We start from the raw sequence: 83,138 nt of genomic DNA on the forward strand, positions 1-83,138 counted from the left end.
CCTCCGGACCGGGCGGTCGTGCTTTGCGTGGATGAGAAGTCACAAATCCAAGCCCTGGATCGCGAGCAGCCTGTGCTGCCTATGGCGCCGGGCGTCGCCGAACGGCGCACTCATACCTATGTCGGCAATGGCACGACCTCCCTGTTCGCCGCGCTCGACGTCGCGACTGGCGCCGTGATCGGTCATTGCTACAAGCGTCACCGAGCGACCGAATTCCTCGACTTTTTGAAGCGGATTGACGCCGAAATGCCCAATGGGCCGGCTGATCTGTTCCCGGCGAGGGAGGCCATGACCTCTTTTGGATCCGCGTGAGTGCAATCAGCGCCCGTCTCCTGGGAAGACGAGCATTCTTTGTCCCCATCGCATAGGCCCGCGCATCACCGCGCTCGATAAGGGCTTTGGCAAGATCGCGCCTTTTGCGGACGATCGTTCAGCTTTTCGATGTCGATGTTATTGAAAACTTTGAGAAGCCCATACGCTCGGTAGCGATTCTGATAAATTCTACAAGACGGCTCTTTTCGGCCCGATGCCTAGAGCGCATTTCCGCCGCGGCATTCACGATTTCATCTCGTCTCGCTTTGGGAACGAGAACCTCCACCCCTACGATGTCTGATGCTCCTCCCGTCTCTCGGTACTTATTGATGCGATGATCCATCAAAGGCATGCCGGCAACTCCCACACACAGCAAATTATCCGGGATACGCATCAGGCTTCTGATGGTTGGCTTTATCTTGGTTGATTTCGCCAGCTCAAAAGCCATCGGTTCTGTTGGGCACCCCTTGCTTGTCGTGACGGTAATTCGCAGAAAGACGTTCATCCCCGCGACCAGCAAACAGGCTTCAGCGACATCAGGGGAAACAGTGGTTGGGGGAAGGCTCGAGAGGGGTCCGGAGCCTTCCCTAACGCCAATGCGCCTGTTTTCGGGAAACAAGCCTAACGAGTGTATCGTTAGATCGTTGCCATGGATACTGACACAATGTGAGTAGTCCATAGCCCCAGAAGGAGCCCTGCCTCAACAAGAGCAGACGGAGCAGCTAGGCGGCTAGTTCGAGGAATGACGGAGAAGTGCGCACCCGTTCTTCCGGCGCCAAACAAAACAAGTGGGTTCTGTTCCATGGTTATAAAATAGCCCTGCGTTAGGGCGGGCCAGAGATCCTGGCGATGCCACCCAAAGGGTTGCTCAAAACCCTTATGTATTCATCCTGAAGTTCGTGCTCATTGTTCCGTTGCGGTCTTTTAACACACTTGCCCATCTCCGGAGCCATCATCAGGGCATTCGAAGGTCGCCTCAATGAAAGATGTCGATAGACGGTTGGTCATCATCGAAATTTCCGTTGCTGGCGGCGTCGTATGAATTGATACTCCGGCCGCCGCCCCGCGTTCCAAAGGCCGTCAGCTGGACCAGGATCGCGCGAGCACGTTTTACTGCGGCCTCTTCATCGACGTTGGCGCCATCGCAAACAAGGACCGTCACGGCGTCGCCATCATGACTTCGAAACTCGATCCTCCAGCCGTTGTTCTCATGGGCAACCGTGGTATCTGTCGGATGCATCCCATCACCCCCCTTTTCGGCCCTTGAGATCAGCTTCGACACTCTTTCGCAGAGCATCCATGATGTTGACGACGTTCGATTTCACTGCGGTTTCGGCCGTTTTTCCCTTTGCCGTCTTCCTCGGCTTCAGCGCTTTTTTCTTTGTCTCTATGAGCTTCAACAGGCTGGTCTGGATCGGGTCGCTGGCCATATCCGGCGACCAATGAGCCGACTTCTGTTTGATGAGCTTCTGAACCAGGGGGACAAGGTCAGGATCCGCTTTGGCGGCGATATCCTCGAAATAGCTTTCTTCCGGTCTTACTTCATCGCCGAACCGAAGCGACCAAAGCACAATGCCGTCCCCTCGGGGCTCGAGGATGACGGCGCGCTCGCGGCGGCCCATCACCAGTTTCGAGACACCCACGACCTTGTCGGCCTTCATGGCATCTCGGATGACGGCAAAGGCCTCGTTACCAACAGCGTCATCCGGCATCAGGTAGTGCGGCTTTTCCAGATAGACCCATTCGATGGTGTGGGCCGGAACGAATTTCTCGATATCGATGGTTTTCACGGTATCTAGCGCGACGCGATCGAGATCGTCGTCGGTGAGAATGACGTAGTCGTTCTCACCGCGGGCATAACCCTTGGCTTCGTTCTCATCTTTCACGGGCTTCCCGGTCACGGAGTCAACGTACTGGGAGACCACCCGGTTTCCCGTATCCTTGTTCAGCGTATGAAAGCGGACCTTCTCGCTCTCGCTCGTGGCCGGGGTCATTGCCACCGGGCAGGTGACCAGTGACAGCTTGAGGTAGCCTTTCCAATAATGACGCGGTGCCATGCCTCGATCTCCTTAACCAGCCTTGCGACGCGCAGAAGCACCGGAAGTGGCAGTTTTTGGAGCCGACTCGCGTGTCGCGCGCTGTCGACCCGGACCTCGATTGGCGTTGGCTGCGGAGCGTTTCGGCTTGTCGGCGGCGGCAGCCTTCATCATTCCTGCGCTTTCCCGGAGGGCGGCCAGCAGGTCGTTCGGCTTCGACACCTCCACCTTCTTCGGTTTCGGGAGCGACCGGCCTTCCATCTTGGCTTTCACGAGATCGGCGAGGGCAGCCTCATAGCGATCGTCGAAAGTCGCCGGGTCGAATTCGCCCTTCTTCGTCGCGATTATGTGCTTGGCAAGATCGAGCATCTCGCCCTCAATCTTCAACCTGGGTATTTCCTCGAATGCTTTCTTGCTGGAGCGGACTTCATAGTCGTAATTGAGGGTAGTGGCGATCAGACCCTTGCCGTGTGGGCGTATAAGAACGGTCCGCATCCGACGGAAGAGGACAGCTCTGGCGATTGCTGCGACCTCAGACTTCTTCATGGCATCACGCAGGGCGACAAAGGCGTCCCCGCCCAACTTGTCGGGCGCGAGGTAGTAGGGCTTGTCGAAATAGACATCGTCCACGTCGGAGCAGGGGATGAAACAGCCGACCTCCAGGGTCTTGTTGCTCTCGGGGATCGTGGCAGCCACCTCCTCGGGATCGATGATGAGGTATTGGCCGTTTTCGATCTCGAACCCCTTGGTCTGCTTCTCCTTTGGCACCGGGTCTTCAGTCTCGCTGTCGATAAAGATTCGGTTGACGCGGTTCCCGGATACCTTGTTGATCGTGTTGAAACTTATACGCTCTGACGTGCTGGCCGCCGTGTAAAGCGCAACGCCGCAGCTCACGTCGCCAAACTTGAGGAAGCCCTTCCACTGGGCACGATGAGCCGCTGCCATACGCTCTACTCCGAATCTCTCGATAGCGACTCAAAGCCCGTCCAAGGGATTCGTTCCGATTGGAAACGAATCATTTTCAATGTGTTATGGAGATCTCTTCAAATTTTGATTCCAACGGGCCGCGTGCGATTTGACTGAACTCGTATGTGCTATCAGCCCGAGATGCGGCGGGGGGCACGCCTGCACCCTCCGCCGGGCCCTCCGAGGTCCGCCGCCTGCGCTCAATAAGGGCTCGGTGACCATAGGCGCAAATTTAGGCAAGGGGAATCCGAAACAGAAAACGAGATCTGCTAACACGTCTTGTCGGATTGGAAGTGATCCACAGTGCGGCCACACGATAGGAATTCCGGGATAGGAGTGTACATTTACGGAATTAGGTAGCAACTGCCACCAACGAAGATTCCGGCAACGCACGGTCCATATCCCTGCTACGACGAAGCTCTTCCAAAAGCTTTTTCAGGTTTGACTGCGCCTTTACTCGCTTTCCAAGAACACCCGGCAAAGATGTGTCTTTCTGAAGGGCTCGCCGCACCGTTTCGGTTCGCTGACGATCCGCAAGACCAATGTCGCAGTATACCATGAACACGGTGAGGTATCTGTCGAACAACTCACTTCCTTAAGTCGCTGGAAGTGCTTGATGTGCGCATTCTGCACAATCCATGAAGGGAACATGGAGGGCTTGTAGAGCTTGCGTAGTTCTGAAACGCGTTCACCGCGAAACATAGGCAACCCAGAAAGCTGTTTGTAGAAAACGAACAAGTCCGATAGTTCGCTGACCATCACCTCTTGGAACATCTTTCAGAGACGTTTCTAGGAAATCAAGGTTATAGTCGAGCGGGCGACGTCCTTGCATGTACATACCTGCGGCCGTCGTCAAGTTCGACGAGGACAGGGCCTACACGGTCTTCTGCTTCCTCCGGTGGCCGGACAGCCACGGGACGCCGGAGTGCGTGCGCTGCGGCCACAAGGGCTGCTGGGAGATCCGCCGCAAGCGCTTCAAGTGCGAGGCATGTCGCCGGGAGTTCTCGGTCGCCACGGGTACGGTCTTCGCCTTCCGGAATGCCGCTCCTCGACATCCTGACGGCGCTGTGGTTCTCGGTGAACTCGGTCAAGGGCAAGAGCGCTCTACAGCTCTCTCGCGAGCTGGGCGTCCAGTATAAGACGGCCTGGGTGTTACTCATGAAGATGCGCGAGGTGATAATGGTTCGGTAAGCCCCTCTCAGTTGCGCCGCGAGAACTCAGCGTTTGCTGCACTTCCCCTTCACCGTTACAAGATGGTTGCTATCGGCGGTAAAGCTTTGGCTCACTCCTAAGAGAGAGCCGGACATGATTGTCCATGATGGCGAAGATGCCGAGCCGCATCTCACAGCAGAAGAAGTTCAGACGCTCCTAGGCCGTCGACTCATAAACTCTGACACCAGATCCTTGCCGCGACGAGTTTGACCGCTGCGAGATAGTTTTCCGGGCGCTTGTCGTAGCGAGTAGCGATACCTCGAAACTGTTTGATCTTGTTGAAGAAACGCTCGACAAGGTTCCGTTGCCTGTAAACCCAGCGCGAGGACGAGAAGGAGCCCTTGCGAGTTGCCTTCGGCGGGATGTTGGCCCAGGCCTTGCGCTCGGCCGCCTTGGCTCGGATTGCGTTGGTGTCATAACCCTTGTCGGCAAGCAGGATATCACCTTCGCCGAGGTCGTCTGTCAGCGCATCGGCTTCCGGCTGTCGTAACGGGCAAGCTTGGAAATCGCGACATAGTGGTGGACTTCCTTGCCCAGATCAAAGGGGTCGAGGACAAGTCCCTCCTCGAAAATTCAATCATATTTGCTGATGCTGAAAATCCGGAAGCCATTTCCATCACACTGATGCACCCTTTGGACTGCGTCAGGAGCCGCCTGAGCAACATCAATATGCTGGGTCGCCGCAACGATCACTCGTTGCGGCAGGCTGTTGCGAGCTTGTTGATCCTAGATGCCGTAATGGGCCGGCGTCTCATGAGTAGCCAGTTGGGTGGCTGTCCCTCAGAATGATGATGTTTGGAAACGAGGTCCGAGCGATCGGCCTCAAGCATCATGAGAGGAACAGCCATGGAATATTATGCAGGAATTGACGTCTCGCTGAAAGAGAGCAGCGTGTGCGTGGTCGACGCGACGGGCAAGTTAGTTCGCGAGGTCAAGGTTGGCAGCGAGCCTGAATGCCTGGTCGGGTATTTTGATCAACTGGACTTTCCGGTAGAGCGCATCGGCCTTGAAGCGGGGCCGTTGTCCCAATGGCTACACGCGGCTCTCGTTGCTGCGGGTCATGAGGTGGTTTTGCTGGAAACGCGGCATGTGAAGGCGGCGCTTTCGGCGATGACGGTGAAGACCGACCGCAAGGATGCACGGGGGATCGCGCAACTGCTCCGCATGGGGTGGTATCGTCCGGTCCACGCCAAATCGTCGCCGGCCCAGGACACTCGGGCTCTCTTGGTTGGCCGCAAGCTTCTGCAATCCAAGCTGCTCGACGTCGAGCTCAGCATCCGGGGTATCCTGCGTGGCTATGGATTAAAGGTCGGCGAAGTCAGCCGAGGGCGTTTCGAGGCGCGCATCCGCGAACTGATTGCAGGGCATGCGATATTGTCGATGGTGATTGACGCGATGCTGACGGCGCGAGCAGCGCTGTGGAGCGAATTTACGAAGCTGCACCGCGAGATGCTCAGGATCGCCCGCGCCGACAGAGTTTGCCAACGGCTGATGAGTGCGCCGGGTGTCGGTGCCTTGGTTGCGCTGACCTACCGCTCCGCGGTCGATGATCCAGCCCGGTTCGAAAAGTCCAGCACAGTGGGTGCCTACTTCGGGCTGACGCCGAAGAAATATCAATCCGGCGAAACTGATCGCGATGGCGGTGTCAGCAAGGTCGGCGACGCGATGGTGCGAACCGCATTGTTCGAGTCTGCGCACATAATGCTGACGCGGGCGACGCGCTTTTCCAGTCTAAAGCGCTGGGCGCTCGATGTGGCCAGGCGTCGCGGAATGAAGCGCGCGAAGGTTGCCCTTGCACGCAAACTGGGCGTTGTTCTTCACCGCATGTGGATGGATGCGACGGACTTTCGCTGGAGCGCAAACCCTATGGCCGCATGAAGAGAGCTACGTGATTGACGCGGGCAAGTGCAAGGCTTGCGTCTGATGAGGTCCCGTCGCTGGGACGCAGGCTTGGCAAGGTCGTGTGTAGTGCTGTGACCGCTTCGGCGAAGCACGCTTTCTAGATTGACCTGTCGGCTTGTTGATCTGATGGCATAGTGTGGCGGTCTTCGTGCTGACCACGGACAGAAGCATGGCCTCAGCGACGAGATAATCATTCAGAGGGACGTGACGAACAAGGGCCCATTACAGAAGAATGCTACATTGAAGATCAACTGTCAGATTTGGAAAATAAGTCGTCGGTTAGACGAGCTCTCTCTGCCCTTCGGGAGCTTGAGTTTATTATCCGTGACTTGCATATTGGTAAGACAACAGAACGCGAGTTCGGCGATCAACTTAGGCCCGTCTCAATCCTTCAGAAATACCGTGAAGACGAACGTCTTGATGCACGAGTGCGCGAGCATCAACTCCAAGGCATTCTGGAAAGGTTGGAAGCCAAGCAAAACGTTGCCGATCGGCGTCGTAAACGCATAATGGAGGTGTCAGACGACTCTGATGCTGACCCAGAGCAACCAGCACCGAGGTGGCGTTAAATAATTGATGGTTCCGCCGGACATTCAAAGCGTCGGAGTCTGGGACCATGTGGACCTTGTTAAACAGCCACCTCCCAGAGATGCGATGACCATCGGCCATCCCGGCGCGCCGAATTCTATTCGTCTTGGCGAGCTGGTCCAGTACTTGGGAAAAGCGATTGCCGATGTTCCCCATACGGGGATCGCCCTCTTCCAGTCCGATTTCACGGGCAAACGCTGAGGCGCACTCCGCCATGGTGATCGGCCGCCCAGCCTGACGGAGCGTGCGAAGCGTAAAGCTCCGACGGTCGAAGTCCTTGAAGAGCGCAGAGATTCCGTTGGCACCTTCGCCGCCTCGGCGTCGGACAACACCGAGGGATGCAGCAGCGGCAGAGCCTGGCTCATACGTCTGGATGACGACATCAAAGGCAGCTCGCTGCTGTTCGAGCGTGGAGAGCCGCTTCCGTAGATCATCGATCTCAGCGCCGATCTCGGCACTCTTCCGCTTCAACTCGCCTGTAACATCGACCATACGCAACCTACTCCTTTAGGAGCGCGTCGATCCTAAGAGTTCAGCGGCGGAGAGTCTGGTGCCAGTTGCTACCTAATTCCGTACATTTACAGTGTGGATAACCTGTGGACAGGCAGTGGACGATGTGTGGAAACGTGGGCTGGCGAGATGGGTCGTTCGTGATGGGGATCTTGCGGAGCACATGCGAATCCGCTGAAATGCGTTTTGTCGGACCACGGCCTCCGCCGCAACGCTGCCGTTTACGACCTAAGGGCGCTCCGACTTGAGTTCGAGTAGCGCCCTTTTCTTTCGCTTATTCATCTGTTTCAAGGGGCATTGGCTACCCAGGGCGAATGTCTGTTCCTAATCCCGCGCGCCTTCTGCAAGGGTAAACAACCTCTGAGGATCTCGGACCGTCATCTTTTGGCCTCCACCTTCAACGATCCCCTTCGATCCCCACGCGCTCAGGATTCGGGAGGCCGTATGGAGCGTCGTGCCGGTCGTTTCGGCAATATCCTGTCGCGAGATGGGAAAGTCGATGTGAATTCCCGGCCGCTGACAGATCGTCCGCCGATGAACTGGGCGCCGGTAACTGTCATCATCTTCCTTTTGAAACTGCGTCGGGCACGTCTCGGCACGAGGCCAGACATTGCTCTCGCCTTGAAGGTCTGCGGCCAATACGGAGCGACCAGTACGACCTGTTTTAAGGGGAGGGCGACAAAAAAGTATTACTTTGTCGCTGTCGCGAACGCGATATCGGGCCCTTATGAGACGCGTACCAAAAGCTTGCCGAAATTGCTGCCCTTGAGCATTCCGATGAAGGCCTCAGGAGCGTTGTCGAGACCGTCAACCACATCCTCGCGGTACTTTATTTCACCCACGGCGACGAGCGGACCAAGCTCCTGTTGAAACGCTTCATAGTGCGTGGGGACGAACTCGGTGTTGATGAAGCCCCTCAACAGGAGACTACGTCGCAGGATCGCCGACATCGTCGCAGGAAGTCGGTCCTGCTCGCCAACAACAGATCCATTGTACTGGGCGATCAACCCGCAGACGGGCACCCGGGCATAGAGATTCAGGAGCGGAAATACAGCATCCCAGACGTGGCCGCCGACGTTTTCGAAGTAGACGTCTATGCCATTGGAGCAGTTTGCTGCCAGCTCCGAGGCGAAATCCGGCGAGCGGTGGTCGACCACGGCCTCGAAGCCGAGTTCGGTCTTGACGTAGTCGCATTTATCGCGGCCACCTGCGATACCGACGGCTCGCGCCCCGACACGCATGGCAAGTTGGCCGACAAGCGAGCCCACCGGACCGGAAGCGGCGGCAACCACAACGGTCTCGCCCGATTTGGGCTGGCCGATCACCTTCATCCCGCCATACGCGGTGAAGCCTGGCATACCTAGAACACCAAGCGCTGTGGAGGCCGGTGCTCCGTAGGTGTTTACCCGTTTGACGCGTCTCGCATCGATGACTGCATGGGTACGCCAGCCTGTCATCGCCCGGACAATGTCGCCCTCCCTGAACTCCGCGCTCCTAGACTGCATGACTTCGCAAACGGTCTCGCCTTCCATGACGCCGCCGACGGGCACCGGCTCGGCGTAGGATTTGGCGTCGCTCATGCGACCACGCATATAGGGGTCCAGCGAGAGGTAGAGCACGCGAAGGGAGACCTGGCCGTCGAGCGGTGCTCCAACGTCGATCTCCTCGGTCCGGAAGTTTTCGGGTCCGGGTGTGCCAGTGGGCCGGCTGGCCAAGACGATAGCTGTCGATTTCATGGAGTTGTCCTTTCGATGCAACGTGGCCATGCCGGCCCTTACGAAGTCGCTTATGCTCGAGCTGCGGTGAGGTAGCGCTGTGCGGGTTTGTTCAAGGAAATCTTGGGGATCAGATTCCGCCGCGCGGTGTCGTAGGCGTCCCACTCGGAAACATCCGGCAAGGACGGCAACGTGATCAATTCACCGAGATCGAGGCCGGCAAGGGCCGCATCGACGGCGTCTTCGGCGTGCATGACCGCTCGTTCCGGCAGATGGTCGAGTGATCCTCCGGATGCCTTCCAGAACGCGGTAGCGATTGCCCCCGGAAGCACCGCCTGGAAGCGAAGTCCACTCCCTGAAAGCTCCTTATCCAGGGATTGCGTCAATGCGACCACGAATGCTTTCGACGCTCCGTAAACACCGTTGAACATGCCAGGAGCCAACGCGAGAGCGGACGCGAGATTTATGACTGTGCCGCGCTTGCGTTCGACGAAAGCCGGGACGGCCGCATGGACCAAACGGGTCAAGGCCACGATGTTGATCTCGATCATTCGCTCCATGTCGTCGACGTTCGCTTTCAAAAGCGGTTCGACAGAACCTACGCCCGCATTGTTGACGAGCATGGTGATCGAGGAGTTGTCCTTCAAGACAGCCTCGACACGACGGAGGTCCTCGGGGCTACCCAGGTCGGCCTGAACGGTCGCGACCGATCGACCCGTTGCGTCGACGATTGTCCCGGCGACGGTGGCCAGGGCTTCCTTTCCCCTGGCCACCAGGATGAGGTCGAAGCCTCGCCGAGCGAGCCTGTCGGCGTAGATCGCCCCGAGGCCGGAGGAAGCGCCAGTAATCAGCGCTGTACCGTTTGCGGAAGTCATTGCACGCACTCCTTGCTGGTTCGGCCGCTCGGCCGAGATGTTTCTGTTTGAGTTGCGTTCAAACGAGCTTGATCGTGACGGCGATGTTTCCGCGCGTAGCCCTGGAATAAGGGCAAATCTGATGAGCCTCTTCGATCAGTGATTGGGCGACGTCACGCTCCACGCCGGGGATGCCAACATGCAGGCGAGCGGTCAGCGAATACCCGTCGGTGTCGGACAGATTGAGATCGACTTCTGCGTCAATCGTCACATCGCCACCGAGCGTGATGCGCTTCTTCTGCACGATGAGCCCGATGGCGCTCTCGAAGCAGGCCGACCAGCCTGCCGCGAAGAGCTGTTCCGGGTTGGTCCCTATACGCGCCGTCCCCGGTACCCCCAACCGGACATCGAGACGCCCGTCGGAACTCCGCGCGACGCCATGTTCGCGTCCGCCGGTAACGTGGGTCTTTGCAGTGTAGAGAACTTTGGAATTCGCTTTCTGGTCCATGATGCACTCCTGTTTGCTTTCGTTGCGTATGAGGGGCGAGGTTGGCTTTATTGATCCGGCGTCAGCGACGTCGATGATCGTTTTGGCGAATGCGGATGGCGCTTCCTGAGGCAGGTTATGACCGATGCCTCCACTCCTTCGTCGCGGGGTCGCCGGCCCTTTGGGAGATGGCAGAGGGCGGACGTGCCGCCCTCTGGCGCGTTTGACTATGCGGCCGGTGCCACAGTCGCCATGGCAGCGAAGGCTTTGAGGATTTCCTCCGTCGTCACGATGGCGCTGGCGTAGTTCGGCATGTTGATTTCCAGGGCCGCGTGCATCATTTCGTCGGAGTAGTCGGCGACAGCGTCCTTCACGACGGTGACGTCGTATCCGAGTTCGGCCGCGAAACGGACGGTCGCTTCGATGCAGGTGTGGGCGATGAGCCCGATGACGATCAGCCTGTGGATGCCCCGCCTTTTGAGCTGGTTGTCGAGGTCGGTGTTGGCGAAGCCGCTGGAGCACCAATGCTCTGAAGCCACAACCTCGCCCTTGGCGGGCACGAACTCCGCCCTGAACTCACCGCCCCAGGTGCCGTATTCGAACGACCGCCGGTTCCATGCCATTTTCTGGATGGGGGCAATGTACTTCCAGTTTTCGTAGTCGCCTTCGCGGTACCTGTGGTGCATCGCGAAGAACACCGGGACTTTCACCTGCCGGGCCGCCTTTAGGATTTGCTCCATGTGCGGGACGCAGTTGTTGGCTTCGGCGACATCCTTGATGCGTGGCCAGATTTTGCCGCCCTCGGAGATGAAGTCGTTGTACGGATCAACCACCAGGAGACCAGTGATGCCGTGTTCGTAGGAGAGTTCGGACATTGTTTCCTCCGCTCGCCCTCAGGCGGCCTTCGACGCTTGCTGGCTGCGAAGCGCGTGGCGTTCGATGCTGGCTGCGAACAGCGGCGTCTCGCCCTTGTTGTGGGCGATCGACATCGGCTGGCGCTGTGTGCGGAAGATTTCGAAAGGGATGCCCTGCCGATCGAGGGATGCGAGCATTTCCTGGGTCGCAAAGGACTGCACCCGGTTGGTGAATTCGCAGCGATCCTTGTCGATTGCCTTGACGCTTAGTTCCCAGGTCACGTGAATGGTTACGCGGCCCGTCGGCGTGAACACATCTGAGTCGGAATCAAGGATCAGATGATCCTTTTCGCCGAGCGTTTCGACGTAGTGCTGCACCATCAGGCTGCCGCCGATCGTTTCGACGTTGATCGACATGCGCGTTCCGTCCGGAGCGGTCGTGAAGCCGGCAGCGATATGGGCGGGCGAGCAGCCCTGGTATTCCTTTTCGGGCAGCGTGAAGCACCACGTCGGGATGTCGATCTTCTCGATCGGTGCGTTGATGATGGCCGTGAAGCTGGAATCGACGATCTGGTTCTCTGACATTGTGTTTCTCCTTTATGCACAGGGGTGGTGAGTGTTGAATGGACTACGGCATCGGAGAACGCCGCAGCCGCCGTCAGATCGATTTGCGGAGCGGTTTGAAGGCGGCGCGCAGATCGGCCGTGAGAAGCATCGGCTGCTCCCAGGCTGCGAAGTGGCCACCCTTGGGAGGCCGGTTGTAGAAAATGAGCTTCGGGTATGCCTTCTCGGCCCAGCTCTGGGGAGCCTGGTAAATCTCGTCCGGGAAGGCACTGACGGCGACCGGTATCTTGATGCCGCGCGGATCGAAGAAACCACCCGAAGGAAAGTGCGCGTTATCCCAGTAGAGGCGGGCGGAAGAGATCGCCGTGTTGGTCAGCCAGTAGAGCGTGATGTTGTCAAGGATATCGTCCTTTGTCAGGCCTTCCGTTTTGCCGTCGAAGACGCGAGCGATCATGTCATAGCTGCGGATGTCATGGTCGAGCATCCATGAGGCAAGCCCGATCGGTGAGTCGACGATGCCGTAAAGCGTCTGCGGCCGGTTGTTCATCTCGATGGCGTAACCAAGACCATTTTTGTAGAAATCGTCGAGTTGATCCCATGCACGTTTTTCATCAGGCGAAAGGCCGGTGGGCTGGCTGCCGGCGGATAGTGCCTTGGATATGTCGGCGGGAACGGTGGCCGCCATGTTGGTATGGATGCCGAGCAATCCCGGAGGTTCCTGCACAGCCATCAGTTCGGTAACGGCATTGCCCCAGTCGCCGCCCTGCGCGACGTATTTTGTGTAGCCGAGGCGTTGCATCAGCACCGCCCAGGCCTTGGCGATACGTGGTGGATTCCATCCGGGCTCCGTCGGCTTGCCGGAGAAGCCGTAGCCGGGAAGCGATGGGATGACGACATGGAAGGCGTCTTCGGCACTGCCGCCGTGCGCGGTCGGATCGGTCAGGGGCTCGATGATTTTGAGCTGTTCGATGATGGAACCGGGCCATCCATGGGTAACAAGGATCGGCAGGGCGTTTGTGTGCTTAGATTTAAAATGGATGAAGTGAATGTCCAACCCGTCGATCTTCGTGGTGAACTGCGGGTAGGAGTTCAGTTTCGTTTCGATTTTGCGCCAGTCGTAGTGCTTGGCCCAGTGATCGGCGAGCTTCTTGATGGTAGCGAGCTGGACGCCCTGCGAGTGATCCTTGACCGTCTCAGCATCCGGCCAACGCGTGGCGAGGACGCGGCGATGAAGGTCCTTCAGCGTCTCGTCGGAGAAATGTACGTGGAATGGCGTGATTGTGTCGCCGCTTTGAGAGGCCGCGAGCAAAGGAGAAGGTAGAAGAGCACCGGTGCTAGCAACTGCGACGCCGAGCGAAGCGGCAGCGAGGAACTTGCGGCGATCCTGATCGACTTCTTCGATAACCTTCGTATGCATGGTCGTCTCCTGTGTGTCCGTTTCGGCTGCACCTTTGTGCTGTCCAAAACCTACGGCAGGAGGCGGGGAAACGCCCGTTATGCGTTATTAGATGTTGTTAGGCCCCGAAATCGCAGCGTGCTAACAATTAGCTGTGTTCTCCGCATAGACGGTGTTTCGTGGTTTTCTATACCTTCGCGTAGTGGCGGAGCGCGACTCGGTGGACTAATGTCCGCCGGGCGTTGGAGCGTCGGCTTGAGGGATTGGTCATGGCGGCCGCAGTCGGGGATAGCACAGGAGTCCGCTTTGGGCCGTTCAAACTGGCGGTAAACGAGCGGATGCTGACCAGGGAGGGAATCCCGGTGGAACTGGGTGGACGCGCCCTCGAGATTCTCATAGCGCTGGCGACGTCTCCGAACGAAGTCCTCAGCAAGAAGGAGCTGATGGACAGGGTCTGGCCGGATGCCATCGTTGAGGAGGGAAGTCTTCGGTTCCATATGGCCGGCCTGCGCAAGGCGCTTGGAGACGGCCAGGATGGAGCGCGCTACATCGCCACGCTTGCAGGGAGAGGCTACTGTTTTGTCGCTCCCACCGAACGGGCGCTCCCCGACGAAAACGACACCTCCACGCCCAAAGAGTCGTTTCCTCATGCCAACCTTCCTCAGCGGCTCGGCCGCATGGTGGGCCGTGATGTCGACGTCATCAAACTAGGCGCGCAACTGGTGGGCTCACGGCTCGTCACGATTGTTGGCCCGGGAGGTGTCGGAAAAACGACGGTTGCAATTGCCGCTGCGCATCAGGCGGCGGACGCTTTCGCCGGACATGTGCTGTTCGTAGATTTGGGCGTTATTTCCGATCCGAAACTCGCGGCGACGACAATTGCCGCAATGCTCGGACTTCCGGTCCAAGCCGAAGACGCGACACCCGATGTCATCAGGTTTCTCAGAGAAAAACGCCTTCTTCTGATCCTCGATACCTGTGAGCACCTCGTGGAGACGATCGCCACCATTGTGTCGTCCATCCTCGACGCAGCGCCGCACGTTCACATTGTCGCGACGAGTCGGGAAGCATTGCGGATCGACAATGAACGCATCTATCGGCTGGATGCGCTGGCTTGTCCGCCCGAAGCCACCGCAGCCATCGCGGAGTATCCGGCGGTCCAGCTATTCGTCGAACGTGCGATAGCGGGCGGTGCCCAACTGAATGGAAACGAGGCGGAAGCGGCGATCGTAGCCGATATTTGCCGGAAGCTTGACGGGGTAGCGCTGGCCATCGAACTGGCCGCCAGACGCGTCGAGACATATGGTCTTGAGCAGACGGCCGCCTTACTTGATCAAAGGCTGACGCACCTTTGGCAGGGATTGCGCACGGCACCGCCTCGCCATCAAACACTGCAGGCGACGCTCGACTGGAGCTACGGACTTTTGTCCAAAGCCGAGCGGGCGGTTCTGCGCAGGCTCGCAGTATTCGTAGGCAATTTCCCGCTCGATGCCGCCCTGGACGTGGTAGCGGACGAAACTCTCGAGCGCGCCTCCGTTTTTGCCGCCATCGACAGTCTGGTGGAAAAGTCGATGGTGGCCGCCCGTCCGATCGGCGCGATGATGCGTTATCGCCTTCTCGATACCACACGCGCCTATGTGATCGAACTCAGCGAGGAAGACGAGCGGGAGGAACTGGCGAGGCGGCATGCCGCCTACTGCCGCCTGTGGTTCGATCAGAACGGCAACGAATGGACGTCGCTCTTGACCCCGATGGAGCGCGCGCCACACTTCAACGCTGTCAACAACGTCCGCAGTGCCTTGGAATGGTGCTTCGGAGGAAAAGGCGATGTATCGTTAGGGGTTGGCCTGGTTGCTTCGGTCGCTCCAGTCTTTCGTGCCATGGGCCTGCTTCCCGAATGCCAGCGTTGGACCGAGCGCGCCCTACAGTCGTTGGACGACACGACGCGCGGCAGCGTCGAGGAAATGCAGCTTCAGGCGACGTTCGGCGTCTCGGTCATGTTCATGAGAGGCCACAACGAAGTATCGTCTTCGGCGCTGAAGAGAAGTCTGGAGATCGCCCAAGCGCGAGGCGACCTGTTGAATGCCGCTCGGCTGCACGGCCCGATCTACTTCTTCCACTTGCGGAGCGGGGAGTTCCGCCGGTGTCTGGAATACGCCGAACGTTGCTCCGCAATTGCGAGCCAGTTCGACGATCCGGCAGCAACCATGCTTTCCAAGGCGCTACTCGGTCTCTCCTATTGTCTGGTTGGACGCCTTGAGGAGGCCCACGCGACCTTGGCACCGATTGTCGGACCAGGTTTGCCGGCAGCCAGCAAACAGATGCACTATGGTTTCGATCATTATACGTGGGCGAGGATTGGATGGTCTACGAACCTCTGGCTCCAGGGCAATGTCGATCAGGCGCGCGCGGTGATCCGACAATGCTTCAAGGATGCGGAGACAATGCGTCATCCCGTCTCGTTCGCTATCTCCCTAAGTTCGATCGCCACACTCCTCTGGATCGGTGATCTCGATGTCGCCGAAGAGCATTTGATACCTTTCATCGCCCGTGCGAAGACGCAGGCTTTCGGCCCTTATCTCTCCATAGGACACGCCTATCAGGCTGAGATTGCGATCCGCCGCGGCGACGCCGAGGCTGGGGTCGCGGCGCTACAAGAGCAGCTCGAAATTCTCCATACACAACGCTTCGAACTCTTCACGGTACGGTTCCAATTCGTCATCATTACGGGGTTGGTGGCTCTGGGACGATTTGCTGATGCCTGGTCGCTTTCGAAGGAAAGCGAACAACTGATCGAAGAGAAGGGCTATTACTCCTACCTACCGGAGCTTTTGCGGCTCAGGGGGCAAATCGTTTTCAGGGCACCCGAGTTGAGCAACATGGATACGGAGACCTACCTCGCGAAGTCGTTGGAACTAAGCCGTAGCCAAGGCGCTGGAGCCTGGGAGTTGAGGGCGGCAACTGACATGGCCACGATTTGGAAACAGCAGGGGCGCGCCGCGGAGGCTGAGGGCCTGCTCAGACCAATCTACGAACGTATGAAAGGGGGCAGGGAAGCTCCAGCCCACCGCGCGGCCGCGGCGTTGATCCAAGACCGCTTCTGATCACCTACTCCTTGCACGGAACCGTCGGTGCGACAGCGGTAGCATGGAACGTCAGATAAAGATTAAGGGACTGGTCAGCCTCAGAAGCCAGCGAGTGTTGTCGCCACTGACGACATTGCGACAGCAACTCTTCACCGCACCATCGACGGCGAAGTCAACATCCGGACGTGAAGACTGCTATCGGCACTGTCATTGAGTTTCAGTACTCTGCGATCCGATGGTGTTGGTGGTCGACGGCATGCGTCTCAAACGATACTTGTCGTCGTTCCGTCAGGAATGTCGGGCGAAATGAGAAACTGCCCAACGAAGCAAGAACTGACCCCTCGTGTCAAACGAGGAGAGTTGGATGACGAGCGAGGTTTTATTGCATCTCCATTGTCGCGAACGATGCAGGGCGGGGATATGCTTCAGGTTGAGGTGGTGGCAATGTTGCGACTACATGTTCTTGGTTGGGTGCCAAGCGGCTGTCCAAGGAATTTGCGTGCGCGCGCAACACGGTTCGCCGATATTTGCGGGAAGGCGGCGTGTCGCTTTTCAAGAAACCTGTTCGGCGCAGTTCGTTTGACGGGCTGGACGATTGGTTGCGAGAACGCTTTTTCCGTCATGACGGCAATGCGGATGTAATCCGCCAGGAGTTGGCGAGCGAGCACGGAATTGTCATCGGCCTGCGTTCTGTAGAGCTTCGAGTTCGGCAGTGGCGACGGGAGTTGAAGGCACAGAAGCGTGCGACAGTTCGGTTCGAAATTCCACCAGGTCGCCAGTTGCAAATCGACTTTGGCCAGACGTGCGTATGGGTCGCCGGTGAGCGGCTTCGGGTGTACGTGTTTGTCGCAGCGTTGTGTTACTCGAGACGCATACATATCCGAGCCTCGTTGCGAGAGGGGCAAACCGACCGGTTCGAAGGACTGGAAGGTGCGTTCCTTCGATTTCGTGGCGTTCCCAACGAGGTGTTGCTGGATAATGAGAAGCCGCTGGTCGAGCACCACGATGCGGTCAGCCGGGAAGTGCGGCGGTTCAATGCGCGATTGCAAACTCCAGACACCTTGAGGACTTCCGAACGGTCCGCCATTACCATTCGGTATCGCCGATACCATCGTTCAAGTGCAATGGCGCCGGGCGACGCGCATACTCCGGCTCGTGCAGCATTCGACTGCCGAACATTGAAGCGAGGAGCCGACAGATGAAGATTTTGATGGTTTTTACATCACACGACACTCTAGGAAGCACCGGCCGGAAGACGGGTTTCTGGCTGGAGGAGGGTGCTGCCCCCTACTTTGTATTCCGCGACGCGGGGATCGACCTGACCCTTGTTTCGCCTAAAGGCGGACAGCCTCCCGTCGATCCGAAGAGCGATCTTCCGGAAAACCAGACACCAGCGATGGCGCGATTCAAGAAGGATCCAGCCGCGCAACAGGTTTTCGCGACGACGAAGTTGCTGAAGGACGCGCGTTCCGATGGATTCGACGCCGTATTCTACCCGGGCGGCCACGGTCCAATGTGGGATCTGGCCGAAGATCCTGACTCAATCAAGCTAATCGAGTCCTTCTACGACTCCGGCAAGCCCGTCGCCGCCGTCTGCCACGCACCCGGTGTGCTCCACCATGTTACCTATCGGGGCGAGCCGATCGTGAAGGGAAAGCGCGTTACGGGTTTCACCAACACCGAGGAAGAGGAGGTTCAGCTCACTCACGTCGTGCCTTTCCTCGTAGAGGACGAACTGAGACGTCTGGGCGGAATCTATGAAAAAAAACCCAACTGGGAACCCTTTGCGATCACGGATGGACGTCTGATCACGGGCCAGAACCCTGCGTCATCGACTGGCGGCGCTCAAGCGTTGGTGAAGCTCCTTTCCAGCGGTGTGTAGACAGCGACATGAGCCCGTGGTGACGGATTGTGGTCGCAACATCCGAGCTTGCGGCCATTTAAATTACGTGGACCTGGAGGTTTTCACATAATAGAAGAAATTCAGACACTTATTGCCCCGCACGAGAGAGAAAGCCACCATTGCAATTACCAGATAAATTTCACCGCACCGCTCTTCACCGAGGATTCCCGGGAGATGTTGTTGAACGAAGCGGCACACGCCTCTTTCAAGGCATCGACCCTGGCTGCCGAGCCGAGCGGTTGTCTTCTGAGGGATCGCGGGCACTCTGACTGATGACCTGCAACGGGGCGATGGTTGCTACAGCATGCACGTGTTCGATGTCCTGGACAACGCAAAGGCGAGTGACCTCAAGGGCGGAGCGTTGCGACATAATGCGGACCTCCGATATCGACCGCTCTCTGAGCAAGGAATCCCACTCACTCCGGCTCGGGAGGGCTACATGTGGGGACCGCCAATTCTATTCACGGCTCTTGTCAGCTTGGCGGCGTCGAGTATTGGCGCTGACCTTCCCCCATTTCACACGTCAATCTTCTCGGCGGATTGTCTCGGTTGCCTTGTCGGTGCGATCCGTCACCGCGTTTCGGTCTCGGGAATATGACCGTGACGTCACTATCAGGCTGACCGAGCGGCTGAGTAACGGCAGGACCATTTTTATCGATCATGGAAATCATGACGCGCGGGTCAAGTGTCTGCCCGGGAAGGTTTTCGTGGGTGGCAAGGGGTACCTGCCGCTGCCAAGTCAGGCGACTCTCGACTGGAAAGAGGACCTCGTAGAATCGCTATGCACCCGCCAGGTGTCCTAGTCGGCTAACTCAAACCGACGGACCTTCGCGCCAATTAGCTGTCTTCGTCGCGCCCGGGCCGGTTTTCAGCGGCCCGGGCGCACTATTTACTTGACCTGCGTGACGGTCAGCTTGCCATCAACGCGCTCGGCAACGAACTCGATGTTTTGGCCCGCCTTGAGTTTCTCAAGTATGGCCGCATCCTTGACCCGAAAAACCATTGTCATGGCGGGCATGTCGAGGTTCTTCAGGTCCTCATGCTTTATGGTGATCTTCTGCCCTTTCGCGTCGACTTTGTTGACGACGCCCTTGGTGAACTCCTGCGCGAATGCTCCAGCAGCGGCGCTGACGGAGAGCAGGAAGGCCAAAGCGAGTTTGATTGCGATCTTCATGTTAGTCTCCTTTTTTGGGGGGCGCTTACTTGGCGGCGACGGTGACGTCGCCGTGCATGCCAGCCTCGTAGTGGCCGGGGATGAGGCAGGCGAACTTGAAGTCGCCGCCTGTGGTGAACTTCCAGATGATCTCGCCAGACTCACCCGCCGCCAGGCGAATTGCGTTGGGGTCGGCGTGCTCCATCTCAGGGAACTTCTCCATCACCTTCTTGTGCTCCAGGATTTTACCTTCTTGGTCGAGCACGAACTCGTGGTCGGTTTCCCCAGCATTCTTGATGGAGATTTTCACCGTCTGGTCCTTGCGAACCTTAATGACAGCAGGCTGGAACAGCATCTTGCCGTCTTCGGTCTCTTTCATTGTAAAGCGGATGGTCTGCGTGACCTTCGCCTTATCGCCGGGTTCACCAACCGCCATCTTTTCCCCATGCCCACCAGCGTGGTTGCCGGAGGCCAGTGCGGGGGAGGTGATGGCGGCGAGAGCCAGTGCAAGTGCGTAAATTTTCATGTCAGGTCCTTCGTTGCTGAGGATGTGCGTCAACCGTGTTTCATCGGCTTCGGCGTGATGGTGGTGTTTGCGTCTTTGGCCTCGGGAGCGTCCGGCAGTTCGCCAGTCCACTCCCAGGCTTGGGTCCCGGGCGGGTTTTCGTACCAACCCGGATCGGAGTAATCGTCGGCCGAGATGCCCTCACGGACTTTCACGACCGAGAACATGCCCCCCATCTCGATGGGCCCGTGGGGACCCCAACCGGTCATCATGGGAATGGTGTTCTCGGGGATGGGCATTTCCATTTCGCCCATGTCAGCCATGCCTTTGGTTCCCATCGGCATGTAATCGGGCTGCAGCTTGCGGATTTTTTCGGCTACCTTCGACTTGTCGGCACCGATGAAGGTTGGGATGTCGTGGCCCATTGCGTTCATGGTGTGATGCGACTTGTGGCAATGGATCGCCCAGTCCCCGAGGTACTTGGCATCGAATTCGTAAGCCCGCATCGCCCCGACGGGGATGTCGATGCTGACCTCCGGCCACCGCGCTTCCGGCCGCACCCAGCCTCCATCCGTACAGGTGACCTCAAAGTCATAGCCGTGCATGTGGATCGGGTGGTTGGTCATCGTCAGGTTGCCGACGCGGACACGCACGCGGTCGTTCTTGGAAACGACAAGCGGGCTGATGTCGGGGAAAATGCGACTGTTCCAGCACCACATGTTGAAGTCGGTCATTTCCATGACCTTGGGTACATAGGTGCCGGGATCGATGTCATAGGCGTTGAGCAGGAACACAAAGTCCCGGTCGACCCGCATGAACTTTGGGTCCTTGGGGTGGATGACGAAGAAGCCCATCATGCCCATCGCCATCTGGACCATCTCATCCGAGTGCGGGTGGTACATGAAGGTGCCGGACTTCACGAGATCGAACTCGTAGACAAATGTCTTGCCGACCGGGATGTGCGGCTGCGTGAGACCGCCAACGCCGTCCATACCCGATGGCAGGATCATGCCGTGCCAGTGGATCGTCGTATGCTCCGGCAGTTTGTTGGTGACGAAGATACGAACACGGTCGCCCTCGACAGCCTCGATGGTCGGTCCTGGAGATTGTCCGTTGTAGCCCCAGAGGTAGGCGGTCATGCCATCCGCCATCTCTCGTTCCACCGGCTCGGCGACAAGGTGAAATTCCTTGATTCCATTGTTCATCCGATGGGGAAGTGTCCAGCCGTTGAGGGTGACAACCGGCTGATAATCGGGGCCCGAGGTCGGGTGCAGTGGAGGCTGCAAATCGGCCGACGCCATTGCCGGAGCGTCCGGCAGGCCCATCGCGGACGTCTTGGTCCAGGCTCCAGCTGCCATCAGGGCTGCGCCAGCGCCAAAAAGTTGTCGTCTATTGAACATCTGAGTGCCCTTTCTCAATGAGCGCCGCTGACGCTTTCGGAGGCCGAGGCGACCTCCGTCTCGGCTGCCGCCGCAGACGAGCCGCCGCCGTAGACAGCCGGGGCGAGGTTCGCATCGGCCAGCCAAAAGTCTCGCTTGGCGTTGACGGAAAGCAGGATGGAATTGATCTTGTCCCGAGTATCGGTGAGTAATTCGAACGTGTTGGTGATCATCCCGTTGTAGGTGAGCAGGGACTCTTCCTCGACCTTGGTACGCAGCGGCACGACGTTGTTGCGGTAGTGCCGGGCGATGTCGTAGTTAGAGCGATAAGCCTCGTAGGCCGATCTCGCCTCCGAACGCACATTGACGGCTTTTTCCGCCAATTGGTTCGCGGCTCGCATGTAGCCAAGCTCTGCCTTGCGCATCCGTGCCTTGCCGGTGTCGAAGATGGGGATTGAGAACTCCAGCTCGCCAGCAGCGGTGGTTTCCCACTTCTTCTTCCCGTCCTCGACTTCGCGTTCGGCCTCGAATCCTGCCAGGATTTCCAGGTCCGTGACGTAGCGCGTGGCCTCGGTCAGGCCATAGGATCGCGCGGTGGCCTCCAGTTCCAGGCGGGCGACCTGAAGGTCAATACGACTTCTGAGGGCTACGGTCTCTATTGCGTCGCGCTTGGCAAGCGACCGTGGCAGTGCCGGGAGACTGTTTGGAACCTGGTAATCGACATCTGTGCCCCATAGGCCCATCAGTCTCGTGAGTTCCTCCTTGGCAAGACGAGCCGTCAGTCGAGCCTTCGCCGTTTCGCCAGCCAGCTCGGCAACGAAGACATGCTCACGGGCTTGGCCGCCTTTGGTCATTGCGCCTGTTTCTCCGAGCTTTTCGGCGAGTTCTGACGCTGCGTCGGCGGCTGCTTGTGCTCGTTGCAGCTGACCGACGTTTTCCCATGCGGCGACGGCGTTGATCCAGGCACGACGGGTTTCCGCTGCGAGCTGCAGGGTCCTAGCGGCAGCGTTCAGCTGGGCCTGCCTGAAACGGGTGTCGGCGATTTCGATGTCCCGTTTCTTCGTCATCAAGGCGAGAAGGTTTGTGGTGATCGCCCCCTCGATTGTACGAAATGCCTCAAGTTCCGGCGCACCGACCCCCGAGAAGCCTACAGAAACCGTCGGGTTCAGCAGCATCGTCGACTGCCAGGCATCTGCCGCGCTGTCGCCGAGGTCGGCGTAGGCTGCCTGCAGGCCCTTGTTGTTGATGAGCGCGACCTGAACGGCTGTCTCGGCGTCCAGCACCTTGTTCCTGCCAAGGATGGCCCTCACGCGAGAGGACGTTGCCTGTGCCTGCTGTTGGTTTTGCACCCAGACAGTCTGTTTAGACGTGACACCACCGACTTTGGCAGAGACCGTGGAAAAGCCCGCTTCCTTTCCGGCGTATTCGGCACTGCTGACGCAACCGGCCAGAACCAGCGGAATAGCTGTCAGGACTACCGCTCTCTTGATGGCGATCATGATTGGTCTCCACTCTTCGGAGACAGCTGCTCGTTTTGTTGCCGCCACGGCTTGGGATCGACAGGCTGGCGGGCAACGAAGCCAGAGATGGGCGAACGGTATCGAAGAGGACGCACCGAGTACGTCTGTTGAACGTCCGCCGACGCAATAACATCGGGAGGGGTGGATGCGCAGCCGCCCACCAAGAGGGGCAGCCCCACCACAAAGAGGGAAGGTTTCATTTTAAAAAATCCGAATAGCAGAAGTCGACCGGCAGGCGCGGCTGTCGCCACGGCATGCCTTCCGGACCCGTCAGGACGGGCTAATCGCTATTCAGATATTAGGCGGTCGATAGAGAGGCGGCAGCTCGCCAACGAGACTTTGATCGTTGACGAACTGCCGGATCGAAGACACGACGGGTCCGCCTACGTCGTGAGCTTCACAAACAATGCCAAAGCCGCCGCAGAAATCCTTGCAGCACTCCTGTTTTGAGAACTGGTCGTCATCGCCCGTGGATGACCCGTGATCATGCTGCTGGGAAACATCTTGAGCCGCCGCCTGATCACCGGACATCGAATGATCGTGACCGGACATGCCGTGATGATCGTGAGACATGGCACTATGGTCGTGCCCGCTCGCGATAATTGGTGACGGCAATTCGGGGAAAGCCGATCCATGCATGGCGGCATTTGCGTTGGACAAGGTGTATCCTGCCAGCGATACGATGATCACCAGCCGCACGACTATGAGCAGTCTGCTCAGTGCGATTCGATACATTTTGCCCATTCCCAAGAGCTACAGCCAAAGCAGCCTCGCTTCAATTGCGCTGCCGAACGTTTCAAAGATTCGCGACCATTGTGAGGCAGTCATGGGGGCGTGTACGGCTTGCCACCGTTGGAAGGTCAACATCTATTTTTGCTGAACCGCCTGCAATTTCGGACGGCAACGAGTTTGAGGGAGGCGACCCCGGCTTTTTGCAAACCACCCCTCCGCTGTGGCCTCCCACTATCCTCCCAGCAGAAGAGGATAGGAAGAGACTAGGACTAACCGCTCCCCTCGCCATCGGACTTGGGTCCAATCGTCAAATTCAGCGAGTCAACGAACAATGCGGTTAGCGTCTGACCTGACGGTTCAGGTAGCCGGCTCGTCTGTGCGGGGAAGGATTATCCGGTCGATTGTAGCGTCTCGCTTGATCAACGTATGCCAGGCAGCAGCGGTGAAGTGGATCGCGACCATCATCAGGATCACATTCGATCCGATGACATGAAGCGGGGCGACGGAGAAGGTCAAATAGCTGGCGACGAAACCAAGTGCGGCTTGACCGATGATCGCTGTATAGAAGGCAATGTGGAGGGCTGTCGCGAGCAGGTCGGCGCGTGTTAGCGGCGTTGCTCTTGTAGGCGGCTGCATAATCCTCAGGAGAAGCCGCAGGACCATCAACCCGCCGATGACAAGCCCTGCATAGTTGTGGATCAGATGCTGCAGAACGTCGGTCGCCGACGGCTGCACGCCCATGTGCACCGCATGATGGGTCCGCTCAATACTACCTCCAGTGAGGTACTGTATCGGCAGTAGTCCAGCGATAACCCAGTGCAAGGCGATCTGATAACCCCTGTAGCCTTTGCGCATTCGATCCCCTCCAATTGCCGTGGAGGATGCCGTGACTCTGTAAAAATTGGGTATCCACTTCGCGCTCCTTGGTTGCTTTCCAAGCTTCCCAGCCCATATCGCCCTCAGGAACAAAATTCTGCTTTCGCAGTGGAAGCGAAAGGGAAATTCGCGGTGAGCCGTATTCGTAGCAAAATGGCCCATGTCATAATGGCCCTGGCATTGAGCTTGATGGTGATCGCGGCGATGGCCCCGTCGGTGAACGCTAGTTCGCTGGGCGGGCAGTGCGTGCATGCCTACTCAGGCTCACATGATGAAAAGCCGGATACGATACATGTAGGCGCATGCTGCACTGACATGCATTGCTGTCCGCTTATGCCGATCGTCGTGCTCTCCGGTGCGTCGCTGCGGTTGGGAGGCATCGTTTTCCCGGGACACGCGGCAGCAAGCCCGCTCCTATTAATCAGGCCAATCGATCCGCCGCCGAGAGACGTCGCGGTCTGACGTTTCGATCAACCCAATCTTTGGAGATTTCCGATGAAAACGAAGTACCTTTTGACGGCTTTCGCCGCGTCTTGCCTGTCATTTGCAGCGCAGCCTTCTATCGCCCAGGAAATGACCTATCCCGAAAAATGCAAGGGGATGGACATGGCCAACATGGGCACGGCGTCCGGCGGCGGGATGAAGATGGACATGTCTTCTGGCGGTGACATGAAGATGGATATGCCCATGGATAAAATGGGCGATTACCAGAAGGCCGTGATGGACGGCATGAAGTCGATGCACGACGACATGATGACGGGAATGATGCAGAAAGACCCCGATGTGGCTTTCGTCTGCGGGATGATCGCCCACCACATGGGCGCGATCGCCATGTCCGAGGCCGAACTGAAGTACGGCGATAACAAAGCGGCGAAGGACATGGCGAAGAAGGTCATCGCTGCGCAAAAGAAGGAGATCGCGTACATGACCAAGTGGGTCGAGAAGGAAGCCAAGTAGGAGCCGGTCATGCACCACCAATCGGAACAAATGAAGCGTTGCATCGAGACCTGCCTGGCTTGCTACCAGGAGTGCCTATCGATGGCGATGACCCACTGTTTGGAAATGGGTGGCGAACATACGAAGCCTGACCATTTCCGTCTCATGATGGCTTGCTCGGAAATGTGCCGTACATCGGCGCATTTCATGTTGCTCGGCACACCGCATCATAAGCACACCTGCCGTGAATGCGCGGAAATCTGCCGGGAATGCGCTGCTGACTGCGAGCGCATCGGCGACATGGAAAGCTGCGTTGATGCTTGCCGACGCTGCGCGGTCAGCTGTGAGAAGATGGCCGCCTGAGGCCGTCGGGAGGGCCGGGTGACCGGCCTTCCATTCAGGTTCTTTTCGGAGGCTGTGAGAAGTGATTACCCGCCTCCGACGTCATTTTTGATACGCACCACCTGGCGTACGCTTTTGCCGGAACTCCGCCCAGCCAGCTACCCACCGGGCTGAGGGAATGCGAGTATTGAATTTTGACGATTACCGGTGCCTTCCGAGATCGGCCTGATGACGAAGTCCATAGGAGTCGATGACGAGGAACTTCGGACGGTCGAGCGTTTGCCACGACTTCCGCCACGGTGGGTGCCATTCGGTGATGATCTCCTCGACGAGCAGCTCCATGCCGAGAACCTTGCCGCGCATCTTTACGATGGAGCCGACGACTTGCCCGTTCCCGGCATCGACGTCGTATCGCATGGTGGCACCCAACATCATTAGCGAGCGCTTCTGCATGTGGGCTCCGACAACGGTTGTGTCGTCAAGGAACGCGAAGACCTGCTGGGGCGGAGCCAGTAGGTCGATGGTGCTTAGCGAACGTCGGCCGCCGCAAGTGCCGCAGTCGGCCCGTGGAGACGGCGTGGTCGGTGCCATCATCACGAATGAACTCATACTCAGGCGCACCAAAGCACTTTCAACCCTTCCGGGGGAAGAGAGCCTTTCTTGGGGAGAGCTTAAGGGGCGGCAATTCTCGCGCGCCACCTCTTTCTTGATCGATAGTCGATTCAAGCGGCTGCGAGCAGCATTGTACGGCAGCATGGGTTGTCTATCGATCTCTTCCATTGCGCTGGTTGCCATCTCGATGGACTTTCGAGGTAACGGCGAGACGGTCGTTCATGCTGAAGTCTGCTTAGGGCGCAAAAGTGTCGTCTGCCGATCACCGCTGTCGGCTATCGCGCGCGCCTGCCGCGCAATCTTGCCGGCGACGAGGATGCAATGTCGCTGGCGAGCGCCGGCTTTGTGCTTGTGATGGTGGCACGCGACTATGATGTCGGTCTTCACGCAGTGCGCCGCGCCCTCGACCTCAATACCGGCGCGGGATACGTGGTTTTCACCGCCGCCGCAGCGCTGGTTTTCGGCGGAAACCCGAGCGAAGCATTTGGACTTGCCGAGCACGCCATGGCGTTGAGCCCGCTGGATTCCGGCCGTTTCATGTTTCTGACGGTCGCCGCACTTGCCGCCCTCTTCCGCGGCCGCCTCGAGCAAGCCATCGATTTTGCGAAACGTTCGGCTGGCCACTATCCCGATTGGGACTCTACTTATCGGGTTCAGGTCACAACTAACGCCCACCTCGACCGCCTCGAGGAGGCTAAAGACGCGCTTTCCAAGCTTCACTCCCTGTCTCCCGGATTCACTCACGACGCTCCGACGCCTGCCGCTCAGGAACCCGGTCTCAATGGGCCTGGTTGTGAACGGATTTCGGAAGGCGGGCCTGTCGGATTGAAGGCAGCAGCCTAGTTGCGCTTGCTCAATTCTGTTAGGGTTACGCACACAGTCGAGGAGAATCCATGTCCAGCGCGTCGCAGCAGATCATGAGGCTCGGATTCGGGTTCGCTGTGTCACAGGCGCTGCGGGTCATTATCGAACTCGGCGTCCCCGATCTTCTGGCCAACGGCGAGCGGTCGGTGGATGAACTAGCGGCCGCCACTCAGTCAGATGCTGACCCGCTTTATCGTGTAATGCGACTTCTCGCGCCTGAAGGGGTTTTCAGGGAAGTAGCGCCCCGACATTTCGAGTTGACGGAGGTCGGTGCCGTGCTGCGCTCCGATCGGCCGAGTCCGCGTGACTTCGTCAGTATGATCAATAGCGAGGCATATCTTGCCTTCGAGCAACTCCTGTATTCTGTCCGTACAGGAAGGCCAGCCTTCGACAAGGTGTTCGGGAGCCCAAGGTTTGACTGGCTGTCGAAACACCCCGAGCAGGCTGCCTTGTTTCAGCGTGCTATGGTCGCTGTGAGCCAAGGCAGCAACGAGGCCGTTGCCGAAGCTTATGACTTCACCCCGTTCACGAGGATCATTGACGTAGGGGGCGGACATGGTCAGCTTCTCTCGGCGATCCTAGCCCGCAACCCCCATCTGCGCGGCGTGCTTTTCGATCTGCCTTCGGGCGTCGCGGCGGCACATGACGGTACCGGAGGCGACCTGCCGCGCACCGAATTTATCGCTGGTGATTTCTTTGAGAGCCTTCCCAGCGGTGACGTCTACGTCATCAAGAAGGTCATTCACGATTGGGACGATGGGCGTGCTGTGGCGGTCCTGCGAAATTGCCGAAAGGCGATGCTACCGAACGCGAAGGTGCTTGTGGCAGAGACGCTGATCCCGGCGGGTGACGAACCGAACCACATTAAAGGTATCGACGTGGTCATGCTCGCCGTCACCGGCGGCTTGGAGAGGACGGAGGCACAGTATGCAAGCTTGTTCAACGCCGCCGGGCTACGGCTTGAACGGGTGATTGAGACCTCAGGACCCATTTCCATTATCGAGGGGTCTTCCGTCCACGCGTAAGGGTTTCATCGTGTGATTTAGTTTCGCCTTAGCCTAAGATGCTCGAGGAAGAAACGAACCATCTCTGCTGAGGCATCCGGTCCATAGGAGTCGGTGTAGGAGCCGCTGCCATGGCCGCCCGACCAGGCATGTCCGGCACCTTCGACGAGCCAGTGTTCCACCGTCGATACCCCATTTGGGTCGGCAACAATTGTTCTCGTATAGGTCCGCCCGCCTGCGGAACGGCCCGTTTGCGTTTGGGTTGTCGAGCCTGCCGGAGTGGCTGCCGTCACGATCCGTTTGGCGTTGGAAGGATGAACCGTCCGGTCAGCACTTCCCTGGAAGACTATGGTGCGAACCAGCTCCATCGGGCGAGCACTGCGCTCGGGCCGGGATATAAAACCTGCATCCCCGCGCATGACGGAAAATGCCGACATGACGTCGTTTGCCGATCCATAGGGCAGTCCAGAGTGGATGCCCACTGCGGCATAGAGATCGGGATAGGTCTCGCCCATGACGGCCGCCATCGCGCCGCCCGCTGAAAGGCCGGCGACGAAAACCCGGTCGCGATCGAGGTTGAATTCAGACATGAGCTCCGCGGTGATCCCCGCAATGATCGCAGGTTCTCCAGCCCCGCGCATCTGATCCGTCGGCCGGAACCAGTTCCAGCAGGACGAGGCGTTGTGCGCCCCGGTCTGGCTGGGATAGGCGACGAGCAGGCCGTGTGCCTCGGCAATATCATTCATGCGCGTGCCAACGGCAAACCCATCTGGGTCTTGCTTGCAACCGTGAAGCATCACGACAAGCCCGCGCGGCTGGTCATGCGCGGATGCCGGTATGTAGAGCTTGTACTCTCGTCGGCCGGCCGCACCGGTAAAGGATCGGATGAGAAATTGTGCCCCATCTGCAACCGCAGGATAGGGGCCATGTTTGGCCATGTCTGGCGGAGTAGAACCCGACATCGATCCGAACGCGCTGCTCGCCGACCGTCCTTCACGCAGGATGCGTAGAACCTCTCCGAGGGGCTTTCGCAACCTTTGCGAGGTTGCAGCCCCGCTCAGCCCTTTCGTCGGCTCGATGACCTCTGCGGCGGGATCGATCGGAAAAGGTTTTGACCGGCCTTTTGATGGAGCAGGGGTAATGTCCGGGTCTGCTGTCCCGTGAGTGCGCAACGCTGGAGGGCCCGCAAGTGCAACTTGGATCACGCGTGTCGCCTCGGCGAGGTTGAAGGCGCGTGTGGATAGTGTTGCCCGGCGCATGGATGCTAGGAAATCCTCGTTCATGGACATGTCCTTGCTGGTGTTGCCGTTGCCCTAGCGAATACGCTCGGCCAACGCTGATTTCAGTTCTGCACTGGCGTGAAGTGCGCCCAGCACGGTGATGGATTCGATGGTTGCAAGGGCAAGCTCGGGGGAGACATCGGCTGCGATGCGGGCAAGTCCGACTATCTTGATATCGAGGCGTTCTCCGGCAGCCCTCACCGCTTCAAGATCGGCACTGGTATAGTCGCGAAGTCCCAGTTCGAGAGTGTGCCGGACGATCGATTGAGTGACCGCCTCACGCTCGATGGCAAGCTGGTTTCGGATTGCCGTGCGGATGAAATCCGTGCGATTGGAATAAAAGCCTTCCTGCACGAGAAGATCGACACGACCGAGATCGACATAGCCTAGATTAATCGTGATTTTTTCAGACTCACCGCCCTTGTCGCGGAGCTTGTGAACATTGTCCTTCATAACGTATCCCCATCCACATAGATGTTATATGGATGGTATATGGATGCTTTTCAAGTGAGACCGCACAGAGCGGTAATTCGAAGGCGGTTTCCATGGGATCGCGCCTCAGCTATCGTCGAGCGTTGGCGGGGAGGGAGGCGCCGCTTGTTCCTGGATTTCGGTGACGCGGAATTTGCGCTCCCTTGGCTGCCCGCAAAGGAACTCCTCTGGCTGCTGAATTACCTTCCACCGGAGCGAGTGATCGTGACGCCCGTTCTCCGGCAGAGCGTGATTGACCATCTGCTATCAGGAACGCCGATTGAAGCGACGCCTGTTGTCCTCCGCTCATGCGCAGCGATTACGTGCAGCACGAAGACCCGGCGGAAGACGAGCAACACGACGCTTTGGCAACGGGTTGCTCCGTGAGCCAACGGTCCCGCGGCTTGCAACTCGCTCGACGCGGTGCCAAGCCCACTTCCAGATGCCCGGCACGGCCGTCAGGCAGACCTTTGCAAAAGAGTCGCATGGGCTCGATGCCGTCGCTAGCTCGAACGTGAGCTTCGCTGATCCGTCGGAGGCCGACATGTTCAGATACCTTGCCGATGATCGCGGCGAACTTCCCTGCTGTCATACGGGTCCGGCTGTCCTCGTCGATATCCCACAGCTGCACGAAGATTTCTGACTATTCTTCAGGATTCGCCCCGTAATCGAGGGGCGAGAACCGCCCCGCCTTGACCTCCGTGACGTGGTAGCCGCCTTTAATCTCCTTGCCCTCGTACGACAATATCAACGGCAAATTCGGCGCGGAGCCGATATGGGACAGGAGTTGACCCACAGTGAAGTCCGATGTCGTCAAAAGCGTCTTGATGATCGAGTCCATATGCGCTACCCCTCTGATCAATGTTTCAAGGAATATTGAATTATGGAAGAACGTCAAGCCCTTATGTCTTTCGCGGCGCTGTCGCAAGAAACCCGCTTGGGCGTCGTACGCACGCTCGTCGTCGCCGGTCCGGTTGGAATGGCGGCGGGTGCGATCGCCGAGAAGATGCGTGTCTCTCCGTCGAACATCTCGTTCCATCTCAAGGAACTCGAACGGGCCGGGCTGATCGACCAGCGGAGGGAGTCCCGATCGATCGTCTACAGCGCGAACTACGAGGCACTATCGGGGCTAGTCACGTTCCTTATGCACGACTGCTGCGCGGGACATCTGCGAGTACTTGGGGTTGGCGAAGGTGAGGGAGCCTGCTGCTCTACCGAGACGTCGGAAGAGAACCAAAATGCGTGATACGAAGAACGCGATTTCGCTCGCAACGATTTTCGCGCTCGGCCTGACCCAGATCATCGGCTACGGGACGCTCTACTATTCGTTTTCAATCCTCGCACCCGGAATGGCGAAGGACCTCGGGATCACTCTCGAGCAGGTCTTCGGCGTGTTCTCGGTGTCGCTCCTCGTCGGTGGGCTTTCGGCCCCGATGATTGGAAAACAGATGGACGGGATCGGGGCGGCGACCGTGCTGACCGTCGGCTCGCTTTTCTCGGCACTGACGCTCGCCCTTTGCGCTTGGTCACCGTCGGTCGCCGTGTTCGCGCTCGCTATCGTCCTGCTAGAGGTATCCTCCGGGATGGTCCAGTACCAGGCTGCCTTCGCGGCGCTCGTCGAAAGCGATCCAAAGACGGCCTCCCGTAGCATCACCTATCTGACGCTCATCGGCGGCTTTGCCTCCACGATCTTCTGGCCGATCTCGGCGGCGCTGATGGGATATATGTCGTGGCGGGAAATCTACCTGGTGTTCGCAGCCCTCAATCTGGTCGTTTGCATGCCCCTGCATTTCTGGATGATGCGGAAGGGTAAGGCGGCAAGCGCCAACGGAACCGCTCGCGAACGACAACGAGTGATCGGCGCAATCCCGCCGGAGGCCCGCCGGGGTGCGATGGTCGTCGTCTCGGCCGCCTTCGCGATCCTCGGGTTCACTCTGGCATCGATCCTCGCGCACATGGTTCCGATGCTCGGTGATCTCGGGCTTGGAGCGGCCGCGGTGGTCATCGGCTCGCTTTTCGGACCCGCCCAGGTTCTGAGCCGCCTGCTCAATATGATCTTCGGCACGCGCCTGTTGCCGCCCATGCTTGCGGTCATATCGGCTGCGCTCATGGTCGTCGGCATCTTGATCCTCGGCCTGAGTGGAAGCTGGCTGCCGGGAGCCGTCGCCTTCGCGATCTGCCTTGGTCTCGGCTCGGGGATCAATTCGATCGCACAGGGCAGCCTTCCGCTTTATCTGTTCGGCAGCGACGGCTACGGAGCGATCACGGGCAAGATGGCGGCCGCCCGCCTCGCATTGGGAGCTGCCGCGCCTTTCGCCTTTGCGATGGCTATGGAACTGCTTGGCATCAGTCTGTCATTGTTCGCCACGGCCGCGCTCGGGATGGTCGGCATGGCCGCATTTGTCAGCGTGGCGATGGCGACGAAACGTAGCGTTGTCGCCGCTGGCTGAGATCAGATCGACTTCAGCTGAACCCGCTGTTCGAGCTTGGCCGCGTCTTCCTTCCGCTCGCTGTAGCGGTCGGTGAGGTAGGACGAGGCGTCGCGGGTCAGCAAAGTGAACTTCACCAGTTCCTCGCAGACGTCGACGACACGGTCGTAGTAGGACGACGGCTTCATCCGCCCGTCGGCATCGAACTGCTGATATGCCTTGGCGACAGAAGACTGATTGGGGATCGTGATCATCCGCATCCAGCGGCCGAGGATGCGAAGCTGGCCGACGGCATTGAATGACTGCGAGCCGCCAGATACCTGCATTACCGCGAGCGTCTTTCCCTGCGTTGGCCGCACCGACCCGACGGCAAGGGGAATCCAGTCGATCTGGGACTTCATGACGCCGGTCATCGCGCCATGGCGCTCGGGGCTGACCCATACCTGGCCTTCGGACCATTCGGAAAGTTCACGAAGTTCCTGCACCTTGGTGTGGCTGACGGGAGCTTCATCTGGCAGGGGGAGGCCCTTGGGATCGAACACCCGAACCTCGCATCCCATTCGCTCCAGCAGACGGCGTGCCTCGTGAGCGAGAAACCTGCTGTAGGAAACGTCACGGAGCGATCCGTAGAGGATCAGGATGCGCGGCTTGTGTGTCGAGAACCGCGGGCGGAGCGCTTCGAGGTCAGGCTGGCGAAGATGCCGCTCCTCGAGAGCGGGAAATTCCTCAGACAACGCGCTTTCCCTTCTCATCGAGAACCTTCTCGCCGTCTTCCTTGGTGAAGGCACCTTTTTGAGTGTCCGGCAGGATATCGAGCACAGCTTCAGACGGTCGGCTCAACCTCGTGCCGAGCGGCGTGACGACGAACGGACGGTTGATCAAGATCGGGTCCTTGAGCATGGCGTCGAGCAATTGGTCGTCGGTCAACGAAGGATCGTCGAGACCAAGTTCTTCGTAGGGCGTTCCCTTCTCACGGATCGCCTGACGCACGGTGAGGCCCGCGTCAGCGATCATTTTCACCAGCTCGGCTCGTGACGGCGGCGTCTTGAGGTATTCGATTACACTCGGCTCGATGCCCGCATTGCGGATCATTTCGAGCGTGTTCCGCGACGTCCCGCATGTGGGGTTGTGGTAGATTGTGACATCCATGTTCATGTCCTTTCGGTTGCGGCGTTTTTGGAAACGGCGGGCGCGGCCTCGTACCAGCCCTTGGTACGGTTCACGATCCAGACGACCGACAGCATCACGGGAACCTCGATGAGGACGCCGACGACGGTCGCGAGCGCCGCTCCGGACTGGAAGCCGAACAGGCTGATGGCGGCGGCGACCGCGAGCTCGAAGAAATTGCTTGCCCCAATGAGGGCTGACGGCCCGGCGACGCAATGCTGTTCGCCCGATATCCGGTTCAGCAGGTAGGCCAGTGCGGAGTTGAAGTAGACCTGGATCAGGATCGGCACCGCGAGCAAGCCGATGACGGCGGGCTGCGCGATGATTTGCTCGCCCTGGAACCCGAAGAGCAGGATCAAGGTGGCAAGGAGGGAAAGAAGCGAAAGGGGCTGCAGCCTTGCCAGCAAACTGTTCAGGGATCGCGTCGTGCCATCAGCAGTCAGGCGCTTGCGAACGATCTGGGAGATGGCGACCGGGATGAGGATATAGAGGACCACCGATATCGCCAGAGTATCCCAGGGGACCGTGATCGCCGAGAGGCCCAATAGCAGTCCGACGATCGGTGCGAAAGCGACGATCATGATGGCGTCATTGAGGGCTACCTGTGACAGGGTGAAGTGGGGCTCGCCCTTCGTGAGATTCGACCACACGAACACCATGGCGGTGCACGGCGCGGCCGCCAGAATGATCAGACCAGCAATGTATGAGTCAATCTGGTCGGCCGGGAGCAGTGGGCGGAAAAGCCATCCGACGAACAGCCAGCCGAGCAGTGCCATCGAGAAGGGCTTGACGGCCCAGTTGACGAAGAGCGTCACACCGATCCCGCGCCAATAGCTGCCGACCTTCGCCAGCGAGCCGAAGTCGATCTTCAGCAGCATCGGGATGACCATCAGCCAGATCAGCACGGCGACCGGGATGTTCACCTTGGCGACTTCGGCCGCGCCGATGCCATGGAACACGCCAGGCATGACATGGCCGAGCGCGATTCCAACCACGATGCAGAGGAAGACCCAGACGGTCAGATATCGTTCGAAGGTGGACATATCACTCGGCCTTTGCGGATTTGACAGAAGCGCCCTCAAGCGAACCGATGTGGCGGACATGCTGCTCGAGCGCCATGCGGTCGATCGAGGCGAGCGGAAGATTGATGAAGGCGGAGATGCGGTTCTTGAGGAAGCGCGCAGCCAGCGCGAAGGCGCGCCGGATTTCGACCTTAGTCCCGATGGCGGCCGCAGGGTCCTCGACGCCCCAGTGCGCCGTCATCGGGTGGCCGATCCAGACCGGGCAGGCTTCACCAGCGACGCTGTCGCAGACGGTGAAGATGAAGTCCATCTCAGGCGCTCCGGGTTTAGCGAAGACGTCCCAGCTTTTCGATGAGAAACCCGTCGAGGGATAGCCGAGGGCGTCCAGCTCCTTGAGCGCATGCGGGTTCACTTCGCCCTTGGGCTGACTGCCGGCGGAGAATGCCCTGAAGCGACCAGCGCCTTCCTTGTTGAGGATGGACTCAGCGAGGATTGAGCGTGTGGAATTGCCCGTGCACAGGAAGAGCACGTTGTAAGTCTTGTCGGTCATGGTCGTGTTCCGTGGTTAGGTCGCAGGCCGCCTGGTCAGTTTCATGATCGTCGCCGATGCGGGACAGATGCCCGACAGCTGGCGGGTGGAAAGAATTGTCTGCGGCACCTGATCGCGTGCGACGACCTGGAAGCCGACGCGCTCGAAGAAGGATGCGGCGCTCGTGGTGACGAGATAGACCTCAGACGCCATGGGTATTCGGGCTAGTGTCATTTCTGTGAGATGCCGCCCGTATCCACGCGATCTGAATTCCGGCACGATCACCATGGATCGCAGAAGGACGGCTTCATCTGAGGCCGCTTCGATACCTGCATAGCCAAGGACCTGGTTTTCGTCGTCGACGAGCCGGAAGTACGCTCTGTCGGGTCCATCGACATCGTCTATCGGTAGCCCGGCAGCGGCCAGCGCCGTCTTCAACTGCTCGGCCGCCCATATGGGGGCGAGCGTCAGTTCATACATGGCCCGGACTCCGGGGAGCAACATGGCGTCAGATCGGCGATGAGAGGAGCGCAAAGCTCAGCGTTTCCACCGCAGCAGTCCATAAGCAGGAACAACGTGAGCGCCCGGAAGCCCTCGAGGTCCGCCCGGTAGATAATAGAGCGGCTTTGCCTCTCGCTTTTCACGATGCCAGCACGCGACAGGGTGGCGAGATGCGCGGACATGGTATTCTGCGGCACGTCCAAAATGCGAGCCAGTTCTCCCGCGGGGATGCCATCTGGCTCCGCCCTCACAAGCAGGCGGAAAGTTTCGAGCCTTGTCGTCTGGGCGAGGGCAGCCAGCGCCGCGATAGCGTCCTTAGGTTCCATACATCCAGAATAATGGATATAATTTGTCTGTCAACGGGTGAATGACCGACGACGTGGCGCGGGTGGTTGAGGACGAACTATGTCATCCGCTTCACGCGGAGCCTCCACCCATGAGGCGAGGATTGGACAGCGACGCCGTTGTCGTCTTCATCCATCTGAAGGGTCGCGACGATCCAATCCGGCGGCATGATCCCCGGCAGGTCCTCTGAACGCAGGAATTCGATCAAGGCATCGACGGCATCAAGACCACCCCGCGGTTCCCGCCCGTCGCGCTCCAGTGTCCAGAGGTACCGCATGGTTATCCTGATTTCCGTCGTGCGAGCCTGCATAGCGGCTTCAGTCGTCGCTTCAAGCGGCGCGATTGGTATTCGTTATTTCGAGGGAACTACTGGAATCGTAGCGAGTTCCTGCTGCGAACATTCATTGGCAAAGACGCAAACATCTCGAAGCCATGCACAGGATCGCGCCCGCGTCGCCGGCGGCCAGGACCACGAGGTAACATACGAGGCAAAGAAGGAAGGCGTCTCCAACGATACCGTCAAGGAAGCGGTCAGGAATGCTGGCAATTCCCGGAAGAAAGTTGAAGCCGAAATCGGCCGTCACTGACTTCTACCAGTATGTCCTAACAGCCGTGCCTTTCGGCGGTATCTCATGACAAAGCTAGGACTGACCACAGCATCATGTCGCAGGCTGTCAGGGAATGGTATCGATATTACAAAGTCGAGTGGGACGATCAGGCGTCGTCGTTTCCGTGCGACGCAGCTATCAACCTTTACAATCGTGGCTGCCGATCCCTAGACATGGCCAATCCCCCTCGGCTGGCGAAGCTCTCTCGATGAATTTGCACATGATAATTTCAGCCCCGCGGGTTCCGGTGCGATTTCCCGCGGGCCTAATTTGTTGTAGGTCGTGATCAGACCGGACGTACGTTCTCGGCCTTGGATTTTCCGGTCTTGCGATCTTGACCCAGCTCGTAGCTGACATTCTGGCCATCGCGTAGCGATCCGCCCTGGACGGCAGAGATATGCACGAAGACGTCCGGGCCACCATTGACTGGCGTTATGAAGCCGAAGCCCTTGTCCTGATTGAAAAACTTTACAGTTCCGTTAGCCACGTACTTCTCCGATAGTTTAGATTCTTCCAGGTGAAGTGATAGACCTAAGGGGCAGCGCAGGCAAGTAAGGGTGCCAACTAACCCTGGACAGAAAGCGGAAAAGTGCTGGAAATACTACCGCCTCCCTCTCGGTGGCGCTCCCCTAGCGGCCGTGAAGCCCCGATTGGAACCAATGCGGGAATATCTAAGAACACCTGCGCGGGTCGAAGTCGTACGGGGTCGGGAGATTTGCTTCCTCGGAGCAGGTTGGGCCACTTTGCCGGATTGGGTCCGTGAATGCTACGAGCGTGGCCATATGGTTATCGCCACGGCTGCTGTTACGGTATTCAACGCGACTGAAGCTCTTAGGGCGCGGCCCAGCGATTTCATCGTCCGCAGCCAGGACGGTGTCCTTTCAGTTTACGCCGCGGCGGCTTTTCACCGGGATTTCCTGCCAGCGCACGCAACTGAACTTCATAAACTTCACGCGGCATAGTGCGTCGGATTTTGCGTGGAGCCGTGCCTCTTCTCGCGAGTTCTGCCGAACATTTCTCTGGTCGGTGCGTACCACTCGATTGCTGCAATGAAAGCCAAAGCTGCCAACCGTCCTGCCTCCCTTTGAGGCTCGTACATTGAAGCACGTCGTTCCACGCCGGCCGGTCGACGTGCGGCCGCTATGTCCGACCTACGACGAAGAGGCGGGGCCCGCGTCTCAGACCTCTGACTACCTCTCCGGACTGCAGCTATTCCGTGGGCAGAACGATGCGGATCAGGGCCTCCCGGTCCTAGCCCCCGGGGGGCGTGAGGCATTGCAAATCCCGCTACCGGGAACGAACCGTTCTACAAGCGGGCCAGAATATGAGCGTTTCGTCACCGCGGTTCGCGCTCGCGGCTATCGTTTTCCACAGCCGGAATCGCACTATCCGGGACATGCTCCTCTACCGTCGCAACCGGTTACCTCAAACGACGTGGACGTTAGTAATTAAAGTAATTATTTGGTAACCACGAAGCTCGACACGGAAAGCATACGAACACCAAATCACCTAGTTTCCGCCTCGCTTCAATGAATGAAGAGGTGATGAAACATGTTGAATACCGGCGGTGTTGCCGAGAGTATGGCTACGGATAAGTCCATTGGCGACGAGGAGGTCCTAGTTGCGATCGATCACTTGAATAATGCAGTTCGAGCATCCAGCGATGCCGGTAGCCCGATTTCGCCAGATGTTCTTCGCGTCAAGCGCATCCTCGAAGAGGTCGCCACACAACGCAACCTGCTTGCCTAGCACTTCACGAATTTGAGCCCGCCATCGGCGAAGGTGGCGGGCTGTGATTGCGTCGACGAGATACCGACAAACTACGCAGCTTGCATTCGGGCGGCTCACTTGCATGGGAAAACTTCGGTAATCGCAATATTCGGCTGGCAATAAAGCGTCCGCGCCCGCTGCTTGATCCTGTTGTCATGATGGCGCAGGACATGACCTATCTCGAAAAGTGCAAGAGTATGGATATGGCCAAGAGGGGCACGTTATCCAGTGGCGGCTCGAAGATGGATATGTCGTTGGTCGGCAACATGAAGATGGACCGATCAACATGGAAAGCTTTGTCGACGCTTGTCGACGCTGCGCCGAGAACTGCGAAATGATGCCGACGGGAGGCCCAGGAGGCCGGCCTATCCGTTATTGGCCATTGCGTGGGGATGCGAAGTGTTTCAAAGCCTCTGACGTCATTTTCGACACGCACAACCTTGCATATGCTTTCGCCGGGAACGAGCCGAGCCAGCTGCCAATCGGGCTGCGGGAATACGAGTATTGAATTTTGACGATCACCCGGGAGCCTTCTCTGATCGGCTTTATGACGAAATCCATGTGGTAGTTGTCGATGACCAGCAGTTTCGGACGGCCGAGCGTTTGCCACGACTTCCGCCACGGCGGTTGCCGTTCGGTGACGATCTCTTCAACGAACACGTCCATGCCGAGGACCCTGCCTCGCATCTTCACGATGGAGCCGACAACTTGCCCGTTCCCATGATCGACCTCGTATTCCATGGCGGCCCCCAGCATGATCAGCGAGGGCCGCTGCATGTGGGCTCCGACAACGGTTGGATCATCGAGGAACGCAAAGACGTGCTGGGGCGGAGCCAGCAGGTCGACGGTGCTTGTCGTGGATTCCTCGTAGGTCATCAAGCGCCGTCCTTGTGATCATGGCCTTTGTGACCACCATGACCGTGCAACAGGTGCATCAACGGACATACCAAAAGCAAAAGGTATGGAGCGACTCCAAGGGCGTGCGCCCAATGCCCCCGCAGCATAAAGAATAATATGACAATGCCAAGCGAAGCCGCCATCAAAATTAGGGTACGCAAGTTCATAGTCCGATCCTCCTAAGTCTGAGGGAATTGCCGACAACGCTTACCGACGACAGCGCCATGGCGGCGGCTGCGATGATGGGGGAGAGAAGTATGCCGAAGACAGGGTAGAGAGCACCCGCCGCGATCGGCACGCCAGCGGCGTTGTAGATGAAGGCAAAGAAGAGATTTTGCCTGATGTTGCGCATCGTCACAAGGCTGAGCTGCCTTGCGCGGACAATGGCCTGAAGGTCGCCCTTGAGAAGGGTAACACCTGCACTTTCGATAGCGACATCCGTTCCGGTTCCCATGGCAATTCCGACGTCGGCCGCCGCAAGTGCAGGTGCATCATTGACGCCGTCACCTGCCATGGCAACGATGCGGCCTTCGCTCCTCAGTCGCGAGACGATCTTGCTCTTTTCTTCCGGAAGGACTTCCGCCTCCACCGAGGTGATGCCTAGCTTGCGAGCAACGGCTGCCGCCGTCGTCTTGTTGTCGCCGGTCAGCATGACAACTTCGACGCCTTCTTCCATCAGCGCCTTAACGGCCTGCGGTGTCGTGGTCTTGATCGGGTCGGCGATGGCAAAGAGACCGGCCAGCGAGCCATCGATTGCCAGGAAGATGACGGTTGCGCCGTCGTCTCGGAGTTCCTCCGCTTGAGCGGTCATTGGCAGGACGTTGACGTTAGCGTCGGCCATGATCCTGTGGCTGCCCAAGATGAGCCTCTTACCAGCAACGATCCCGGTCACCCCTTTGCCAACGGGGCTGTCGAAGTCTTGCGCGTCTTGGAGAGTGAGATTCTGCTCTTGAGCAGCGACGACGATGGCATGTGCAAGCGGATGCTCGCTCGACCGCTCCAGGCTAGCAGCCAACTGCAGAACGTCATCCGCTGACATGCCGTTGCGTGGAATGATAGCGGTCACTTTTGGACGCCCCTCGGTGAGCGTTCCGGTCTTGTCGACCACCAGGGTGTTGATCTTTTCGATCCGCTCAAGTGCCTCGGCGTTCTTGATGAGAACCCCGAGCCTTGCGCCGCGACCGACGCCGACCATGATCGACATCGGTGTCGCCAGCCCCAAGGCGCATGGGCACGCAATGATCAGGACAGCGACGGCGGCGACCAACCCATGGGCAAATCGCGGCTCCGGACCTATCAGCAGCCATGCGACAAAGGCGATGACCGCAATGACGATAACGACCGGTACGAACCAGCCCGACACCTGGTCGGCCAGGCGCTGGATCGGAGCACGAGAGCGCTGTGCCTCGGCGACCATCCGCACGATCTGGGAAAGCATCGTGTCACGGCCGACCTTTCCGGCCTCCATGACGAAGCCGCCGGTCTGATTCATAGTGCCGCCGATCAGCTTCGAGCCGACTTCCTTGGTGACAGGCATGGACTCGCCTGTGATCATCGACTCGTCGACCGAGCTTCTACCTTCGAGAAGGACGCCATCGACCGGTACTTTCTCGCCGGGGCGAACGCGAAGCCGGTCCCCGACCACAATGACATCGAGGCCGACATCTTCGTCGGAGCCATCCGGTTTCACGCGTCGCGCCATCTTCGGAGCGAGATCGAGCAGGGCCCGGATCGCGCCGCCCGTTTGCTCGCGGGCTCGAAGCTCAAGAACCTGACCCAACAACACGAGGACCGTGATGACTGCTGCCGCCTCAAAGTAGACCGCAACCGCGCCTTCGTTTGAGCGAACCGTTTCCGGAAAGATTTCCGGGAACACGGTCGCGACCGCGCTATAAATCCAGGCGACCCCGGTTCCCATGGCGATCAGGGTAAACATGTTGAGGTGACGACTGACCAGTGACTGCCACCCCCGTTGAAAGAACGGCCAGCCAGCCCAGAGCACGACAGGGGTGGCCAAAACCATCTGCACCCAGTTCGACGTCTGAGCGCCGAGAAGCATGTGCAGGTTCGTGAGGTGGCCGCCCATCTCCAGCGCCAGGACTGGCAGAGAAAGCACCAGGCCGATCCAGAACCGTCGTAGCATATCGATCAGCTCGGCGCTGGGCCCGGTCTCTTCTGTCACGATTTCGGGTTCAAGGGTCATGCCGCAAATCGGGCAGTTCCCCGGGCCGGGCTGCCGTATCTGAGGGTGCATGGGACAGGTGTAGATGACAGGTTCGGCGGTCATGGTCGGCGGCGGCGATGCCGCCATATGTTCATGGTCGTGATGATGTACCGTTGTCACGAGACACTCCGTGTTTCCGTTGCAAGCTCGCGCGGCCGGGCATGGGGCCACGCTCGTTGGATCAAGCAGCGGAACGGGGTGGTCCCAGCGACGGCGGGAAAATGACACCGGTCAGGTGATCGACTGGTTGCCGGTAGGCGACGTCAATGAAACTCGGAACGTGACGGACTTCTGGCGCAACGGCCTCTGCGACAAACACCAGACACTGCAAGGCGCAGCATTGGCCAGGGACAGCGTGCGGTTTTGAATCGTCGCAATCTTCGTGAGACCTCTGGTCGGCCGAAACGTGCGTTTGGGAAACAACGGAGAGGTCGGCTGTGAAGCTTGGCATCACAGGCGAAAGGAAGAGCAGGACTGCGATGAAAACCGCGACCATGACTTTCCGTCCTTGAACCTCGTCGCTAAATCGAACTGGGCTGAATCTTGCCAATGTCTGTAGATAGCTGAGACGCAAAGTAAGACATTGATCTTGACCAAATTCAAGTCGATGCCGAGCCGTGCCAGGTTCGTTCATCGATCCTGCCAGCGAAGGGATGCCATGAGGTCCGTTATTGTCGGTTCATTGATTTTTCTGGCTGTCGCGTCTGCTGCGGTTTGCGCGGGCGACATCGTGACCGTCCGGCAGGCGGATATGAAGGCAATCGCGGCTGCCACCAAGTCCATCGCGGGCATGTTCAAGGTGCCGTCGACCTATTCGTCGCCCGAGTTCAAGTGGGCAGCCGAGCTTATCCGAGACAAGGCGGGCCAGACGCTGATCGACCACTTCGCGTCGGAAGCCGCATCTCCGGCTTCGAAGGCGAAGCCAAATATCATCGAGGAACGTGACCGTTTCGACCGCCTGGCAAATGACCTCAAGTCCTATGCGGCGGCGCTGGCTGTGGCCGCCGGGAAGAATCCGGCGGTTATGACCGACAGCATGCGAATGAAGCCCGGCGAGCCGATGGGCGGCGGGCCGCTCGGGACCCATGTCCAGAGCGAGGCCGAGCTTTCATCCCTCCCTGCCGAGCATGCCTTCCACCTTATGCTGCAGACCTGCACGAGCTGTCATGTCAGGTTCCGCATGGAATAGCAGTCACCGTCGTACCGGCTGCTCAGCCCTGATACCGTTTACGCCGAATGGAGCGTTCATGGCTGGAACGTCATCCGCATCACCTGCATTTGCGAACTCCTCGATGATCGGGCAGTCCGGACGCTCGTCGCCGTGGCAGTGTGTCGCAAGATGTTTCAGGGTTTCCGTCATCGCATGGATGGCGGCTGCCTTCCGTTCCAGTTCGGCGATGTGCTCCATGGCGATGCTCTTGACGTCCGCGCTTGCGCGAGAACGGTCTCGCCAGAGCGCGAGCAGTGTCTTCATCTGCTCCACGGAAAAGCCGAGATCGCGTGCCCGGCGGATGAAGCGCAGCGTGTGGATGTCGTTGTCGGCGTAGGTTCGATAGCTCGACTCCGTCCGGTGAGCGGGCGTGATCAGCTTGATCTGTTCGTAGTAGCGGATCATTTTCGCCGAAACGCCGCTCGCCTTTGCGGCCTGTCCAATATTCATGTTCGATCTCCTTGAATGCGGGCGGCCCTTCTAGGCCAGCCCGCTTCGTAATGGGTTATGGGTTTACAGAGCGGAGGCGTAGCGCATTTCCAAGTACGAAGACGCTGGACATCGCCATGGCTGCTGCTGCGAATATCGGTGACATCAGGGTGCCGTTTACCGGGTAAAGCACGCCTGCTGCTACCGGGATCAAGCTCACGTTGTAAGCAAAGGCCCAAAACAGGTTCTGCTTGATGTTCCGGATCGTCGATTTGCTGAGGGCGATGGCCTTCGGTACACCGTTCAGGTCGCCAGACATCAGCACGACGTCCGCACTTTCGATTGCAATGTCGGTGCCCGTGCCGACAGCGAGGCCGACGTCCGCTTCGGTCAAAGCCGGAGCGTCATTGATACCATCGCCAATGAAGGCAACCTTTCTGCCACCGGCCCGCAGACGCTTCACGGCCTCTACCTTGCCATCCGGAAGGACTTCGGCGACGACCTCGTCGATACCCAATTGGCGGGCGATTGCGTCGGCGGTGCGTTTGTTGTCTCCGGTGATCATCGCCACCTTCAGGCCGAGCGCATGGAGCGCAGCCACGGCTGCTGGGGTTGTTTCCTTTACAGGATCAGACACCGCGATAATCGCTGCGAGATTGCCGTCGATGGCCGCATAGAGTGGTGACTTCCCCTGATCGCCAAGAGCGGCGGCTTTCTCACGGAATTGGCCGATGTCGATACCCGCTTTCTCCAAGGCGCGGTCAGCACCGACCAGAACCTTTCGGCCGTTGACCGAGCCTTCAATGCCGAAGCCGGGGTTCGCCTGAAAGTCGGTGACAGGGAGAGCACGAATGCCCCGTTCCCAAGCCGCTGCCGCCAATGCCTTGGCAATCGGATGCTCCGACAGGGTCTCGACGCTGGCGACCAGTTGCAGGACTTCGATTTCCGCATATCCGTCCCGGACCTCAATATCGGTCAGTTCAGGGCGACCCTTCGTCAGGGTGCCGGTCTTGTCGAAAGCGACGACATCGGCTTCGCGAAGGCTTTGCAGAGCCTCTCCCTTCCGAAAGAGAATGCCGAGTTCGGCCGCGCGGCCGGTTCCGACCATGATCGATGTTGGCGTCGCCAGACCCATGGCGCATGGGCACGCGATGATGAGGACTGCCACCGCGTTCACCAGTGCGAAACTCAGGGCGGGCGACGGGCCAAGCGCATACCAGGCGACAAAGGTGAATGCTGCGGCGAAGATGACCGCGGGGACGAACCAGCCTGTCACCTTGTCGACCAGAGCCTGAATCGGCAGTTTCGATCCCTGCGCCGCTTCGACCATCCTGATGATCTGCGCCAGAAGGGTGTCGCTGCCCACCTTGGTCGCCTGGAAGGTGAACGTGCCATTTGTATTGATCGTACCGCCGACGACCTCGCTGTCGGCTGTTTTTTCGACCGGTATCGGCTCGCCTGTTATCATCGACTGATCGACATATGAGCTACCGGTTGCGACGATGCCATCGACGGGCACCTTCTCGCCCGGCCGGATGCGAATGATGTCGCCGACGACCACGTCCTCGATCTCGGTTTCGACGAACGCACCGTTGCGCGACACGAAAGCAGTCCTGGCCTGGAGGCCGATCAGCCGCTTGATGGCCTGGCTGGTCCGCCCTTTGGCGCGGGCCTCGAGAAAACGCCCGAGCAGGATGAGGGTCACGATGACCGCAGCAGCCTCGTAATACACGTTGACAGTCCCGGACGGCAGCAAGCGCGGCGCGAAGGTCGCCACGACGGAGTAGAGCCACGCAGCCGTGGTTCCGAGGACCACCAACGAGTTCATATCGGGCGTCCGACGCAGGAGGTTCGGTACGCCCTTCTGGAAGAATCGCAGGCCAGGTCCGAACAGGACAACGGTTGCGAGGACGAACTGCAGGTAAAGATTGTTCTGCATGCCGATGCTGTCCATGATCAACTCATGAACGGCCGGGATGAAGTGAGAACCCATCTCCAGCAGGAAGAGCGGCAAGGTCAGCGCTGCAGAGACCGCTAGCAGGGCTTTGAGCTTGGAGATTTCGGTCGCTCGGTGGTCTTTGTCTTCAAGGGCCTGTGGTGCTTGCAGGCGGCGGACGTCGTATCCGGCATTCCTCACCGCAGCTTCGAGTACCGGGGTCTGAACAGCCCCCGCCGCCACGTGCACGGTCGCCCGCTCGGTCGCAAGGTTGACGGACGCATCGATGACCCCTGGCACAGCCTTTAACGCCTTCTCGACGTGGGCCACGCAGGAGGCGCAGGTCATTCCTTCGACGCCAAATTCTTGCGTATCGATCCTGGCTTGATAGCCTGCGTCCTCGATGGCGCGCAGAACCGAAGCAGGATCGACGGCATCCTTGAATGTGACGCTGGCTCTTTCTGTGGCGAGATTGACCGATGCGCTATCGACGCCAGGAAGGGCCTTGATCGATTTCTCCACACGACTGACGCAGGATGCGCACGACATGCCCTCGATTTCGAACTCGGTCGGAGTGGAATGTGCCAGGCTTTTTTCGAACTGGGAGAGCGCAGTCATGGGAGGATCCTCATTTCACTGCACAGATAAGTAATCCTTCCCATAATGGGAAGGTCAAGGGTCTCATTTCACCTTGATAATATGGATCAACGGCGCGACACGCCAACGTGTTTACTGTTCCCTTCAGTCCCTAATAAGCTAACAGCATGGCCGTGATCGAACACTGGTGCGTATTGCGACGATGGTTATCCTAGCCATCGGCCTGGTGTTTGCGCCATTTGCCGCAGCTCACGCTGTGCCCTGCCTCGATATTCCCTCCTCCGCCCACGTCTTGGTGCAGGATCATAGGGCAGAGATGGCGGGCCATCGGCATTCCGAACGTCGCATTCGACGGCCGGGAACTGCTGCGTCTCGGTTTGCTCAGTGCGCGCAGGGCCATTGGCCTCAGGAGCCTCCGAGTTCCTGCACTTATCCCACCCTGTCGTCTATCTGGTCCAGATCTCGCCGCTGACGGGACATTCGGTACCGCCCGGGCTCGACCCGCCCGGCTTGCTGTCTGACGTTTTTCGCTGCTGCATTGCGCGCCTACTCTCGAAACCGGACAAGTGACATGTACAGACGCGATTTTCTCACCTGCAGGGTGGCCGGGGCGGCTATCTATGGCGCGACCAACCCTCTCGCCATTCGGCAAGCAAGTGCCGGGACAGCGCCAGCTACGCAACTGGCCCAATCGACCCAAAGACTTAGCATCGTCAAGCGAACAATTGAGGTCAACGGCAGGCCGCGAATGTGCTTGGCATAACTCGGTCGGATGGGTCGCCAGGATTGAGGCTCGACGCCGGCGCTCCATTCGATGTTGAGTTGTCCAGCCAGATCGACGCCCCGACGCTGATCCACTGGCACGGTCTAACGCCGCCGTGGGATCAGGACTGCGTGCCGGATAATCCAGCTGGTGCAAGCCTGGCCAAACCCGCCACGATAAGTTTCGCCTCCGAGAGGGCGGGACCCACTGGATGCACGCTCACACGCTGCAGGAGAGGAACATGTCAATGATGTCCCACCCCGATGCACCTGCACGGACACAAGTTCCAGGTCGTCGGTATCAACGGGAGGGCTATTAACGGCGCTTTACGCGATACCGCAATGGTGCCCATGATGTCGACGGTGATCATTGCCTTTGACGCCGACAACTCCGGCCGTTGGCCGTTCCAATTGTCATCACCTGTACCATATGGCGAGCGGGATGATGACACACATCGGGTACAAGGCCTGATGGCGCAGATGCTCCCGTTCATTCCCGGGAGCATCTGCTGCTATTTGCAAGGGGGAGGTCGTTGTTGTCCGCTGCCCGAAGACTAGAGAGATGTGAATGTATTCGGATAGCCTGCTTTCTCGATCGCTGCCGCTATTGTGAGCGGGTCGAGTTTTGACTCCACCTTTGCGGTCCGGGTTGGAAGGTCGACCTTGGCCTGGGCAGTGGGATCGGTGGCCCTGATTGCCTTTTCCACCGTGCCCGCGCAGTGGCCACAGGTCATGTTCTGGATATTGAATTCGTACATGGAAGGTCTCCGATTCAAGTGACTTAAAATAGGTGGGGTTTGCCATCGTGGGAAGGTCAAGAGAACCTGCAAACGTTCAGGAGAATGTCGAAGGGAAACGGGCGTCGATCATGGCCCTGAAATGAGCTTGAACACCAATGAAAGGAGAGAAGAGCATGAAACGTAGAGCTTTCATGTGTCTGGCGGCAGCAGGCACGATTGCCACACTTACCCGGCGTGCGTCAGCGTCGCGGGCTCGGATGGACATCTATAAAGATCCCAGCTGCGGCTGCTGCGGAGCTTGGGCCCTCGCAATGGTGAATGCCGATTTCAACGTCGTGGTCCGGGAGGATGATTTCATGTCGATAAAGGCCAGGCTCGGTATCCCTGAAGATCTGCAGGGGTGCCACACCGCTGTGGTCGGCGACTACTTCTTTGAAGGGCACGTCCCCTTGGAGGCCGTCGAGAAGGTGTTGAACGAGAAACCTCCGATTGCGGGACTTGCCGTGCCAGGTATGCCGGTTGGCTCGCTTGGAATGGGAGACGACCACCAAGCCTCTTATGAGGTGTACAGCCTTACAAAGCCTGACATGAAGCCGTCGCTTTACATGCGCATGGGCGGTTAGGACCCAATCAGGGCATTCACGCCGAAAGCCAGGATCGCGGCGCTTACAACCAGTGCGGCAACCATAACCGTCTGACGGTCGGCTGCCAGCGTTACGCGGGACTGAACATCTTTGGGGACGAGACCATGCTCGCGTACCAGGCTGGGACTATTGCGGTGTCGTTTCCGGCGGTGTGACGTCGTCGTTTCTCCCAATGCGAAGTTACGCGTTCTAACAAGGCAGCTTGGTCGCAATCCGCCATTGGCACGGGATTTCGACTTCACCGATCGACTGCTGGGAGAAGAATACTTCAGCCATACTTTAGACAGAAGTAAAATAAGATACTGCCGACGGATCGAAATTTGCGGGGGAATACGATGCGGCTTGTCCTTGCGTTGTTGATACTTGTTGCTGCAACAGCAGCTAACGCACATCATGCGCCATCCGGATTTCAATACGAAGCATTTTGCTGCAACGGGAACGACGAAAACGGGGACTGTCAGCCTATTCCGTCACAAGCAGTGCGACCAGCGGGCGGTGGGTACCAGATCGCGCTGAAGCCAGGCGACCATAGGCTCGTTACGCGTCCACACCTTTTCCTCGTTCCGCAGTCCAGGGCCTTGGAATCGCCGGACGGTCAGTTTCATCTGTGTCTGTTCCCAAACGAGGATACTGTCCGGTGCTTTTACGCGCCGCCCTTGAATTTCTAATCAACGAGCGAGCCAGCCACCTGGGAAATCATTAATTGAGGGCCGTGTGCGTGGAGCGAGACACCGAGCGATTGGTGAGGAGGAGCCAGCGGACTATATCGTTTGAAGATCACGAGCCTGCGCCGCAGACAGTACCAGAATGAAAAAATATGGCCTGTCAGCATCAAGATCTGTCCGGTACAAAGGCCAGGCTTCATGTTGGAGCTGAGCCGCACCTGAGCCTCGGGAACCACCGAGGCTAATTTTTTGGTCGTTGGCAGCTGATCGAATCCAATGCTTGATTGGCTCACGAGGGAATGGTCGTCTCTACGTGCATCCGAGCCCCCCGGAAAATACGATAAAGTTGGAATCTCCGACGGCGAACCCGAAAACGCATTTGTTAAAGTCGCAAACAGGCCGTGATGGAACCTTTTTTTGTGCCGCCTATTTCTCCGATAAAGCCGGTGTTCCCATGTCACGATATTTATCGTTTTCTACGCAAGCAGCCAGCGCTCAGAATGAGCCGGCTTCAAGAAATTTTCTCGTTTATCGGCGGATCGGCACGATGGTCTTGTACGCAGCCACTATCTTGCTGGTGATCGTGACGGGATGGATCAGCATGGGACTGCTCGTACCTTCATAGACGCAAGCCTTTCCAAAGCTTGGGCAACCTCGCACGATGAGAGGGTGGAAGGCTCAAAGGCACGACGGGCATGCCGAGAGCCTTTCCGGTCCAAAGAGGGTTGTGTGCGCACCACAGATATCGATCACATGCATGACGACGGATAGCAGCGTGCCTCACTTTGTGCGGGTATCGTGCATTCCGCGTCACCTTAGGGAGCGCATCGGGCAACGCCCGGCACAGAGCGTTCAACGTGAAAGGAGAAGAATTTCGGGCAACAGCATGAACAGGCTAGTGCCAGATTTCTGAAGCTCTATTTCGGGGCTGCGTACCTTTTGTTCAACTCAATAGTTTACCCATTTTTGATCGGAGCCAGAATTTCAGGCTCGGCCGCCGGATAAAAATGACGGTACTGTCCTCGCCCGCGTAAGCCGGGACTACGCGCGCTTCGTAAAGACCGTCGTCACGCTGTATGGATCCGAGCCGTGGCCCGATTGGGCGACCAAGGCGACTCTCTGCGTCAGTTAAGTAGGTCAAGGGATTTGCCCCTTTTGCAAGATCCATTGCATGCCACGCAAAACGAACAATCGACGCCAAGCGGCTTTAGCGGAGCGAATGCATCTGTGACCGGCTGGACGGGCGATATCCGAACCGTCTTGATGCCGTGCTTCTTGACCATGGACGCCGACCGTTTTGAAGCTTTGCGAACGCGATCCAGTCCCTGCAGAATTTTCAACATGTACTTTGCTTCAACGGCTTCCATCGTGGCGAGAGGGACGCCATCGAGCCGAGCTGGCTCAAGCGTTGCCTCGTCGATGATGGACCAGTGTTCGCCTTCCATGCGCAATCGGTATTCTTCGGCCATTACCAGCCCCCCTGTTGAGAACCAATTCCAGTCTGCTGCAAGGGCGCGCGTCCAGCTACCTAGCATATCGGGCAACTCTCCCGCTCAAAAGTTGTATATCTACTCGCCCTAATTCGCACATTGCGCGCCTCGGCCTTTTTGAGGGGTGCGTGGTTCGGTGCCAGTACGATGTGGCACCGTTCTTCCCTTTCCTTCGCCGCCGAGGATTTTTTACACAATGTCCAAATTGGGCTGATCCATTGGGCGATCTGCTCGTTAAGTCCCAGTGGCAAGGTTGGTCCAGCCCAGCAGTCGCTTCGTGGATCAAATTCGAAGTCCAATCTCGTCTCGGCTCACGTGTCGAACGCCGGATCTGGCGGCCGCCCCCTCAGCGAAGCCGACGAACATCCCCTTCAGGGATAGCAACAACGATCGCGCACGCGTCTGCTCGATACCAGTTGATCGATGACTGCCTTGGGCGGCCAGCAGCGGTCGCGACTCCACATTTGCATCAGGTTAGTGCGACCTGCTTTTCCTGTCTCGTAACCGACGACGCCGTTGGCCTTGCGGTAAAGGCAATAAGTCTTCGATCTGTTGCACAAGCCTGGATTTGTCGAGCTTGAAGGCCCAGGGATGATATGCCTGGAGGACGGACTTCAACGAGCGACAGGGCTTCATCGACAGAGGGCGCGGGACAGAGGACCATGTAGGCTTGTTCTTCCGAAACGAGAGCCAGACCAGTTGCAATGAATAGCCATCCTCGCCGATCAACGCACAGGTGGAATCCATCGGTCCTCGCCATTCGGTTCCAACTAATCCCAAAGTTGTTGAAGGGCGGAAAAGCCGCCTTCAGGTTTGCAAGAAATCGTTCAAGCGCGCATCCGGACCCGTGACCAGCACGACCTATCCCGATCTTCGTCCCCACGGGCGACGGCGTGTTGCCTGATGACATTTTTCATCAATGCGTTAGCAGAAGTTCTTCCTGGCTGATCAAGACGAGAAACAGCCCCTCGTCCAATCGCGAGACAACGTCGCCATCTTCCGTCAGATAGTCGATTTTCGTTGGATCGGGGCTGATGTTTCCCCTTTGGTCGATCCTCATCTGCTCGATGACGATGCAAGGTCGCCCAGCGTGGCTGGAGCACTGGAAGCGGTTCGTCTCCTTATAGAGGTGCATGGGACTATCCTCCCGGTTGAGATGGATGGAATAGCTATCAGCATGCTGCAATTTGAGGATGCGACAATAAAGATTAGAAATGGGCGCAACTGCGAAAAGTCAATAAGGCCGGCGCCGAGCCCGGGTGTCAAAGCGTGGTAGTCAACGGTACCAAGAAGCAGAATCCACCTGCGGCTGATTTGAAACATGAACGAACGGCTGGATTCAGCGAAACGATGGAGGAGATCTGTCAAGTGCGACGTCATTAGTCCCTGCGTCGCGCAGAGAACCCGAGAGTGTAAGGCTCGGCGCCGAAGAGGAACCGCCCTTGGAGTTTTCCTTTGCGATCGTCGTTCTCGGCTTGATCCGGCTGTGTTTGGTTTTTCGGGTCGCAGCCGTACGCCTGGATTGAGAAAGGAAGAGGTTGCGCGTTTCGAGCGGACGCAGCCCGTGCCGGAGCGACGTCGGAGATCACGACCTGGTAGATGAACTTTGCAACGTGAGTCCGGAGTTTACTGCGCTGTGGCAGGAGAACGATGTTATTGCCCATGGAGAAGGAACCAAGAGGCTAAAACATCCGATTCTCGGCGACATCGAACTGAATATTCCGGGTTTGCCGTGGATGGTAGGCCCGATCTACCTGGTCGTCTACAATCCCGTCGGTCCCCGGGTGGCGGAACGTATCCGGATGCTGGTCGTGAGCAGCGATTGCAGCCTTGACACGCCGGATGTGCCGATGACTGGCGTCCCTTTTTCAGGGAAACCAGAGCTCTAGAAGGTCGTTTCCTGGACCAGCCACCACACGGGAAGGAACGCCAAAGCAATGGCAACGAGCCAAACCGATGCGAACTTTACAAGATACTGCAGTCTGGCTTTCGTCTGATCCAACGCAAACAACATAACGAAACTCCAACGCCCCGGCGCACAAAAACATCATGCAACCATTGAGTCGAGTGCGGAACTGCAACACTTGCCATCGCTTTCATCGCCCGAGCAAAGGTCCCGATGTTAAAGAACCATCTCCTGGGAGACCTTTACTTCTCGTTCCGGTGACAGTAGCAGCCTGTCAGCCTTCTCATACCAGACGGATGCTGCCGGCTACTTTGCGCTGTCGCTTTTGGTCCTCAGCGCGGACCTAAACCCTTTGTAGGCCGCAAGACCATCCATTCGTATCGCCGTGCCATGTCTCGTGGAGAATGAGCCGTTAACAGGGCGGCGGATGATCCCCGCGGCCCCCGGGCGTCTAGAGGGAAGCCTCGATCTTCTTTGCTGCAGCCTCCGAGACCCACTTGGTCCAGATGTCCTTGTTTTCCTTCAGGAAGTGCTTGGCGCCGTCCTCGCCGCTCGCCTGATTGTCGGTCATCCAGGCCATCAGCTTGTTGACGGTCTCATTGCTCCAGGAGCGCTTCTGCAGGTAGCCCATGACCTCGGGCCCCGCCTTTTCCGAAAACGGCTTCGCCACGAGAGTGACGATCGTGTCGACCGGCCACGCATTCGGCTTCGGATCCGAGCAGTCGGCCACCGTATTGCAACGTTTCCACTCGGCGGCATCGGCAGGCACGCCGGCTTCGAGCTTGACCATCTGATATTTCCCGAGCAAGGCAGTGGGGGCCCAATAATACCCGACCCAGCCTTGCTTGCGCTCGTAGGCCTTTGCGATCGATCCATCGAGGCCAGCCGCCGAACCCGTATCGACGAGCTTGAAGCCTGCCTTTTCTGCGTCGAAAGCTTTGAAAAGCTGAGAGGTAACAACCGTGCCGCCCCACCCCTGCGGGCCATTGTAGATGGCACCCTTGGACGCGTCTTCCGTATCAGGGAACAGTTCCGGGTGCTTCAGCATATCGGGAATTGACTTCAAATCCGGGTGAGCGTCGGCAAGGTATTTCGGGATCCACCATCCCTGCACGCCCCCATCGGGGAGAGGGGAGCCAACCTTGATGATGCGTCCCTCGTCGGTGCCCTTCTTCACCACATCCGGCAGAAGGTCGACCCAGGCCTCAGGGGCGACATCTGGTTCACCTTTTTCGGCCATTGACGTGATGGTCGGAACAGTATCACCAACGGTGATTTCCGCCTGGCAGCCATACCCTTCGTTCAGGATAATCTTGTCGAGGTTGGAAAGAACCTCTGCGCTTTGCCAGTTCATGCTGGCAATCGTCAAGGAACCGCAACCGGCGGCATTCGCGTAAGAGGCAAGTCCCAGCAGCCCGAATGTCACGCAAGTTGATGCCAATAGTTTCTTCATTTCAGTTCCCCTTTCTTGTGACGGCTTTCAACGTTCGAGTGGTCCGCCGCGAAAGACCGCTCCAAAATCTCTACGAGAACCATTGTCGCCAGTGAACTACCGTCGACATCCCGTTGTCCCGAACCGCATATGCATGCGTCGCCTTCTCGCCTCATGCGCCTCAAATCTTCCGTCCGCAATGATCCCAACGGTCTGATGTCTTAGTGTCGAAACACCAATCCAAAGCTTGCAATCGCGACACTTTGCGTCCAGCGAAAGGTCGAAGTTCTAAATAGTACCAATCCGGAAACTATAAAGACTTCGGGGCCTTGAAGAGTGTTCTTTCGAAGTGAAGCGAGAGTGGTGAAACGAACAAGGGCTTACTTCGTCAAGTTGAGCGTGGGGCAGCCAAAAACCGAGTCAGTTTGCGTGGGGCAGCAAAACCGAGAATTCCGCATCGTTCGCGCCCTCTCTGAGGGAACCGTTCCGTGTCGGGAAGGTTAGCTTCTCAGAGAAGAGACTTTTGGAGGATTACCAATGACTGTGTTGAAGAGAATTGCTATCAGTTCTGCCCTGGTCGCGAGCAGCGTGGTCGGATTCATGTCACCTTCCATCGCCCAGGATCTCGAGTTCAGGGTGGGCCCAGGGGGCGTCGGAATTCATGATCGTGATAATGATCGGCACGGGGATTGGTCCGATCGAGGGTCTCGCCGGCGCTGCGATCCTGATGATGCCCTTGACAACGCACGCGATGCCGGATTTCGAAGGGCTCATGTCGTGCGGATTTCGCCACGTAGCGTTGTCGTAGAGGGCATGACCCGCCGCGGGCCAGACAGGATCATCTTCGCTAACGTTCGCGGTTGCCCCGAGGTGTAAGATCCAGCAAGGTTCAACGTTGTCATGAAAGGCGGCGCCCATCCCTAAAACCGAGGCTGTTTGGGGAGCACGAAAGACTGTAGCACGATGGCAACAATGTACGCGAAACGGCAGGCCTTGCTGACATACCGAGGCTTCGTTTGGCATTGATGTCGAAATCCATTGCCGTTGGTGTCTGTCGTCGACCACATGCCGTTCAAACGGCCAAAACAGGCGGGCAATCGTGAGCCGCCGCTGCGCCGTTCGTTCGGCCGAGCCGACGCAGCCTAAGGTCGTGGGAGGCACTGAGTTGGTGCCCACCACGACATGGCGGCGACAAGCGGAGTTGTTGAATAGGCAACGATAGAACGGGAGAGGACGTCCTCAATACGACGTCCCTCTAAGGGTCCGGCCGAGAGCGCACCCCCCAACTCGGTCCACTAAACGATAGCTTGCCATTCGAGCAGCCGCATCTTCCGACCTGGCGTGGACCTTCCACCCTCCAAATGGCGTAGCATAGAGAGTAGCAATACATCTGGAAAGAAAAATCGGAGGCTCTAACTCCAGTAAGGTATCTGGAGCGTGGAATGTTTCATAAGTATTCGAGCCTGAGGAAATTGAAAGGTGTATTGGCCGATACAATTCAAAGATCGGAATACACTTTGGGAATACGGGCACTATACGACAGAGAGGTCATATTCGCGCTTGATGTAGAGCACCTGAATTTTGAGTTGCCTCCATTTCCGGTAAACGCTGAAGCGATTTGGAACTGGATCAACGAACAGATCCTGGGGTCGCCCGGTCAGGAGACTTTCGTTTACGAGATCAACCTCGACGGAGAGGATCGCGAAGACCGGGTGATGGAGAAGCTCGTAGAGATTGGCGAGGGGACAGGTATGACGGCCTGGACATTCGATCTGGAAAGCGAGGAGAGAAAAACATATTCGCTTAGGTTCATTGTGATAACCATTCCGGACAAGAGACAAGCAAAGGAATTTCGCGTGAAATTCCACGGCAAGAATATTCTACCGTGACACCGGCTTGCGAGCCTCTGATACCGAAGTTGGGTCCAAGTGTCGTCGGCCAGGTGTCCTTCGCCTGCAATGCTTGTGTTGAAAACGATAATTTTATTGCCGGGCGGGCGTTGCCCGACATTAAACGTTCTCATTAAATGCCTACTTCCTGTCGATAATAGCCCGACAAGGATTTCGGTCTGTCGAAGGCTCCCTGCCGTGCTTAACTGGGAGCGACCATGAAACAAGCCCTGATCGTAACATCGATAGCGGTCGCCCTGGTCGCGATCGCGGCAACGTACGCGTTGCCTTCCTTCAACGCGACCGGCCATTCTCAGATAGTCAACTCTCGTTAACATGATCGCGCTCTTCGCCTTTCGTTGATGAGAATGCCACACGACGCGACCACAATGTGATCTCGAGCGCGATCCGCGGCAGCAGACCAGGAGCCAACGGGACAAAGCATTCATAAGCCAGGACATACGCAGCCGCCTCAGGTCGAGGTTTCTTTCCAATCTCGCGGGATTGCAAGTCGGCGAACCGTTCCAATACGCTAGGTCTGCTACTCAACTCGAAAATGGCGAAGAGCGACGACGAAATCGTCGCTCTTGGCGTTTTCGGCTGGCGACGTTATCCGTCAATTCTGAAGCCTACCTTCATCACAACCTGATAGTGTTCAACTGCGCCGTCCCTGATATGTCCCCGGATCTGGTCGACTTCGAACCAATCTAGATTTCGCATGGTCTTTGACGCGCGCGCGATTGCCGTGTCGATGGCTTCAGTTATTGAAACCTTGAAGGTGCCGACCAGTTCGACCTTCTTGTAGACGTGATCGCTCATTTTGCTTCCTTCCTTCAGTGTTTCAGGTTCAGGCAAGTCTTGAGACGCTGCGCTGCACAAAAGGAACGAAGACAACCTTTCAATGTCGAACGCCTTTGAAACTCTCACATGATTTTGGTCGCGTGCCAATGTCAGCGTTGTCGCCGGGAAGTTCGAAGTGGACATTGTCGAGAAAAAATCCCGGCAGCGCAGCCATGCCCCTTTCAGCGCTCAAAATGTGAAGAGGGGCGCTTCCAGCTGGCCCCAAAGCTGCCGTGTTTCGAGGTGAATCTGTCATGGGGCGACTCAGGGGAGGAGCACGCGCATGGTTTCAACGGGCGATTGGACATTTGGACTCGAAATCTGGCTGCCAGGGGTTCCAAATCCGATAGACATCAGAGGAACAGACGAAGCATCGGCGTTGTTGGCAGACAAATGGCCAGTTACGTTCGGATCGGCGTTTGAGCGAGCTCTTAGCGTTTGCGCCGCAGTACTTGATGGGACGATGCACCCAGACAGTGCGAAGCGGGCCCTGATCGATGCGGCCGAAGCGATCGGCGTCTCGTGGATGGACCGGGTCTATCATGTGCCGGCCCGCAGTGAGGTGTTTGCTCGCGGTCCTTCCATCAGCCGCAGCCATTGAGCTGCGTCGGGGGATGACAGTATAATCTCGGGAGGAGGAGGCGAGGTGGCGGATCTCGCGATACGCTATTCAAATGGCGCCGCTCAGCTCAGACTGAGCTGGTGACCCAGCGGCTTGCTTAAAGACCTGCTCATGGCAGGCTTCACGGGACCTGTTCGTCCGCGTTGCCCCGGCCGGGGCATGCTGTCGATCACGGCATTGTTCCGCGCAATGACTGCGCCGCGGGATGGAATTTAAGTATAGCTATGCGTGTATTGGCCTTCGGGAAAATCCTGGAAGCCGAGGGACCAGCATTTGCCAGGCCAAATATAATCCACTCGCCGTTCCAACGGTCGGTACAGCGCAGTATAGAGAGTTGGATAAAAAATACTGTTGGAGTAAAGCGGCGGCTGGAGAAACAGCTGTTGGAATTGCGGAAGGGACATGCTCGGGTCTTCCAATGCGCGCTGAATTGCTGCCAGGCGCGTCATTGATGACGTCGAGGGTCTTGTCCACCGTTGATGGTTCGTACACGCCTTCGCTCGAGATACGACCGGGCGTTGACGCGGGCCGAGCAACAAGGTCGCGTAGGAACCCGAACGGTCCAGGACGGTTACATTCTGTGGTAGCGCTATGGGAATTCTGCAAAGGGCAGCGACTGCTTGATTTATAGTGTGGCACGTCTCGAGAATGTAGCGGATCACCAGGATAATGGAAAAGCCAACACCCTGAGTGCGGCCCCCGCCAAGAGTGACACTCGCGACGAGTCCTTCTTCGTTCATACCATCTACACAACCTCCCCAAGGTCTTTGCGCCTTTCCAATGACCCTCAGATTCGACCAGGCGGTCATTTCGAAGCGATCGGAAACAATCGCTGGCGGATAGTCGAAGTTTCGCAGTAATGCCGGGCCTTCCGACCCAAGCCAGACCGCCTGACTACAGCCGTAGCGTTCTGGCGCGGGTCGGTAGTGACTGAGCATTCGATGCGCCACGTCGTCATCTCCGACGAGGGAGCATGCCTCGTCATAGGCGGGTGCCAGCTCCGGCATGAACCGAAGCAACGCTGCACGGCATTCCTTTGCAGTTGGGACTGGGGATCGGGCTTGCCCGAAGTACCACTTTTCCGCCTCCGCGCGACCGGCAACAAATCTGGAAAGCCAGGCCTTGCCGGGTCGGTCTTCCTTAACGGCCGCAAATGTCTTGTCCATGGCTGGATTATAGGAAGTCACACGCGTTGCTGACAAGGCATGGGCGTCATTATAGGCGTCGTGAGGAATACAGAAAAGAAACCAGCAAGGCTCGACTGGAACTTAGGAGACCATGCCCGGACTGGCATCGTCCATGGAGCAAGCGGAAGATGGGTTGTCGACCATGGGAACGCTGGGGCTCCCTGATGCGAGAGCTTGGCTCATTGAACCCAAGCGCCCCGTATACGCCTCAGGTGACGATGTTCAGACCGGATATGGCAACAGCGTTTCACGTCTGCCAAGCGCCAACGAATGACAAACGACGAGCCCTATTTCACCTGAGGAGCGCTGAACGGACGACGCAGCGAATGATCTCGACGACGAGCAGCACACGGAAAGTCACGGGTATCAGGTAATGATCGTAATGCGGGCGTTTCAGTCAGCCAAGCCGCGGCTGCTCCAATCAAGCAACGCGAGAAGACCGGAAAAACCGGCTTTCTCGTCCAGGTCCCCCCGAAACGCCGTCCTATTGCCTTCGAGGCGCGCCTCGTTCTGCAGACAAGGGTGAAGACATGTCAAGAATATGCGGAAGACCCAGGCGACCAATGGGTTTCACTGCCGTTCCTCAGCGTGCTTGCGCTTTTCGTTCTCCTGCTCGTATGGGTATTGCTCGAGCATACGGTCTATGGTCGTCGCTCTATGCGTTGGCGGGAACGCCGAAGCTCCAAGGCTCGTCGGTGTGCGTGTGCGGCTCCTTCGATTTTCGGCGGTTGGCCTGACCGGTCTCGGGGGCGGCAACCGCAGGTCTGATGATGCAAGCCGGGTCGCCTCCGCCAACCCGACCCAAGGAAGCGGTTTGATGCTTTCTGCAATAGCGGCCGTCTTCCTGGGAATGACCATGAGTGAGGAAGGCGAGCCCGCGTCCTGGCGACGTTGTCGGGAGTTTCATTCTCGGCGGCTCGACAATGGCCTGACGCAGATGAGCGTCGATTCCTACGTGCGCGAGATTCTCGTGGGATCAACTATCATCCTCGCCGTCGCCTCATCCAGCTTGAGCAAGCTTAGCCAAAAGGAGTGGCCACTCCCCATACGGACTGTTCTCAACAGCATCCGCAGGAGGGGATCATAACGGCTCCGTTATGGCTGAGCCGGCGCCAGAAATTTGCGCGGCATCCAGACCGTGGCGTAACAAGCGCTCTCGGGACCGACACTATCTTTCTGTGTATAACGTGACTGAAAGGCGGCCTCGACAGTGCCATGAGGTCAACTACACCGGCTTTTTTTTACAACGAGCACGATCACTTCCGACAAGACCACGAATCGCCTGCAATCAGCCATCTCAAGAGGAGATTTCGCTTTGCCAGTGATCAAGCTGTTCACCAGGAGGTGTCTTGTTCCGTGCCTGCCTTTTTGGCGCAAGCACGACCGCGCAGTCGGCTGAAAGACCCCAACGACGTTGTAAGTCGATCGGTCGGCGACCGCTTCCACCATAGTTAAAATCGTCACTGGACCACTCGACCTTCCATTGATAACCGCGCGGCGGGGCGAGCAGAGGATCGGGCCGACTGTGAATTGCAAGGTCGTGACCGAGATTGACTAAAAGCAGACGCTGTTCGTCCGGCTTATCAGAAAAAAACCGCAACAGGAGCGCGGACGTCTCCAACACACTCCCGTCAACAATGAGCTTCCGCCCTTCGTCATATCCGGAGAAGATATTATTTCGCCGAAGCGCGAGGAGATCCCTATGGAGCGCAACGAGGTGGTCATTCCGCTCATATTCATCCCACTTTAGTTTTGATCGTTCAAACGTTAGCGGATCGGACGGCGCAGCCATGCGGTTTTCGAAGTCGGGATCCTTTAGGCTTGGGAACTGTTTCAAGAAGGCAACTCTGCCCTTTCTTACGAGATCAATCATCTCCCCACGACTATCAGCGAAGTAAAAGAAAGGCGTCGTCGCGCCGAACTCCTGGCCTTGAAAAAGCATGGGGGTCTGCGGACCGAGGAGGAGCAGGGCGGTTAGTGCTCGAAACCGCGCCGGCGACGTCAGCTCAGTTATCCGCAAGCCTCTTGCAGAATTCGCGATCTGGTCATGATTTTGCAAAAAGTGGACGAAGTGTTCGTGGTGGAGGTCAAAGCCGGGTGTGCCACGTGGGGCGTCCTGCCAATCGTAACGCTGGCCCTGAAACAGGTAGCCATGTTTCGCGGCCGATACGAACTCTTGGGCATGACCGCGGTGATCGTGATAATAGGCTTCCCTCCTTCCGGTAGCGGCCACCATGGCAGAGTGATGGAAGTCATCATTCCACGCAGCGTCCAGACCCAAGCCTTCCGCATCGCTTGCGCGGAGAAGACTTGTGTCCTGCGGTTCGTTCTCTGCCAAGAGGTAGATCGATCGCCGGCCTCCTGCTTTCCGTGCCTCACGAGCGATCAACGTGACGATGTGATCCTCACTGGCATCGAAGAGCGCCTGGGTGGCGTCCAATCGTAGGCCGTCCAAATGGTACTCATCGATCCAGTATGCGGCGTTCTTAGCTATAAACTCGCGCACACCCTGGCAATTCCTTCCGTCGAAGTTGAGAGAGCTACCCCACTCGTTGGAATAGCGATCGGTAAAGTAATCCTCTGAAAATGCTCGAAAGCTTTCGCCAACGCCGAAATGGTTGTAGACGACGTCGAGGATGATGCCGATTCCCGCCTGATGGGCCTGATCTATAAACGATCGCAATTCATCCGGGCGGCCGTACAAGCGTGTAGGCGCATAGGGAAGTACTCCGTCATAGCCCCACCCGAACTCACCGAGAAACTCGTTGAGTGGCATCATCTCCAAGCATGTGATGCCGAGGTCTTTGAGGAGCGGTAGCTTTTGCGCTGCGGCTTCATAGGTTCCCTCCGGCGTGAATGTCCCAATATGCATTTCGTAGAGGACCTGCCCATCTGGAGATATACCTGGCCAAGCCGTATCCTGCCATCGAAAGGACCTGTAATCCACGAGCATTGACGGCCCCGCTGGGCCCCCGGGTTGAAAGCGCGATGCGGGGTCGGGCAGACATTGTGGCGTCTCCCCCAGGCGGAACTGGTAAAGTGCGCCAATCTGCAAACCCTCGACGTCGACACAAAAGTAGCCCCCTTCCTCTCGGCGCATCGGGTATTCTCCTCCTGCCATGAGAACGACCGACATGGTTTGGTGAGATGGTGCCCAAACGCGAAACGACGCAACACGATCAACGATCTCGGCCCCAACCGGGTATCGTCTTTGTGATCCTCCCGTCGCTCTTGATTCGCGATCGACTTGCATTTGCTTGACGTCCTCTGCTGCGGTCTGGCCATTGAAAACGTCAGCAACAGGGCGTTGTTCCGGCGGAGGATCTTACTCGGCGAGGATCGCGAAAGCCTCATAGGGACAAAAAACACCATCGAAGTCCGGTGGCATGTCCCAGCGTCTCCTGGCGTGGAGATTAAATTACTTTGGAGCCCGGCGATCCCCTGATCACACTTCCTTTTTGTTGCAGGAAGGGTGAGGGAGGTTGCACCATGTCACTGGAACCCGGGTGTGGCTTTTCTGCGTGTCCGCGTGGTTTGCGAAATCGATTAGCTGCTTTGAAATCGATCGCTCACCACCGTTGCCATCTCCTCCCATCGCGTGCGAGCAAGGCGCGTTAATCGTTCTTCGTCAACTACACCTTCCTTGACCAATACCAAAAGAAGCGTCGCAATCTCAACGCTCGCCTTTCGATCCCGAGTTACGCCCTGTTCTCGGCAAAGAGTCTTGAACGCATTCTTGATGAAGGAAAAATCGACGATAAGCCTCGAACGAGAACCGTGTACCGCACCGATGAACGCATCGTTGTCGACTCCATAGTGATTACCAAATGGGGTGCCCTCAACCACGTTGTCGACAATGGCGGTGCCGGCGTCGTCTTCGTTTATGGCGACTTCTTGCAAGCTGCTTCCCTATTTCTAATGCCTAGTGTAGCGATGAATCAGTGGAGGGTAGCACTTCAAGAGAAGCCTAATCAACCTGAGTAATCAATGTGTTCGCACGCCTCAGTTGGGGCAGCGCTCGAATACAATCTTTGAGAGGGGCCGGATCGCCATGCCGCGCGAGCGGGCGTTGACGTATTTGAAGTTAGGATCAACCAGCTATTAATGGAGATAACGACTGGTCTGCCGAACAGTCGGGCCCAACGCCTCAGCATTGACATGCTGGATATCGACGACTGTCGTACCTGGTTCCCCTTGCGCGCTCCCGTTCGTCACGTCGCAGGGCTGGAGGACGAAGCCTGCACCCCGTGAACATGCTTTTTGTGTCGCCGCCGCCTCAAGCGCTGTCCTCGCTACACCATGCTACGCTGCGGAAACGCCAGACCCGGACGTCGGCGTGCCCAACCCGAAACGATGGTGCTAAAGGACACTAACGGCAAGACCTAGGCCATTTTCGCTGGAGGTGAAGTATGAATAGTTGCCATGTTGTACGTCCTTCGTTCGGGCAGCGCCCATCACGGTCCCGAAGGTGTCACAAGGATGGCGACGATCGGGCCGCACCTGATGAATCCTCAAGAAAAGCCTGGCGGCAACTCGCAAAAGTGCGAGTCGCAGGGGAATGGCAATTGAGGCGCACAAGCTGAAGGGAAAGTGGGTGCTCCTTCGATCCGATGAGCCTGGCTTTCGGTGAGTTCTGTGATGAAAACGGAGGTCGCATCTGGACTTGGCTCGGTTCGCGCGGGCTTACGGTTGCATCCCTCGTCCGGTCTTCTAGAATGACCTTAGCCGAATTGACGAGGGTAAGGGGAATATGACTTTTCGTGTCCCGGCGCTATCTTTTGAGCATGAACCTCGCTGACCACTTTACCCACCCCGACCCGCGTGAAGCGGAACTGTCGCAACGCCTTCTTGAGTTGGGACTCGACGTTTGCCGTCTTGACGTAATGTCGCGAAGCGCTCTCGAAAGCGAGAAATGTCTTGCGAGCAACGCAAGGCTAACGCCGGCGATGCTGGCCGTCCGGCTGTTCGTATGGTACGTCGCAGAAAGCAAGCACTTTGATCCCAACGTTCTTTCACGGCCCGGCTCTATAGGCCGATCCATTTTCACCATGAGGAGATGGGCCGCCGGAGATCCCATATTCGCGGCCAATGTTGAAGTTGAAATTTCGTCGTTGAAATACTTTCTCTATGAACTTTTTGAAACCGTCCAAGTGCCTCCCACGATGATCATCGCGGCGCAGGAACGTCTCCTGGGTGCCTGAGCCGATGAGTGAATTGGCAGACGTTGGTTTGGCCACTATCGAATCGGAAGAAGTGCTACTGCCTTTCGAGCTTCGCATGTAATCTCCAGCCGCTGGCCGGGTTCGGGTCGGCTGTTTGGAGGTTTGTTGAGAAACAGCCCTTGGCCCCAGTACAGTGCTGCTGTGATTGCCGCATCGACGTCGAGAAACAAGGCGCCTTCAAGTTTTCGCTTCTTTGCCACCGTACGCAGATCGAACTCGATTGCCGAGGGGCAAATCGGACAAAAGCACTTCGGCCTTCCTGGCCTAAAGATCGTGTTTTGCTGAAACTGTTCGCCGCAAATATTGCTCGCCTCGCTGGCGACGCCGCCTTTCAATGGTTCGGACGCTTTTCATCACTGCCTCCAGACAATGACCGCTTTCTTATGATTTACGATCCGAAAGGTTCCGAACACGGCGGCCCCCGGCGAAACCAAACGCAGATGCCTGCAACTGACATGTGAAGCGTCCGAAAATCTCATCTGGAGCACTCGTTTCAGGCGCCCTGATCCGGAGTTTGACGTGGCTGGGAGGCCACCGACCAATACCAACCCCACCCGAGTGGCCTCCCTTATCCTTCCAGGAGATGAAGGATAGAAGGAGAGTAGGATTGCACATGGGGTTGGCAATCGGACCTTGGTCTGACCACGGGTTGCGTACGCTGGCGTACTTTGAAGCAGTAACCACGCTAACGTGAGCAGCCTGTGCCCGTTTCCTGCTGGAAACGCACCAGTAACGGGAACCTATCAGGCTGGATCCGTCGGTTCCGGGGCCCGAGACTTATCCGAGCGCAGAGGTCCTCTTGCCTGGCCAAAAGCACATTGGCCGGAGACATCGCGTCTGTGGCGCGCATAGCTGCTATGCCGGATTTACGGTTTTCGCCCGCCATCTCACAGTTTATTAGAGCTGCCTGGATCGATCCACCGGTCCTTTCTGTGATGCGCGGTTGGCCCTGAACGGAGACATGATGCAAAACATAATCATAGCGGATAGCCATATGGAGTCCGTTGAAAGTGGCGCCAAAACAATTGCTGTTCGGGTTGGATACTGTTCGGTTGAACCAGGTCCGCTTGAGATCCGCTCCGCGAGCGGCTTCTGGTCAACAACGAAGGTGGACGTCGTTTCGGTTCAGCGGAAGGCAATTTCAGATTTGAGCGACGAGGAACTCAATCAGAGCGGCGTTTCGACAGTCGACGCGATGGTTAGGCTGTTCCTCCCGGCTCATCCATGCCTGTCGACAAACTCGGATGTGACTGTCATCGGCTGGAAGGCGGCTTGATTAACGGGCAACTCAGACCGGATCTGAGACTCGCCCGACCAACCGGGAGGTTGGGGTCAACACTGACTTGCTGTGGTCGTTTTTTGAAACAGGTCGATGAATCGGGACGATGCAGCCTTCAAATCTCTTGGCGCTGCCTACGCTCGACCGGGCTCGCGTCGTTGCCCCTGCCATTGTCACGGACCACACGACAGTGAGCCATTGTGCCGAATAACCCGGCATTCTCAACGGATGTGGGATCTGATGATCCGTGTTAGCCGTTCGAAACCAAAGGCGCCGGGAACGTGATGCCGGATCGAACAAGACAAGCTGGTCGAGGTGCCGCCCTTTTGTTCAAGAGGCCACTCGCCTGAGAGGACGGGAAGAGTCCAGAGCCCTTCCTCGAAAGGTTACCGGCGATGCACCCATGATACGTTTGAAAGCGCGGCTGAAGGACGCTTCTGACTCGTAGCCGAGACGCTCGGCAATCGCGCCCACGCGCTGACCCTCCAAGAGCCATTGATGAGCCTGATGCATGCGCATTCGAGCAACATACCGGGCTGGAGTTTCACCGACAACCCTGGAGAAGCGCTCCGCAAACGCGGACCGTGACGCCCCCATTTTTCTTGCAAGTTCTTCCACCGTCCAGTCATGTGCCGGATCGAAATGAATAGCGGCGAGAACGCGGCCCACCTCTGGATTTCGGACAGCAGCCAGCCAACCGGTCGCGTCTCCGCACCCATGTTCCACCCAAGTTCTGATGAGGGTTGCAGTCAAGACGTCGGCAAGCCGAGCCAGAATTCCACCAGCTCCTACGCGGTTCATGTCGGCCTCACGCATCATTGCCTCGAGGAGGGCGGGGATTGATGGTTCATTGGCAGCAAGGTCACTTGTCCGCATCATCTTTGGCATCAACTGCAACAGGGGATGATGCTTGTCGACGTTGAAGCGCATGACCGCAAAGAATAGGAGATTTCTGTTATCGGCACAGGGGCATTGCAAGTCGACAATACCATCACAAACCGGTTTGCGAGGCATGCTGTCGACTGGCGTCGGATCTAGCCCGGGCTCACTGGCAATTACATGAGCGTCGCCTCTCGGCAGCAGCACCGCGTCGCCCGGCAGCATTTCGGTCCACTCGCCATTCGGCGATTGCAGATGAGCTCTGCCTGCCGCTACAAAATGAAATTGCGCTTCTTCCTTTGCTGGAAAAGCTGTCGCCCAGGGTGCTGACGGCTGACATCGCCCGTATTCGACGCCATCCAAGCGCAACCCTCGCATCATTTCTGTCAATGCATCGCTCATTGCTGTATCCGGAATTTGGACGAATTATCAAATAGGTCGTTTTTTCTAGCATAGAAACACCGGGGTGCCACGTCTAGCCTTCAACGACCAGAACTTTAGAGATGACATTATGAACGTCAGACCTGCGCCAATGCCTTCAAGGTGGTACGGCGGAATTCCTCCCGGCCAGCCTTCTCACCCTTGGTCTCTCCCGCGATATGGGCATCAGCATTGAGGCGGCAGGACAATCAGTCACGATGACGGCTGTCACTGGCGCAATCGCCGGTCCGGGGGTTGTCATGGGCAGCAGCCGGCTAAATGCCGGCTCGCTCTCCGGGGGCCGACTACGCTTCTAATCAACGCAGGAGCATTGATGCCGACCACTTTTCAGATTGCCATTGCCAGCGGCGCCGCGATCGGCGGCCTGATTGTCGAAACGCAAGGGCTGGAAGGTGTATTCTCGCGGCTCTTGCTGCGCTTTGCTGAATCGCGGTCATTGGCATCCTCGGTCGGAGCACCGCTCGGGCGATCCCATGGATGTCTGTCCTGCTTAAGGTTTCTCGTAAGACAAGAGAGGCCTGGCAATATGGGCGGATATCCCTCCTCATACGCCAAGCCTCTCTCGTTTCCTCGGTAGAGGATGGAGGGAAATTATTCGTGCGGCAAGTGGTTTCGCACCTCCATTCCCCCTCAAGTTGAGAATATGAGTATCAGCGCATACAATGGAGGTGGAGTCACGTAGTATGTGCTCTGCGATCAGCCAGGGCAGCTGCCTAGGTGCTGCCCACCGTCCCGAGGTGGTCATTATCGGAGAAAGCAAAACTTCCTTCGGCCCTCCATGGCCCTCCCCTGTAGGTCCATAGGTCCAACCCCGTAATCGACAAAAGGCGAGGTTGAAAAGCTGCCGTGACCGCTGCGTACGACGCAGCGACTCTCGCTCTATCGGCTCCGTTTTGGATAGTGATATGGGGCCGCCAACCTTGCTTGTCCCCGGGGCTGAGCCATGGTTCGAACTTTCCGCGCAAAACACCGCGAATCCGCTCCAGCTCCGGAGAGTCAAGCGTAAACGCCACTCCGGATCCGAGATGCCAGATGCCGGTCGTCGATGCTTGCATCGGCGATTGGGAGCTCGCAACGACTTCAAGAAGTTGATGTATCGTTGAGAGATGCCAGTCCGATAACCGGTAAAACACGGTGAGGTGGGCCGTCACGTGGTTGCGACCAGGTGGAAAGTGGATGCGGCGCAAGCCGTCGAAGAAAGCGAGATCTTGATCGGGAAGACGCGCGGTTAAAATCATCCGTCCAGTCTAAGCCGGTAGGATTCAGAATCTACCCTTTATCGGACGATGAGTGGGAGGCATTGATCGTCGTGTCGATCAGCGCGGCAATGATCACCCGCCTGAGGCGCGCCGGATAACAGCCGTCATCGCGGCGACGGTTGTGCCTGCTTAATGGGGAGTGATGTCAGAAGATGTGATCCATACTCGCCCGTCATATGCCAATTGGCCCTCTGCGAACTTGCGGTCGGCAATGCCCTCATACAAGGGGAGGTCACGAAGTATGCTTTGGATAAGGTCGCTTTCGCCAGGGGGCAGTGCATCGTCGGAGATGCATACGGTCTGGTGCAGGCTGCCTTCCGTCATGACCAGTATGGCATGACTACCATATAGCCGGATTTTGCCGGGCACGGTTGCGAGCGACATGGCGTCCTCCTTGAAGTTCTCCGGAGAGTGTTGTTTCGCTTTCCGGACGCTAGGGACATATGGTTAATGAAAGGTTGAGGTTTTACAATCCGGCCATCAGGAGAGGTTGCACCCCAAAAAGGTGCATTGGGCGTCCAAAGCGGGCAGAGATATTACGGTAGCGAACCTGGCCGAAATCATTGCCGTCGAGGAGATCACGTTGATGACCAAGACAGATGCGTAAGTCCTGTCATCGTATTCCTTACGTCATCGGAACGTCCGCTAGCAGGCTTCTTTCATGCCGCGCTGCCCATTATACCGCGAGTGCGGCGCTCTTTGGCAGAGTGACCGGGAATGCGGCGGGTTCCCCGCCCCTAGATCCAACCCTGTTCCGACCAGCATTTTTGGCAAGATAGAGAGCACCGTCGGCCCGATCAATTACATTCTCCAATGATGTCTCGCCAGGGGCGACCGCTGATACACCACAACTGAGGGTAACCTCATGGCTTACCCCGATCTTGCTCCAGTCTTTTATCGCAAAGCACGTCCGCACTGTGTCTGCGAGAGCGATGGCCTGCCCGATGGATGAGTTCGGAAGAAATGCCACAAACTCTTCGCCGCCAAATCTTTCGGCATGGCTGAGCTTGCCAACGATGCGCGTCGATTCCTTTGCCGGCCCCTGGATAACGAGGTCGCCCGCCGCATGGCCACAGGTATCGTTCACATGCTTGAAGTGGTCGATATCACACACGATAAGTGATCCCTCGAGTACCACGGGAATTGGAATCGAGGTATCCGCCGATACTGTAACGTCGCCCGCTTAACGCGATCTAAATTGCGCACGCGGCCCTGAACGGTGTTGGCTGCCTTGACCTGCTGTGAGATCAAGGCGCGACAATCACATGACCCCAGTCGCCAATTTGCGCATGCAGGGGCGAGCTCGGTCCGGGCAGGGATTGCGGCAATGTCCGACTAATCTGTGGAGAAAAGAACAAAACGGGAATTGGCTGTCGCGGTGAATCGGTCTCTATCGTAACAAGACAGGTCAATGATGAGGTATTGATTTGGCCTATCGCTTCGTGCACACCGCCGACATTCATCTCGACTCGCCCTTGAGGACGCTTGCCCTGCGCAATCCGGAACTGTCCGATTTGATCGGCCTGGCGACGAGACGTACGTTCATTCGGATTGTCGACCTGTGTCTGGAAGAGCAGGTGGATGCGCTTCTTTTGGCAGGGGACCTCTACGACGGCGAACAGACGTCGATGAAAACGGCTCGCTTTCTGGCAGAGCAGCTCAGGCGTCTTGATGAGGCCGGCATACAGACCTTCATCATCCGCGGCAACCACGACGCACTGTCAAAAATCACGTCCGAGCTCGTCATGCCGGAGTCTGTCAAGATTTTCGGTTCCCAGGCGGAAGCGGTAGCAGTGCATCGGGGTGCCGGGCAGTTCCCCGTCGTCATCCATGGCCTGAGCTTTGCGAAGCCGCATGCTCCCCAGAGCCTGTTGAGGCATTACCCGATGCCTGTGCCCGATGCGGTCAATATCGGTATCATGCATACGAGCCTTGGAGGCTCTGAGGGGCACGACCGATATGCTCCATGCAACCTCGCTGACTTGCATCAGAGCGGTTTTCGGTACTGGGCCTTGGGCCACATCCACAAGCGGTCGGTAGCCGAAGGGGCTGCCTCTACCGTTGTAATGCCGGGAATGCCGCAAGGCCGCGACATAAACGAGGACGGACCCAAGTCGGTCTCGCTGGTGACAATCCGAGATGATCGGTCAGTGATCGTGGATGAGCGATGCATCAACGTCGCTCAATTCGAGCGGCTGTTCATTGACGTTTCAGACGTTGCTGACTGGAAGGCAATGATTGGTAAAGTTTCCGGGGGGCTCGAAAGACTGCGCTCAACGATTCCGGCAGATCATCTGGTTGCACGGATTCAGCTTCATGGTTCCCATGAGATGGCATGGCGAATTCGCCGGGAACTCGATCTCATTAGAACCGAATTGGAAACGAGAGGCTCGGCCAGCGGCACCATTTGGATCGACAAGGTCCACACCTCGTGCATCGGTGCGGAAGATACGGAAGGCAACACCGGAAGTGCGCTTTCGGAATTGACCTCCATCATCAATGCGGATGTCCTTGGGTCGGCAGCCTATCAGCAAGAGATTGCTGCCATTGCGGACGAACTGCGCGGACAGCTCCCTCCGGAGCTCCGAAATATCTTCGGCACCGATGAGACAGCCTTCCAGGATGTGCTGGCCGGTTTCGCCCAAGAAGGCTCGGCCAACATCGTGGCACTGCTGCGCAATACGCAGGGGGAATGAATGCGTATCAATCGGCTTGATCTGACGCGATATGGAAAGTTTACCGACGGCGTGCTGGATTTTGGCTTCCGGTCTCTGGGAACGCCCGATCTTCACATCATTTACGGTCCAAATGAAGCGGGAAAGTCGACCACATTTGATGCGATTGTAGACCTCATTTTTGGAATTGGCACTTCAAGCCGATATGGCTTCCTGCATCCCTATCCTACGATGCGCATTGGTGCAGACGTCAATGTCGGCGGAAAGAACCGAGAGTTCGTTCGTATCAAGCGCCCGCAGAACAGTCTTCTCGATGACCAGGAGCGCGTCCAGCCGGAGATCGACATCAAGGCTGATTTGGGCGGTATTGATCGGGACGCGTTCGCCACAATGTTTTCCCTGGACGACGAAAGTCTGGAGAAGGGCGGTGAAGGCATTCTCGCAAGCAAGGGGAACCTCGGCGAATTGCTGTTTGCCGCAAGCGCCGGCCTTGCGGACCTCAGCAGGCAATTGACCGTAATCAGAAGCGACGCCGACACCTTCTACAAGTATCGCGCGAGAAGTGGGGCGCTTGCCGAACTGAAAGGCCGCCTCTCTGATCTGAAACAGCAGCGTGAGACGCTCGATCTGCAAGCGAGTGAGTTTTCCAGGCTCGTTGTCGAGCGCGACAGGCTCGCTGGGCTTTACGAAGAGGCGATCGGCGCGAGGGCGCGAACGCAGCGCAGGATCGAGGAAGTCAAATGCGTCCTCAACGCGCTTCCAGTTATGTCACGGCGCGGCTCGTTGAAGGATCGGCTCGCTGACCTCGACCCCGTACCGCAACCGCCAGAAACCTGGCGGCAGGAGCTGCACGAGCTGAGACGGAGCGAGATAGAGGTAAGGGTAAAACTTGAGGACCATTCTGCATCTGTAGCTTTGCTCGAGACTGAGATAGCCGACATTTCAATTGATCCTGCCGCGCTCGCCATAGCAGCGCAGGTGGAGGAGCTTTCCGAACTTCGAGCGCGGTATGTCACGGCTGAAAAGGACATTCCCAAGTTGACGGCTCGAGCATCGGAGCTGTCCATCGAAAGTATCCTTGCACTATTGGGCAGGGCAGGGGAGACAGCTCCCGCGCATTTGCTTCTGGACGCGGTTACAATCGGATCTCTGCGCTCGCTCATTGGGTCGAAGTCGGGTGTCGACGCGAAGTATTGCGCCGCCCGAGACGAGTTGCTGAGGGCGGAACGGGCACTCGCGAACCAGGAAGGTGAAGAGGTCGACCACACGTTGACCTGTGGGGAGCGCGTCCGAGCGATCGAGACCCTTCAAGCTGTCATCAAGGCAGTCCCGAAGTCAGACCAGGATATCGTTCTCCGATCATTGGCCCGTCGCGGGGACGTGGCGCGCGCAAACCTGACTGAAACGTTGAGGGCACTAGCACCGTGGCATGGAGAGGTGGAAGCTCTTTTATCGCTGGTTCCACCTACAGGTGCACGTATCGAATCCTGGAAGAAGAGCTACTCCGCTCTGGATGATCAACAGCGGATATCGCGCGCTGAGTTGCAGCGTCTCGAACTCGAGGCAGCAAGGCTTGAGGCTGAAATCACGACGTTGCGTGCTCAGGCAGGAAACATCGAGGAGCAAGCCGCAGCGGTTATCCGTGCGGAACGCGACCATGCCTGGGCGCTGCATCGACAGGCAATGGACAACGCATCCGCGGATGGGTTCGAGATGGCGATGCGCCGCCACGATCATGTGATATCGCAGAGGCTCATGCACTTTGCTGATATTGGCAAGCTTAGCCAGCTTAACCAACGGCTTGCGGTGGTGGCTGCCGATATTCGGAGCCAGGAAAAAATCCTCGCTGACGCACGGTCTGAGATGGAGGTGCTTCGGGCTGAAGTCTGTCAGGGCCTTGCGCAGTCGGAGTCAGATCCGGCCGTAACTGGAAACCCCTGGGAAATGGAGGAATGGCTACGCAGACGGGAAGCGGCCCTGAGGGCGAGAGACGATCTTGCTGAGGTCGAGCGGGAAATCGGTGATGTTCGCGATCAAATCGAAAAATCCAGACGATCAATCGTTCAAGCATTGACCGGTGCGAAAATCATGATCGACCGGCAGGCTGATGTCGGCGCGCTGATCTCGATCGCAGAGACGGCGTTGAACGCCTTCCATACGTCTGTGAACAAGGCGGCGCAGATCGAAAGGCTTCGCAATGACATCATCGAGCGCAAGCATATCATGGAAGCCGCTGACGAAGCCTCAAGGACATGGCTATCCCAGTGGAGCGCTCTTTGTGCCGGCTGCTGGCTTCGGGACCTTGGGCATTCTCCAGGTGTCGGTGCGGTGACCGAAATCCTGACCCTTCTTGAGCGACTGGCCTCGACTTTAGATGCCCGGGAGAGCCTCTTTGATCGCATTCAGAAGATGGAAAAGGACAAAGATTCCTTCGAGGAGAAAGTACTGCAGTTGAGCGCTTCGCTTGGTTTGGGTTCCGAAGGTTCTCCCATTGCTCTTTGCCAGGCAATTTTTGAAAGGATCAAGACCGTCGGTCTTGACGCCGAACGCGATCGGAAACTGAAATGTCAACTTGACGGAGTGCGGCACGACGGACTTGCGCTACGAGCGACACAGGGCCTTCTTATGGCTCGGATGCGGGAGATGATGGATTTTTTTGGGGTCAGCTCGTTCGAAGCAGTTGAGGCCAGCATCGATCTTGCCTACCGAAGGCGAGATCTCGAAAACGCCATTCTTGAATCCGAGCGCGAACTTTTCGAAATGACTGCTGGCTCCCCAATGCTCGAAATCGAAGCATTGACAGCTTCCGCTGACAGATCGGCACTGGGCAACGAACTGGCAAAACTGATGCCGCTCCTTGACGACCAGGACGCCCGCTGTCGCGATGTATTTCACAGCCGATCGAAGGCGCAGGATGCCTTGGACGCAGTCGGTGGGGATGCGACGGTAGCCTCAATTGAGGAGCAACGCAGGACGGTGTTGATCGACATCGAGGAAAGTGCCCGTCGCTACATGGAGATCCGTGCCGGCGTTGCTGCTGCAGAGCACGCCCTTGCAATCTACAGAGATCGTCATCGTAGTGGAATGATGGCTCGTGCATCGGACGCGTTCCGCACGATCAGTCGCGGTGCCTACCAAGGGGTCGCCGCGCAACCTGGAAAGGATGGCGATGTTCTGATTGCCGTCTCTGCGGCCGGTGGTTCGAAAGCTGCCAATGAACTTTCGAAAGGTGCAAGGTTTCAGTTATACTTGGCATTGCGTGTCGCCGGATACCATGAATTTGTGGCCAACCGGACATCGATTCCGTTTATCGCTGACGACATCATGGAGACATTCGACGATTTTCGGGCCGAGGAGGCTTTCAGGCTCCTTTCGGAGATGGGCCTGCATGGCCAAGTCATTTATCTGACCCATCACAGGCACCTGACCGATATTGCCAGGAGGGTGTGCCCAAACGTCCGCGTATACAATCTTGAAGACCTTAGCCGGCCATCGGGGTTCCAGGTAGTCGCGGCGGAATAGGGCCGGACGCAGCGACCGAGCGTCCAAGAAAGTTCGTCGCCAGCGCGATTGGAATTGTACATTTCGGGCATTCCTTCGTGAAGTTCGGCTGATCCTATCGGTTCGACGTTATGTGCTTCGTGTGAATGGCTAGCCCTTCCTGCGGTCCGTTCGCTTTGATAAGCGAACGGACCCTCCCTCATTTTCCCAAGCTGAAACAGCCGCAAAGTCCGCGTTCAGTCTTTGCCGTTTGGAGGCCGGATAATTGACGGTCGGGATAGTTGCAGCCTCAATCCGACGGATCACAGCGACCTCCTCCAAGTGCCGATCACCTTCGGCCGCTTGCATCTCAGACGTAGCGTAGTCGGCCCGCTTGAGGACGCGTCTAAGTGTTTTTCGTTCCTCGGGCGTGGGGCACATCGATTTTGATCCTTAAACTGGGGCAAAGCAAGTATTGAGATTCACCAGGCATCTCTCTCCATCTGGACTTGCATGAAGTTGCCGACGCGATAATCATCGAATGCACGTTTGTGCATTCTTCATGAAGGGTCCCCGGCGTGGTTCAGCGGCCTTCTTCCGGCGTTGAGCAGAAGCTGGCGTTCTGTCGCAGTTGGCCCCAACAGCTTCAGCAGTCGTTTCTCTTCAAGGCGGTCAAGCCGGAAGCGCTTGGCAAAATCACTTATTGTCCAGACCCTGGCCAACCTGGACGAACGAGACTGTTGAGCCTTCGTGGCAGTCATTTGCTGCTCCTCGCAGTTGCGGCCGTCATTTGAACGTCGCGGTGGCTGTGAGCTGTCCTATCGCACGCGAGGTCCAAGGACTGCGCCATTGGTTTCTCCATGAGCATCGAATGGGCAGCTCAATCCATAAAGGACCGCGAGAGCGAGCCCAATTGCCAAAGCGGCCACCATTATCCGTCGAGCAGCCCGAGAAACCATAACGCGACTATCTTTTGTAAATCAGATACCGGTCACCAGGCCGCTCGCTATTCGTTACCCTCGGCATCCTTCTTGATTGCGGACTCCAAGTCCCGCGGATGCACCTGCAACAATTGCCTTGTCCCGATACTGACGCCAAGGGCGGGTATTTCGATATGCATCGCAGTTCTTCGGTAAGCGGGAAATGACAGTCCTTCTATCAGTTCTTCATCTACTATCACTCGGTAGGTGCCCGCATCGAGCGGAGCAACCAGAGCGCTTAGGGCAAAAGGACGAGAAAAGGTAATCTCAGATTCTGTTGTGCGTTCTGACATAGGGAACTCCTATTGGTCGATTGGACCAAAGCTCAGCGGAAACGACGCGAGTTCTGAATCAGGACACTACCAGAACGTGCCTTGCAGTACGAGGTAGAGAATGAATGCTACAGCCATGTACGGCATCGATTTCATTAAGAAATCCCCGTATTTTAAGCCGCTGAGGGATCGCATTGCGCGTTCGTGTCTGGAAATTCTTGCTGTGGAAGACATCGCGTCCTCCCGCTTGGGGCTAGAGCTTTTCGTTGCCCTAAAAGCAGTGCCCGTTCCATGACTGCTACTATCTCTTAAGTGGGGAGGCTGGACGCAATTGCAAGGCGAGAAAAGACTCCTGTGATAATAATGGATAGAGCCTAATGAACGGGAACTTCGATCATGGCCAGTTAGCTCGCTGCTCCACCGAGTCGCCTGAACATCTCGTTGACACCCCCCAGCGTCAAAGAGCTTGGTCAGCCCGCTAACTTGGCTGACGCAGTGCGGTGACGCTCTCCTCCTTACGAGACGTATTGCGGCAAGAAACGCCATGCAACTCCAGGCAGACGCAGGTTCCCCCTGGCGCTACGTCTATCGTAGCGTGATTTGCTCTAAATGCCTGCAAGTGGGCAGCCTATTGAGCCGCTAGCGTGCCAGGGTATTTGGCGGGGTGGGCCGATTACGAGGGGCTTCGCTACCGGGCCGAGAGGATCGTCTCCAATGCAACAGGTCGCAATGCCTGAGCATCGACGCCGACGTCGAATTGGCGGGGAAACGGTTTGAGTCTCCCGTGCGAGTGGCCGTGCAGGTTGATCGACTTTCTTCCCATCTTGTTCCAGGTCCGAAAGGGATAGTGACACAAGATCAACAACTGGCTGCCGACCGATATTTCGGCATAGTGTTGGACACTTCCCCACCCTCTTGCGCGAACAGTCGTTTCAGGATCATTATTGCCAACAATGAGATGTTTTCGGCCATTCAAATACGATAGAAGTTGATCGCAATCGCCTCCTGTCTCTCGCATGAAATCTCCCAGATGCCAGACGTCATCCTCGGGTTTCACCATCGAATTCCAGTTTTGGATGAGGGTTGCGTCGTGAGAAGCCAAATCCGGAAACGGCCGACGATCGATCCGCAGGACGCGTGGATCGCCAAAATGCGTGTCGCTGGTGAAATAGATCATGCTCCGTTTGCTCGCTGGATCAAAAATGTCTAGGTTGCACGGGCACGCCGGGAGAATCCATCAGCATGCATTTTGCCCCGGTTGAGATGCGTCGAGCAAAGCAATTCCCTCACCCGCGACGGGTTACGAAACGAGATGTTTACGGCTGGCTCTTGCGCCCCAACCATCCTCGGCAGCAGGACCCACTGGAAGGCCCATCAAACGGTCGTACTCAAGCTCCGGTGCTCCATATACTTCACTCGCGGCGTCGATTAAGCCCCGCGGATTTACAATCTCGATGTTGTTGCGCGTCGACCTGATTAACCTGTCGCCCTCCAGAAGGTGAAGGGCGTCCGTTACGGATGACCGCCTCACCCCTAGCATGATTGCTAGATCGTCGTGAGTAAGATGGAAAATGTTTTGGTCGACGCGATCATGGACCATCAGCAACCAGCGTGCCAGTCTACGCCGGATATCAAGTCGGCCGTTGGCCAACGCCGTGTAACTGACCTGTACACTCATCGAACGGGCAAACCGGAGGGCGAGGGTGCGCAAACCGGCGCTCGTTGACAAAGCCTGTTTGAAATCGTCGGCGGCTATTGCCAAAGTATATCCTGCGATCTGATTGATCAGCTCGAAGGGTGTCTCTTTGTCGCCCTCGGCGATGCCGTACCCCGTCATGCCCTCGTTGCCGATTAATCCCGTTTCGATCCTGCTTCCTTCCCGGGAGACGGCGACGAGTGAGGCTACGCAATCGAGGGGGAAATAGGCACGGGTGATGGTTTGTCCCTGCATCTCCATGATCGCGCCCCGGGGTAGAAATATCGTCCGAAGCAGGGGTAGCAGGTCGTTGAGTTCGGATGGAGGCAATCTTCGAAGGATGCCGTTGCGCTCCACATCTTGCGCTGTGGCGCCTCGCGGGTGAAAAGCAGCAAGAAGTGCCCCGGCAATGGTATCGTCATCAAGCGGCTTCCTGAGAAGGATCTTGTCGGCATGGCGTGCCGGCACAACATCAGGTTCGTATCCGGTTGCAAAAATGAAAGGGAGCCCTCGACGTTCCAACTCATCAGCCACAGGAAAGGCCGTTTCACCGCCCAGATTGACGTCCAGGATTGCGCCCTCAATGCCCGGACTTGATCGGAGTTGTGCAAGCGCACCTGCGACGCCTGCAGCAGGACCGGCAACTTCCACGCCGTGAGCCGAGAGTTTGGATGCAAGATCCGTTGCGACGTAGTAGTCGTCCTCCACAACGAGGATGCATCTTCCCTGCAGCGTCTTCTCCACCGGCCCTTCCTTCCTTCCTTCCTTCCTTTCTTCTTTCCTCGCGAACGAAGAGCCATCAGCACGTAGCAAGAAACGTATACCGTTCAGCAACTCAAACGATCGCAAATACCCTCCGGGAGCGAGGAATTAGAATCATCGGCGATTTTACCACGAAATTAGCGGAAGTCATGGCGACAGTAACGCGGCATGGCCCACGGCGGTTCCCGACATTTTTTCCAAAGCTCGCCAGTTCCTGTTACAGCCAGCGACAGGCTGCAGCCAAAAAGATCGCTGGCAAGGTGGCTAATGTGTAAATAATCATCGTAGAAGACGAATTTCTGATCGCCATGAAAACCGAGGTGATTGTCAGTGCTCTCGGCCATGACGTCGTGGGGCCATGGTTGCGACTTCCGCAGCCAGACAGATGGATTGCGAATTCGCTTTTGTGGATGTTTGGCTGGCGGATGGAAAGACCGGCCCAGCCCTTGTGGATGACCTGCTTACCGAAACCGGGATAACCGTCATGTTTCCAACGGAAAATTCAGATCTCGTCACGTCGAGCGCGTCAGCGGTGGTGTTTTCCCGAAGCTCTTCGACACGGGGAGATCGCGAGCGCGATCACACATGCGGGGCGGAGCAGCGAAAATACGGAGCCATCACGCAGACTCCTACCAATTTTTGCCGACCAAGGAAGAGCGACACTTTGCACACACCTTCTGTGCAAGTGTGTGTTTGATCGAGCGTACACAGCGCATGGGCTGTTCCATTCCTGTCAGGCGGCCGTTGGCCACCTGACAGAGAAGTTGCGCACGTTCAGCCCCTCATAGATGGCTACGATAACGCTGGCGCTCCGCCGCGATCTGCTGGGGTGTATAGGGCTCAGCGGCCTCGTCGAAACGCGTCCAGCCCTCTTCCTGATAGCTCGCTCGTCGTGCCGCGTAATCCACGGCTCGAGATCCGTTGAGGATTGCCTGCGCTGCTGCAGCTCTGCTTTCGTCTACTCTTGCCGTTACCAGTGAACCGCCACGGCGAACCCCTTCGGCATAAAAGTTTGCCTCGTCTTCCGGCACACCTTCATTGATCATGGAGCCGACGATCCCACCCACGGCTCCACCCGCAACGGCGCCGGCAGCCGCACCGGCTGCAGTAGCCACGAGCCAACCGGCGGCCACGACAGGACCGACGCCCGGGATTGCCATCAATCCGAGCCCTGTTAGCAGTCCCCCGGCCCCGCCTGCGACCGCGCCGACCCCGGCTCCGGTGCCAGCGCCTTCTGCCGTGTAACTACCTTGACCTTCAACGTCCACCCCGTTTGCTTTGTTCGTGACGATACTGATGTCATCAGAAGGTACGCCTGCGTCTTCCAAAGCCGCAACTGCGGCGCGGGCTTCGTCGTAGCTGTCATAGAGTCCTGTGATCGTTCGCATATTTTTTCTCCTGGAGCTTTGTTATTTCGCCATCGTGACGTTGCCCTGGAAGTCCAGGGAGACTCCGGCTTGCTTGCCGTCCTTCTTGGCGGTTGCTCGCCACACCCCCTGGTCATCCAGCTTCAGGGCAGTGACATCCGTGTAGCCAGCGTCTTCGATGCGAGATTTCGCCTGATCCTCAGTAAAGCTGTTTTTGCCGGCTACTGGAGCGGCGGGATTGTGTTCCGTATTCACGGCTGGCGTTGTTTGGGATGTTGATGGCGTTTCGCTTTGCGCGAAGGCAGCCGTGGCCGAGATTAACAGCCCCATCGAAATTGCGGTGATTTTATTCATTGTTTTCTCCTTGAAGTCCGACGATCAAACCTAAGACAAAGCGATTTGTTCCGATGCTTTGCGAAGAACGACGAATTGCTGTCGATGTCACAAATCTGGAAATCGTGCTGGTGGCGTGCCCCGGAATTGCTTGGCTTGGTCTAGTTTTGAGTGTTGGGTTGAGGAGACGATAGCCGCCTTCACGCTAGGCCATCCCGATATTCGGAGCCTGTCTATCCGGTCGGAAGCTCTGCGGAGGATAATTGCGGCCGCCCCGAGGGGCAGGGCTATTAAGCCGCTCTAGCAGGGTCAAACTGGCGGCTCAAACTGCAGTGAACATTAACACGTAAAAGTCTTGTATATTGAGGAAACCTCGCAGCGTCAGCCAACTGCGAGGTCCCTTCACGGGCGCCGTTTTGCGCGCCCCTTGTAAAACCCCTGTGGCTCGCAAGGCGACATTGCTTACCGTCAAGCACGGGACCAGTCGCGCCGCCGACGACCCACGAGGATCGCAAGATGCGGGGATTTCTTCATCCTGAAACGCTGAAATGGACGACGCTCGGGCGCCAGATACTTTAGCTTCCCCGGAGCGGCGTTAACGACTTCGGAAAGATGCGGAGATTGGACTGCGGGGGCAACGCGCTGCCCAGGGAATGCCAAGCGGGACCAGCGACAAAAACACAGTCCTCGATCGAAGCACCGGGCTGAAAGATCCGCCAGCAAGCCGAAACCTACTTGATCTCCCTCCCGGTACTATAACTGATGCCGTGTCAAGCGCGTGAGGTCTATCTTCCCGGACAAACAAAAAAGGGCCATCCTACCGGAGGCCCTAAGGTGTGAAGGATCTACCTTCAGAGGGGAACAACGCCGCTCGGAAGCCGGGGAGTGCATCCGAAAAGTTGTAACGGCTATACACGATATACGTGAATTTCTCACCGATGCCAAGTAATTTATTCGCATCAGATCCAAAAAGCGGATAGTGCGCCGCGGGAAGGTCAGTGGTGGTCTTATCCATTCAAATTCATTGCCTTCTGTTCCGGTTCCGATGGCAGATATAGAGGTCGGCATTGTGATAGGGGTAGCGCTAACAAACAGCGAAGTATGTGAATTTATGATGCGGCCCGACAACAGCTTCAACAGCGGGCCGTCGATGTCAACCACCGCTTCTTCAAACACAAGCTCCCACCAGCCATCCGACGCCCCCTATATCAAGACGAACTTGTAGCTCGAACCCGAAATCAAACGTTTACTTTCCCCCCAAAGTATGTCCAGCCATGCTTGGCTCAAATTGCCGAAGCAAGGCATCATTTCGAACATGTACCAGTTGCCACGTCTGGCCGCAGCTAGGCAGGTCGGTATCGGAGACCAATCAACCCCATGGCTTTGCCACCTGTTGGCGCAAAACGGCCGGTGCCAAGTCGAATAGGGCGTAGGCTGCGCCTGCGACGATCGGTGTCACCGATCGTCGCAATTCACGGACCACCCGACTCGGCGACAATGATCAATATTCAAGCTCTTTGGCTCGCGTATTGATCGCCTCGCAGGCGTCCCCGAACGGATCGCACATCGGCACTAGAGGCGAAGCGCCAAGCTGAAGAAGCGCCTTCAGGTGCTTCCAACCACCTTCCTCGCCCACCACCGTCGCGTAGGATGTCATCACGGTGCGCTCCTCTGCATAGAGGCGCTTGTACTCCGCAAAATTGGAGAAGTTCTCGTAATTGCTCTCCGACGGATGGAAGGTCTCGGCCGCAGCACCTTCGGCAAGAATGACCTCGTGGGTACTGAGCAGGACAGCATAATACTCGATCGAGGTGTCATCGGCAGGAACGACCGGCGCGATTGTCGTGCCGTTGACGAGATCCCTCACGCGGATCAGCACGCCGTTCAGAAACAGCGCATGGCCTGGCGACAGGTAGAGATCGGAATGTGGTGTGCGGCTGTCCAGCGCGTGGCGGGAAACGCGGATCGGCACGACACCTTCATGCCAGCGCGCACCGCTCTTCTTGAAAACCTGCCGGCCGACCCATTTGACTGGACGGGCGCTCCCGTCCGGAAGGTCAACGTTATCGCCGACGCGCAGATCCTCGACAGGCTTCTCGCCGCAATCAGTGAGGATCGCCGTCCCACGCAGGAAGCACTGTGCTCCGCCGCCACCGCCGCCTCCACCGGAGCCTCCCTGTCCGCCGGAGCCATTCCCGCCTCCACCAGAGTGACCACGCCCCCAGCGCCGCCCCATTGCACTCGCGGGAGACTTGGAAGCTGCCGTCGCCAAGGCCGCAACACCAGCGAGCCGCGCACCGGCGGCAGCGGCAACACCTAGAAAATGTCTGCGCGCGGTATTGCGTGGCAGACTGTCATCTTTTTTGTAAGGCATCCTGGCAATCCTCTAACAATAGATTTCGGGTCCAAGCCGCCGACGAGTATCGCGGTACTTGGCATGTTCAAGGCGTCGGAAACCGATGCAACTTTAATAAGGAATTCTATTTCGGTCCACGTCGCCAAAAGTATTAGGCATGCAACCTGGAAGGAAAAATGGATAAATAACAACAGTTACAGGTTAAGTTTTTTGCTAGGGCATGGCGGAAAAACTTCAACTACTTCAACTTAAAGGTTTTGCACGCGAGGTTTTATTGTACGGTTTCGTACGGGACCTTGGTCCGACTTACATGTCTCACCGAAGAGGAGGTAGTCTCGTTGCGCAACAGGTATTGGAGGCTCAGTACTGCTCATGCATCGAACCCTGCATGGCCTCCACTTATTGGGAGGTAAGAAATGTTCGTTACACGTTTTCTGGAATCCGATCTGGCCGTGCTCTCGCAGGCCGTTCAATCCTGGTACCGACATTTCAAAGCGAAGCCGGATGAGAAGACATCGGAAGTAATATGCAGCGCGGCGATCGTTCTTTTCAATCAGGGCCACCGCACTCAGGAGGACCTGACGCGCATCCTGATCGCCCGGTTTCCAAACCCGGCCGGGAGCATCGCAAATGCTCCCACGTCGATAGCCATCCACTGAGAAACGCCCGAAGCAGGTGACAATATTGTCCGGTTCTGCGACACGCCGGATCACCTTTGTGTCAGCTGCAAAAACGCTTGAAGCTCCGCCATTTAGACAGGGACAGAAGTTGGATCGTACCGAACCGTAGTCTGTGACATTGCGTAGCCCTTACCACTGCAACTGACCCTCCGTCCCCATTGGGGGCTTTAAAACTTCGCGCAGGGTTAGCCCCCATCGATTGCCTCGCTAATGCGCACGATCGCCTGCTGGTAGACACTTGCGGAGTTCCAACTAGCGATGGCGCTCATGTTGTCCTGATAGCCCCCATCGGCCCGCCAGCCGTGCGCCCTTAGAAAGTTGGCCGTGGACATCAGCGCAGTGCTCTTGTCACGCATATTCCTGCTGCCGACGCCGTATTTCAGAACGTTCCCGGGAAGGAACCCTGCTTGGCCGATCTCGCCGTGCATGGCCAAGGACACCTCTGTCCACAAGCTTGAGCGCCGCGACGGCATGTGGCGCGAAAAATTGCGGGCGGCGGCAATCGTAGGCGAGCGTGATGATTGCAGAAACGGTGTTCTGGTGCCCATGGAGGTGCCGAGGCGGTTTCTGCCCCAGATGGCCCTCTCGCGTACTTCGCACCCGCAAGCGCTGCAATACCATTTTCCTTGACGCCAGCGGCCTTTGCCGACCCGGCAAACTCCACTAGTAATCCGCGTAGGTTTGCACCTGCGAACCGATCGTGTCCCAGGTAGTGGTGTAGGTGGCGGCTTTGGTCGCCGCGTTCTCCGGCATAGGCCGGGATGATCAGCGCGCCACGGCTGGCAAGCTGATGAGTGGATCATCGCTCATCTGGCTGATGGTTTCCAGAGTCATGTAGCGAGCCCGCTGCACGGCCCATTCGTCATTTTGTTCGAGCAGCAGCGCGCCGACGAGTCTGACGATGGCATCATCGTTGGGGAAGATGCCGACGACCTCTGTGCGTCGCTTGATCTCGCCGTTGAGCCTCTCAAGGGAATTGATCGAATGGAGCTTGACGCGATGCTCTTTGGGAAAGCTCATATAGGCGAGGACGTCGTGTTCGGCGTCGTCCATGATGGCGGCGAGCTTAGGTACCTTCGGACGGATCTGGTCAGCGACGGCGCGCCACTGCAGGCTCGCAGCCTCTGCCGTCTCCTGGGCGAAGGCGGTCGCGATGAATGCCGACACCACGCGGCGGCCACTCTTTCCGGCATGTGCCAGCACGTTACGGGCAAAATGAACCCTGCAGCGCTGCCAGGTCGCGCTGAGAACCTTCGAGGTTGCCGCCTTGATCCCTTCGTGTGCATCGGAGACGACGAGCCTGACGCCGCGCAGGCCGCGCCGGGTCAGTTTGCGTAGGAACTCCGTCCAGATTGGCTCCGCTTCGGAGGTGCCGACCTCCATGCCCAGAACCTCGCGCCGACCATCGGTGTTGACACCGACGGCGACAATGACGGCAACGGAAACGATCCGGCCGCCACGACGCACCTTGAGGTAAGTCGGATGAGTAGGCGATACGCGCCTTACCGCATTACGGCGGCAGGTCTCGCATCGCCTCTCGCCGAACCGGACGTGCGC

At 57.7% G+C, this 83,138-nt stretch carries 80 protein-coding genes and 6 pseudogenes; 29 read left to right on the plus strand and 57 right to left on the minus strand.

Annotated features, from left to right (window positions below; genetic code table 11):
• A pseudogene (locus FHT77_RS27205) lies at positions 1-252 on the plus strand (IS630 family transposase); the annotation flags it as partial.
• A gap of 178 nt (positions 253-430) precedes the next feature.
• On the opposite strand, the gene FHT77_RS31685 reads toward FHT77_RS27205, so the two are convergent.
• The 4 genes from FHT77_RS31685 to FHT77_RS27225 form a co-directional block, all read right to left on the minus strand.
• A complete protein-coding gene (locus FHT77_RS31685) occupies positions 431-817 on the minus strand; it encodes a hypothetical protein (RefSeq protein WP_246712822.1) in 387 nt (128 codons plus the stop codon).
• A 471-nt stretch (positions 818-1,288) separates the two neighbouring features.
• Complete coding sequence (locus FHT77_RS27215; protein ID WP_183758215.1) at positions 1,289-1,552, minus strand: hypothetical protein; 264 nt, start codon at positions 1,550-1,552, stop codon at positions 1,289-1,291.
• Between the two features lie 4 nt (positions 1,553-1,556).
• Entirely contained in the window at positions 1,557-2,369 is an 813-nt protein-coding gene (locus tag FHT77_RS27220; RefSeq protein ID WP_183758217.1) for a Ku protein, read from the minus strand.
• Between the two features lie 12 nt (positions 2,370-2,381).
• Positions 2,382-3,293 (minus strand): Ku protein, encoded by a 912-nt coding sequence (locus tag FHT77_RS27225; RefSeq protein WP_183758219.1) that lies wholly within the window; start codon positions 3,291-3,293, stop codon positions 2,382-2,384.
• Between the two features lie 851 nt (positions 3,294-4,144).
• On the opposite strand from FHT77_RS27225, the gene FHT77_RS27230 reads away from it, so the two are divergent.
• Positions 4,145-4,453, plus strand: coding sequence for a transposase (locus FHT77_RS27230; protein WP_183758221.1), 309 nt, complete (start codon positions 4,145-4,147; stop codon positions 4,451-4,453).
• A gap of 242 nt (positions 4,454-4,695) precedes the next feature.
• Here FHT77_RS27230 and FHT77_RS27235 read toward each other — a convergent pair.
• A pseudogene (locus FHT77_RS27235) lies at positions 4,696-5,004 on the minus strand (transposase); the annotation flags it as partial.
• 38 nt (positions 5,005-5,042) lie between these two features.
• Between FHT77_RS27235 and FHT77_RS27240 the strand changes: the two are divergent.
• Together FHT77_RS27240 and FHT77_RS27245 are read left to right on the plus strand one after the other, a co-directional pair.
• Positions 5,043-5,315, plus strand: a complete 273-nt coding sequence (locus tag FHT77_RS27240; RefSeq protein ID WP_183758223.1) for a hypothetical protein — start codon at positions 5,043-5,045, stop codon at positions 5,313-5,315.
• A gap of 57 nt (positions 5,316-5,372) precedes the next feature.
• A complete protein-coding gene (locus tag FHT77_RS27245; protein ID WP_099086550.1) occupies positions 5,373-6,404 on the plus strand; it encodes an IS110 family transposase in 1,032 nt (343 codons plus the stop codon).
• A gap of 396 nt (positions 6,405-6,800) precedes the next feature.
• Here the strand turns inward: FHT77_RS27245 and FHT77_RS27250 are convergent, their stop codons facing one another.
• From FHT77_RS27250 to FHT77_RS27285, 8 genes and pseudogenes are all read right to left on the minus strand, one after another.
• A complete protein-coding gene (locus FHT77_RS27250) occupies positions 6,801-7,508 on the minus strand; it encodes a hypothetical protein (RefSeq protein WP_183758225.1) in 708 nt (235 codons plus the stop codon).
• Positions 7,509-7,850: 342 nt separating this feature from the next.
• Positions 7,851-8,045 (minus strand): annotated as a pseudogene (locus FHT77_RS27255) (helix-turn-helix domain-containing protein); the annotation flags it as partial.
• Between the two features lie 206 nt (positions 8,046-8,251).
• Positions 8,252-9,262, minus strand: a complete 1,011-nt coding sequence (locus FHT77_RS27260) for an NADP-dependent oxidoreductase (protein WP_183758227.1) — start codon at positions 9,260-9,262, stop codon at positions 8,252-8,254.
• A gap of 50 nt (positions 9,263-9,312) precedes the next feature.
• On the minus strand, positions 9,313-10,116 hold the full coding sequence (locus tag FHT77_RS27265) for an SDR family NAD(P)-dependent oxidoreductase (protein ID WP_183758229.1): 804 nt from the start codon (positions 10,114-10,116) through the stop codon (positions 9,313-9,315).
• Positions 10,117-10,174: 58 nt separating this feature from the next.
• Positions 10,175-10,603 (minus strand): organic hydroperoxide resistance protein, encoded by a 429-nt coding sequence (locus FHT77_RS27270; protein WP_183758231.1) that lies wholly within the window; start codon positions 10,601-10,603, stop codon positions 10,175-10,177.
• Between the two features lie 206 nt (positions 10,604-10,809).
• Positions 10,810-11,457 (minus strand): isochorismatase family cysteine hydrolase, encoded by a 648-nt coding sequence (locus FHT77_RS27275; protein ID WP_183758233.1) that lies wholly within the window; start codon positions 11,455-11,457, stop codon positions 10,810-10,812.
• 18 nt (positions 11,458-11,475) lie between these two features.
• Complete coding sequence (locus tag FHT77_RS27280; protein ID WP_183758235.1) at positions 11,476-12,021, minus strand: hypothetical protein; 546 nt, start codon at positions 12,019-12,021, stop codon at positions 11,476-11,478.
• 73 nt (positions 12,022-12,094) lie between these two features.
• Entirely contained in the window at positions 12,095-13,417 is a 1,323-nt protein-coding gene (locus tag FHT77_RS27285) for an alpha/beta fold hydrolase (protein WP_183758237.1), read from the minus strand.
• A 248-nt stretch (positions 13,418-13,665) separates the two neighbouring features.
• Between FHT77_RS27285 and FHT77_RS27290 the strand changes: the two genes are divergently transcribed.
• From FHT77_RS27290 to FHT77_RS27300, 3 genes and pseudogenes are all read left to right on the plus strand, one after another.
• Positions 13,666-16,500: a winged helix-turn-helix domain-containing protein gene (locus FHT77_RS27290; protein ID WP_183758239.1), complete on the plus strand. Its 2,835-nt coding sequence runs from the start codon at positions 13,666-13,668 to the stop codon at positions 16,498-16,500.
• A gap of 346 nt (positions 16,501-16,846) precedes the next feature.
• Positions 16,847-17,528, plus strand: a pseudogene (locus FHT77_RS27295) (IS21 family transposase); the annotation flags it as partial.
• Positions 17,529-17,680: 152 nt separating this feature from the next.
• On the plus strand, positions 17,681-18,364 hold the full coding sequence (locus FHT77_RS27300; protein ID WP_183758240.1) for a type 1 glutamine amidotransferase domain-containing protein: 684 nt from the start codon (positions 17,681-17,683) through the stop codon (positions 18,362-18,364).
• 910 nt (positions 18,365-19,274) lie between these two features.
• Here the strand turns inward: FHT77_RS27300 and FHT77_RS27305 are convergent.
• The 7 genes from FHT77_RS27305 to FHT77_RS27330 all read right to left on the minus strand — a co-directional run bounded on the left by FHT77_RS27305 (position 19,275) and on the right by FHT77_RS27330 (position 24,529).
• Entirely contained in the window at positions 19,275-19,559 is a 285-nt protein-coding gene (locus FHT77_RS27305) for a copper-binding protein (RefSeq protein ID WP_183758242.1), read from the minus strand.
• A gap of 25 nt (positions 19,560-19,584) precedes the next feature.
• Positions 19,585-20,064 (minus strand): plastocyanin/azurin family copper-binding protein, encoded by a 480-nt coding sequence (locus tag FHT77_RS27310; protein WP_183758346.1) that lies wholly within the window; start codon positions 20,062-20,064, stop codon positions 19,585-19,587.
• A gap of 29 nt (positions 20,065-20,093) precedes the next feature.
• Positions 20,094-21,443: a multicopper oxidase family protein gene (locus tag FHT77_RS27315; RefSeq protein WP_183758244.1), complete on the minus strand. Its 1,350-nt coding sequence runs from the start codon at positions 21,441-21,443 to the stop codon at positions 20,094-20,096.
• A gap of 14 nt (positions 21,444-21,457) precedes the next feature.
• The gene (locus tag FHT77_RS27320) at positions 21,458-22,921 is read right to left on the minus strand and encodes a TolC family protein (RefSeq protein WP_183758246.1); all 1,464 of its coding nucleotides are present in this window, start codon (positions 22,919-22,921) and stop codon (positions 21,458-21,460) included.
• Positions 22,918-23,142 (minus strand): hypothetical protein, encoded by a 225-nt coding sequence (locus FHT77_RS31690; protein ID WP_246720202.1) that lies wholly within the window; start codon positions 23,140-23,142, stop codon positions 22,918-22,920. The genes FHT77_RS27320 and FHT77_RS31690 overlap by 4 nt, the downstream gene beginning before the upstream one ends.
• A gap of 91 nt (positions 23,143-23,233) precedes the next feature.
• On the minus strand, positions 23,234-23,686 hold the full coding sequence (locus tag FHT77_RS27325) for a hypothetical protein (RefSeq protein WP_183758248.1): 453 nt from the start codon (positions 23,684-23,686) through the stop codon (positions 23,234-23,236).
• A gap of 345 nt (positions 23,687-24,031) precedes the next feature.
• Positions 24,032-24,529 (minus strand): cytochrome b, encoded by a 498-nt coding sequence (locus FHT77_RS27330; protein ID WP_183758250.1) that lies wholly within the window; start codon positions 24,527-24,529, stop codon positions 24,032-24,034.
• Positions 24,530-25,045: 516 nt separating this feature from the next.
• Here FHT77_RS27330 and FHT77_RS27335 point away from each other — a divergent pair.
• Together FHT77_RS27335 and FHT77_RS27340 are read left to right on the plus strand one after the other, a co-directional pair.
• Positions 25,046-25,507, plus strand: a complete 462-nt coding sequence (locus FHT77_RS27335; RefSeq protein WP_183758252.1) for a DUF305 domain-containing protein — start codon at positions 25,046-25,048, stop codon at positions 25,505-25,507.
• A gap of 9 nt (positions 25,508-25,516) precedes the next feature.
• Entirely contained in the window at positions 25,517-25,849 is a 333-nt protein-coding gene (locus tag FHT77_RS27340) for a four-helix bundle copper-binding protein (RefSeq protein ID WP_183758254.1), read from the plus strand.
• A 180-nt stretch (positions 25,850-26,029) separates the two neighbouring features.
• Here the strand turns inward: FHT77_RS27340 and FHT77_RS31160 are convergent, their stop codons facing one another.
• Positions 26,030-26,422 (minus strand): hypothetical protein, encoded by a 393-nt coding sequence (locus FHT77_RS31160; RefSeq protein ID WP_183770350.1) that lies wholly within the window; start codon positions 26,420-26,422, stop codon positions 26,030-26,032.
• Positions 26,423-26,761: 339 nt separating this feature from the next.
• On the opposite strand from FHT77_RS31160, the gene FHT77_RS27350 reads away from it, so the two are divergent.
• Both FHT77_RS27350 and FHT77_RS27355 read left to right on the plus strand, forming a co-directional pair.
• Positions 26,762-27,283, plus strand: a complete 522-nt coding sequence (locus FHT77_RS27350; protein ID WP_183758258.1) for a tetratricopeptide repeat protein — start codon at positions 26,762-26,764, stop codon at positions 27,281-27,283.
• 50 nt (positions 27,284-27,333) lie between these two features.
• Positions 27,334-28,329 carry a methyltransferase gene (locus tag FHT77_RS27355; protein ID WP_183758260.1) on the plus strand — a complete coding sequence of 332 codons (996 nt, stop codon included), beginning with the start codon at positions 27,334-27,336 and terminating at the stop codon, positions 28,327-28,329.
• 17 nt (positions 28,330-28,346) lie between these two features.
• On the opposite strand, the gene FHT77_RS27360 is transcribed toward FHT77_RS27355, so the two are convergent.
• The 4 genes from FHT77_RS27360 to FHT77_RS32135 form a co-directional block, all read right to left on the minus strand.
• Positions 28,347-29,591, minus strand: a complete 1,245-nt coding sequence (locus tag FHT77_RS27360) for an alpha/beta hydrolase family esterase (protein WP_183758262.1) — start codon at positions 29,589-29,591, stop codon at positions 28,347-28,349.
• A gap of 30 nt (positions 29,592-29,621) precedes the next feature.
• Positions 29,622-30,041 carry a CopG family transcriptional regulator gene (locus tag FHT77_RS27365; protein ID WP_183758264.1) on the minus strand — a complete coding sequence of 140 codons (420 nt, stop codon included), beginning with the start codon at positions 30,039-30,041 and terminating at the stop codon, positions 29,622-29,624.
• Positions 30,042-30,378: 337 nt separating this feature from the next.
• Positions 30,379-30,651, minus strand: coding sequence for a hypothetical protein (locus FHT77_RS32130; RefSeq protein WP_312859781.1), 273 nt, complete (start codon positions 30,649-30,651; stop codon positions 30,379-30,381).
• 51 nt (positions 30,652-30,702) lie between these two features.
• Positions 30,703-30,900, minus strand: a complete 198-nt coding sequence (locus FHT77_RS32135) for a hypothetical protein (protein WP_312859779.1) — start codon at positions 30,898-30,900, stop codon at positions 30,703-30,705.
• A 42-nt stretch (positions 30,901-30,942) separates the two neighbouring features.
• Here FHT77_RS32135 and FHT77_RS27375 point away from each other — a divergent pair, with 42 nt between their 5' ends.
• Together FHT77_RS27375 and arsK are read left to right on the plus strand one after the other, a co-directional pair.
• A complete protein-coding gene (locus FHT77_RS27375) occupies positions 30,943-31,305 on the plus strand; it encodes a helix-turn-helix transcriptional regulator (protein WP_183758266.1) in 363 nt (120 codons plus the stop codon).
• A complete protein-coding gene (arsK, locus tag FHT77_RS27380) occupies positions 31,298-32,509 on the plus strand; it encodes an arsenite efflux MFS transporter ArsK (RefSeq protein ID WP_183758268.1) in 1,212 nt (403 codons plus the stop codon). The genes FHT77_RS27375 and arsK overlap by 8 nt, the downstream gene beginning before the upstream one ends.
• Before the next feature lie 2 nt (positions 32,510-32,511).
• Here the strand turns inward: arsK and arsH are convergent, their stop codons facing one another.
• The 7 genes from arsH to FHT77_RS27415 form a co-directional block, all read right to left on the minus strand.
• A complete protein-coding gene (arsH, locus tag FHT77_RS27385) occupies positions 32,512-33,240 on the minus strand; it encodes an arsenical resistance protein ArsH (RefSeq protein ID WP_183758270.1) in 729 nt (242 codons plus the stop codon).
• Positions 33,215-33,643 (minus strand): arsenate reductase (glutaredoxin), encoded by a 429-nt coding sequence (arsC, locus tag FHT77_RS27390; protein WP_183758272.1) that lies wholly within the window; start codon positions 33,641-33,643, stop codon positions 33,215-33,217. Before arsC ends, arsH begins: the two co-directional genes overlap by 26 nt.
• The gene (gene arsB, locus FHT77_RS27395) at positions 33,640-34,698 is read right to left on the minus strand and encodes an ACR3 family arsenite efflux transporter (RefSeq protein WP_183758274.1); all 1,059 of its coding nucleotides are present in this window, start codon (positions 34,696-34,698) and stop codon (positions 33,640-33,642) included. Before arsB ends, arsC begins: the two co-directional genes overlap by 4 nt.
• A 1-nt stretch (position 34,699) precedes the next feature.
• Positions 34,700-35,227 carry an arsenate reductase ArsC gene (locus FHT77_RS27400; RefSeq protein WP_183758276.1) on the minus strand — a complete coding sequence of 176 codons (528 nt, stop codon included), beginning with the start codon at positions 35,225-35,227 and terminating at the stop codon, positions 34,700-34,702.
• A 15-nt stretch (positions 35,228-35,242) separates the two neighbouring features.
• Positions 35,243-35,686 carry an arsenic resistance N-acetyltransferase ArsN2 gene (gene arsN2, locus FHT77_RS27405; protein WP_183758279.1) on the minus strand — a complete coding sequence of 148 codons (444 nt, stop codon included), beginning with the start codon at positions 35,684-35,686 and terminating at the stop codon, positions 35,243-35,245.
• A complete protein-coding gene (locus tag FHT77_RS27410) occupies positions 35,674-36,033 on the minus strand; it encodes a helix-turn-helix transcriptional regulator (protein ID WP_183758281.1) in 360 nt (119 codons plus the stop codon). The genes arsN2 and FHT77_RS27410 overlap by 13 nt, the downstream gene beginning before the upstream one ends.
• Before the next feature lie 77 nt (positions 36,034-36,110).
• Positions 36,111-36,362 carry a hypothetical protein gene (locus FHT77_RS27415; protein WP_210281047.1) on the minus strand — a complete coding sequence of 84 codons (252 nt, stop codon included), beginning with the start codon at positions 36,360-36,362 and terminating at the stop codon, positions 36,111-36,113.
• 94 nt (positions 36,363-36,456) lie between these two features.
• On the opposite strand from FHT77_RS27415, the gene FHT77_RS27420 reads away from it, so the two are divergent.
• Positions 36,457-36,639 carry a DUF3606 domain-containing protein gene (locus FHT77_RS27420; protein ID WP_183758283.1) on the plus strand — a complete coding sequence of 61 codons (183 nt, stop codon included), beginning with the start codon at positions 36,457-36,459 and terminating at the stop codon, positions 36,637-36,639.
• A 307-nt stretch (positions 36,640-36,946) separates the two neighbouring features.
• Here the strand turns inward: FHT77_RS27420 and FHT77_RS27425 are convergent, their stop codons facing one another.
• The gene (locus FHT77_RS27425; RefSeq protein ID WP_183758285.1) at positions 36,947-37,147 is read right to left on the minus strand and encodes a cold-shock protein; all 201 of its coding nucleotides are present in this window, start codon (positions 37,145-37,147) and stop codon (positions 36,947-36,949) included.
• A 1,064-nt stretch (positions 37,148-38,211) separates the two neighbouring features.
• On the opposite strand from FHT77_RS27425, the gene FHT77_RS27430 reads away from it, so the two are divergent.
• The gene (locus FHT77_RS27430; protein ID WP_183758287.1) at positions 38,212-38,409 is read left to right on the plus strand and encodes a hypothetical protein; all 198 of its coding nucleotides are present in this window, start codon (positions 38,212-38,214) and stop codon (positions 38,407-38,409) included.
• A gap of 393 nt (positions 38,410-38,802) precedes the next feature.
• On the opposite strand, the gene FHT77_RS27435 is transcribed toward FHT77_RS27430, so the two are convergent.
• The 3 genes from FHT77_RS27435 to FHT77_RS27445 are packed head-to-tail and all read right to left on the minus strand — an operon-like array spanning position 38,803 to position 41,638.
• Entirely contained in the window at positions 38,803-39,306 is a 504-nt protein-coding gene (locus FHT77_RS27435; protein ID WP_183758289.1) for an SRPBCC family protein, read from the minus strand.
• A complete protein-coding gene (locus FHT77_RS27440; protein WP_183758291.1) occupies positions 39,306-39,494 on the minus strand; it encodes a DUF2933 domain-containing protein in 189 nt (62 codons plus the stop codon). Before FHT77_RS27440 ends, FHT77_RS27435 begins: the two co-directional genes overlap by 1 nt.
• Complete coding sequence (locus FHT77_RS27445; RefSeq protein ID WP_183758350.1) at positions 39,491-41,638, minus strand: copper-transporting P-type ATPase; 2,148 nt, start codon at positions 41,636-41,638, stop codon at positions 39,491-39,493. The genes FHT77_RS27440 and FHT77_RS27445 overlap by 4 nt, the downstream gene beginning before the upstream one ends.
• A 571-nt stretch (positions 41,639-42,209) precedes the next feature.
• On the opposite strand from FHT77_RS27445, the gene FHT77_RS27450 reads away from it, so the two are divergent.
• Positions 42,210-42,740 (plus strand): cytochrome c, encoded by a 531-nt coding sequence (locus tag FHT77_RS27450; RefSeq protein WP_183758293.1) that lies wholly within the window; start codon positions 42,210-42,212, stop codon positions 42,738-42,740.
• 3 nt (positions 42,741-42,743) lie between these two features.
• Here FHT77_RS27450 and cueR read toward each other — a convergent pair whose 3' ends face one another.
• The gene (cueR, locus tag FHT77_RS27455) at positions 42,744-43,211 is read right to left on the minus strand and encodes a Cu(I)-responsive transcriptional regulator (protein WP_183758294.1); all 468 of its coding nucleotides are present in this window, start codon (positions 43,209-43,211) and stop codon (positions 42,744-42,746) included.
• Positions 43,212-43,266: 55 nt separating this feature from the next.
• Entirely contained in the window at positions 43,267-45,744 is a 2,478-nt protein-coding gene (locus FHT77_RS27460; protein ID WP_183758296.1) for a heavy metal translocating P-type ATPase, read from the minus strand.
• A gap of 1,005 nt (positions 45,745-46,749) precedes the next feature.
• On the opposite strand from FHT77_RS27460, the gene FHT77_RS31695 reads away from it, so the two are divergent.
• Positions 46,750-47,043 carry a multicopper oxidase domain-containing protein gene (locus FHT77_RS31695; RefSeq protein WP_246720203.1) on the plus strand — a complete coding sequence of 98 codons (294 nt, stop codon included), beginning with the start codon at positions 46,750-46,752 and terminating at the stop codon, positions 47,041-47,043.
• Here FHT77_RS31695 and FHT77_RS27475 read toward each other — a convergent pair.
• Positions 47,040-47,243, minus strand: coding sequence for a heavy-metal-associated domain-containing protein (locus FHT77_RS27475; protein WP_183758298.1), 204 nt, complete (start codon positions 47,241-47,243; stop codon positions 47,040-47,042). The two genes, FHT77_RS31695 and FHT77_RS27475, sit on opposite strands and share 4 nt — an antisense overlap.
• Positions 47,244-47,398: 155 nt before the next feature.
• Between FHT77_RS27475 and FHT77_RS27480 the strand changes: the two genes are divergently transcribed.
• A complete protein-coding gene (locus FHT77_RS27480; RefSeq protein WP_183758300.1) occupies positions 47,399-47,848 on the plus strand; it encodes a DUF411 domain-containing protein in 450 nt (149 codons plus the stop codon).
• 356 nt (positions 47,849-48,204) lie between these two features.
• Entirely contained in the window at positions 48,205-48,537 is a 333-nt protein-coding gene (locus tag FHT77_RS31700; protein WP_246720204.1) for a hypothetical protein, read from the plus strand.
• A 2,403-nt stretch (positions 48,538-50,940) separates the two neighbouring features.
• On the opposite strand, the gene FHT77_RS27485 is transcribed toward FHT77_RS31700, so the two are convergent.
• A complete protein-coding gene (locus tag FHT77_RS27485) occupies positions 50,941-51,159 on the minus strand; it encodes a hypothetical protein (RefSeq protein ID WP_183758301.1) in 219 nt (72 codons plus the stop codon).
• A gap of 407 nt (positions 51,160-51,566) precedes the next feature.
• On the opposite strand from FHT77_RS27485, the pseudogene FHT77_RS31705 reads away from it, so the two are divergent.
• Positions 51,567-51,913: pseudogene (locus FHT77_RS31705) on the plus strand (hypothetical protein); the annotation flags it as partial.
• Positions 51,914-52,381: 468 nt separating this feature from the next.
• Here the strand turns inward: FHT77_RS31705 and FHT77_RS27495 are convergent.
• A complete protein-coding gene (locus FHT77_RS27495) occupies positions 52,382-53,383 on the minus strand; it encodes an ABC transporter substrate-binding protein (protein WP_183758303.1) in 1,002 nt (333 codons plus the stop codon).
• Between the two features lie 579 nt (positions 53,384-53,962).
• Between FHT77_RS27495 and FHT77_RS31710 the strand changes: the two genes are divergently transcribed.
• Positions 53,963-54,238 carry a hypothetical protein gene (locus FHT77_RS31710; RefSeq protein WP_246712829.1) on the plus strand — a complete coding sequence of 92 codons (276 nt, stop codon included), beginning with the start codon at positions 53,963-53,965 and terminating at the stop codon, positions 54,236-54,238.
• 566 nt (positions 54,239-54,804) lie between these two features.
• Positions 54,805-55,251 (plus strand): hypothetical protein, encoded by a 447-nt coding sequence (locus FHT77_RS27505; protein ID WP_183758307.1) that lies wholly within the window; start codon positions 54,805-54,807, stop codon positions 55,249-55,251.
• Positions 55,252-55,860: 609 nt separating this feature from the next.
• Here the strand turns inward: FHT77_RS27505 and FHT77_RS27510 are convergent.
• Positions 55,861-56,070: a dodecin gene (locus FHT77_RS27510; RefSeq protein ID WP_183758309.1), complete on the minus strand. Its 210-nt coding sequence runs from the start codon at positions 56,068-56,070 to the stop codon at positions 55,861-55,863.
• Positions 56,071-56,374: 304 nt separating this feature from the next.
• On the opposite strand from FHT77_RS27510, the gene FHT77_RS31990 reads away from it, so the two are divergent.
• Entirely contained in the window at positions 56,375-56,692 is a 318-nt protein-coding gene (locus FHT77_RS31990; RefSeq protein ID WP_183758311.1) for a DUF982 domain-containing protein, read from the plus strand.
• A gap of 233 nt (positions 56,693-56,925) precedes the next feature.
• On the opposite strand, the gene FHT77_RS27520 is transcribed toward FHT77_RS31990, so the two are convergent.
• The 3 genes from FHT77_RS27520 to FHT77_RS27530 all read right to left on the minus strand — a co-directional run bounded on the left by FHT77_RS27520 (position 56,926) and on the right by FHT77_RS27530 (position 61,800).
• Entirely contained in the window at positions 56,926-57,879 is a 954-nt protein-coding gene (locus FHT77_RS27520) for a C45 family autoproteolytic acyltransferase/hydolase (RefSeq protein WP_183758313.1), read from the minus strand.
• 1,318 nt (positions 57,880-59,197) lie between these two features.
• Positions 59,198-61,153, minus strand: coding sequence for a malto-oligosyltrehalose trehalohydrolase (gene treZ, locus FHT77_RS27525; RefSeq protein ID WP_183758315.1), 1,956 nt, complete (start codon positions 61,151-61,153; stop codon positions 59,198-59,200).
• Between the two features lie 293 nt (positions 61,154-61,446).
• Entirely contained in the window at positions 61,447-61,800 is a 354-nt protein-coding gene (locus FHT77_RS27530; protein ID WP_183758317.1) for a hypothetical protein, read from the minus strand.
• A gap of 860 nt (positions 61,801-62,660) precedes the next feature.
• Here FHT77_RS27530 and FHT77_RS27535 point away from each other — a divergent pair.
• Together FHT77_RS27535 and FHT77_RS27540 are read left to right on the plus strand one after the other, a co-directional pair.
• Entirely contained in the window at positions 62,661-63,101 is a 441-nt protein-coding gene (locus FHT77_RS27535; protein ID WP_183758319.1) for a hypothetical protein, read from the plus strand.
• A 1,015-nt stretch (positions 63,102-64,116) separates the two neighbouring features.
• Positions 64,117-64,398: a hypothetical protein gene (locus FHT77_RS27540; RefSeq protein WP_246712862.1), complete on the plus strand. Its 282-nt coding sequence runs from the start codon at positions 64,117-64,119 to the stop codon at positions 64,396-64,398.
• Positions 64,399-64,731: 333 nt separating this feature from the next.
• On the opposite strand, the gene FHT77_RS27545 is transcribed toward FHT77_RS27540, so the two are convergent.
• The 4 genes from FHT77_RS27545 to FHT77_RS27560 form a co-directional block, all read right to left on the minus strand.
• Positions 64,732-65,682 (minus strand): AraC family transcriptional regulator, encoded by a 951-nt coding sequence (locus FHT77_RS27545; protein WP_183758322.1) that lies wholly within the window; start codon positions 65,680-65,682, stop codon positions 64,732-64,734.
• Between the two features lie 752 nt (positions 65,683-66,434).
• The gene (locus FHT77_RS32330) at positions 66,435-66,959 is read right to left on the minus strand and encodes a 2'-5' RNA ligase family protein (protein ID WP_183758324.1); all 525 of its coding nucleotides are present in this window, start codon (positions 66,957-66,959) and stop codon (positions 66,435-66,437) included.
• Positions 66,960-67,109: 150 nt separating this feature from the next.
• Complete coding sequence (locus FHT77_RS27555) at positions 67,110-67,364, minus strand: hypothetical protein (protein ID WP_183758326.1); 255 nt, start codon at positions 67,362-67,364, stop codon at positions 67,110-67,112.
• 292 nt (positions 67,365-67,656) lie between these two features.
• Positions 67,657-68,094, minus strand: coding sequence for a GGDEF domain-containing protein (locus tag FHT77_RS27560; protein ID WP_183758328.1), 438 nt, complete (start codon positions 68,092-68,094; stop codon positions 67,657-67,659).
• A gap of 313 nt (positions 68,095-68,407) precedes the next feature.
• On the opposite strand from FHT77_RS27560, the gene FHT77_RS27565 reads away from it, so the two are divergent.
• The gene (locus tag FHT77_RS27565; protein WP_183758330.1) at positions 68,408-69,676 is read left to right on the plus strand and encodes a DNA repair exonuclease; all 1,269 of its coding nucleotides are present in this window, start codon (positions 68,408-68,410) and stop codon (positions 69,674-69,676) included.
• Positions 69,677-73,177 carry an AAA family ATPase gene (locus FHT77_RS27570; RefSeq protein WP_183758332.1) on the plus strand — a complete coding sequence of 1,167 codons (3,501 nt, stop codon included), beginning with the start codon at positions 69,677-69,679 and terminating at the stop codon, positions 73,175-73,177.
• A 964-nt stretch (positions 73,178-74,141) separates the two neighbouring features.
• On the opposite strand, the gene FHT77_RS27575 is transcribed toward FHT77_RS27570, so the two are convergent.
• Positions 74,142-74,408: a hypothetical protein gene (locus FHT77_RS27575; protein ID WP_183758334.1), complete on the minus strand. Its 267-nt coding sequence runs from the start codon at positions 74,406-74,408 to the stop codon at positions 74,142-74,144.
• A 100-nt stretch (positions 74,409-74,508) separates the two neighbouring features.
• Between FHT77_RS27575 and FHT77_RS31165 the strand changes: the two genes are divergently transcribed.
• Positions 74,509-74,682 carry a hypothetical protein gene (locus FHT77_RS31165; protein WP_183770353.1) on the plus strand — a complete coding sequence of 58 codons (174 nt, stop codon included), beginning with the start codon at positions 74,509-74,511 and terminating at the stop codon, positions 74,680-74,682.
• Positions 74,683-75,075: 393 nt separating this feature from the next.
• Here the strand turns inward: FHT77_RS31165 and FHT77_RS31730 are convergent, their stop codons facing one another.
• The 5 genes from FHT77_RS31730 to FHT77_RS27595 all read right to left on the minus strand — a co-directional run bounded on the left by FHT77_RS31730 (position 75,076) and on the right by FHT77_RS27595 (position 80,919).
• Entirely contained in the window at positions 75,076-75,564 is a 489-nt protein-coding gene (locus FHT77_RS31730) for a metallophosphoesterase family protein (protein ID WP_246712864.1), read from the minus strand.
• Positions 75,565-75,687: 123 nt separating this feature from the next.
• Complete coding sequence (locus tag FHT77_RS27580) at positions 75,688-76,827, minus strand: helix-turn-helix domain-containing protein (RefSeq protein ID WP_183758336.1); 1,140 nt, start codon at positions 76,825-76,827, stop codon at positions 75,688-75,690.
• Between the two features lie 800 nt (positions 76,828-77,627).
• Positions 77,628-78,233 carry a general stress protein gene (locus tag FHT77_RS27585; protein WP_183758338.1) on the minus strand — a complete coding sequence of 202 codons (606 nt, stop codon included), beginning with the start codon at positions 78,231-78,233 and terminating at the stop codon, positions 77,628-77,630.
• Between the two features lie 21 nt (positions 78,234-78,254).
• On the minus strand, positions 78,255-78,566 hold the full coding sequence (locus FHT77_RS27590; RefSeq protein ID WP_183758340.1) for a PepSY domain-containing protein: 312 nt from the start codon (positions 78,564-78,566) through the stop codon (positions 78,255-78,257).
• Between the two features lie 1,480 nt (positions 78,567-80,046).
• Positions 80,047-80,919 carry a Hint domain-containing protein gene (locus tag FHT77_RS27595; protein WP_183758342.1) on the minus strand — a complete coding sequence of 291 codons (873 nt, stop codon included), beginning with the start codon at positions 80,917-80,919 and terminating at the stop codon, positions 80,047-80,049.
• Positions 80,920-81,317: 398 nt separating this feature from the next.
• Between FHT77_RS27595 and FHT77_RS27600 the strand changes: the two genes are divergently transcribed.
• Positions 81,318-81,560, plus strand: coding sequence for a hypothetical protein (locus FHT77_RS27600; protein ID WP_183758344.1), 243 nt, complete (start codon positions 81,318-81,320; stop codon positions 81,558-81,560).
• A 206-nt stretch (positions 81,561-81,766) separates the two neighbouring features.
• On the opposite strand, the pseudogene FHT77_RS27605 reads toward FHT77_RS27600, so the two are convergent.
• Together FHT77_RS27605 and FHT77_RS27610 are read right to left on the minus strand one after the other, a co-directional pair.
• Positions 81,767-82,245 (minus strand): annotated as a pseudogene (locus FHT77_RS27605) (lytic murein transglycosylase); the annotation flags it as partial.
• 101 nt (positions 82,246-82,346) lie between these two features.
• A partial coding sequence (locus FHT77_RS27610; RefSeq protein WP_246720206.1) for an IS256 family transposase occupies positions 82,347-83,138 on the minus strand: 792 nt, incomplete at its 5' end.

Origin of the sequence: Rhizobium sp. BK181 (assembly GCF_014193305.1) — a bacterium.
Lineage (GTDB): Bacteria > Pseudomonadota > Alphaproteobacteria > Rhizobiales > Rhizobiaceae > Rhizobium.

Coding starts and splice junctions, on each gene's coding strand:
- FHT77_RS27510 (WP_183758309.1), bottom strand. CDS start 56,070: ATGAGCGATCACGTCTACAAGAAGGTCGAACTGGTCGGCACCTTCAAG.
- FHT77_RS27480 (WP_183758300.1), top strand. CDS start 47,399: ATGAAACGTAGAGCTTTCATGTGTCTGGCGGCAGCAGGCACGATTGCC.
- FHT77_RS31730 (WP_246712864.1), bottom strand. CDS start 75,564: ATGATCTATTTCACCAGCGACACGCATTTTGGCGATCCACGCGTCCTG.
- FHT77_RS27600 (WP_183758344.1), top strand. CDS start 81,318: ATGTTCGTTACACGTTTTCTGGAATCCGATCTGGCCGTGCTCTCGCAG.
- FHT77_RS27435 (WP_183758289.1), bottom strand. CDS start 39,306: ATGACCTACGAGGAATCCACGACAAGCACCGTCGACCTGCTGGCTCCG.
- FHT77_RS27590 (WP_183758340.1), bottom strand. CDS start 78,566: ATGAATAAAATCACCGCAATTTCGATGGGGCTGTTAATCTCGGCCACG.
- FHT77_RS27365 (WP_183758264.1), bottom strand. CDS start 30,041: ATGAAGGACAATGTTCACAAGCTCCGCGACAAGGGCGGTGAGTCTGAA.
- FHT77_RS27310 (WP_183758346.1), bottom strand. CDS start 20,064: ATGAAAATTTACGCACTTGCACTGGCTCTCGCCGCCATCACCTCCCCC.
- FHT77_RS27335 (WP_183758252.1), top strand. CDS start 25,046: ATGAAAACGAAGTACCTTTTGACGGCTTTCGCCGCGTCTTGCCTGTCA.
- FHT77_RS31700 (WP_246720204.1), top strand. CDS start 48,205: ATGCGGCTTGTCCTTGCGTTGTTGATACTTGTTGCTGCAACAGCAGCT.
- FHT77_RS27545 (WP_183758322.1), bottom strand. CDS start 65,682: ATGAGCGATGCATTGACAGAAATGATGCGAGGGTTGCGCTTGGATGGC.
- arsN2 (WP_183758279.1), bottom strand. CDS start 35,686: ATGTATGAACTGACGCTCGCCCCCATATGGGCGGCCGAGCAGTTGAAG.
- arsK (WP_183758268.1), top strand. CDS start 31,298: ATGCGTGATACGAAGAACGCGATTTCGCTCGCAACGATTTTCGCGCTC.
- FHT77_RS27595 (WP_183758342.1), bottom strand. CDS start 80,919: ATGCCTTACAAAAAAGATGACAGTCTGCCACGCAATACCGCGCGCAGA.
- FHT77_RS27485 (WP_183758301.1), bottom strand. CDS start 51,159: ATGCACCTCTATAAGGAGACGAACCGCTTCCAGTGCTCCAGCCACGCT.
- FHT77_RS27410 (WP_183758281.1), bottom strand. CDS start 36,033: ATGGAACCTAAGGACGCTATCGCGGCGCTGGCTGCCCTCGCCCAGACG.
- FHT77_RS31690 (WP_246720202.1), bottom strand. CDS start 23,142: ATGAAACCTTCCCTCTTTGTGGTGGGGCTGCCCCTCTTGGTGGGCGGC.
- FHT77_RS31165 (WP_183770353.1), top strand. CDS start 74,509: ATGAATGCTACAGCCATGTACGGCATCGATTTCATTAAGAAATCCCCG.
- FHT77_RS27300 (WP_183758240.1), top strand. CDS start 17,681: ATGAAGATTTTGATGGTTTTTACATCACACGACACTCTAGGAAGCACC.
- arsB (WP_183758274.1), bottom strand. CDS start 34,698: ATGTCCACCTTCGAACGATATCTGACCGTCTGGGTCTTCCTCTGCATC.
- FHT77_RS27360 (WP_183758262.1), bottom strand. CDS start 29,591: ATGAACGAGGATTTCCTAGCATCCATGCGCCGGGCAACACTATCCACA.
- FHT77_RS27475 (WP_183758298.1), bottom strand. CDS start 47,243: ATGTACGAATTCAATATCCAGAACATGACCTGTGGCCACTGCGCGGGC.
- FHT77_RS27330 (WP_183758250.1), bottom strand. CDS start 24,529: ATGCGCAAAGGCTACAGGGGTTATCAGATCGCCTTGCACTGGGTTATC.
- FHT77_RS27520 (WP_183758313.1), bottom strand. CDS start 57,879: ATGGACAAGACATTTGCGGCCGTTAAGGAAGACCGACCCGGCAAGGCC.
- FHT77_RS27460 (WP_183758296.1), bottom strand. CDS start 45,744: ATGACTGCGCTCTCCCAGTTCGAAAAAAGCCTGGCACATTCCACTCCG.
- FHT77_RS27320 (WP_183758246.1), bottom strand. CDS start 22,921: ATGATCGCCATCAAGAGAGCGGTAGTCCTGACAGCTATTCCGCTGGTT.
- FHT77_RS27290 (WP_183758239.1), top strand. CDS start 13,666: ATGGCGGCCGCAGTCGGGGATAGCACAGGAGTCCGCTTTGGGCCGTTC.
- FHT77_RS27440 (WP_183758291.1), bottom strand. CDS start 39,494: ATGAACTTGCGTACCCTAATTTTGATGGCGGCTTCGCTTGGCATTGTC.
- FHT77_RS27555 (WP_183758326.1), bottom strand. CDS start 67,364: ATGTCGCTCGCAACCGTGCCCGGCAAAATCCGGCTATATGGTAGTCAT.
- FHT77_RS27570 (WP_183758332.1), top strand. CDS start 69,677: ATGCGTATCAATCGGCTTGATCTGACGCGATATGGAAAGTTTACCGAC.
- FHT77_RS27250 (WP_183758225.1), bottom strand. CDS start 7,508: ATGGTCGATGTTACAGGCGAGTTGAAGCGGAAGAGTGCCGAGATCGGC.
- FHT77_RS27445 (WP_183758350.1), bottom strand. CDS start 41,638: ATGGCGGCATCGCCGCCGCCGACCATGACCGCCGAACCTGTCATCTAC.
- treZ (WP_183758315.1), bottom strand. CDS start 61,153: ATGCAAGTCGATCGCGAATCAAGAGCGACGGGAGGATCACAAAGACGA.
- FHT77_RS27585 (WP_183758338.1), bottom strand. CDS start 78,233: ATGCGAACGATCACAGGACTCTATGACAGCTACGACGAAGCCCGCGCC.
- FHT77_RS27305 (WP_183758242.1), bottom strand. CDS start 19,559: ATGAAGATCGCAATCAAACTCGCTTTGGCCTTCCTGCTCTCCGTCAGC.
- FHT77_RS27575 (WP_183758334.1), bottom strand. CDS start 74,408: ATGTCAGAACGCACAACAGAATCTGAGATTACCTTTTCTCGTCCTTTT.
- FHT77_RS27265 (WP_183758229.1), bottom strand. CDS start 10,116: ATGACTTCCGCAAACGGTACAGCGCTGATTACTGGCGCTTCCTCCGGC.
- FHT77_RS31685 (WP_246712822.1), bottom strand. CDS start 817: ATGAACGTCTTTCTGCGAATTACCGTCACGACAAGCAAGGGGTGCCCA.
- FHT77_RS27375 (WP_183758266.1), top strand. CDS start 30,943: ATGGAAGAACGTCAAGCCCTTATGTCTTTCGCGGCGCTGTCGCAAGAA.
- FHT77_RS27225 (WP_183758219.1), bottom strand. CDS start 3,293: ATGGCAGCGGCTCATCGTGCCCAGTGGAAGGGCTTCCTCAAGTTTGGC.
- arsC (WP_183758272.1), bottom strand. CDS start 33,643: ATGAACATGGATGTCACAATCTACCACAACCCCACATGCGGGACGTCG.
- FHT77_RS27415 (WP_210281047.1), bottom strand. CDS start 36,362: ATGCAGGCTCGCACGACGGAAATCAGGATAACCATGCGGTACCTCTGG.
- FHT77_RS27260 (WP_183758227.1), bottom strand. CDS start 9,262: ATGAAATCGACAGCTATCGTCTTGGCCAGCCGGCCCACTGGCACACCC.
- FHT77_RS27340 (WP_183758254.1), top strand. CDS start 25,517: ATGCACCACCAATCGGAACAAATGAAGCGTTGCATCGAGACCTGCCTG.
- FHT77_RS31695 (WP_246720203.1), top strand. CDS start 46,750: ATGCACCTGCACGGACACAAGTTCCAGGTCGTCGGTATCAACGGGAGG.
- FHT77_RS32330 (WP_183758324.1), bottom strand. CDS start 66,959: ATGATTTTAACCGCGCGTCTTCCCGATCAAGATCTCGCTTTCTTCGAC.
- FHT77_RS27400 (WP_183758276.1), bottom strand. CDS start 35,227: ATGACCGACAAGACTTACAACGTGCTCTTCCTGTGCACGGGCAATTCC.
- FHT77_RS27230 (WP_183758221.1), top strand. CDS start 4,145: ATGTACATACCTGCGGCCGTCGTCAAGTTCGACGAGGACAGGGCCTAC.
- FHT77_RS27315 (WP_183758244.1), bottom strand. CDS start 21,443: ATGTTCAATAGACGACAACTTTTTGGCGCTGGCGCAGCCCTGATGGCA.
- FHT77_RS27245 (WP_099086550.1), top strand. CDS start 5,373: ATGGAATATTATGCAGGAATTGACGTCTCGCTGAAAGAGAGCAGCGTG.
- FHT77_RS27350 (WP_183758258.1), top strand. CDS start 26,762: ATGTCGCTGGCGAGCGCCGGCTTTGTGCTTGTGATGGTGGCACGCGAC.
- cueR (WP_183758294.1), bottom strand. CDS start 43,211: ATGAATATTGGACAGGCCGCAAAGGCGAGCGGCGTTTCGGCGAAAATG.
- FHT77_RS32130 (WP_312859781.1), bottom strand. CDS start 30,651: ATGACAGCAGGGAAGTTCGCCGCGATCATCGGCAAGGTATCTGAACAT.
- FHT77_RS27430 (WP_183758287.1), top strand. CDS start 38,212: ATGTTGAATACCGGCGGTGTTGCCGAGAGTATGGCTACGGATAAGTCC.
- arsH (WP_183758270.1), bottom strand. CDS start 33,240: ATGAGAAGGGAAAGCGCGTTGTCTGAGGAATTTCCCGCTCTCGAGGAG.
- FHT77_RS27215 (WP_183758215.1), bottom strand. CDS start 1,552: ATGCATCCGACAGATACCACGGTTGCCCATGAGAACAACGGCTGGAGG.
- FHT77_RS27270 (WP_183758231.1), bottom strand. CDS start 10,603: ATGGACCAGAAAGCGAATTCCAAAGTTCTCTACACTGCAAAGACCCAC.
- FHT77_RS31710 (WP_246712829.1), top strand. CDS start 53,963: ATGTCACCTTCCATCGCCCAGGATCTCGAGTTCAGGGTGGGCCCAGGG.
- FHT77_RS27285 (WP_183758237.1), bottom strand. CDS start 13,417: ATGCATACGAAGGTTATCGAAGAAGTCGATCAGGATCGCCGCAAGTTC.
- FHT77_RS27450 (WP_183758293.1), top strand. CDS start 42,210: ATGAGGTCCGTTATTGTCGGTTCATTGATTTTTCTGGCTGTCGCGTCT.
- FHT77_RS27355 (WP_183758260.1), top strand. CDS start 27,334: ATGTCCAGCGCGTCGCAGCAGATCATGAGGCTCGGATTCGGGTTCGCT.
- FHT77_RS27275 (WP_183758233.1), bottom strand. CDS start 11,457: ATGTCCGAACTCTCCTACGAACACGGCATCACTGGTCTCCTGGTGGTT.
- FHT77_RS27325 (WP_183758248.1), bottom strand. CDS start 23,686: ATGGGCAAAATGTATCGAATCGCACTGAGCAGACTGCTCATAGTCGTG.
- FHT77_RS31160 (WP_183770350.1), bottom strand. CDS start 26,422: ATGATGGCACCGACCACGCCGTCTCCACGGGCCGACTGCGGCACTTGC.
- FHT77_RS27495 (WP_183758303.1), bottom strand. CDS start 53,383: ATGAAGAAACTATTGGCATCAACTTGCGTGACATTCGGGCTGCTGGGA.
- FHT77_RS31990 (WP_183758311.1), top strand. CDS start 56,375: ATGGTTTCAACGGGCGATTGGACATTTGGACTCGAAATCTGGCTGCCA.
- FHT77_RS27540 (WP_246712862.1), top strand. CDS start 64,117: ATGGAGTCCGTTGAAAGTGGCGCCAAAACAATTGCTGTTCGGGTTGGA.
- FHT77_RS27220 (WP_183758217.1), bottom strand. CDS start 2,369: ATGGCACCGCGTCATTATTGGAAAGGCTACCTCAAGCTGTCACTGGTC.
- FHT77_RS27280 (WP_183758235.1), bottom strand. CDS start 12,021: ATGTCAGAGAACCAGATCGTCGATTCCAGCTTCACGGCCATCATCAAC.
- FHT77_RS27505 (WP_183758307.1), top strand. CDS start 54,805: ATGTTTCATAAGTATTCGAGCCTGAGGAAATTGAAAGGTGTATTGGCC.
- FHT77_RS32135 (WP_312859779.1), bottom strand. CDS start 30,900: ATGGACTCGATCATCAAGACGCTTTTGACGACATCGGACTTCACTGTG.